At 32.4% G+C, this 115,343-nt stretch carries 118 protein-coding genes, 1 other RNA gene and 1 riboswitch (2 of these 120 running past the window's edge); of the genes, 53 read left to right on the top strand and 66 right to left on the bottom strand.

The annotated features are described in order from the left end of the window. From DFQ07_RS01460 to DFQ07_RS01470, 3 genes are all read left to right on the top strand, one after another. Positions 1-1,300, top strand: partial view of an ATP-dependent Clp protease ATP-binding subunit gene (locus DFQ07_RS01460; protein WP_133534506.1) — the 3' portion only. Its footprint begins 1,262 nt before the window's first position; the window shows 1,300 of its 2,562 coding nt (coding positions 1,263-2,562); its start codon lies off the left edge, out of view; it ends in the stop codon at positions 1,298-1,300. 140 nt (positions 1,301-1,440) lie between these two features. Next, positions 1,441-2,478 (top strand): methyltransferase, encoded by a 1,038-nt coding sequence (locus DFQ07_RS01465; protein WP_133534507.1) that lies wholly within the window; start codon positions 1,441-1,443, stop codon positions 2,476-2,478. Positions 2,479-2,704: 226 nt separating this feature from the next. Further along, positions 2,705-3,232 (top strand): DMP19 family protein, encoded by a 528-nt coding sequence (locus DFQ07_RS01470; RefSeq protein WP_133534508.1) that lies wholly within the window; start codon positions 2,705-2,707, stop codon positions 3,230-3,232. A 207-nt stretch (positions 3,233-3,439) separates the two neighbouring features. Here DFQ07_RS01470 and hutH read toward each other — a convergent pair whose 3' ends face one another. Next, positions 3,440-4,945 carry a histidine ammonia-lyase gene (gene hutH / locus DFQ07_RS01475; RefSeq protein ID WP_133534509.1) on the bottom strand — a complete coding sequence of 502 codons (1,506 nt, stop codon included), beginning with the start codon at positions 4,943-4,945 and terminating at the stop codon, positions 3,440-3,442. Positions 4,946-5,112: 167 nt separating this feature from the next. On the opposite strand from hutH, the gene DFQ07_RS01480 reads away from it, so the two are divergent. Beyond that, positions 5,113-6,498, top strand: a complete 1,386-nt coding sequence (locus DFQ07_RS01480; RefSeq protein ID WP_166627699.1) for a TlpA family protein disulfide reductase — start codon at positions 5,113-5,115, stop codon at positions 6,496-6,498. A 1,384-nt stretch (positions 6,499-7,882) separates the two neighbouring features. Here DFQ07_RS01480 and DFQ07_RS01485 read toward each other — a convergent pair. The 3 genes from DFQ07_RS01485 to DFQ07_RS01495 form a co-directional block, all read right to left on the bottom strand. Further along, entirely contained in the window at positions 7,883-8,068 is a 186-nt protein-coding gene (locus DFQ07_RS01485; RefSeq protein ID WP_133534511.1) for a hypothetical protein, read from the bottom strand. 113 nt (positions 8,069-8,181) lie between these two features. Continuing rightward, positions 8,182-8,982 (bottom strand): TIGR00266 family protein, encoded by an 801-nt coding sequence (locus DFQ07_RS01490; protein WP_133534512.1) that lies wholly within the window; start codon positions 8,980-8,982, stop codon positions 8,182-8,184. 43 nt (positions 8,983-9,025) lie between these two features. Next, positions 9,026-9,481, bottom strand: a complete 456-nt coding sequence (locus DFQ07_RS01495; RefSeq protein ID WP_133534513.1) for a DUF4442 domain-containing protein — start codon at positions 9,479-9,481, stop codon at positions 9,026-9,028. Positions 9,482-9,635: 154 nt separating this feature from the next. Between DFQ07_RS01495 and DFQ07_RS01500 the strand changes: the two genes are divergently transcribed. The 18 genes from DFQ07_RS01500 (at position 9,636) to DFQ07_RS01585 (ending at position 26,588) form a co-directional block, all read left to right on the top strand. Then, positions 9,636-10,064: a DUF4870 domain-containing protein gene (locus tag DFQ07_RS01500; RefSeq protein WP_133534514.1), complete on the top strand. Its 429-nt coding sequence runs from the start codon at positions 9,636-9,638 to the stop codon at positions 10,062-10,064. Between the two features lie 16 nt (positions 10,065-10,080). Beyond that, positions 10,081-10,425, top strand: coding sequence for a PadR family transcriptional regulator (locus tag DFQ07_RS01505; RefSeq protein ID WP_133534515.1), 345 nt, complete (start codon positions 10,081-10,083; stop codon positions 10,423-10,425). After that, entirely contained in the window at positions 10,418-12,397 is a 1,980-nt protein-coding gene (locus DFQ07_RS01510; protein WP_133534516.1) for a PspC domain-containing protein, read from the top strand. The genes DFQ07_RS01505 and DFQ07_RS01510 overlap by 8 nt, the downstream gene beginning before the upstream one ends. Before the next feature lie 19 nt (positions 12,398-12,416). Next, complete coding sequence (locus DFQ07_RS01515; protein ID WP_243743910.1) at positions 12,417-12,923, top strand: nuclear transport factor 2 family protein; 507 nt, start codon at positions 12,417-12,419, stop codon at positions 12,921-12,923. A 232-nt stretch (positions 12,924-13,155) separates the two neighbouring features. Further along, positions 13,156-13,395 (top strand): hypothetical protein, encoded by a 240-nt coding sequence (locus DFQ07_RS01520; protein WP_133534517.1) that lies wholly within the window; start codon positions 13,156-13,158, stop codon positions 13,393-13,395. A gap of 11 nt (positions 13,396-13,406) precedes the next feature. Next, a complete protein-coding gene (locus DFQ07_RS01525; protein WP_133534518.1) occupies positions 13,407-13,763 on the top strand; it encodes a hypothetical protein in 357 nt (118 codons plus the stop codon). A 148-nt stretch (positions 13,764-13,911) separates the two neighbouring features. Continuing rightward, the gene (locus tag DFQ07_RS01530) at positions 13,912-14,295 is read left to right on the top strand and encodes a VOC family protein (protein WP_133534519.1); all 384 of its coding nucleotides are present in this window, start codon (positions 13,912-13,914) and stop codon (positions 14,293-14,295) included. A 521-nt stretch (positions 14,296-14,816) separates the two neighbouring features. Next, positions 14,817-15,539, top strand: a complete 723-nt coding sequence (locus tag DFQ07_RS01535; protein WP_243743911.1) for a CPBP family intramembrane glutamic endopeptidase — start codon at positions 14,817-14,819, stop codon at positions 15,537-15,539. Positions 15,540-15,671: 132 nt separating this feature from the next. After that, positions 15,672-16,247: a sigma-70 family RNA polymerase sigma factor gene (locus tag DFQ07_RS01540; RefSeq protein ID WP_133534521.1), complete on the top strand. Its 576-nt coding sequence runs from the start codon at positions 15,672-15,674 to the stop codon at positions 16,245-16,247. A 49-nt stretch (positions 16,248-16,296) separates the two neighbouring features. Further along, a complete protein-coding gene (locus DFQ07_RS01545) occupies positions 16,297-17,196 on the top strand; it encodes a sterol desaturase family protein (protein ID WP_133534522.1) in 900 nt (299 codons plus the stop codon). Positions 17,197-17,520: 324 nt separating this feature from the next. Beyond that, positions 17,521-18,753, top strand: a complete 1,233-nt coding sequence (locus DFQ07_RS01550) for a S41 family peptidase (RefSeq protein ID WP_133534523.1) — start codon at positions 17,521-17,523, stop codon at positions 18,751-18,753. A 100-nt stretch (positions 18,754-18,853) separates the two neighbouring features. Further along, positions 18,854-19,429 carry a Crp/Fnr family transcriptional regulator gene (locus tag DFQ07_RS01555; RefSeq protein WP_133534524.1) on the top strand — a complete coding sequence of 192 codons (576 nt, stop codon included), beginning with the start codon at positions 18,854-18,856 and terminating at the stop codon, positions 19,427-19,429. A 62-nt stretch (positions 19,430-19,491) separates the two neighbouring features. Beyond that, positions 19,492-20,259, top strand: coding sequence for an MBL fold metallo-hydrolase (locus DFQ07_RS01560; RefSeq protein WP_133534525.1), 768 nt, complete (start codon positions 19,492-19,494; stop codon positions 20,257-20,259). Positions 20,260-20,488: 229 nt separating this feature from the next. Beyond that, a complete protein-coding gene (hglS, locus tag DFQ07_RS01565; RefSeq protein ID WP_133534526.1) occupies positions 20,489-21,919 on the top strand; it encodes a 2-oxoadipate dioxygenase/decarboxylase HglS in 1,431 nt (476 codons plus the stop codon). Positions 21,920-22,046: 127 nt separating this feature from the next. Further along, positions 22,047-22,505, top strand: a complete 459-nt coding sequence (locus DFQ07_RS01570) for an Lrp/AsnC family transcriptional regulator (protein WP_243743912.1) — start codon at positions 22,047-22,049, stop codon at positions 22,503-22,505. A 3-nt stretch (positions 22,506-22,508) separates the two neighbouring features. Next, entirely contained in the window at positions 22,509-23,153 is a 645-nt protein-coding gene (locus tag DFQ07_RS01575) for a Dph6-related ATP pyrophosphatase (RefSeq protein WP_133534528.1), read from the top strand. 21 nt (positions 23,154-23,174) lie between these two features. Further along, positions 23,175-26,072 (top strand): FAD-binding and (Fe-S)-binding domain-containing protein, encoded by a 2,898-nt coding sequence (locus tag DFQ07_RS01580; protein ID WP_133534529.1) that lies wholly within the window; start codon positions 23,175-23,177, stop codon positions 26,070-26,072. Between the two features lie 63 nt (positions 26,073-26,135). Continuing rightward, on the top strand, positions 26,136-26,588 hold the full coding sequence (locus tag DFQ07_RS01585; protein WP_133534530.1) for a hypothetical protein: 453 nt from the start codon (positions 26,136-26,138) through the stop codon (positions 26,586-26,588). On the opposite strand, the gene ctlX is transcribed toward DFQ07_RS01585, so the two are convergent. Continuing rightward, positions 26,585-27,520, bottom strand: coding sequence for a citrulline utilization hydrolase CtlX (gene ctlX, locus DFQ07_RS01590; RefSeq protein WP_133534531.1), 936 nt, complete (start codon positions 27,518-27,520; stop codon positions 26,585-26,587). The two genes, DFQ07_RS01585 and ctlX, sit on opposite strands and share 4 nt — an antisense overlap. Before the next feature lie 182 nt (positions 27,521-27,702). Here ctlX and DFQ07_RS01595 point away from each other — a divergent pair, with 182 nt between their 5' ends. The 6 genes from DFQ07_RS01595 to DFQ07_RS01620 all read left to right on the top strand — a co-directional run bounded on the left by DFQ07_RS01595 (position 27,703) and on the right by DFQ07_RS01620 (position 30,781). After that, positions 27,703-28,038, top strand: coding sequence for an ArsR/SmtB family transcription factor (locus DFQ07_RS01595; RefSeq protein WP_133534532.1), 336 nt, complete (start codon positions 27,703-27,705; stop codon positions 28,036-28,038). Then, positions 28,028-28,486, top strand: a complete 459-nt coding sequence (locus tag DFQ07_RS01600; RefSeq protein ID WP_133534533.1) for an SRPBCC domain-containing protein — start codon at positions 28,028-28,030, stop codon at positions 28,484-28,486. Before DFQ07_RS01595 ends, DFQ07_RS01600 begins: the two co-directional genes overlap by 11 nt. Before the next feature lie 12 nt (positions 28,487-28,498). Next, the gene (locus tag DFQ07_RS01605) at positions 28,499-28,885 is read left to right on the top strand and encodes a DoxX family protein (RefSeq protein WP_133534534.1); all 387 of its coding nucleotides are present in this window, start codon (positions 28,499-28,501) and stop codon (positions 28,883-28,885) included. 1 nt (position 28,886) lies between these two features. Continuing rightward, positions 28,887-29,465 carry a YdeI/OmpD-associated family protein gene (locus tag DFQ07_RS01610; protein WP_133534535.1) on the top strand — a complete coding sequence of 193 codons (579 nt, stop codon included), beginning with the start codon at positions 28,887-28,889 and terminating at the stop codon, positions 29,463-29,465. A gap of 63 nt (positions 29,466-29,528) precedes the next feature. Beyond that, positions 29,529-30,314 carry a helix-turn-helix domain-containing protein gene (locus tag DFQ07_RS01615; protein ID WP_133534536.1) on the top strand — a complete coding sequence of 262 codons (786 nt, stop codon included), beginning with the start codon at positions 29,529-29,531 and terminating at the stop codon, positions 30,312-30,314. Between the two features lie 104 nt (positions 30,315-30,418). After that, positions 30,419-30,781, top strand: a complete 363-nt coding sequence (locus tag DFQ07_RS01620) for a cupin domain-containing protein (protein ID WP_133534537.1) — start codon at positions 30,419-30,421, stop codon at positions 30,779-30,781. Between the two features lie 46 nt (positions 30,782-30,827). Here DFQ07_RS01620 and moeB read toward each other — a convergent pair whose 3' ends face one another. The 9 genes from moeB to thiS form a co-directional block, all read right to left on the bottom strand. After that, positions 30,828-31,886 (bottom strand): molybdopterin-synthase adenylyltransferase MoeB, encoded by a 1,059-nt coding sequence (gene moeB / locus DFQ07_RS01625; RefSeq protein WP_133534538.1) that lies wholly within the window; start codon positions 31,884-31,886, stop codon positions 30,828-30,830. A gap of 71 nt (positions 31,887-31,957) precedes the next feature. After that, positions 31,958-33,070, bottom strand: coding sequence for a 2-iminoacetate synthase ThiH (gene thiH, locus DFQ07_RS01630; protein WP_133534539.1), 1,113 nt, complete (start codon positions 33,068-33,070; stop codon positions 31,958-31,960). Positions 33,071-33,265: 195 nt separating this feature from the next. Continuing rightward, positions 33,266-34,036, bottom strand: coding sequence for a thiazole synthase (locus DFQ07_RS01635; RefSeq protein WP_133534540.1), 771 nt, complete (start codon positions 34,034-34,036; stop codon positions 33,266-33,268). 10 nt (positions 34,037-34,046) lie between these two features. Beyond that, the gene (gene thiE / locus DFQ07_RS01640; RefSeq protein WP_133534541.1) at positions 34,047-34,694 is read right to left on the bottom strand and encodes a thiamine phosphate synthase; all 648 of its coding nucleotides are present in this window, start codon (positions 34,692-34,694) and stop codon (positions 34,047-34,049) included. Positions 34,695-34,739: 45 nt separating this feature from the next. Beyond that, positions 34,740-35,102, bottom strand: a complete 363-nt coding sequence (locus tag DFQ07_RS01645; RefSeq protein ID WP_133534542.1) for a four helix bundle protein — start codon at positions 35,100-35,102, stop codon at positions 34,740-34,742. Between the two features lie 45 nt (positions 35,103-35,147). Then, a complete protein-coding gene (locus tag DFQ07_RS01650) occupies positions 35,148-35,915 on the bottom strand; it encodes a hydroxymethylpyrimidine/phosphomethylpyrimidine kinase (RefSeq protein WP_133534543.1) in 768 nt (255 codons plus the stop codon). Between the two features lie 32 nt (positions 35,916-35,947). Further along, a complete protein-coding gene (locus DFQ07_RS01655) occupies positions 35,948-36,550 on the bottom strand; it encodes a thiamine phosphate synthase (RefSeq protein ID WP_133534544.1) in 603 nt (200 codons plus the stop codon). A gap of 72 nt (positions 36,551-36,622) precedes the next feature. After that, positions 36,623-38,482, bottom strand: coding sequence for a phosphomethylpyrimidine synthase ThiC (gene thiC, locus DFQ07_RS01660; protein ID WP_133534545.1), 1,860 nt, complete (start codon positions 38,480-38,482; stop codon positions 36,623-36,625). A gap of 45 nt (positions 38,483-38,527) precedes the next feature. Next, complete coding sequence (thiS, locus tag DFQ07_RS01665; RefSeq protein WP_133534546.1) at positions 38,528-38,731, bottom strand: sulfur carrier protein ThiS; 204 nt, start codon at positions 38,729-38,731, stop codon at positions 38,528-38,530. A gap of 74 nt (positions 38,732-38,805) precedes the next feature. Next, positions 38,806-38,900, bottom strand: a riboswitch (TPP riboswitch). A 254-nt stretch (positions 38,901-39,154) separates the two neighbouring features. Here thiS and DFQ07_RS01670 point away from each other — a divergent pair. Next, on the top strand, positions 39,155-40,966 hold the full coding sequence (locus DFQ07_RS01670) for a hypothetical protein (RefSeq protein WP_243743913.1): 1,812 nt from the start codon (positions 39,155-39,157) through the stop codon (positions 40,964-40,966). A 74-nt stretch (positions 40,967-41,040) separates the two neighbouring features. On the opposite strand, the gene DFQ07_RS01675 is transcribed toward DFQ07_RS01670, so the two are convergent. The 36 genes from DFQ07_RS01675 to rpsL all read right to left on the bottom strand — a co-directional run bounded on the left by DFQ07_RS01675 (position 41,041) and on the right by rpsL (position 63,759). Further along, the gene (locus DFQ07_RS01675) at positions 41,041-41,994 is read right to left on the bottom strand and encodes an arginase (RefSeq protein ID WP_243743914.1); all 954 of its coding nucleotides are present in this window, start codon (positions 41,992-41,994) and stop codon (positions 41,041-41,043) included. Positions 41,995-42,056: 62 nt separating this feature from the next. Further along, positions 42,057-43,343: a citrate synthase gene (locus tag DFQ07_RS01680; protein ID WP_133534548.1), complete on the bottom strand. Its 1,287-nt coding sequence runs from the start codon at positions 43,341-43,343 to the stop codon at positions 42,057-42,059. Positions 43,344-43,527: 184 nt separating this feature from the next. Next, positions 43,528-44,817: a phosphopyruvate hydratase gene (eno, locus tag DFQ07_RS01685; RefSeq protein ID WP_133534549.1), complete on the bottom strand. Its 1,290-nt coding sequence runs from the start codon at positions 44,815-44,817 to the stop codon at positions 43,528-43,530. Between the two features lie 115 nt (positions 44,818-44,932). Then, complete coding sequence (gene carA, locus DFQ07_RS01690; RefSeq protein WP_133534550.1) at positions 44,933-46,042, bottom strand: glutamine-hydrolyzing carbamoyl-phosphate synthase small subunit; 1,110 nt, start codon at positions 46,040-46,042, stop codon at positions 44,933-44,935. Between the two features lie 96 nt (positions 46,043-46,138). Beyond that, on the bottom strand, positions 46,139-46,612 hold the full coding sequence (gene rplQ, locus DFQ07_RS01695) for a 50S ribosomal protein L17 (RefSeq protein ID WP_133534551.1): 474 nt from the start codon (positions 46,610-46,612) through the stop codon (positions 46,139-46,141). A 62-nt stretch (positions 46,613-46,674) separates the two neighbouring features. Further along, positions 46,675-47,667: a DNA-directed RNA polymerase subunit alpha gene (locus DFQ07_RS01700; protein WP_047789816.1), complete on the bottom strand. Its 993-nt coding sequence runs from the start codon at positions 47,665-47,667 to the stop codon at positions 46,675-46,677. A 99-nt stretch (positions 47,668-47,766) separates the two neighbouring features. Continuing rightward, a complete protein-coding gene (rpsD, locus tag DFQ07_RS01705) occupies positions 47,767-48,372 on the bottom strand; it encodes a 30S ribosomal protein S4 (RefSeq protein WP_133534552.1) in 606 nt (201 codons plus the stop codon). 133 nt (positions 48,373-48,505) lie between these two features. Beyond that, a complete protein-coding gene (gene rpsK, locus DFQ07_RS01710) occupies positions 48,506-48,892 on the bottom strand; it encodes a 30S ribosomal protein S11 (protein ID WP_133534553.1) in 387 nt (128 codons plus the stop codon). Between the two features lie 33 nt (positions 48,893-48,925). Continuing rightward, positions 48,926-49,291, bottom strand: coding sequence for a 30S ribosomal protein S13 (gene rpsM, locus DFQ07_RS01715; protein WP_133534554.1), 366 nt, complete (start codon positions 49,289-49,291; stop codon positions 48,926-48,928). A 2-nt stretch (positions 49,292-49,293) separates the two neighbouring features. Further along, a complete protein-coding gene (gene ykgO, locus DFQ07_RS01720) occupies positions 49,294-49,410 on the bottom strand; it encodes a type B 50S ribosomal protein L36 (RefSeq protein ID WP_010181906.1) in 117 nt (38 codons plus the stop codon). 12 nt (positions 49,411-49,422) lie between these two features. Then, positions 49,423-49,638, bottom strand: coding sequence for a translation initiation factor IF-1 (gene infA, locus DFQ07_RS01725; RefSeq protein WP_024740627.1), 216 nt, complete (start codon positions 49,636-49,638; stop codon positions 49,423-49,425). Position 49,639: 1 nt separating this feature from the next. Continuing rightward, positions 49,640-50,962: a preprotein translocase subunit SecY gene (gene secY, locus DFQ07_RS01730; RefSeq protein WP_133534901.1), complete on the bottom strand. Its 1,323-nt coding sequence runs from the start codon at positions 50,960-50,962 to the stop codon at positions 49,640-49,642. A gap of 12 nt (positions 50,963-50,974) precedes the next feature. Beyond that, positions 50,975-51,427: a 50S ribosomal protein L15 gene (gene rplO, locus DFQ07_RS01735; protein ID WP_133534555.1), complete on the bottom strand. Its 453-nt coding sequence runs from the start codon at positions 51,425-51,427 to the stop codon at positions 50,975-50,977. Positions 51,428-51,438: 11 nt separating this feature from the next. After that, positions 51,439-51,621 (bottom strand): 50S ribosomal protein L30, encoded by a 183-nt coding sequence (gene rpmD / locus DFQ07_RS01740; RefSeq protein ID WP_133534556.1) that lies wholly within the window; start codon positions 51,619-51,621, stop codon positions 51,439-51,441. A gap of 11 nt (positions 51,622-51,632) precedes the next feature. Beyond that, positions 51,633-52,154: a 30S ribosomal protein S5 gene (gene rpsE / locus DFQ07_RS01745; RefSeq protein ID WP_394346847.1), complete on the bottom strand. Its 522-nt coding sequence runs from the start codon at positions 52,152-52,154 to the stop codon at positions 51,633-51,635. 11 nt (positions 52,155-52,165) lie between these two features. After that, a complete protein-coding gene (gene rplR, locus DFQ07_RS01750; RefSeq protein ID WP_133534558.1) occupies positions 52,166-52,516 on the bottom strand; it encodes a 50S ribosomal protein L18 in 351 nt (116 codons plus the stop codon). A gap of 18 nt (positions 52,517-52,534) precedes the next feature. Further along, complete coding sequence (rplF, locus tag DFQ07_RS01755) at positions 52,535-53,080, bottom strand: 50S ribosomal protein L6 (RefSeq protein WP_133534559.1); 546 nt, start codon at positions 53,078-53,080, stop codon at positions 52,535-52,537. A 15-nt stretch (positions 53,081-53,095) separates the two neighbouring features. After that, the gene (rpsH, locus tag DFQ07_RS01760; protein WP_028890739.1) at positions 53,096-53,494 is read right to left on the bottom strand and encodes a 30S ribosomal protein S8; all 399 of its coding nucleotides are present in this window, start codon (positions 53,492-53,494) and stop codon (positions 53,096-53,098) included. Between the two features lie 381 nt (positions 53,495-53,875). Further along, positions 53,876-54,145 carry a 30S ribosomal protein S14 gene (gene rpsN / locus DFQ07_RS01765; protein WP_028890738.1) on the bottom strand — a complete coding sequence of 90 codons (270 nt, stop codon included), beginning with the start codon at positions 54,143-54,145 and terminating at the stop codon, positions 53,876-53,878. Positions 54,146-54,149: 4 nt separating this feature from the next. Continuing rightward, entirely contained in the window at positions 54,150-54,701 is a 552-nt protein-coding gene (gene rplE, locus DFQ07_RS01770; protein ID WP_028890737.1) for a 50S ribosomal protein L5, read from the bottom strand. Positions 54,702-54,703: 2 nt separating this feature from the next. After that, on the bottom strand, positions 54,704-55,012 hold the full coding sequence (rplX, locus tag DFQ07_RS01775; RefSeq protein ID WP_133534560.1) for a 50S ribosomal protein L24: 309 nt from the start codon (positions 55,010-55,012) through the stop codon (positions 54,704-54,706). 14 nt (positions 55,013-55,026) lie between these two features. Continuing rightward, complete coding sequence (gene rplN, locus DFQ07_RS01780; protein ID WP_028890735.1) at positions 55,027-55,395, bottom strand: 50S ribosomal protein L14; 369 nt, start codon at positions 55,393-55,395, stop codon at positions 55,027-55,029. Position 55,396: 1 nt separating this feature from the next. Continuing rightward, positions 55,397-55,654: a 30S ribosomal protein S17 gene (gene rpsQ, locus DFQ07_RS01785; protein WP_028890734.1), complete on the bottom strand. Its 258-nt coding sequence runs from the start codon at positions 55,652-55,654 to the stop codon at positions 55,397-55,399. Between the two features lie 18 nt (positions 55,655-55,672). After that, positions 55,673-55,864: a 50S ribosomal protein L29 gene (rpmC, locus tag DFQ07_RS01790; protein ID WP_028890733.1), complete on the bottom strand. Its 192-nt coding sequence runs from the start codon at positions 55,862-55,864 to the stop codon at positions 55,673-55,675. A 13-nt stretch (positions 55,865-55,877) separates the two neighbouring features. Further along, positions 55,878-56,309, bottom strand: a complete 432-nt coding sequence (rplP, locus tag DFQ07_RS01795; RefSeq protein ID WP_133534561.1) for a 50S ribosomal protein L16 — start codon at positions 56,307-56,309, stop codon at positions 55,878-55,880. 19 nt (positions 56,310-56,328) lie between these two features. Continuing rightward, entirely contained in the window at positions 56,329-57,054 is a 726-nt protein-coding gene (gene rpsC, locus DFQ07_RS01800) for a 30S ribosomal protein S3 (RefSeq protein ID WP_133534562.1), read from the bottom strand. Positions 57,055-57,065: 11 nt separating this feature from the next. Next, positions 57,066-57,470, bottom strand: a complete 405-nt coding sequence (gene rplV, locus DFQ07_RS01805) for a 50S ribosomal protein L22 (RefSeq protein ID WP_133534563.1) — start codon at positions 57,468-57,470, stop codon at positions 57,066-57,068. A gap of 9 nt (positions 57,471-57,479) precedes the next feature. Further along, entirely contained in the window at positions 57,480-57,758 is a 279-nt protein-coding gene (rpsS, locus tag DFQ07_RS01810) for a 30S ribosomal protein S19 (protein WP_028890729.1), read from the bottom strand. A gap of 6 nt (positions 57,759-57,764) precedes the next feature. Then, positions 57,765-58,589, bottom strand: coding sequence for a 50S ribosomal protein L2 (gene rplB / locus DFQ07_RS01815; RefSeq protein WP_133534564.1), 825 nt, complete (start codon positions 58,587-58,589; stop codon positions 57,765-57,767). Between the two features lie 11 nt (positions 58,590-58,600). Continuing rightward, positions 58,601-58,891 carry a 50S ribosomal protein L23 gene (rplW, locus tag DFQ07_RS01820; RefSeq protein ID WP_133534565.1) on the bottom strand — a complete coding sequence of 97 codons (291 nt, stop codon included), beginning with the start codon at positions 58,889-58,891 and terminating at the stop codon, positions 58,601-58,603. A gap of 8 nt (positions 58,892-58,899) precedes the next feature. Beyond that, positions 58,900-59,529, bottom strand: a complete 630-nt coding sequence (gene rplD, locus DFQ07_RS01825) for a 50S ribosomal protein L4 (RefSeq protein WP_133534566.1) — start codon at positions 59,527-59,529, stop codon at positions 58,900-58,902. After that, positions 59,529-60,146 carry a 50S ribosomal protein L3 gene (gene rplC, locus DFQ07_RS01830; RefSeq protein WP_133534567.1) on the bottom strand — a complete coding sequence of 206 codons (618 nt, stop codon included), beginning with the start codon at positions 60,144-60,146 and terminating at the stop codon, positions 59,529-59,531. The genes rplD and rplC overlap by 1 nt, the downstream gene beginning before the upstream one ends. Before the next feature lie 288 nt (positions 60,147-60,434). Then, the gene (gene rpsJ / locus DFQ07_RS01835; protein ID WP_024740605.1) at positions 60,435-60,740 is read right to left on the bottom strand and encodes a 30S ribosomal protein S10; all 306 of its coding nucleotides are present in this window, start codon (positions 60,738-60,740) and stop codon (positions 60,435-60,437) included. A gap of 5 nt (positions 60,741-60,745) precedes the next feature. Continuing rightward, on the bottom strand, positions 60,746-62,863 hold the full coding sequence (fusA, locus tag DFQ07_RS01840; RefSeq protein WP_133534568.1) for an elongation factor G: 2,118 nt from the start codon (positions 62,861-62,863) through the stop codon (positions 60,746-60,748). 6 nt (positions 62,864-62,869) lie between these two features. Continuing rightward, complete coding sequence (gene rpsG / locus DFQ07_RS01845; protein ID WP_028890723.1) at positions 62,870-63,346, bottom strand: 30S ribosomal protein S7; 477 nt, start codon at positions 63,344-63,346, stop codon at positions 62,870-62,872. A gap of 32 nt (positions 63,347-63,378) precedes the next feature. After that, positions 63,379-63,759, bottom strand: a complete 381-nt coding sequence (rpsL, locus tag DFQ07_RS01850) for a 30S ribosomal protein S12 (RefSeq protein WP_028890722.1) — start codon at positions 63,757-63,759, stop codon at positions 63,379-63,381. A 423-nt stretch (positions 63,760-64,182) separates the two neighbouring features. Between rpsL and DFQ07_RS01855 the strand changes: the two genes are divergently transcribed. From DFQ07_RS01855 to rlmB, 5 genes are all read left to right on the top strand, one after another. Then, positions 64,183-67,407, top strand: coding sequence for a SusC/RagA family TonB-linked outer membrane protein (locus tag DFQ07_RS01855; RefSeq protein WP_133534569.1), 3,225 nt, complete (start codon positions 64,183-64,185; stop codon positions 67,405-67,407). 11 nt (positions 67,408-67,418) lie between these two features. Continuing rightward, the gene (locus DFQ07_RS01860) at positions 67,419-68,843 is read left to right on the top strand and encodes a SusD/RagB family nutrient-binding outer membrane lipoprotein (RefSeq protein ID WP_133534570.1); all 1,425 of its coding nucleotides are present in this window, start codon (positions 67,419-67,421) and stop codon (positions 68,841-68,843) included. A 125-nt stretch (positions 68,844-68,968) separates the two neighbouring features. Continuing rightward, complete coding sequence (locus DFQ07_RS01865) at positions 68,969-72,112, top strand: SusC/RagA family TonB-linked outer membrane protein (RefSeq protein ID WP_133534571.1); 3,144 nt, start codon at positions 68,969-68,971, stop codon at positions 72,110-72,112. Between the two features lie 27 nt (positions 72,113-72,139). Then, positions 72,140-73,756 (top strand): RagB/SusD family nutrient uptake outer membrane protein, encoded by a 1,617-nt coding sequence (locus tag DFQ07_RS01870; RefSeq protein WP_133534572.1) that lies wholly within the window; start codon positions 72,140-72,142, stop codon positions 73,754-73,756. Positions 73,757-73,874: 118 nt separating this feature from the next. After that, a complete protein-coding gene (rlmB, locus tag DFQ07_RS01875; RefSeq protein WP_133534573.1) occupies positions 73,875-74,612 on the top strand; it encodes a 23S rRNA (guanosine(2251)-2'-O)-methyltransferase RlmB in 738 nt (245 codons plus the stop codon). A gap of 36 nt (positions 74,613-74,648) precedes the next feature. Here rlmB and DFQ07_RS01880 read toward each other — a convergent pair whose 3' ends face one another. After that, the gene (locus DFQ07_RS01880) at positions 74,649-75,359 is read right to left on the bottom strand and encodes a rhomboid family intramembrane serine protease (RefSeq protein WP_133534574.1); all 711 of its coding nucleotides are present in this window, start codon (positions 75,357-75,359) and stop codon (positions 74,649-74,651) included. Positions 75,360-75,435: 76 nt separating this feature from the next. Here DFQ07_RS01880 and DFQ07_RS01885 point away from each other — a divergent pair, with 76 nt between their 5' ends. Further along, entirely contained in the window at positions 75,436-76,707 is a 1,272-nt protein-coding gene (locus DFQ07_RS01885) for a replication-associated recombination protein A (protein WP_133534575.1), read from the top strand. Between the two features lie 37 nt (positions 76,708-76,744). Here the strand turns inward: DFQ07_RS01885 and DFQ07_RS01890 are convergent, their stop codons facing one another. The 4 genes from DFQ07_RS01890 to radC are packed head-to-tail and all read right to left on the bottom strand — an operon-like array spanning position 76,745 to position 80,259. Continuing rightward, positions 76,745-77,488, bottom strand: coding sequence for a hypothetical protein (locus DFQ07_RS01890; protein ID WP_133534576.1), 744 nt, complete (start codon positions 77,486-77,488; stop codon positions 76,745-76,747). Positions 77,489-77,540: 52 nt separating this feature from the next. Next, a complete protein-coding gene (locus DFQ07_RS01895) occupies positions 77,541-78,215 on the bottom strand; it encodes a YjjG family noncanonical pyrimidine nucleotidase (RefSeq protein ID WP_133534577.1) in 675 nt (224 codons plus the stop codon). Positions 78,216-78,233: 18 nt separating this feature from the next. Further along, entirely contained in the window at positions 78,234-79,538 is a 1,305-nt protein-coding gene (locus DFQ07_RS01900; protein WP_133534578.1) for a polysaccharide deacetylase family protein, read from the bottom strand. A gap of 34 nt (positions 79,539-79,572) precedes the next feature. After that, complete coding sequence (radC, locus tag DFQ07_RS01905; protein WP_133534579.1) at positions 79,573-80,259, bottom strand: RadC family protein; 687 nt, start codon at positions 80,257-80,259, stop codon at positions 79,573-79,575. A gap of 94 nt (positions 80,260-80,353) precedes the next feature. Between radC and trkA the strand changes: the two genes are divergently transcribed. From trkA to DFQ07_RS01940, 7 genes are all read left to right on the top strand, one after another. After that, positions 80,354-81,712, top strand: coding sequence for a Trk system potassium transporter TrkA (gene trkA / locus DFQ07_RS01910; RefSeq protein WP_133534580.1), 1,359 nt, complete (start codon positions 80,354-80,356; stop codon positions 81,710-81,712). After that, positions 81,699-83,198: a TrkH family potassium uptake protein gene (locus DFQ07_RS01915; RefSeq protein WP_133534581.1), complete on the top strand. Its 1,500-nt coding sequence runs from the start codon at positions 81,699-81,701 to the stop codon at positions 83,196-83,198. Before trkA ends, DFQ07_RS01915 begins: the two co-directional genes overlap by 14 nt. 282 nt (positions 83,199-83,480) lie before the next feature. Further along, positions 83,481-84,071, top strand: a complete 591-nt coding sequence (locus DFQ07_RS01920) for a phage tail protein (RefSeq protein ID WP_133534582.1) — start codon at positions 83,481-83,483, stop codon at positions 84,069-84,071. Between the two features lie 256 nt (positions 84,072-84,327). Further along, on the top strand, positions 84,328-87,363 hold the full coding sequence (locus tag DFQ07_RS01925) for a T9SS type A sorting domain-containing protein (RefSeq protein ID WP_166627700.1): 3,036 nt from the start codon (positions 84,328-84,330) through the stop codon (positions 87,361-87,363). Positions 87,364-87,388: 25 nt separating this feature from the next. Beyond that, on the top strand, positions 87,389-87,568 hold the full coding sequence (locus DFQ07_RS01930) for a hypothetical protein (protein WP_133534584.1): 180 nt from the start codon (positions 87,389-87,391) through the stop codon (positions 87,566-87,568). Between the two features lie 68 nt (positions 87,569-87,636). After that, a complete protein-coding gene (locus DFQ07_RS01935; RefSeq protein WP_133534585.1) occupies positions 87,637-88,746 on the top strand; it encodes a phosphoenolpyruvate carboxykinase (ATP) in 1,110 nt (369 codons plus the stop codon). After that, a complete protein-coding gene (locus DFQ07_RS01940) occupies positions 88,736-89,821 on the top strand; it encodes a nucleotidyltransferase domain-containing protein (protein ID WP_133534586.1) in 1,086 nt (361 codons plus the stop codon). The genes DFQ07_RS01935 and DFQ07_RS01940 overlap by 11 nt, the downstream gene beginning before the upstream one ends. On the opposite strand, the gene DFQ07_RS01945 is transcribed toward DFQ07_RS01940, so the two are convergent. Then, the gene (locus tag DFQ07_RS01945; RefSeq protein ID WP_133534587.1) at positions 89,805-91,157 is read right to left on the bottom strand and encodes a UDP-N-acetylmuramate--L-alanine ligase; all 1,353 of its coding nucleotides are present in this window, start codon (positions 91,155-91,157) and stop codon (positions 89,805-89,807) included. The genes DFQ07_RS01940 and DFQ07_RS01945 overlap by 17 nt on opposite strands. Before the next feature lie 182 nt (positions 91,158-91,339). On the opposite strand from DFQ07_RS01945, the gene DFQ07_RS01950 reads away from it, so the two are divergent. Beyond that, the gene (locus DFQ07_RS01950; RefSeq protein WP_133534588.1) at positions 91,340-97,912 is read left to right on the top strand and encodes an alpha-2-macroglobulin family protein; all 6,573 of its coding nucleotides are present in this window, start codon (positions 91,340-91,342) and stop codon (positions 97,910-97,912) included. A gap of 44 nt (positions 97,913-97,956) precedes the next feature. Then, positions 97,957-98,454 carry a hypothetical protein gene (locus DFQ07_RS01955; protein ID WP_133534589.1) on the top strand — a complete coding sequence of 166 codons (498 nt, stop codon included), beginning with the start codon at positions 97,957-97,959 and terminating at the stop codon, positions 98,452-98,454. A 57-nt stretch (positions 98,455-98,511) separates the two neighbouring features. Here the strand turns inward: DFQ07_RS01955 and DFQ07_RS01960 are convergent, their stop codons facing one another. The 3 genes from DFQ07_RS01960 to DFQ07_RS01970 form a co-directional block, all read right to left on the bottom strand. Further along, positions 98,512-99,027, bottom strand: a complete 516-nt coding sequence (locus DFQ07_RS01960) for a DUF4136 domain-containing protein (protein WP_133534590.1) — start codon at positions 99,025-99,027, stop codon at positions 98,512-98,514. 101 nt (positions 99,028-99,128) lie between these two features. Continuing rightward, a complete protein-coding gene (locus DFQ07_RS01965; RefSeq protein ID WP_133534591.1) occupies positions 99,129-100,613 on the bottom strand; it encodes a S8 family peptidase in 1,485 nt (494 codons plus the stop codon). Positions 100,614-100,771: 158 nt separating this feature from the next. Beyond that, on the bottom strand, positions 100,772-101,770 hold the full coding sequence (locus tag DFQ07_RS01970; protein WP_133534592.1) for a M28 family peptidase: 999 nt from the start codon (positions 101,768-101,770) through the stop codon (positions 100,772-100,774). Between the two features lie 67 nt (positions 101,771-101,837). Between DFQ07_RS01970 and kdsA the strand changes: the two genes are divergently transcribed. Both kdsA and DFQ07_RS01980 read left to right on the top strand, forming a co-directional pair. Continuing rightward, positions 101,838-102,656: a 3-deoxy-8-phosphooctulonate synthase gene (gene kdsA / locus DFQ07_RS01975; protein ID WP_133534593.1), complete on the top strand. Its 819-nt coding sequence runs from the start codon at positions 101,838-101,840 to the stop codon at positions 102,654-102,656. Between the two features lie 38 nt (positions 102,657-102,694). Then, positions 102,695-103,645 carry a transglutaminase domain-containing protein gene (locus DFQ07_RS01980; protein ID WP_133534594.1) on the top strand — a complete coding sequence of 317 codons (951 nt, stop codon included), beginning with the start codon at positions 102,695-102,697 and terminating at the stop codon, positions 103,643-103,645. Here the strand turns inward: DFQ07_RS01980 and DFQ07_RS01985 are convergent, their stop codons facing one another. Further along, positions 103,646-104,014, bottom strand: coding sequence for a DUF1801 domain-containing protein (locus tag DFQ07_RS01985; protein WP_133534595.1), 369 nt, complete (start codon positions 104,012-104,014; stop codon positions 103,646-103,648). Positions 104,015-104,092: 78 nt separating this feature from the next. Here DFQ07_RS01985 and DFQ07_RS01990 point away from each other — a divergent pair, with 78 nt between their 5' ends. The 4 genes from DFQ07_RS01990 to DFQ07_RS02005 are packed head-to-tail and all read left to right on the top strand — an operon-like array spanning position 104,093 to position 106,914. Then, positions 104,093-104,701, top strand: coding sequence for a hypothetical protein (locus tag DFQ07_RS01990; RefSeq protein WP_133534596.1), 609 nt, complete (start codon positions 104,093-104,095; stop codon positions 104,699-104,701). A 32-nt stretch (positions 104,702-104,733) separates the two neighbouring features. Beyond that, a complete protein-coding gene (locus DFQ07_RS01995) occupies positions 104,734-105,030 on the top strand; it encodes a winged helix-turn-helix domain-containing protein (RefSeq protein ID WP_133534597.1) in 297 nt (98 codons plus the stop codon). A 57-nt stretch (positions 105,031-105,087) separates the two neighbouring features. Then, entirely contained in the window at positions 105,088-106,473 is a 1,386-nt protein-coding gene (creD, locus tag DFQ07_RS02000; RefSeq protein WP_133534598.1) for a cell envelope integrity protein CreD, read from the top strand. A gap of 60 nt (positions 106,474-106,533) precedes the next feature. After that, positions 106,534-106,914 carry a ribosomal maturation YjgA family protein gene (locus tag DFQ07_RS02005; RefSeq protein WP_133534599.1) on the top strand — a complete coding sequence of 127 codons (381 nt, stop codon included), beginning with the start codon at positions 106,534-106,536 and terminating at the stop codon, positions 106,912-106,914. Here DFQ07_RS02005 and DFQ07_RS02010 read toward each other — a convergent pair. Together DFQ07_RS02010 and DFQ07_RS02015 are read right to left on the bottom strand one after the other, a co-directional pair. Beyond that, entirely contained in the window at positions 106,894-107,109 is a 216-nt protein-coding gene (locus DFQ07_RS02010; protein WP_133534902.1) for a DUF3820 family protein, read from the bottom strand. The genes DFQ07_RS02005 and DFQ07_RS02010 overlap by 21 nt on opposite strands. Before the next feature lie 151 nt (positions 107,110-107,260). Beyond that, positions 107,261-108,469: an NAD(P)-dependent oxidoreductase gene (locus DFQ07_RS02015; RefSeq protein WP_133534600.1), complete on the bottom strand. Its 1,209-nt coding sequence runs from the start codon at positions 108,467-108,469 to the stop codon at positions 107,261-107,263. 253 nt (positions 108,470-108,722) lie between these two features. Between DFQ07_RS02015 and ssrA the strand changes: the two genes are divergently transcribed. Both ssrA and DFQ07_RS02025 read left to right on the top strand, forming a co-directional pair. Further along, positions 108,723-109,118, top strand: a transfer-messenger RNA (tmRNA) gene (gene ssrA / locus DFQ07_RS02020). A 258-nt stretch (positions 109,119-109,376) separates the two neighbouring features. After that, a complete protein-coding gene (locus tag DFQ07_RS02025; protein ID WP_133534601.1) occupies positions 109,377-109,943 on the top strand; it encodes an RBBP9/YdeN family alpha/beta hydrolase in 567 nt (188 codons plus the stop codon). A 96-nt stretch (positions 109,944-110,039) separates the two neighbouring features. Here the strand turns inward: DFQ07_RS02025 and rpsU are convergent, their stop codons facing one another. Continuing rightward, a complete protein-coding gene (rpsU, locus tag DFQ07_RS02030) occupies positions 110,040-110,228 on the bottom strand; it encodes a 30S ribosomal protein S21 (protein WP_133534602.1) in 189 nt (62 codons plus the stop codon). Between the two features lie 311 nt (positions 110,229-110,539). Further along, positions 110,540-111,616 (bottom strand): peptide chain release factor 1, encoded by a 1,077-nt coding sequence (gene prfA / locus DFQ07_RS02035; RefSeq protein ID WP_133534603.1) that lies wholly within the window; start codon positions 111,614-111,616, stop codon positions 110,540-110,542. A gap of 79 nt (positions 111,617-111,695) precedes the next feature. Here prfA and DFQ07_RS02040 point away from each other — a divergent pair, with 79 nt between their 5' ends. Then, positions 111,696-112,127, top strand: coding sequence for a DUF6265 family protein (locus DFQ07_RS02040; RefSeq protein ID WP_133534604.1), 432 nt, complete (start codon positions 111,696-111,698; stop codon positions 112,125-112,127). 40 nt (positions 112,128-112,167) lie between these two features. Here the strand turns inward: DFQ07_RS02040 and DFQ07_RS02045 are convergent, their stop codons facing one another. Then, a complete protein-coding gene (locus DFQ07_RS02045) occupies positions 112,168-114,723 on the bottom strand; it encodes an adenosylcobalamin-dependent ribonucleoside-diphosphate reductase (RefSeq protein ID WP_133534605.1) in 2,556 nt (851 codons plus the stop codon). Positions 114,724-114,898: 175 nt separating this feature from the next. Then, positions 114,899-115,343: the 3' end of an AIR synthase related protein gene (locus tag DFQ07_RS02050; RefSeq protein ID WP_133534606.1), read on the bottom strand. 734 nt of this gene lie beyond the right edge of the window; only the last 445 of its 1,179 coding nucleotides appear in the window; its start codon lies off the right edge, out of view — the gene reads right to left on this strand; the stop codon is at positions 114,899-114,901.

Genomic DNA, 115,343 nt, shown 5'->3' on the forward strand with positions numbered 1-115,343 from the left:
CTTAGATGAAGCGGGTTCTCGTATTCATATTACAAATATTGTAGTACCTCAACAAATTTTAGAGCTTGAAGAAAAGCTTGAAGAAATTCGTGAACGCAAAACCAAAGCAGTTAGCGGACAAAAGTATGAGGAAGCTGCAAAACTTAGAGATGATGAAAAAAATATTGAAACAGCTTTAGAATCTGCTCAACATCAATGGGAAGAAGATTCTAAACTACATCGTGAAACTGTTACTCAAGATAATGTAGCTGAAGTAGTTTCAATGATGACAGGAATTCCTGTAAATCGTGTTGCCGAAGCAGAAAGCAGTCGTTTAGCAGAATTACCTCAATTAATCAAAGGTAAAGTAATCGGACAAGAAGAAGCGGTAACCAAGGTTGTTAAAGCCATTCAAAGAAACCGCGTAGGATTGAAAGATCCGAACAAACCTATTGGTTCGTTTATTTTCTTAGGTTCTACTGGAGTTGGTAAAACACAATTAGCAAAAGTATTAGCTCGCGAGTTGTTTGACTCTGACGATTCTTTAATTAGAATTGACATGAGTGAATACATGGAAAAATTTGCAATTTCACGTTTAATCGGTGCACCTCCAGGATATGTTGGCTACGAAGAAGGTGGTCAATTAACCGAAAAAGTACGCCGCAAACCTTACTCTGTAATTTTACTAGATGAAATTGAAAAAGCGCACCCAGATGTATTTAACATGCTATTACAAGTATTAGATGACGGACACATAACTGACAGTTTAGGTCGTAAAATTGACTTCAGAAATACCGTTATTATTATGACATCCAATATTGGAGCTCGTAAATTAAAAGATTTTGGTAGCGGTGTTGGTTTTGGTACCTCTTCAAAAAAAGAACAGGAAGATGCCAATGCAAAAAGTATTATTGAAAATGCTTTGAAAAAATCATTTGCTCCTGAGTTCTTAAACCGTATCGATGATGTTGTTGTTTTCAACTCATTAGAACGTGAAGATATTCACAAAATCATTGATATTGAATTAGACAAACTCTTAAAACGTATTGAAGACATAGGCTACAACTTAACTTTGAGCGAAAAAGCCAAAGACTATATTGCAGACAAAGGTTTTGATAAACAATACGGAGCAAGACCTTTAAAAAGAGCGATTCAAAAATATATTGAAGATGCTTTAGCTGAAGAAATCGTGAATTCTAAACTAAGTGAAGGTGATACTATTTTCATGGATTTAGATGAGAAAGACAAAAAACTCATTATTAGAATTGAAAAAGGCGAAAAACCCAAAGAGTCTAGAACAGAAATAGACGAAGACAAATAAATAAAAAATCCCAAGTAAATAACGCTTGGGATTTTTTTATCCCCTTCATTTTACCCAACTCATAAACTAGTTTCATTTATCCCTAATAATTGAACTTAATAAAATTAAAAAGATTAATTATTAACTATAACAACTAAACTATGAACTCAACAAATGAAAACCAAATTACCCCTTCAAGAATTATGGAAGTAGGCATGGGTTTTTGGGCTTCAAAAACCTTACTTACTGCAGTTAAAATGGGGTTATTCACACATTTAGCCAAAGGGGGACTATCAGGAAAAGAAATTCAAGATAAGCTCAAACTTCATGATAGATCTCTTTTCGACTTTCTTGACACATTAGTTGCTTTAGGCTTCTTACAGCGCTCTGGATTAAAAGAAAGTGCTATATATAGTAATTCTGAAGACTCCAACTTGTTTTTAGACAAAAACAAACCAAGTTATATGGGAGGCATATTAGAAATGTCTAACAACAGATTGTATCCTTTTTGGAACGACTTAGAAGAAGCTTTAATTACCGGAAAACCACAAAACGAGACAAAAAATGGTGGCAAGCCGCTATTTGAAGCAATTTATGCAGATGAAAATAAGCTCCGAGAATTTATACACGGAATGTCAGGTGTTCAGGCTGGAAATTTTATGAAGTTAGCTCGTGATATTGATTTTTCCAAATACGACACCCTTTGTGATGTTGGTGGCTCTGGAGCTACTCTATCCATACAAATTGCAAAAAACAACCCACATATAAAATGCATCTCTTTTGACCTTCCCGAAGTAGAACCAATAGCCAAAGAAAATGTAAACCATTTTGGTTTAAACGATAGAATAGAAATTCGCTCAGGTGATTTCTTTACTGATGAATTACCCAAAGCAGATGTTATTACCATGGGAAACATCCTACACGATTGGGGAACAAAAGATAAATTAATGCTCATAAAAAAAGCCTATAACGCCCTACCTAAAGAAGGAGCGCTAATCATTATTGAAAACATCATTGATGATGACAGAAACAAGAATGCTTTTGGTTTAATGATGTCGCTAAACATGCTTATTGAAACTGATGAAGGCTATGACTTTACGCTCTCAGACTTTAATAAATGGGCAAAAGAGGTAGGTTTTAGCGATGCTAGAATGATGCATTTAACGGGTCCTGCAAGTGCCATTATTGCTGTTAAATAATTCTAAAAATTAAAAAATATCGAACCAAAATAGACAAAGACATTTAAAAAACAATACTGAGAATGAAGAACCTAAGCTATAGCTTAGGTTTTTTTATTAGATTTGTCCCTCAAAAAATTGAAAAGAAATAAATTGCTAGAAATTCCGCATACACTTCCAAACAAGCAGTATAACAGTAATTTTATTACGTATATAAATCAACCGTAACACACTAACAAAGAACACTTTGAAAAAACTATTAATATTTATAACATCCTTATTTTCTGCAAACGTAAGTTCTCAAACGAAATTTGATTTGGATACGGTTTTGAAAATCGAAAGACGGGATATGATTGTGATGGAAATTGATTCATACCTGAACGAAAAATCAGAATATGGAGAAAAGATTGAGAAACTGAATTCATCACAACGGACTTTCTTTTTTATAGAAAATTTAGAGCGTGAAATTAACAATGGTGGATTTAATCAATTCTATTTCAATTCGAGCGGGAATTTTAGCCAAGAAACTGTTTCTGCACTTTTGGAAATCGGAGCAAATAAAACAGCGGAAATTGTAAAAAAAGCAAACTCAGAATTTAAAAATGGAACTGTACCTAAGGAGAAAGCTGAAAGACAAAATGAACTGGAACTGATTGAAGAAAAGGCAGAAGAAAACTGGAATAAATGTGATTCTGAATTTTATGAATATCATGATAATTTGACCGAATTATTAATTGTCTTTGTAATTAAAAATAAAATGGAATTTAAAAAATAACGTGTTAAAACAAAGTATATAAAAAATTGCTAGGTTTAGCTAAACCAAAGTTAGTTAGTTAGTTACTTGTTTGCTTGCTTTTGAATTTCCTTCGGAAAAATCTTCAGACACATGCACACAGCTTTTTCATATATATAACCGTTGAAAATAAAAAAACTCCAACTATAAATTACAGTTGGAGTTTTTTTTATATCACTTTATTATTTCTTAAAACAACTCTTCTACTTCAATAGTTAAGTTATTAATAAAGCTTTCTGCGTTTTTAATATCGTTATGCAATACTCTATCATCATTTACCACTGGTACATCTTGTCTAAACATTCCTACAAAAGAAGCCAAGAACTCAGAAGTGTTGTGTTTTCTAAAAGACAATCCTTGTGAAGCATTCATTAGTTCAATAGCCAATACCGAACATACATTGTCAATTACTTTTTTAGCTTTTACAGCTGCATTTGCCCCCATACTTACGTGATCTTCTTGTCCGTTACTCGACACAATAGAATCAATACTCGATGGTGTACAGAATTGCTTATTTGCACTTACAATACTTGCTGCTGTATACTGCGGAATCATGAATCCACTATTCAATCCTGGGTTAGAAACCAAAAATGCTGGTAATCCTCGTAATCCAGAAACTAACTGATACGTTCTTCTCTCTGAAATATTTCCTAACTCAGCAACAGCAATCGCTAAATAATCTAACGCTAACGCCAATGGTTGACCGTGAAAATTTCCACCAGAAACAATAATATCTTCGTTAACAAACACATTTGGGTTGTCGGTTACTGAATTGATTTCGGTCACAAATGTTTTCTTTACAAACTCTAAAGTATCTTTCGTTGCTCCGTGAACTTGCGGCATACATCTAAACGAATACGGATCTTGTACGTGTTCTTTCGGTTGTTCTATTAACTCACTGCCTTCTAATAATTCTTCAATACGTTTTGCCGTAGCTAACTGTCCGTTGTGTGGACGTACTAAATGAATCAACTCATTAAAAGGTTCTATTCTTCCATCAAAAGCCTCTAAAGAAACTGAACCAATTACATCTGCCAAGTATGATAATTTATATGCTTTTAATAAATTATGTACTCCATAAGCACTCATAAATTGAGTTCCATTTAACAATGCTAACCCCTCTTTAGATTGTAAATTGATTTTTTCCCATCCAAACTTTGTTAATAACGTTTCGCCAGAAATTTTCTCTCCTTCAAAATACACTTCTCCTAAACCAATTAATGGTAATGATAAATGCGCTAACGGAGCTAAATCTCCTGAGGCACCTAACGACCCTTGCGTATAAACAACAGGAAGAATATTATTATTGTAAAATTCAATCAAACGCTCAACTGTTGCTAATTGCACTCCTGAATGTCCATAGCTTAGTGATTGAATCTTAAGTAACAGCATTAATTTCACAATCTCTTGTGGCACTTCATCTCCCGTTCCGCAAGCGTGACTCATTACTAAGTTCTCTTGCAACTGCTGTAAGTTTTCACCACCAATCTTTACATTACACAACGAGCCAAAACCGGTATTGATTCCGTAAATAGGATCGCTATGAGTTTTCATCTTTTCATCAAGATACATACGACACTTTTGTATCTTTTCTTTTGATTCTTCTGATAATGAAAGCTTTTTATCTAGTAATAAAATACTATGAATATCTTCTAAACCTATTGGTTTTGAACTTATTATATGTGTAGTATCCATTTTAATATTTTTAAGGTGTACAAAGAACCTAAAAAAAGATAAATTTTCAAGGTCTTTTCTCTTAAAAAATAGCTTAACGCTCAAATAATATGTTAAAATCTTTGATTAAAACGTTAAAAAAAGTAACTTCGGCGCCTTAAACACCATAATACTTAAACCTTTAAATGATGAGAAAATTAGTACTTTTAGCCCTCATAGGAGTAAGCATAATTTCATGTAAGAAAGAAGAGCCGGTAAAAGATTATTTGATTTTATCTGGTAAAATTGAAAACTATAAAAAGAGAGACGTTACTTTATCTGGTTTCAGATTTGAAAAGAAAATAAAATTTGACAAGAATACTGGTTCTTTTATAGATACCTTAAAGATTGACAAAGACGGTTTTTACACTTTAATCTGCAACAAAAAACTTATTAATTTATACCTAACAAAAACAGACGATTCTGGTATTATTTTTGACTACAAAAACTCAAATATAATTAACTTTGAAGGTGTAAACGCAAACATTAATGACTACTTTCAACTAAAACAAAAAACGTGGGAAGATATATTAGTGAATGCTAATAAATTATTCTCTCTAGAAGAAGAAGACTTTTTAAATAAAATAGAAGAATACAAAGATGCTTTGACTGAACTTTCTATTTCAAAGAAATTACCAGCAGAATTCTTAAAACAAGAAGTGAAAAATATTGATTACGAATGTTTAAGAAACTTATATAACTATCAAGACTACCATGTTACTTTAACAGGAAACAAAGATTTTAAAGTTTCTGAAAGCTTCCCTAACCCTTTAGAAAACTTTAACTACAGTAATGGTAATGACTATATGAATTCTTATTCTTATAGAGCTATGTTGGAAGCAGAGTTAAAGAACATCGCCAAAGAAAAAAACAAAGAAGGAGAAGATTTACCCTTAACTTATTTAGAAACAGTTCAAACTGAAGTTACGGATACAATCGCTAAAAACGATTTATTATATAACAGTGCTCAAAATAGTATTACATATACTAGTGATTTAAAAGAGTTTTATAGAAAATTTATGGCGTATTCTACTAATGAAGCACATAAAAAAGAGATTACCGCAGACTACAATATGTTAAAAACAACAGCTAAAGGTCAGCCTGCTCCTAAATTTAAAGATTTTGTAAATTATGACGGAGGCACTACTTCAATGGATGATTTATTAGGAAAAGGTAAGTACTTATATATTGATGTTTGGGCTACTTGGTGTAGTTACTGTAAGAGAGAAATTCCTTTATTAAAAAGGATGGAACAAGAGTATCATGGTAAAAACATTGAATTTGTAAGTATAAATGTTGATGATAAAGGCAACGAAGAAAAGTGGAAAGAAACTATCCAAGATAGAGAAATGACTGGAATACAGTTAATGGCAGGTGATAGTCACTTAAAACTAGAATGGGCACAAAACTTTTTAATTAAAGGATTACCTAGATTTATCTTAATTGACCCTGATGGAAACATTGTGAGTCCAAATGCTCCATTTCCTTCTGAAGGAGAGAAATTAATCAACATGTTTGATGAATTAGGTATATAAATTAGCTGTCCTATCTTAAAAATAGCGATACAAGATTAATTAACATCAAAGGTAGTAATTTTTTAAATTGCTACCTTTTGTTTTTATACGATTCAGGCAGGGCAGAATCATACTTTGTTTAAATTTATGATTTACCGTTAATTCATATTTTCCGACTAAAATTCATCATCCTTTTTCTATAATTTCACCAAGTATTCATGATTTTTTATAAATCGATTGAATAAAGTTAAAATTATGACTCCACGCTACATTATTTAAATTCCTCATTTTTTGTAGATATCATTTGATTAGGCATTAATAAATTATTCGAACAATGAGATCTTTTGTTACTTTAAATTTCTATTGCATTTTTCACTAACTTTCTCCTTGTTTCTAAAGAGATATTACCAATAAAAAGTAAAAGAAATTACATTAGATATGGCAAACTCTATCAGGAATATTGTCCAAATATATTTCCCTAAGACCTGATTCCTAGTGTAAAAACTAATACTAGAAAGCCCTACATACAATATATTAGAATAGGAGATAACTTGCTAATCATGTTCTACTAAAAACTTGACCATGACTTCTAGTATCTGAAACCGATACCTGGGGATAAAACAAAAGACGGAATAGTGAGAAACGATCAATAATATAAATGCAAAAGACCTAGTTCTCGCTATACAGTATCTTTAAAATCTGATGTAAAACCAAAACAAGTAAGACACGTATAGATCTAGAGATAGATTTAGAAGCTTTGAGTTTTCTTTCAATAGACAAAACACTGAAAACAAAACTTGTAACTATCTATTATTGAGTAAATAAATGGAAGAGAAAATAGATTTACCAACACAGAAAACACCTTCTGAAATAGTTGAATTAGGTAAGATATAAGTTATATTGAAAATAAAAAAACTACCGTTAGATATGGACTGCTATTGATAGATTTAGTAAAAGATTTGTCAATTTTTTTATAAAGATAGGTCTACAAAAACAGGGTTAAAACTTTGGAAAAAGCTAAAGAAAAAAACAAATTAATCATTTCTGTTCATCTTATTAGAAGAGTTACTGTAAGTCTATTCCTAATCATAAACATTTACAATTCAAAACAGAATTTTTTACAGTTGAAGTATATAGTTAAGACATTATCTTTCTAGATTTAGAAGAAAAACCAAGTGTTACACTAAAAATAAAACACATGATGCAAAAATCTTTGAAACTAATAATGCTAAAGAATTAAATATACTAATAAATAAACTCTCTAAATCTATTTTATTCAAGTGTAGTTTTGAAAATTTAATAGAAAAACTTACTAATTGATATTAGTTTTGTTGTCAAATCTCTTCTAGTTAGACAAAAGTTTCAAAATCTAACGGAAGGGTATTCAACAACAAAACTAGATTAATTACTCAGTTACCACACAATATCCTCGCCCAGTATTATAATCATAGAAATGATTATGATTTTCACAATCATCCTCCCATGCCCATGGATCTAAAGGGCAGCTAGTAGGTGCCTCTTGACCTCCTGAAATTTGTTTTAATTGATCTTGATTTAAAGCTTTTCCTAGACTAAAAATTGATTTTTTCATAATTTATATTATATAATTTTACTAGCTTCAATAGTACTACTTAACATTTAAGAAAAACATTAAAAACCCGTAAAAAAAGTAAGGTAAAACCATAACGTTATTAAAACACTAAATTAAAATCGATTATCTCCATCTAATAGATCTCCCAAGCCACCTAAAACACTACCTTCACCTCTATCTCCTTTTCCTGTTTGAGGAGCCATTGCTAATACTCTACCCGCTAAACGACTAAATGGTAACGATTGAATATATACAGTTCCAGGTCCTTTAAGAGTCGCAAAGAACAACCCTTCTCCTCCAAATATGGTATTCTTAATTCCACCAACAAATTCAATATCATAATCTACACCTTGAGTAAATCCTACAATACAACCAGTATCTACTTTTAAAACCTCACCCGGTTGTAATACTTTTTTTGCCATAGTACCTCCAGCATGCACAAACCCAATTCCGTCTCCTTCCATTTTTTGCATGATAAAACCTTCTCCTCCAAACAATCCTCTACCTAAACGTTTTGAAAACTCAATTCCAATAGACACTCCTTTTGCTGCACATAAAAAAGCATCTTTCTGACAAATAAATTTCCCTCCAAACTCCGTTAGATCTATCGGAATTATTTTTCCTGGATAAGGTGAAGCAAATGAAACTTGTTTTTTACCTTGACCAGTATTTGTAAATACCGTCATAAATAGACTTTCTCCTGTTAAAATTCTTTTTCCTGCTGAAAAAATTTTTCCTAGTAATCCTGTTTCTTGATTTGATCCATCACCAAAAATGGTGTTCATAGTTACACCAGCATCCATCATCATAAAGCTACCGCTTTCTGCGACCACTCCTTCTTGCGGGTCTAATTCTACTTCAACATACTGCATTTCTTCTCCGAAAATGCGATAATCAATTTCGTGTGCGTTCATAATTTTTTAATTTTATCTATTAGACTTCAAAAAATCTAGTTTGTTACGATTTTACTTTCAAACTCCATTCGTATTCAAATTTTGACACAGAAACACCTTCTTCATTAAATCCCTCTGAGGTAACCGTTACCGTTTGTCCTTCACCCGTATTAATAGACTTTTGTATTGTTTCTCTAATCAATTTTCCATCATTACATTCAAAACGAATTTTACCAGTAGCCTTTTTAGTAAACGTTCCATTCATATTAGTAACTAACATCGATATTTTTCTGTTCGATGCATCAATTTCTTTCATTACCAAAATTCCTGTTGAAAGTTCAGATGCCATTCCTTGCACTGCCCAAAACATCGATTTAAAAGGATTTTGATTTACCCATCTATAAGTTACTTTAACCTCAGCAGAATCATCAGAAAGCGATTTAACACGTACTCCTGTAAAAAAAGCCGAAGGCAATTTAAAAAATAAAAAAGCATTAATTTTTCTTGGTGTAAACTTCATTTCATTAGTATTTACAGGCAATGTACCGCTTTTTATTCAATTATAAAATATGAATCAAATGTTAAATTTTGTTAATTTTTAGTACCATGTATTGCATAATACTATTTAAAAGACATATATTTGCATTGTAAAGTATTATATAATTCATATTATCATGCAACACAACAACCAAAATACCAATGCTTTTTTAATACATATATCTGCTTTTGCAGGCTATTTATTTCCGTTAGGAAGTATTATCACACCTTTAATATTATGGCAAACCTTAAAAGAAAGATGTACTTTTTTAGACGAACACGGTAAAGAAGCGGTAAACTTTAATATTAGTTTCGGATTATACATCTTTATATTAAGTGCCTCTTTTATCCCTTTCTTTTTCGGAAACTTATTTAACTGTTTCAATGGAATTGACTTTGATTTTGACGGACATCATGGATTTAGAAGTCTATTTGGGTTTATAGGAATTGCCTCTTTGGCAGGTATTATTTCACTCATTAAACTAGCATTGATAATTATAGCTGCCATGAAAGCAAACAAAGGAGAAATGTATCATTATCCTTTTACTATAAAATTTATAAAATAACCATAAACCGCATTACATGAAGATAGAAAACACAAAAGCACAAATGCGTAAAGGGGTTTTAGAATATTGCATCTTATCCATCTTACAAAAAGGAGATGCATACACTTCTGAAATACTCTCTAACCTTAAAAGTGCAGAAATGATTGTGGTTGAAGGAACCATTTATCCGTTACTTACCCGCTTAAAAAACGCAGGACTATTAAGTTACAGATGGGAAGAATCAACCTCTGGACCTCCAAGAAAATATTACGTACTCACCGAAAATGGTGGAATGTTTTTGAAAGAATTAGACAAAACATGGATTAATTTAGTAAACGCAGTAAACCAAGTAACAAGCACAAAATCAACTAAAGATGAATAAGACAATAAATATAAATTTAGGCGGATTTTTCTTCCATATAGATGAAACTGCTTACCAAAAATTAAAACGCTATTTAGATGCCATTGCGCGTTCTTTAAGCGATGACCCGCAAGGTAAAAACGAAATTATTGCTGACATTGAAGCTCGTATTAGTGAACTTTTATCAGAAAGAATAACTGATGCTCGTCAGGTAGTAAACGAAAGCGATATTGATGAAATCATTGCTATCATGGGGCAACCTGAAGATTATGCTGAAGCAGAAGAAGCCTATAGCGAAAGCACTTCATACAACTACAAAAGAAACACCTCTAGCAAAAAAATGTTTAGAGACGGTGATGATAAGTTTTTAGGTGGGGTTTGTTCTGGACTTGGACACTATTTCAATATTGATGTAGTTTGGATACGTTTGGCTTTCCTTATTTTAACATTAGCTGGATTTGGTTTCGGAATTATAGGATACATCATTCTATGGGTTATACTACCAGAAGCTAAAACTACCTCTGAAAAATTACAGATGGAAGGTGAAGCAGTAAATATTGATAATATTGAAAAAAAAATTCGAACTGAGTTTGAAAACCTTTCTTCAAAGGTAAAGGAAGGCGCCCATGATTTATCGGATAAAATTTCAAATGCTGATTACCAAAAACTACGCAACCAAACTAAATCTGGTTTTCAGGATTTTTTAGACACAATGGGAAAAATTTTAGTAACCCTATTTAAAGTGTTTGGTAAATTCATGGGCGTTTTACTAATCTTTATTGCTGGTATTACGATTATTACATTGTTGTTAGGTGTATTTTCAGTAGGGAGTTTAGAATTTTTAAATTTTGATGGAGATTTTATTCATTACCCTCCTTTCTTCTACGATTCGGAAATGCCAAAATGGTTACTAATGACATTTTTATTCTTCTTAATAGGAATTCCGTTCATTGTGCTATTCATTTTAGGATTACGAATATTATCACCTAACGTAAAAAGATTGAGCACTGCTGCTATCCTAACTTTATTTGGACTTTGGTTAGTATCGTTATTAGCAATTGGCTTTTCAGGAATCGAATATTTTACTACTCATGCTTATGATGGTACTCATGTAACAAAACACAGCATTACATATAATCCAGAAGAACCTTTAAAAGTACGTGTGGTAAACGATGATAACATTTATTATCTGCACAATTTACGTAGCAGAGACAATTCTTTAACTGTAACTGTTGAGGATAAAGAAATGAAATATTCAAACGATGTAAATATTGATGTTCGCAAGAGCGAAACAGGCAATGCCTATATCGAAATCAAAAAAAGCTCGGAAGGAAGAAAGCGTCATAATGCCAATAACAATGCAGAAGCTATTCAGTATAAATTTAAAAGTGACAACAATACCATAGTTTTTGATGCTTTCTTTTTAAGCGAGTACAAAAACATATGGAAAGATGAAGAAATTGATGCTGTACTATACATTCCAGAAGGAACCACTGTATATTTTGAAGGATCATCTCGTAACTTTTTAGATCGTGTAAAAAACACTCAAAACATTTACGATCGAGATATGGCAAACCATCATTTTAAAATGACTTCTAGAGGTTTTGAGTGTATGGATTGTGACGATGAAGACAACAACGATGAAGACAATGATGATAGCTGGAACTCTAATAATGATAATGATCTAAGTTTTTTATTTGACAGTACAATAAATGATGTAAAAGCTGAACTAATCATTACAAAAGAAACCACCAAAAAGCAATTAGAAAAACTAGCTGAATGGTTTAAAGACCGTAAAGATATTGACATCGATTTTTCCGATTCTGAATTTTACCCTGATGGCAGAATTAAAAGCTACTCCTTAACTGTAGATTGTAATGACGGTTTTAACGGAAAAAGCACTTTCAAAGGGATTATTGTTAATGACGGTAAACACGGATTTACAAGAAAATATAACGAAGAAGATAAAAGCTTAGCTTTTAAAATTTGGTAATCGTATAAACTGAAAAACTATGAACGATTTATTTGACTTCTTTTTTAAAGGAAACTTCTTTATGAAAATACTTACGTTGCTATATACCCTATTACTATCATGGGTAATGAACGGACAGGTACAAGAAATTCCAAATTACAAACCTGTTGACCTTGATTTGCACAATCAAATTGTGAAAATGGATAGCATTTTCTTTAATGCTTACAATACTTGTGATATACAAACACAAGCTGATATCTTAAGCAATGACATAGAGTTTTTTCACGACAAAGGAGGTGTATCGACCTCTAAAAGTGAAATCGTGGCATCTACTAAAAAGAATATTTGTGGTAAGGTTACCCGTACTTTAATAAAAGGAAGTATTGAGGTATATCCTATACACCAATACGGAGCTGTGGAGATTGGATATCATAAATTTTTCAACAATCAAGAACCCGATGCCAAATCTATTCCTAGTAAGTTTATTACTATATGGAAAAAAGAACACGACAAATGGCTTATGACAAAAATTATCAGCCTACATTAAAATATAGTTGACACTAACAACATTAGTTCATTGGTTAGCTAACTCCGATGACACTAATACTTGGTTTTATTAGTTTAAAAGCCAAAGCTGTATAGCTTTGGCTTTTTCTTTATATTTGAGTAAACAGTAAAAGAATAAAATTGCTAAAAGTTTCTTCTTATCCTGCCATAGTAAGAGTATGACGGTAATTTTATTCTACATATAAACAAGTTGTGTATAAGTTAAACTCAAAATGGACAAACAAAAGTTAAATACGAATGTAAACGAGGATAACTTAAATCATACTTTTAAGAACATCCTTCTATTAGAGAAATTATTTATTTTAGAAATAAGAAAAATATATGAAATTGAAGATGGTATTACTAAAATAAACCACTATATAATGTCAATAGCAAACAGAGCAATTTCTTTAAATAGAGGTTTTGTAACACTAGCAGAGTCTAATAATTATCAAACCGCTATTTCATTATAAGATTATATGCTATGAGCTTGTATAGTGATTCAGGTGAATTTTATGAAAAAGTAATAAATGGAGAACCTGTTAGAAATCTAAGAGACAGAGATGGTAATAAAATGACAGACAATTACCTAGTCACAAAAATTGATAGAATTTTCCCTCAATTTAAATCATTGTACAAAAAACTAAGTGGACACATTCATTTTTCATCTGAACATTTTTATTTCAATAATAATATTGAAAAAGACACCTACTCAATATCTGTGGGAAATATTGAAAATTTGAATATTGCTAAAAAAGTAGATTATACATTTAATATGTTTTTGATTGGTAAAGACCTTTTGAAAATAATATCAGATTATAGAGTAGAAACTACAAATTGAAAAACCTACGCACAACAACGTATATAATTTATTACTAGTACGATCCTACTTACGAAAATCCTCTCGGATTTTCTATTTGTTTTGTATTTGCTAAATTGGACATTTAAACAACGTAACTAACCCCTACAAGTACATTTAAAAAAATAACATGAAACTTTATAGAATAATATTACCAGTTACTGATATAGAAAAGGCTGTCAGCTTTTATTCTGATATTTTAGGAATTGAAGGAGTTCGTGTTTCACCTGGAAGACATTATTTCAACTTACAAGGAACAATATTGGCTTGTTATGACCCCGTTGCTGATGGTGATGAGATTAAAACCCAATGGGTCTTTCATGAAAATCAATATATCTATATAGCTACTCCTAACCTTGATAAAATTTTTGAAAAAATTAGAAAATCGAACTGCTTGTATGTAGACGACAAAATAAGCAGTATGCCATGGGGAGAACGGTTATTTTATGTCAATGACCCTTTTAAAAACCCAATTTGCTTTGTTGATGAAACTACCATCTTTACCGGAGATTAAAATTGAACATACAAAATAGAACTCTTTTAAGTAAAGAAAGTTTAGTTTCTCAAGCCAGTACTTCAAACCTATTACCTCTTTTAAAAAGCTAGTTAAAAAACACAGTTAACCACTATACAAGCATTTCAAATTCAACCCTCAAACCATTGGAAACAATTGAACATTTTTTTAAAAAACAGGAGATTTTCATCAAATATTCTTAGAGATAAGAATTCTAAATTATGAGAAGTATCAAAAATTGCAAAAAGAAATTGAATGAAATAAATTCTTTAAATTATTAATAGATCAACTTTTTGTAAAAAAATGCCAAAAAAACCACAGAAAAACCAAATAAAAAAGAGCTTTTTTATCAGAAATAAACTCAACCAAGTAACTGAGAAATAATCAACTCCCACAACTCTTCTATTTATAATTAGTAACATATATTTCATCACAAAACATTACCTTTAATCTCACAACTAACTATCACACAAGGTTATTGCTTTTAATTTAGATTGTGATACTACTCTTAAACTTACATGATGAATAAGATGAAAGACTTGTTGATTAATAATAAATTTGTAAAAATTGGTGAACTTGTTCTCATCTTTATTATTGCTTTTGGATTTATAAAAATATTCACACCTTTAGCAGGAGACAATATTGTTCATAAACAAATAGTAATATGGTTTGCCAATATTTTAATGTTAATCTATGTTTGGATTGGAATAAAATTACGGGATCAAAAATTGACCTATTTCGGTTTATCCTTTGGTAAAATAACTTTAAAAGAATGCTTTAAAACTATTTTGATTTCAATCGGTGTATTTATTGCTGCTGTTGCAGCCTTTATCATCGGATCAATTATAATGGCTAATATAACAGGCATACCTGAAAGTTCTGATTTAAGTAATTATGAATATTTGCAAAATAATATTAGCATGTTAATTATAACCTTGATAGGTACATACATTGTAGCATCTTTTGGTGAAGAGGTTATTTATAGAGGATTTATTATTAACAGACTAATCGAGTTAGGTTTAAATTCAAAATTAGGAAAGAACCTTGCAATTATTATTAGTGCTGTTATATTTGGTTTAGTACATTACCAGTGGGGACCAATGGGAATTGTCCAAACTGGTTTCATGGGGGCAGTACTTGGATATTTTTATTTAAAACTCAAAAAAAGAATTTGGATATTAGTTCTAGCACATGGATATATGGATACAATACTAATGATTCAAGTATATTTATCTAACAATTGAATATAAATACTGTTTAAAATAAGAATAAGTGAAATCAATTCCTAATTCAAATTATTTAAACATCATACAGATAGTTCATCAATAAGTTGCTCTTTTTTGTACTAGCTATTATTTACAAGTAAAAAACTAACAATGACATTTAACGAAATTTGGATTACACATAAAAACTATATCTTAAATTTTATCAAAACAAAAGTTAAAGATGAACATATTGCCAATGATATATTGCAAGAAGTTGGTGTAAAACTACACCAGAGTTTGGCTAAGAAAACAGCTATAAAAAATTATAAAAACTGGCTTTTTCAAGTAACAAGAAATACAATTGCAGATTACTATAGAAAACACAAAAAACATGCAGAATTAACAAACTATCAATCCAAAGCAAACTCAGATCCTAACATTTGTATTTGCGACTTGTCTGGGTTTGTCATTAAAAACTATTTACCAGAAGAATATGGTACTCCCCTTTATTTAAGTGATATTGAACAAAAACCACAAAAAGAAATTGCCAAAACATTAAATTTAAGTTTAACTGCAACAAAATCAAGAATACAAAGAGGCCGAAAAAAGTTAAAAGAAATGGTTAGCGAATGCATTGATATATCTTATAATAATAGAGGTCAGATAACTGATTTACAACTAAAAAAGAACTGCAACCTCCCAAAAGAATTAAAACACGAAATAGAAAGAATAAATTTAATTCCATAATGCTGCGTCTTTTTACTTTCTCTTAACGACTACAATAGAAAGTAAACAAATGAAATATAAAACAGCATCTTATGTAGCTGTACCAGTATTGCTAACTTTCACAGGTACATTAGGTTATTTAACCATTAAAAATGATTGGAGTTTTGAAATAGCATCTTATACTATTTTTCTATTTACATTAATTTATATACTAATTTTAGAACGGATTATTCCTCTAAAACAAAAATGGAAACCTCATAAACTGACCATCTGGACAGATATTAAACATTTCATCTTTTCAACAGCTCTCTTTGATGCTTTAGGAAAAACTTTAGCTCTTTCTTTGATTGTTTATATTCAAAAACACTTCTTTACCTCATCTAATTATTGGGATACATTACCTTTTGTAGTAACTTATATTATAGCAAATTTAATCGGTGAGTTCTTACCTTATGTTTACCATAGAGTAAGTCATAAAGGAAATTCCAATTCATATATAAGTCTTCTTTTATGGAAAATTCATTCTATTCATCATTTACCAACAAGTTTAAATTGGTTTAAAACAAATTGGATTCATCCTATAAATATGCTTCTGAATACACTATTAAAAATGACTCCCATTTTGTTTTTGGGATTTAGTGAAGAAATTATTTTTTTAGTTGGTATTACACATGTTATGATTGCTTATATCTCTCATGCTAATATTCAAACAAATAAAAGTTTTTTAGATTATTTGATTGTTACCCCACAAATTCACCACTTTCATCACAGTAAGAAAATGCAGGAAGCAAAAAATTTTGGAAATATTTTTCCTTTTTGGGATTTATTATTTGGTACATACTATAATAGAAAAGGATCTGTTGATAAAGTTGGGGTTATTATAAATCCTGGAGTAAATTATCCAAAAGACAAAGAATATCTTAAACAACTAGTATTTCCTATAACAACAACAAAAGATTGTTGTACATAAAATAGATCAAACGGTATATAACAAGATGTAAACACAATAATGACTAAAATCTCGATTAGAAACTTCACTTCATTTTACTAATTTGGCGGTATCAGATAAAATCAGAATTGATTTTATCTGATACTTACTCAAACCTCTTATCTAAAAATATCCTTCAGTAAGCCTCCGTTTACTTAAATAAGTTTAAAAATAATAGCGCCTTAACACTAAATAAAAGTCACTATTCTTTTATATTTACAATCAAGTTTAATTGAAAATAACACTTTAAATTGCTATTCTTTTTATAAGAAACATTACTCAACTTTAACAAACTAACTACTTAAAATGAACAGACTTCTTTTAACCTTACTAACCATTTTTAGTTTTTCTTATGCTCATTCACAAGAGAATAAAATCAATCAAACAAAAATCAAAGAAGATTTAAATGAAATTTTAACCGATTTATCACAAGACTATATCTATTTAGAAGATAAAAATGTGGATTTAAATTGTATTAGAGAGTATTACGAAAAACAAATTCCTAATATTAAAACCAACGAACAAACGGTTCTTTTTTTTGAATATCTATTGAATGAGTTTTATGACAGTCATCTTATTTTAAATACAAACCGAAAATCTTCCTTCAGATTATATTCTTCTTTTTATGCTACGATAAAGAATGGTAAAGCTAGCATCTCAAATATTTGGCAAACTCAAATAAAAAATAGCAATCAAAACCTTATTGGTGCAGAAATATTAAAAATAAACGGAATCGATTTAGATAAGACTATAGAAAAATTTCCTTCTCATTGTAATGATAAAAACTCTCCTAATGTACGACAATGGATTGTCAACAAAATTTTAGCAGGTCGATACAATCAGCCAAGAATATTAACCTTAAGGTTAAGTAATAAAAAAATTATTGAACTTGATTTGGATAAGCTGAAGTTAAAATCAAACGATAGTCTTTTAACATCTACAATTGAAAATGGAATTGGTATAATTCGCATTCATAATTCTTTAGGTAATAATAACTTAGTTAGTGAATTTGACAAAGCTCTTAATGAGTTTAAAAACACAAAAGGATTAATCATAGATTTAAGAAATACTGTTGATGGTGGAAATTCTTATGTCGCACGTGGTATTATGAGTAGATTTATCAATACGCCTAAAGCCTATCAAAAACACTGGACTGTAGAGGAATATAATGGAAACCCTAAAGTAGAAAGAAGTTGGTTTGAATATGTAAGTCCTAGAAAAGAACAATATAAAAAACCTGTTGTTATTTTAGTTGGTCGTTGGACAGGAAGTATGGGTGAAGGTCTTGCTGTTGGGTTTGAAGGAATGGAAAGAGCCCAAATCGTAGGTTCGGAAATGGAAAGACTTGCAGGAGAAATGAATTTATTTTCGTTCAAAAACCAAAAATTTGGTTACCGTCTTTCAACTGCTAAACTTTTCCATGTTAATGGAACACCACGAGAAAAATACATTCCTACAAATTATGTAAAACAAACAACTACAGAAAAAGATGAAACTCTTGAAAAGGGAATTGAAATAATAGAAAAGAGGGTAAAATAAAAACTTTTCTATTTTTATACTTCTATAATTAAATTAAAAGTAGTACCAATAAATAAAACAATAACCTATTCTTTTTTCTCAACTAGTTAAAACAAATTAAATGACAAAATTTGCTGAAATTTCAAAATTTTTCAAAACAGAATTTCCATTAAATCAACACGGATTAGATGAGTTGTTTTCTTTGTTTAAGACAGAAAAATATGCTAAAGGAAGTATTTTACTTAAAGCAGATACTAAAGAAAAAAAACTACGTTTTTTAAATAAAGGTATCGTACGGGAATACTATGCTAATGAAGAAAAAGAGATAAATATTAATTTTTACACAAAACCTCAATTTATTTCCGACCTACTAGTCTTCAATCAAGACGCTACAACAAAAAAAAATCAGGAGTCTCTAACTTCTGTTGAAATGTTGAGTATTGAAAGACAACCCTTTTTTGATTTATTAGAAAAATATCAGTGCGGAAAAACTTTCGTTGAATCCTCATTTCAAAAACTGCTAAAACAGAAAGAATTGTTTGAGTTTAACCGCATAACCAAATCTCCTGATGTGTTATACAACGAGCTATTCATATACAAACCTGAATGGATACAAAAGATACCTCAATATCATTTAGCATCTTATTTAAACGTTACCCCAGAAACACTAAGCAGAATAAAAAAGCGTATTTCTTGATTTGAATCAATGAAAAAAGACATGGTATAAAAGACATTTGTAAACAACTAAAATGTTACAAAATGTTACAAATACATCAAATAAGAAACGCCACCATAATTATTGAAACTGAAAAAGATGTAATCCTTGTGGATCCTATGTTGGGCAACCAAGGAATCATGCCCCCTTTTACACTTTTTAGACATAAAGCAATCAAAAACCCAACGGTTCCTCTTCCAAAAAATACTCACTCAATTCTAAATAGAGTAACCCACTGTTTAATAACCCATCAACATCCAGATCATATTGACAGTACTGCCGTCAAATTTTTAATCAAAAATAATATTCCGGTTACTTGTAGTACCAAAGATGAAGATGCTTTTAAACAACGTGGACTAAATGTTATTCAAAGTTTAAAATACTGGGAAAAACAACCATTCTTAGGAGGAGAAATCGAAGGTATCCCCGCAAAACATGGCTACGGATTTGTTGCTAAACTCATGGGAAATGTACTTGGTTTTCATATAAAATTACCCAATCAAAAATCCATTTATCTTAGCTCTGATACTATATATACTGATGCTGTACATAAAGTATTAGAAGAATACAAACCCGAAATTAGTGTATTAGCTAGCGGTGCTGCTCAATTTGATGTATTCAAAAATCTAATTATGAATGTAGATGATATCATCAAATTTGTTAGAAATTCATCTGGTTTGGTTATAGCGAATCACATGGAAGCTATAAACCACTGCCCTTTAACTCGAAAAAAACTTAAAGAAATATTGATTCAAAACAATCTAGAAAAAAAGGTTGCTATTCCTGAAGATGGAGAATCAATAATTTTATAGATTGTATAAAAATAAAAACTCTGAAATATTTTACTAAGGCTTATATATTGAAACAAAGTCAAATTGACTTTTAAAAAACACTTTTTTAGTAAAAATTGTCTTTTTGGTTTTAAAAAACACATTTGTAAAAGTAAATTAACTCAAAACAAATATTAATAAAACAAAATTTACTTTTATAAGCGCTAAAAAAAATTAAAATCATTTAATTTGCAGCAAATTTCAATAAACTATGTCATCAAAAAATAAACTAGAAAGTTTTACTAATACAGCTGAAGAATTTGTCTCTCCAGAGTACATTCGTAATCGCTTCTCTAAAATTATGTCTGAAATGTACAAGAAAGAGGTACCACTTTATGGTGAGCTTCTTGATTTGGTTCATGGCATTAATGAAAATGTTCTTTCAGAGTCTAAAGAAATTGAAGAACAGCTAGCACATACTGGAGAATTAACTCGACTAGATATGGAACGCCACGGGGCAATTCGTTTAGGTAAGCCCTACGAGCTATTTACAATGAGACGTCTGTTTAAGGTTATGGGAATGTATTCTGTTGGTTACTATGATTTAGCCCCAGCTGGTGTTCCTGTTCATTCTACGGCGTTTAGAGCTATTGAAAGCACCGCTCTTAATCAAGCTCCATTCAGAGTTTTTACCTCTTTATTACGTATAGATTTAATTGATGATGCTCAGCTTCGTAACAATGTTGAAACTATTTTAGAAAAACGTCAAATTTTTACAGAAAAAGTTTTACAACTTATTGATAAATCTGAAAAAGAAGGAGGTTTAAATAAAGAAGATGCCGAAACCTTTGTTCTAGAAGCATTAGAAACTTTTCGTTGGCACGATACTGCTACCGTAGATTATGAAATGTACGAAGCTTTACTAAATCAACACAGATTAATTGCTGATGTAGTTGCTTTCAAAGGACCTCACATCAACCACCTAACCCCTAGAACTTTAGACATAGACAAGGTGCAAGTAAGTATGGAGGCTCGTAATATTCCACCAAAAGACAATATAGAAGGACCTCCTGCAAGAAAATGTCCTATTTTACTACGTCAAACAAGTTTTAAAGCATTGACCGAAAAAGTAACTTTTAAAAACAATGTTGAAAAAGAAGAAATGGGCGAACACAAAGCTCGTTTTGGTGAGATTGAACAACGTGGTGCAGCATTAACTCAAAAAGGGCTTGACTTGTATCATGAGCTGTTAGGTAAAACACGTAAAGCTATTGGTGGATCACCAACTGCCGAAAATGCCTCAGAATACAATAAATTATTAGCAGAAAACTTTAAAGTTTTCCCTGATAACTACAAAGAATTACACTCAAAAGAGTTGGCTTATTTCCATTATTTTACCACCGATAAAGTAAAAACTTTATCTAAAGATAAAGTGTATACAAAAGTAGATGTAAACCAATTATTAGAGGATGGTTATTTAAGCATAGAGCCTATGGTCTACGAAGATTTCTTGCCTGTAAGTGCAGCAGGGATTTTTGCTTCAAACCTAGGAACAGATGATGCTAAACGTGAATATCAAGGTACTTCTAATCAATCATTATTTGAAAAAGATTTAGGTGAACCTGTTTATACGTTAACAAAATGGTATGAAGACATGCAAGATGAAAGCATACAAAACTGCTTGGCAGAAATAAATGCTTAATCATAAAATCAAATATTAAAAAAGTGTAGCCGTAAATGTAGATTTGTGGCTACGCTTTTTTTCATTAAAGAGATTCTTTATCTTGTAGCTTACATTGAGTTTATTCTAACAAAACAAAATTATTCTTTTGGAAAATCAATTTGATTATATAGACAAACAAATACTATCAAAACTTCGTTTAGATGCTCGTAAAGCCTATTCGCAAATTGCAGATGAATTGAAAGTTTCTAACTCGTTAATTCATCAACGTATCAAAAAATTGACTGCGGAAGGTGTGATTAAAAATGCAGAGTTTGTTTTAGAAGAAAAAAGTTTAGGCTACAAGACCAAATCGTACACCGGTATTCGTTTGCGTGAAGCTCGTTTTGCCAAAGATGTAATGCGCGAATTAGAAAAAATCCCTGAGATAACCGAGTGTAATTTTGTATCAGGAAACTACGCCATTTTTATCTTGATTTATGCTAAAGACAATCAGCATTTGCAAAAAATACTCTATGATAAAGTGCATTTGATAAACGGAGTGGCTGGTACCGACACTTTTATCTGTTTCGATACCTGTTTTAAACGAAACGTTCCAATTGAATAAAGTATGAATACAACAGCTGCCGTTTTGTGGACAGGAGGAAAAGATTGTGCTCTAGCTTATTTAAAAGCACAACAAGCGGGGTATAACATAACACACCTAGTAACCTTTACTCCTAAAAATCCAGATTTCAAAGCACACCCTATTCACTTAATAAAAAAACAAGTAGCTTCAATAGGTATTACTCATCAGTTTATTACAGTAGAAGCTCCCATTAAGGAAAGCTATGAAAATGCAATCCTATCTTTAAAAGATAATAATGGTATTCATACACTTGTTACTGGAGATATTGATGAAGTAGATGGACATTCAAACTGGATTGAAGAATGTAGTAAAAAATCTGGAATGCAGGTTTTTAATCCTCTGTGGAAAAAAGACAGAAAATTTCTTTTAGAAGAATTACTAAACAACCATTTTACACTTATCTTTTCTTTAGTTAAAAAAGAGTTCTTTGAGAGAAAATGGGTTGGAAAACAGTTGAATTCAACAACAATTAGTGATTTACAAAAATTAAATATTGATATTTGTGGAGAAAATGGAGAGTATCATACCATGGTATTAAACACTCCTTTTTTTCAGCATAAAGTAACAGTTGATACCTCAGAAATTGAGGAAAACGAACACTTTTACTATATAAAAAGAACACGATAACCTTTTTAGGTGATTTAGATAATGACACAAACAACACAACTACAAGCCTTAGAAAAATCGTTAACAGGAGAATTGTTTTTTGACGATTTACATAAAAACATTTACGCTACTGATGCATCAGTATATCGTAAAATACCTTTAGCGGTAGCCTATCCTAAAAACACAAAAGACATTCAGCAATTAATTGATTTTGCTACCAAAAATAATATCACCTTAATTCCACGTACAGCAGGAACATCCTTAGCTGGACAATGTGTAGGAGACGGAATTGTAGTTGACGTATCTAAACATTTTACGAAAATTTTAGCTTTTGATGAAACCAACAAAACGATTACAGTAGAGCCTGGAATTATTCGTGATGATTTAAACCGATTTTTAAAACCTTTCGGCTTGTTTTTTGGTCCGAATACCTCAACCTCTAACCGTTGTATGATTGGAGGAATGGTTGGTAATAATTCCTCTGGAAGTACCTCTATTCGTTATGGTGTCACCAGAGATAAAGTAATTGCTATTCAAGGCTTGTTAAGTGATGGTAGTGAAGTAACGTTTTCTGAAGTTACTTCGGTTGAGTTCAATCAGAAGAAAATAGAAAACACCTTAGAAGGAAATATCTATCGAGCAATTTACACTGAACTTATTTCAGAAGCGGCTCAACAAGAAATTAAAAAGGAGTTTCCAAAGGAAAGTATTCATAGAAGAAATACAGGGTATGCTGTTGATGAGTTTTTAACCTCTGATTTGTTCGGAGGAACAGAACCTACTATCAATCCTGCTAAATTCTTATCAGGTAGTGAAGGAACCTTAGTATTTTCTACTGCAATTACTATTCAATTAGACGACTTACCACCTACACAAAGTATCATGGTTTGTCCTCATTTTAATAGTATCAACGAGAGTTTAAAAGCTACGGTAACTGCCATGAATCACAAATTATATGCTTGTGAGTTGATGGATAAAGTAATTTTAGACTGTACCAAAAACAACCGTGAACAAACTAAAAATCGTTTCTTTTTACAAGGAGATCCAGAAGCGGTGTTGATGTTAGAAGTTTCTGCAGATACCATTGAAGAAGCTGAAGTATTGGCTAACAACTTAATTGAAGATTTAAAAGTAAATAACTTCGGATATCATTATCCGAAAGTATACGGAAACGATATTGCCAAAGTACATGAATTACGTAAGGCAGGTTTAGGTTTGTTAGGTAATATTGTAGGCGACATGAAAGCCGTGGCTTGTATTGAAGATACAGCAGTAGCGCTTGAAGATTTACCAGAATATATTGAGGAGTTTACGCAAATTATGGATAAATATCAGCAAGATGCGGTGTATTATGCACATGCAGGAGCTGGTGAATTGCACTTACGTCCTATTTTAAACTTAAAGAAATCTGCAGATGTTACGTTGTTTAGAAAGATAACTACTGAAACTGCTGAATTGGTTAAGAAATATCAAGGTTCATTTAGTGGTGAACATGGTGATGGAATTGTACGTGCAGAGTTTATTCCATTAATGATTGGTGATAAAAACTACCAGTTATTACGAAGAATTAAAAAAGCGTTCGACCCTAATAATGTGTTCAACAAAGGAAAAATTACCGATGCTTTTCCTATGGATCAGAGCTTACGTTATGAGATTGATAGAATTGAGCCTAACATTGAAACCATACAAGATTTTTCAGATAGTGAAGGTATTTTAAAATTAGCCGAAAAATGTAACGGTTCAGGTGATTGTCGTAAATCTCCAGAAGCAGGTGGAACCTTGTGTCCGAGTTATCGAGCAACTCGAAACGAAAAAGAAACAACTCGTGCTAGAGCTAATACACTACGTGAAGTTTTAACTAACAACACTGCTCAAAACAAATTCGATTCAAAAGAATTAAAAGAAGTTCTTGACCTATGCTTGAGCTGTAAGGCTTGCGCAAGTGAATGCCCAAGTAATGTAGATATCGCTTCTATAAAAGCGGAATTTTTATATCAATATCAAGAAACAAACGGTTATTCTTTCCGTAGTAAATTATTTGCTAACAATGCAAAATACAACAAGCTTGGAAGCAAATTTCCTGCAGTAACAAACTTCTTTACCAATACTACGTTAGCTAAAAAAGTAATGGGAGTTGCTACACAACGTTCGGTTCCTAAATTGGCTAAACAGCCTTTAAGTGTATGGTTAGACAAGTATCAACCAACAACATCTAAAAAGATAGTGTACTTATTTAACGATGAGTTTACTAACTACTATGATGCTGAAATAGGTAAAGATGCAGTAGTTGTATTAGAAAAACTAGGATACGAAATAAAAACAACCAATCACGAAGAAAGTGGACGTAGTTATATTTCTAAAGGATTTTTAAAAGAAGCGAAAGACATTGCAAACAAAAATGTAGCTACTTTTAAAAATTTAATTTCTGAAGAAACACCGCTTATTGGGATTGAGCCTTCTGCTATTTTAACCTTTAGAGATGAGTATATTCGCTTAGCAGATGACAAAACTTCCGCTGAACAAATCGCTAAAAACGTATTTACTATTGAAGAGTTTTTAGCTGCTGAACATACAAAAGGGAACATTGATATTAATGCCTTTACTAAAGAAACTAAAACATTAAAAATTCACGGACACTGTCATCAAAAAGCCTTATCAAGTACACATGCATCCTTTTCAATTCTAAACATTCCTAAAAATTATAAAGTAACCATTATGAATACTGGTTGTTGTGGAATGGCCGGTTCTTTTGGATACGAAAAAGAGCATTACAAAGTAAGCATGCAAGTAGGTGAAGACACACTGTTTCCTAAGATTAGAAACTGTTCAAACGATACCGAAATTGTAGCTGCTGGTACAAGTTGTCGTCATCAAATTTATGATGGAACCAAACGATTAGCGAAACATCCAGTAACAATTTTAAGAGAAGCTTTACTATAAATTATTGATTTTCATTTGATTATTTTGTACATTTAAGACATTGTAACTTTTAAATATAATGTTATGTCAAGCAACAAAATAATTATTACTAACGCTCTGTTAATTTATGCAGGGATTGTTGGGTTCTTTTTAATTATGAAAATTTTTGGTTTAGAAGATGTTGCTGAGTTGCGTTTTTTAAATTTCATTTTTGTGCTTTATGGCATTAATAGAGCCATAAAAACAAACATTAAAAAAAACCGTGAGTCATTATACTTTAATAATTTTTCTATTGGTATTGCTACTTCTGCAATAGGTGTAGGAATTACTATTTTGAGTTTAATTTTTTACGTAGATGTAATCGATTCTGGTTTTATAACAATACTTGAGGAATCTTCATTTTGGGGACAAAACCTTAGCCTACCACTAGTTGTGTTTGCTTTAATTATTGAAGGAATTGCCTCTTCTGTTATTTGTTCGTTTGTTTTAATGCAATACTATAAAAACTATAAACCTTCAGATACAATGGTGGTTTAATGTTTGGGTAAAAATACCTCAGCCATCATACAACGTGCACTTCCACCTCCACAGGTTTCAATAGTTTGTAATGAGCTGTGTACTATTTTTGTGTGTTTTTCTAAGGTTTTTAACTGCTGATTTGTCAACGATTCATACGCAGAAGTACTCATTACTAAATAACGTTCATCATTATTTCCGTTTACTTGTAACATATTTCCTGCAAACTGAGTTACTTGCGTTTCATTAATAGCAATCACTTCTTTACCGTCAGATTTTAAATGCTTCAATACGTTTTTCTTTTCCTTTTTATCATCAATAGCATCTAAACACACTACAGCAAAAGTTTCTGCAACACACATCATTACATTGGTGTGATAAATCGCTTCCCTTACTCCATCAACAGTTTGATTTGCTTCAAAAATTACAGGAGTAAATTCAAAATCTTCGCAAAATTCTATGAACAATTCTTCATCTGCTCTTGGAGACAAGGCACAATAGGCTTTTCTATGCTGTCTATCTAAAATCATACTTCCTGTTCCTTCTAAGAAAACAAATTCTTCTTCTGCTTCAGAATAATCAACGACATTCTCAATATGAAACCCCTTTTCCTCAAGAATTTCTAGCACATCTTCTCTACGCTCCAAACGACGATTCTCTGCAAACATCGGATAAATTCCAACATCTCCATTCTCATGGAAAGAAACCCAATTGTTAGGAAATAATGCATCAGGTGTATCAGGTTCCTTTGTATCTTCCACTACCACTACCTCTACCCCAACACCTTGTAGTTTTTGAACAAAATCATCAAACTCTTGCTGTGCTTTTGCATTGATAGATGCCGGTAGCATATCTATTAATTCTTGCTGATAGTAGTTATTTACCGCTGTTTGTTCATTCATCCTAAAACTTGCAGGACGGATCATTAATATTGTGTTCGTTGTTTGTTGCATATTGCGAAGGTAATAAGATTTTAGTTTGGTTGTTATTATAGATTTATAAACTTAACAGATAGTAAAACAGCAGTCTTTAGCATTGTAAACAATCCTTATCTTACTAATAATCAATGTTTTTTTTAATAAAAATTTGCGCAATTAAATAACTGCATATATATTTACAGTTAAATAACTGCGTAATGAAACTAAGACGAGATGTTTTTCAGGCTATAGCCGACCCAACTAGGAGGACAATAATTACATTGGTAGCATTCAATGCTATGACTCCTACTGCTATAGCAGAAAATTTTGATTACTCGAGACAAACTATCTCTAAACACATACAAATTCTTACAGAGTGTGAAATTTTAGAGCAAGAACAAAAGGGACGAGAAATTTACTATCAACTAAACCCAAAAGGCATGGAAGAAATAGCCAATTTTATTGAGCCTTTCAGAAAATTATGGGACGATCGTTTTAATAAACTAGAATCTATAATGAAGAACTATCCTAAAAAACACCCTAATGGAATATAAAACCAACGTTATAGCCGAAGAAGGCAAGCAAGAAATTCTAATCACTAGAGAATTTGACCTACCTGTTGAATTACTTTTCAAAGCCTATAAAGAACCTGAAATAATCGAACAATGGATGGGAACAAAAGTTTTAAAGTTTCAATGGCAAAAACACGGGAGTTACCGTTTTGAGACAACAGACTCGCAAGGAAATAAACATGGATTCAATGGTGTAATACACGATTATATTTCAAATCAAAAAATTGTTCGAACTTTTGAAATGGAAGGTATGTCTTTTGGAGTTCAGCTTGAAGTATATGAGTTTGAAAAGCTAACTGAAAATACAAGTAAACTAAAACAACAAATAATTTACCAATCGGTTGAACACAGAAATCAAAACTTAAAACTGCCCTTTAAACAAGGTATAAACTGGGCGCATAATCAACTTGAAAAAATATTTACTAACTAAAAATAAAATATTATGATGAAGAGAAACAAAATAATTTATTGGACTGTTACCATATTCCTTTCAATTGGAATGTTGGCTGGTGGTGTACAGCAAATGCTACAAGTTGGTGGATATAATGAAATAATTAAACAGTTAGGCTACCCACAATACTTATTGAGTATTTTAGGAGTTTGGAAAATATTTGGTGTTATTGCCATTCTTATTCCAAAATCTCCTCTATTAAAAGAATGGGCTTATGCAGGCTTTTTCTTTGCCATGTCTGGTGCAGCTATTTCTCATTTTGTAGTAAGTAAATCACTAATAGACGCTTTACCTTCTTTAATATTATTAATTGTAATCTTTTTATCTTGGTATTTCAGACCAGTAGAAAGAAAATTAAACTTACTAATAAAACTATAAAATGGAAAAAGTTGATAACTATATAGAAAAAGAAAAAAAGTGGAAAGAAGAAACTAAATTATTAAGAGAACTCTGTTTAGAATGCGGGCTTATTGAAGATTTTAAATGGATGCATCCTTGCTATACTTTTCGAGAAAAGAATATTGTTTTAATTCACAGTTTTAAAGAATACTGTGCACTTCTTTTTCATAAAGGCGCTTTATTGAGTGACACTAGCAACATTTTAATTCAACAGACAGAGAATGTACAATCTGCACGTCAAATTCGTTTTACTGAGGCACAACAAATAATTGATTTAAAAACAACCATTAAAACTTATATTTTTGAGGCTATAGAGATTGAAAAATTAGGTTTGAAAGTAAAAATGAAAAAAACTACCGAGTTTGAAATGCCTGATGAACTTATTAAAGCATTTGAGGAAAATCTCGATTTAAAAAATGCTTTTGAAGCATTAACTCCCGGAAGACAACGAAGTTATTTACTGTATTTCTCACAAGCAAAACAATCAAAAACTCGTGAGACAAGAATAGAAAAATCAACTCCTAAAATCTTTGAAGGTAAAGGATATAATGAACGATAAAAAATTAGTAATTAAGTCCCAACTTCTCTCCTTATTTTTAATAAAATATACCAACTATCAATAATGATAAACCTTCAAAAAATTGAAGCAATTTCTGACTTTACTCCTAAAAGAATAAAAAAGTATCTTCTTATATGGTGTAATGAGGGAGAAATTTCTTTAGTAGTTGACAATAAGCGTCTAACTCTCCACAAAAATCAAATTCTTACGATAACTTCGGGACAATACCATTACTTTGAAAATGTTAGTGAAGGAAGAGGGTACGTACTTGATTTTACACTCAACTATATATGTAAAACAGAAAAAGATATTGAATTAATTTTTCAGAACAGTCTATTTTGTCATTTTGATTACAATGAAGTAATTTCAATAAATTCTCCTGAAGAAATTAAAACCGGAATCCTTAAAATAGAAAAAGAATTAAGAGAAAAACCATTTCAATACCTAGATTCAATACATGCACGTATTGAATTACTATTATTCGAAATAAATCGGTCAAAAATTGCCAATGGTGGTGAAATATGGAAACCCGAAGCCCTTTTCTTACAATTTTTAGAATTTGTTAGAAATAATTTTGAACACAACTATTCTTTAAAAACCATTGCTGAACAGCTTAAAACCTCTGAATTAAAACTAAATGAATTAGCTAAAAAACATGCAGGTAAAACAGCTCAAAATGTCATCTACGGTTTACTAATTTCTGAGGCGCAACGTATTCTTCAGTACGAAAATAAAAGTGTAAAAGAAGTAGCTTACAATCTAGGTTTTAAAGACCCATACTATTTTTCTAAATTCTTTAAAAATCATACAGCAATGTCTCCAACAGAGTTTCAAAACACACTGATTTAGTAAATTTTACATCAAAAACTTAAAATTATCCATTTTTTAGGTTTCAGTTAAGTATCAACTTTGTTTTATTAAAATTTTATACAAAACTGTAAACTTAATTAATCATGAACATTAAAGATTATATCACTAAAAGTGAACAAATTACTTGGAACCCACTTATTGAAAATGGAGTGCATTATAACGGTGTGTTTGTAAAATCCTTATACTTTGATAAAACTACACAACGCTCAAAAGCTATTTTATTAAAATTTGAAGAAGGGGCTTCTTATCCTTATCATGTACATCCTGCGGGAGAAGAAATATTGGTATTAAAAGGAAGTTGTGAAATTTTTGGTGAAGTTTTAGAGCAAGGAGATTATTTATATACTCCTCCTAAAGGAAAACATAGTGTGAAAACCAAAGATGGTTGTGTTTTATTCTTATCTGTACCAGAAGAAGTAGTTTTAATAAACACTGAAACCAATTAAAAAAAGAGTGGATCTCCACTCTTTTTTAATATGATTATCTCAAAACCTATGAACCAAGCCCACCTTTTAAATTTAAAAAAGTAATGGTATCAAACTGTTGTTCTAAAAAATCAATTGCTCGTTGGCTACGTACTCCTGATTTACAATAAACAACCACAGGCTTCTCAGTGTTTATTTCTTCATATCGTTGAGTAAGCTCTCCTAACGGAATGTGTTGTCCACCTATATGATGTTGTTCCCGTTCCCAATCCTCACGAACATCTAATAAATTATAGGATGTTAGATTATTTTGTAACTCCTCTAAAGTTATTTCATGGATAGCAGTTTTAATTCCACAAAAGAATTCATAATCGTTATCTAACTCCGTTACTTCAGCTTTATCGGTTCTTTCAAACTTCAATATCATTTGACGCATGCTTAAGGTATCATACATCAATAATCTATTGGCTAACACCTCTCCTATTCCACAAATAATCTTAATAGCTTCATTGGCTTGTAAACTTCCAATAATTCCAGGTAATACACCTATTACACCAATTTCAGAACAATTGGGTGATTCTTCTGGTTTGGGTGGAGTTGGATATAAACATCGATACGTAGCACTTCCTTGATAATTAAATACACTTACTTGTCCTTCAAACTTAAAAATAGCACCGTATACCAATGGTTTTTGAGTTAATACTGCTGCATCGTTGGTTAAATAACGAGTGGCAAAATTATCACTCCCATCTACAATTACATCATATTTCTCAAATAAAGAAACGGCATTCTGATTCGTTAGTTTTTCTTTATATACATGAAATTGAACAAAAGGGTTCAATTTTGATAAACGATTCGCTGCTGTTTCCGCTTTAGACTTTCCTATATCATCTACCGTATATAATACTTGACGCTGTAAATTACTTTGGTCTACTACATCATCATCTATAATTCCAATCGTACCTACACCTGCTGCCGTTAAATATTGCAATACAGGACACCCCAATCCACCAGCACCGATTACCAATACTTTGGCCTGTTTAAGTTTTAATTGCCCTTCTTCTCCTACTTTATCTAGAATAAGATGGCGATTATATTGTTTTTGTTCTTCTTGACTTAAGTTCATGTTTAATTGTAGAATAAATTCACCTCAATAACTCTTAAAATCTTCATTCTTGATTCTAATAGTGTAACGGTCTAACTTCTAAAATGCTCCCAATCTTTCCAAACTACTTCTAATCCCTGACCTTTTAGCATCTGTACAATTTCTTCAGTGCTTCGTTCGTCTGAAATTTCAAATTGCTCTAACGACTGTGGTTCAACACTATACCCTCCAGGATTTGTCTTAGATTCTGCACTGATTGAGGTAGCCCCTAAATTAATAATATTATTCCTAAAAACTTCACTTTCTCGGGTAGACATTGACAGTTCTACATCTTCATCCAAGAGTCTAAATGCACAGATTAATTGTACCAAATCTGCATCTGTCATTTCTACTTTGGGTTCTAATCCTCCTGAATGAGGTCTTAAACGTGGAAATGAAATAGAATACTTCGTTTTCCAGTAGGTTTTCTGTAAATATTTTAAGTGCAATGCGGTAAAAAAGCTATCCGCACGCCAATCTTCCAGTCCAAATAAAGCGCCTAATCCTATTTTATGAATTCCAGCTTTCCCCAATCTATCAGGTGTTTCCAAACGATATTCAAAATTTGATTTTTTCCCTTTTGGATGATGCTTTTTATACTCTTGTTGATGATAGGTTTCTTGATATACCAACACCGCGTATAATCCGCTTTCAATCAACAATTCATATTCATCTTGGTCTAAAGGTTGTACTTCAATCGTAATATTTGAAAACTGAGAACGTATGAGTTGAATTGCATTTTTAATATAATCAACTCCAACTGTTTTATTGGCTTCACCTGTAACTAACAAAATATGGTCGTATCCTTTCGCTTTTAAAAAAGCAACTTCTTTCAATATTTCAGCATCAGTTAAGGTTCTCCTCGGAATTTTGTTGGTAAAACTGAATCCGCAATACGTACATATATTCTGACACTCGTTACTCAAATACATCGGAGCATACATTTGAATGGTATTTCCAAATCGCTTTTTAGTGAGCATACGACTTCTTTGCGCCATTTGCTCTAAAAATGGTTTTGCTGCAGGAGATATCAACGCTTTAAAATCTTCTAAGTCGAGTTTATCCTTTGATAAAGCACTTTCAACATCAACGGATGTTTTATCGAATATGCTTTGTAAAGTTTCATCCCAATTGTATTGGTTGAATGTGTTTTTGAAACTACTCATAATATATTGTTCGTTTTATCTTTTTTCCATTGATGAAAAAAGAAACAAAAAAATCTAGTCTTATTAACCCTTAGCTGATAAAAATCACATCCTCGAAACTAAATGAAAAGAACTCGCTTCGCTCAAACAGCTTTTCATTTTTAACGTTTCTTTCGGTGGATTTTATCACTAGACTTAATTATGACACTGCTTAATCTAACTTAAAAAACTCGTTAACGGACTACTTGCCGCTGCTTGTTTTCTTACAGGAGCTAGTTTTGCTTCATATGCCATTCTTCCTGCTTCCACTGCCATCTTAAAGGCTTGCGCCATGGCTACTGGATTTTGTGATACAGCAATAGCTGTGTTTACCAAAACAGCATCGGCTCCTAATTCCATAGCATATGCTGCATGGGAAGGTGCTCCAATACCAGCATCAACCACTACTGGAACAGTAGATTGTTCAATAATGATTTCTAAAAACTCTAACGTTTTCAATCCTTTATTACTTCCAATAGGAGCTCCTAAAGGCATTACACATTGTGTTCCTACTTCTTCTAATCGTTTACATAAAACCGGATCTGCATGGATATAAGGCATTACTACAAATCCTTTTTTTACTAACGCTTCTGCCGCTTTTAAGGTTTCTATAGGATCCGGCAATAAATACCTTGGGTCTGGATGTATTTCTAATTTTACCCAATTTGTTTCTAATGCTTCTCTGGACAATTCTGCTGCAAAAACAGCTTCTTTTGCGGTACGAACTCCCGAAGTATTCGGTAATAAATTGATTCTTGTGTGATTTAAATGTGATAAAATATCATCTTCTTCGTTTTGAACATCTACTCTTTTTAAAGCTACTGTTATCAATTCACTTTCTGAAGCTAACAGAGCTTCTTTCATTAATTGTGAGGAGCTGAATTTTCCTGTTCCTGTAAATAATCGTGAGGTAAATGTTTTATCGGCTATGGTTAAGTTGGTATTCATTGTTACTGATTTATTGTGCTCCTATTTTGTACACTTGTTCGTTAGTACTTGGTGCTTTTAAAATTTTGTGGAATGCAGGAATCGAGTTAAAATTTTGAGTAATCGCTCCTGAAACAGCGATACCATATACTCCTGTGTTTATAATTTCAGATACGTCTTCTATAGTAATTCCTCCAATGGCTATTATTGGAGTGGTTGTTTTTAATTCTTCTAATAGCACTTGATAGCCAACAACTCCTAAAACTGGACTTAAATTCTTTTTAGTTTCAGTAAACTGAAAAGGGCCTAAACCGATATAATCTACTTCCTTTTCTAAGAGTTTTTTACAATCTTCCAAAGTATTGGCTGTTCCTCCTACGATATATAAATCACCTAAATACGCTTTTGCTTTTAACGGACACGTATCTGTTTTTCCTAAATGAACTCCATCTGCTTTGATTTCTTTAGCTACTTTATAATAATCGTTTATGATTAAACGGGTTTGGAAATGACTCGTAATTTCTCTTGCTTTTTGAGCTGTTTCTAAAATAGTTTTCGGATCCAGATTCTTTAATCGAAGTTGTACCCATTCTGCTCCAGAAGCACAAGCTCTTTGAACATTTTCTAAATGCTCTTCTGACGTTTTTCCTTGTGTTATATAGTGTAGTTTACTTATCATTCTTTTTAGTAATTAGTGTATTAATAGAAGTTAAGGAGTTAAGTATTAAGATTTATTAAGGATACTTCTACAATACGCATTCAACATTTTGCTTACTTCCTCTATTAGTTCTTTTTCTTTAGAAATACTCTTCACATAATCTAAATCTTTAGATAGTATTAAAAAATAACGACATTCTTCTAATGATGCTTGAGCTATATTATAAAACCGTAGCTTTTCTTTATTGTTAATTCTTTTATAACCTTCTGCAATATTTGCTGTTATTGATATTGCTGCTCTTCTAAATTGTGATGTTAAACCATATGCCTCTTCCTTGGGAAATTGTTTAGATATTTTATACACTTCTAACACAAATTGATGCCCCTTTTTCCAAACCAATAAATCTTCAAATGATGTTGTATTTTTCATATACTTATTTTTTTATAGTAATTCGTCTTCTTAAATTCTTTACTTCTAAACTCCTTTATTACTATAAGAGTGCTCTCCTAAGAGCGTTTCATTAGAGTTTAAAAATTGTTCTGTATACCATTTCGCATTTATACATGCATCTTCTAAAGGAAGTTGTTTTGCTATATTTGAAACTAAAGCTGAAGACAATACACAACCGCTTCCATGCTTTTCAAAAACAGCTATAGCTTTCGGTGGAATATTCAACTGTACTATCTTACTGTGATATACTTCATCCCATCCTTTTTTAGCTTCTCTATGTCCACCTTTTAAATAGACATTGGTCTTCTCTGAAATAAATTCGATGGTTTCTTCAATCGATTTATTAGGAAACAAAGCTTTGATTTCCTCATAATTTGGAGTAATAAAATCACAGTGTTGCAATACTTCTTCAAACACTTTTATATTCTCTTCGGAATGAAAATCAAATCCAGCACTAGCTTTTAAAATAGGATCCAATACTATTTTTATGAATGGATTGCATTTTTTTAGTGTTTGAATAACCTCTAATAAGACGCTCCAAGATTGGATGATTCCTATTTTTGCTACTGATATTTCAAAGCGTTCAAATAAGGTAGTTATTTGATTTATTATTGTCTCTTTATCAATCCAAACACTGTCTTTAAAATCGATATCATTTTGAACCGTAACTGCTGTACATACAGATAATCCATACAATCCATGTGCTTCAAAAGTTTTGATATCCGAAGTTAATCCTGCTCCACTTGATGGATCAAAACCTGCAATTGTTAGTATGTAAGATTGTTGTTTCATTTTTATTGATATACTTTCTTTTGACAAAAAGATTACTTCGTCGTGCACTCCTCGTAATGACGTTTAATATTTTTAAAGCTTTCTACTGGATTTTCTGTATTCCACACTCCACCTAAAACACCTATTCCTTGAAAACCTAATTCTACCGTTTTTTGAATGGTTTCGGTATTAATTCCACCCATACCAACAATGGTTTTCTCAATATGATTTACATCAAAACCTCTTCCTTCATATCCTTTTTTTGAAATAGAAGAAAAAACAGGACTTAATAAATGATAATCAAATTCGATGTCGCAATTCGCTAGGGCTGAAGGTTCGTGAAAAGAACTACTCATTGTTTTTCCTATCATGTTTAAACCAATAAAATATTCATTTCCATTCTCTAAAGCATCAATTCTTTTTTGCTCTTGAAAATGAATTCCTTTTAAATTGAATTCGTTAATAAGCTCATGAAAATAATGTGTAACTATTCTGTTATGATACTTTTCATCTATCTGACTCAAATAAACCACATGCTCTTCATAATTCTTATCAGGTTTTCTGAAATGATAATAGTCCAATCCCTCTTTAAATAATTGTTGAAGGATTTCTATCTCATTGGGAATATCTTTTTCCGGAGCTATAAGAACAATCATATATTAGGGATTAGGTTAAAGGAGTTAGGAATTAGAAATAGTACTATTCTAATTCCTACTCATTTATTTTAATTATAGATAAACTTCTGAACCTTTGTCTTTAAATTCTTTTGATTTTTCCTCCATTCCTTTTGCGAAGACTTCATCTCCTTCTACTTTATTTTCAGCTGCAAAATCACGTACTTCTTGAGATATTTTCATAGAGCAAAATTTTGGTCCGCACATAGAGCAAAAATGTGCAATTTTAGCTCCTTCTGCAGGTAAAGTCTCGTCATGATACTCTCTTGCTAGTTCTGGATCCAATCCTAAATTGAATTGATCTTCCCAACGGAACTCAAAACGTGCTTTACTTAAAGCATCATCTCTGTGTTGCGCCCCAGGATGCCCTTTTGCTAAATCAGCTGCATGGGCTGCTAATTTATAGGTAACCACCCCTGTACGAACATCTTCTTTATTTGGTAACCCTAAATGTTCTTTTGGAGTTACATAACATAACATAGCACAACCATACCAACCAATCATCGCTGCTCCTATTCCTGAAGTTATATGATCGTATCCTGGAGCAATATCCGTAGTTAAAGGTCCTAAAGTATAAAACGGAGCTTCGTCACAAGCTTCTAATTGCTTATCCATATTCGCTTTAATCATGTGCATTGGTACATGACCAGGGCCTTCAATGAAACACTGTACTTCATGTTTACGTGCTATTTTGGTTAGTTCCCCCAAAGTTTCTAATTCAGCAAATTGAGCTTCATCATTCGCATCAGCAATACAACCTGGACGTAAACCATCTCCTAACGAAAAAGCTACATCATAAGCTTTCATGATTTCACAAATCTCTTCGAAATGAGTATATAAAAAACTCTCTTTATGATGAGCTAAACACCATTTTGCCATAATTGAACCTCCTCGGGAAACAATTCCTGTAATTCGTTTTGCTGTCATTGGTACATAACGTAAACGAACTCCTGCGTGAATTGTAAAATAGTCTACTCCTTGCTCAGCTTGTTCAATTAAAGTATCTCTAAAAATTTCCCAGGTTAAGTCTTCAGCAACTCCATTTACTTTTTCTAAAGCTTGATAAATTGGTACAGTACCTACTGGTACCGGTGAATTACGGATAATCCACTCACGAGTTTCATGAATATTTTTTCCTGTGGATAAATCCATAATATTATCAGCACCCCAACGACACGCCCAAACCGCTTTTTCTACTTCTTCTTCGATTGATGAAGTTGTAGCAGAGTTTCCAATATTCGCATTAATTTTCACCAAGAAGTTACGACCTAAAATCATAGGCTCTGCTTCTGGGTGATTGATATTTGAAGGAATTACCGCACGTCCTCTAGCAACTTCTTCTCGAACAAATTCAGGAGTAATTTTCGCAGGAATACTCGCCCCAAAATCTTGTCCTGGATGTTGCTTTGACAAACGTGTCATTTCATCAATTCGTTGATTTTCACGAATGGCAATGTATTCCATTTCTGGAGTAATAATTCCTTTTTTTGCGTAATGTAACTGTGTTACATTGTGTCCTTTTTTTGCTCGCTTAGGTTTATGTTTTAAATTAAATCGAAGATGATCTAAGCTTTTATCATTCAATCGCTCATTACAATAATCAGAAGTAAATTCATTTAACTCATCCACATCTCCTCTATCTAAAATCCATTGCTCACGAATACGTTCTAATCCGCTATGGATATTAATCTCTTTGTTTGGGTCTGTATACGGACCTGAAGTGTCATATACTGTTACAGGCTCATTAGGAGTTCTTTTTTTTGTCATCGAATCAATAGTATCGCTCAATTCGATTTCGCGCATTGCTACTTTTATCTGCGGATGAATTTTTCCTTGAACATATATTTTTTTTGAATTCGGAAATGGTTGTCTTGTTACACCCTCTTGTTTTGGAGCTGTATCTTTTTTCTTCATTTTAAGGTTGTTTGTTTATACTTTGAATTTTGTTTTCTGAAAATATTATCCTCCTTGTGTAGATTTAATGATTAAAACATCATCATTGTTTTGGAGCAATTTTGAAGACCAATCTGCTTTTTTCACCACACTGCTATTTACAGCAATAGCAATTCCATTGGTTTGAATCTGTAGTTTATCTACTAATTCTTGCAATGTTAATTCGGTTAAAAATTCTCGTTGGGTATCGTTTACTTTTATCGTTATCATACTAACACATATTTAAAGTAAACTGTAGAAGAAATTCAGAATCGTTCTTTACAAATAAAAAACGATGCTTAAATTAAGATTACATAACTTTTCCCTACGCTGGTGTTAACCATATCAGGTTCAAAGGATCTTTCTCAAACTAGCGAACTAGCTACTCCTAAAGTTTACTCGATAATCGAGATTTAAGTACTAAAACTTTCTCTCGAAATAAATTACTTTTATAAATTCTTTATTTATACACTTTAACATACAGAATCTACACTCGCAAATGTAATCGTTTATTTTCTTCTTCAAGAAAAAAGTTTACTCTTTTTTAAAATGCTTATGATATTGTATTTATGATAAATATCATGATTCGTGGTTTTTAATCAACTTAATTTAGCGCGTTAATAAAGTAACGTAACCTAAAAAAAACACTACTTCATGCACACAAAAGCACACTCATTCCACATACCTGTTATGGGTATTGGTTTTACAATAGATTCCCCCTTAAAAGTTGCCCAATACGGTATAGATTCTGTCATTTCTCTTGTTGATGATATTCTTATTGAAAAATTAAGAAAGATGTATAGTGAGAAATTTGAAATGCCCTATCAAGAAATCACAAATAAAGTGGATGATTTTAGAGCAAAACGAATTACCGCATATCTTGATTTGATGAATACTGCTGTAGATAAAAAATATGAAGAACTTAAAAAATCTGCACTAGATAAAGGAAAAGCCTTTAAAACTTACTTAGAAATGTTACCTTCTAGTTCAACACTTAAAAAAGAGTTCAAAAAGTTAACAGAAAGTAATGTAACCTTGTCTGAAATTAAATCATGGTTAGATACACATTTGGTAAAAGGTGCTATTGATGTGAATATCATGACTAAGGTTGATAAAGATAATTACATTAAAGGAGAACAATTACCTGTAGAGTATAACGATGCGCATGCTGCCTTAAGAGGTTTTGCTAAAAGTAATTTAAGTACTTCTGTAGTACTTTCAGCGGGGATGAATCCTCGTTTATATGCTTATATGAGCACATTTGATGATTTTTATCCTACAGCAAACGGAACTTTTAAAAAGAAAATTATTTTAAAAGTAAGCGATTATAGATCGGCATTAATACAAGGTAAGTTTCTAGCTAAAAAAGGATTGTGGGTTTCTGAATACCGTATTGAATCTGGTTTAAATTGTGGTGGACATGCGTTTGCAACAGATGGATATTTGCTAGGTCCTGTTTTAGCGGAATTTAAAGCACAAAGAGAAAGTTTAAAAACGACTATTGAAACTGTTTTGAAACAAGAACTCGAAAATCAAAACAGAGTTGTTCCAACACAACCATTAGATATCAAAATAACTGCACAAGGCGGTGTTGGTACTCATGAAGAACACGACTTTTTAATAAAAGAATATCAGTTAGATGCTATAGGCTGGGGTTCTCCATTTTTGTTAGTACCAGAAGCCACAACGGTAGATAATCAAACCTTAAATAAATTGGCGCAGGCCAAAGAAGATGATTTGTATTTAAGCAATATCTCACCATTAGGAGTACCCTTTCACAATTTAAAAAACAACACAAAAGACATAGAAAAAGAAACCTTAATCAACAAGGGAAGACCTGGAAGTTCTTGTCCTAAAAAATTTGTTGCATTAAACAAAGAGTTTAAGGAAACTGGTATTTGTACCGCTTCACGTGAATACCAATATTTAAAAATTAAGGAATTAGACTCACAGAATTTAGCAGAAGATGATTATAAAAATCGTTATAACAGCATTGTAGAAAAATCATGTACTTGTGTAGGTTTAGGTACCTCTGCATTGTTAGCTTATGATTTAGAAACAAAAGTAGAAGGTACAGGAGTTTCTATATGTCCAGGACCTAATATGGCGTACTATTCTAAAATATCAAGTTTAAAAACAATGGTTGATCATATTTATGGACGAGATAATGTGATTACGAGAACCAAAAGACCCCACGTTTTTGTAAAAGAACTGTTTATTTATATTGAGTATCTAAAGGAAAAAATAGAAGCTGCTAAAAAAGAAATGACTAAAAAAGAAAAAAAATACTTACTTACTTTTATAGCAAATATGCAAACTGGTATTACTTATTACAAAACTATGTTTACACAACTACAACATAGTTTTGAAGAAGCCAAAGAGGATATATTACAAACATTTTATAACGGAGAAAACTCTTTAAAAGCACTTTGGGCTGAACTTGAACTCCTAAGGGTAAAAAGCTAAATTATTTTTTATATTTAAATACAAAAGCGAGTCAAAATAGACTCGCTTTTGTATAATATACTTTAATTGACAGCTTAAAGGCTCTTTACTTTTTTAGTTACTTCTTCAAGCACCTCAAAAGCAGTTTCAGCCATCTTATTTCCTTTTAAATCTAACAAAGGGTTCACTTCTACAAATTCTACACAAGCAATTTTATTACTTGCTAACAACCCGTTTATAATATTGATAATTTCATATTGATCAAATCCTTTAGGTACTGGTGTTCCAGTTCCATAAGAAATCATATCACAATCCATTGCATCTACATCAAATGACACATAAATTACATCGCAATTAGATAGTTTTTCTAAAGCTTCATTTACACAAACTTCTAATCCGCGATAGCGAACCTCGTCAACCATATAGTTTTTGATACCATACTTCTCCATTTGCTTGTTTTCTGACTCTTCCGTATCACGAACCCCGAAGAAAACGATATCTTCTGGTAAAACTTTCTGCCCAGGAATTCCAATATTTTTCATACGTTCCCATAACTCAGAAGTTTCTCTGTCTACATCATTGATTTGACAGTCTAAATTATCATCTGAAATAGCAGCGGACAAAGGCATTCCGTGAATGTTTCCTGATGGTGAAGTATAAGGCGAATGTAAATCTCCATGTGCGTCAATCCAAACTACTCCTACTCTTTGCATTGGATAAGCGGCTTTAACTCCACTAATAGTTCCTAAAGCAGAGGAATGATCTCCTGAAAGTACAATTGGAAATTTTCCTTCTTGTAAATTAACTTTTACATGGTTGCTTAAACGTTTACATTGATTAAAAACGCTATCAATTCGCTTTGCAAATGAATTATTCTCCTTATTATAAATTGATTCGTTTTCTGTAATTACATCTTCAAATTCAAACGAGTCAAAGTAGTTACTTTTTTTGTTTATCGCTGCAATTTCAATTGCATCAATTCCCATATCTGAACCACGAGTTCCTGCTCCTATATCAGATCTATTTTTGATAATTTTAATTTCTTTCATCATCAGTTATTTTGAATAAAAAAATGTCATCTAAAATTTATTAAATGACATCTTTTTATGTATTATCTTTTGTCTAACTCTACAAATTCCCTTAAGTTTTCACCTACATAAACTTGACGTGGACGACCAATTGGTTCTTTGCGTAAACGCATTTCTCTCCATTGAGCAATCCATCCTGGTAAACGCCCTAAAGCAAACATTACAGTAAACATTTCAACTGGGATACCCATAGCACGATAAATAATTCCTGAATAGAAATCTACATTTGGATATAATTTTCTATCTACAAAGTATTTATCTTCTAACGCTTCTTTTTCTAAACCTTTCGCTACATCTAAAATTGGATCTTCAACTCCTAAATCTCCTAATACTTCATCTGCTGCTTTTTTAATAATTTTAGCTCTTGGATCGAAGTTCTTATACACACGGTGTCCGAATCCCATTAAACGGAAAGGATCATCTTTATCTTTAGCTTTTCCCATGTACTTTTTCGTATCACCTCCATCTTCTTTAATTGCTTCTAACATTTCAAGTACGGCTTGGTTTGCTCCACCATGTAAAGGTCCCCATAAAGCAGAAATTCCTGCTGATAACGATGCAAATAAACCTGCATGAGAAGATCCTACGATACGTACTGTTGAAGTTGAACAGTTTTGTTCGTGATCTGCATGTAAGATTAATAATTTATCTAAAGCATTGATCATAATCGGATTCAACTCATACTCATCGTTTGGCTTTTGAAACATCATTGTTAAGATGTTTTCTACATATCCTAATTTACGAGACCCGTAATGTAATGGTAAACCTTGTTTTTTACGTAACGTCCATGCAACTAATACTGGGAATTTCCCCATTATCTTCACAATGGCTTTATACATATCTTCTTCTGAATCAACATTTACAGAAGATGGATTAAAAGCTGTTAATGCAGATGTTAATGATGATAATACTCCCATTGGGTGTGCATTTTTAGGAAATGCATCTATAATCTTCTTAATATCATCGTCTACAATAGCTTCATCTAAGATATCTGTATAGAATTTATCTAACTGTTCTTTTGTAGGTAATTCTCCAAAAATTAATAAATAAGCTACTTCTAAAAAGTCTGCTTTTTCAGCTAACTCTTCAATAGAATATCCTCTATATCTTAATATTCCTTCTTCTCCATCTAAAAATGTAATAGCACTTTGGCATGAACCTGTATTCTTATACCCCGGATCAATAGTAATTATTCCATCCGTGGCTCCTCTTAAAGCTTTAATATCAATTGCAGTTTCATTTTCGGTTCCCTTTACTAAAGGAAATTCGTACGTATTTTCGCCAATTTGTAATTTTGCTATATCTGACATTTTTATTTCTTAAATTTTAATGATTGAAGTGAGTTGCGAAGATACCATTTTTTGGATTATTTTAAAAGACCCAACAGATAGATTTTTAATATAAAAATATAGCAGTTTTTTATTTAAATAATCTATAAAAAATAACCCTTGTTAGAATTTCTAACAAGGGTTTATATAATAGTAAAAACGCTTTTTACTTTATTTTAAACGCTTTTTCTTGCGGATAATAAGCTACATCAGCTAATTCCTCTTCTATACGCAATAACTGGTTGTATTTTGCCATACGATCTGAACGAGAAGCAGAACCTGTTTTGATTTGTCCACAGTTTAATGCTACTGCTAAATCTGCAATTGTATTATCTTCAGTTTCTCCTGAACGGTGGCTCATTACAGAAGTATATCCTGCATTGTGCGCCATATTTACAGCAGCAATCGTTTCAGTTAAAGTACCTATTTGATTTACTTTAATTAAGATTGAATTTGCAATTCCATTCTCAATTCCTTTTGATAAACGCTCAACGTTTGTTACAAATAAATCATCTCCAACTAACTGAACTCTATCTCCTACTTTTTCTGTTAACATCTTCCATCCATCCCAATCGTTCTCATCCATTCCGTCTTCAATAGAAATAATAGGGTATTTTTCGCATAGTTCAGCTAAATAAGCTGCTTGTTCTTCAGAAGTTCTTACTGCTCCTTTATCTCCTTCAAACTTAGTATAATCATATTTTCCATCTACATAAAATTCGGCAGAAGCACAATCTAACGCAATCATAACCTCTTCTCCAAATTTATATCCTGCATTTTTAGTTGCTAAAGCAATTGTTTCTATAGCATCCTCAGTTCCTTCTAAGGTTGGAGCAAATCCCCCTTCATCACCTACTGCTGTAGATAAATTACGATCGTGTAATACTTTCTTTAAATTGTGAAAAATTTCTGAACCTACCTGCATTGCCTCTGTAAAGTTTTGAGCTTTTACTGGCATAACCATAAACTCTTGGAACGCGATTGGTGCATCTGAGTGAGAACCTCCATTGATAATATTCATCATCGGAACTGGTAAAGTGTTTGCCGAAACTCCACCTACGTAACGATATAACGGTAAACCTAATTCATTTGCTGCTGCTTTTGCTACAGCTAATGAAACTCCTAAGATAGCATTCGCTCCTAATACAGACTTGTTTGGAGTTCCATCTAAATCAATCATTATTTGATCAATCATGTTTTGTTCAAAAACAGATACTCCTAATAATTCTTGGGCAATCACTGTGTTTACATTTTCAACTGCTTTTAACACGCCTTTACCCATATAATCTTTTCCTCCATCACGCAATTCAACCGCTTCGTGCTCTCCTGTAGAGGCTCCAGATGGTACTGCTGCTCTACCAACAATTCCATTTTCGGTAGTTACATCTACTTCAACTGTTGGATTTCCTCTTGAATCAAAAATTTGACGTGCGTGAATGTTGATTATCATACTCATAGTTGTTTATTTTTTTACTCTTGGACAAACCTCAGAGTGATGTGAAATTTATTTTAAATTATAGATCCCCGTGAGTTGTAACCCACGGGAATGTATTGTATACTTTTTATAAAGCCTATCCTTTTACTTTTTTGATGTTTTCTATAAACTGATCAAATAAGTACTCAGCATCGTGTGGCCCAGGACTTGCCTCAGGATGATACTGTACCGAAAATACATTTTTAGATTTCATTCTGATACCTGCCACTGTATTATCATTTAAATGTACATGTGTAATTTCTACATCAGGATGTGCTTCAGTCTCCTCTCTATTGATTGCAAATCCGTGATTTTGTGAGGTAATTTCCCCTTTTCCTGTTATTAAGTTTTTTACTGGATGATTAATACCACGGTGACCGTTGTGCATCTTATAGGTAGAAATTCCATTAGCTAATGCTATTACTTGGTGACCTAAACAAATTCCGAATAACGGTAAATCTCTTTTGATAATTTCTTTTGCTGTATTTTGAGCTTCTTCTAAAGGTTCTGGATCTCCAGGTCCATTAGAAATAAAATATCCATCAGGATTAAAATCACTCATTTCTTCAAAACTTGCATTATATGGATATACTTTAATGTACGCTCCTCTTTTTGCCAAGTTTCTTAAAATGTTTTTCTTGATACCGATATCTAATGCAGATATTTTAATCGGCGCATTTTCATTTCCAAAAAAATAAGGCTCTCTTGTAGATACTTTTGATGCTAACTCAAGACCTTCCATATTAGGAGTAGCTGCTAACTGCTTCTTTAGTTCATCTATTTTGTCTACTTCTGTTGAAATAATAGCATTCATAGCTCCATTATCTCTAATGTAAGACACTAACGCACGAGTATCAACATCTGAAATAGCAACCAAATTATGCTGTTTGAACCAATCGAATAAATTTCCGTCAGAATCTACACGAGAGTGTGTAAAACTAAAGTTACGACAGATTAATCCTGAAATTTTAATTCCGTCAGATTCTACTTCTTCATTGTTAACTCCATAATTACCAATATGAGCATTGGTCGCTACCATAAGTTGACCGAAATAAGAAGGATCGGTAAAAATTTCTTGATATCCTGTCATTCCTGTATTAAAACAAATTTCTCCTGTTGCGGTTCCTTCTATTCCAATAGATTTCCCGTAGAAAATAGTTCCGTCTGCTAATAAAACTAATGCTTTTTTACGTGTTTGATATTTCATTTAGTGTGTTGTGTAATTTGAGTGCAAAAATATATAAAAAAAGGGACAAACATTAAATGTTCGTCCCTTTGATATAATTTATAAAAATTTTCATTTTTATTCTTCTTCTTGTGAAGTTTGAGTTTCAACAGCTGCTTCAACTTTCTTCGCTCCACCACGACGGCTACGACGAGTAGTCTTTTTAGCTTTGTTTCCTTTTGGATCGTATAACTCGTTGTAATCAACTAATTCAACCATTGCCATAGGAGCATTATCTCCTTGACGGTTTCCTAATTTGATAATACGTACATATCCTCCTGGTCTCTCTGCTACTTTTACAGATATCTCTTTGAATAATTCTGTAACAGCTTCTTTGCTACGTAAGTAACTAAATACTACACGACGGTTGTGAGTTGTATCCTCTTTAGATTTTGTAATTAAAGGCTCTACAAACTTACGTAAAGCTTTCGCTTTAGCTTCAGTAGTATTGATACGCTTGTGCTCGATTAAAGAACAAGCCATGTTAGATAACATCGCTTTTCTGTGCGCTGTTTTTCTTCCTAAATGATTAAATTTCTTTCCGTGTCTCATGACATTTGGTTTTAGCTTTCATCTTGCTTCTACCCTAGTTTAGGGGAGCAAAATATGAAAGGTTAATCTTTATCTAATTTGTATTTGCTTAAATCCATTCCGAAATTTAAACCTTTGTTTGCCACTAACTCATCTAATTCAGTTAATGATTTTTTACCAAAGTTTCTAAACTTCATTAAGTCACTTTTGTTAAATGATACTAAATCTCCTAAAGTATCTACTTCTGCAGCTTTTAAACAGTTTAAAGCACGAACTGATAAATCCATATCAACTAATTTCGTCTTTAATAACTGACGCATATGTAATGATTCTTCATCATATGTTTCAGTTTGTGCAATTTCATCTGCCTCTAAAGTGATACGCTCATCTGAGAATAACATAAAGTGGTGGATTAAAATCTTAGCTGCTTCAGTTAAGGCATCTTTAGGATTGATAGAACCGTCAGTATCAATATCGAAAACTAATTTTTCGTAATCGGTCTTTTGCTCTACACGGAAATTTTCAACAGCATATTTTACATTCTTTATAGGAGTGTAAATAGAATCTGTAAAAATTGTTCCTAAAGGTGCACCAGCTCTTTTGTTTTCTTCTGCTGGTACAAAACCTCTACCTTTTTCAATGGTAATTTCAGCATTTAACGTTACTGATTTATCCATGTTACAAATTACTAAATCTGGATTTAGTACTTGGAAACCTGAGATAAATTTTTGCAAATCACCAGCTGTTAATTGCTCTTGTCCTGATATTGCGATAGAAACTGTTTCTCTGTCAGATTCTTCAATCTGCTTTTTAAAACGTACTTGTTTTAAATTTAAGATAATTTCAGTTACATCTTCTACAACACCTTGAATTGTTGAGAACTCGTGATCAACACCATCAATACGTAATGATGTGATGGCAAATCCTTCTAAAGAAGATAATAGTACTCTTCTTAAAGCATTACCAACTGTTAATCCAAAACCTGGTTCAAGAGGTCTGAATTCGAATCTTCCTGAAAAATCAGTAGATTCAATCATTATTACTTTATCAGGCTTTTGAAAATTTAAAATTGCCATATTTATTTTCTTCGTTTTAATTGTTATTCAGTTGCGCGGTTTATAAGTGTGAAGAAATACGAATAAACCCTTTGGCTGAATCCCAATATGATTAATTTATTACTTAGAATATAATTCTACGATTAACTGTTCTTTGATGTTCTCAGGAATTTGTAATCTTTCTGGTACTTTTATAAAAGTTCCTGATTTTTGATCAGCATTCCAAGTTAACCATTCGTAAACACTACTATTAGCAGCTAATGCATTTTCAATAGCTTCTAATGATTTAGACTTTTCTCTTACAGCAATAACATCTCCTTCGTTTAATCTATAAGATGGAATATTTACGATATCACCATTAACAGTAATATGGCGGTGAGAAACTAACTGACGTGCAGCTCTACGTGAAGTAGCGATACCTAAACGGTAAACAACATTATCTAAACGAGATTCACATAATTGTAATAAAACCTCACCTGTAATTCCTTTAGAAGCTGATGCTTTTTTGAATAAGTTACTGAACTGACGCTCTAAAATACCATAAGTATATTTAGCTTTTTGCTTTTCCATTAACTGGATTGCATATTCAGATTTTTTCCCTCTTCTTTTACCTACTCCGTGTTGTCCTGGAGGGTAATTTCTTTTTTCGAAGTTCTTATCGTCTCCGAAAATTGCCTCGCCAAATTTACGAGCAATCTTAGTTTTTGGTCCTGTATATCTTGCCATTTCTAATTAATTTAGTAGGGATTATGAATTAAGGCGTACTCCTTCGATAATCTTGAATCCTACTGTTGTTAAAACACTTTATTTTTTGCGCACAAAAGTACACTAAATAAAGTATAAGTTGGATTAATTCAACTTATACTCTTCTTCTTTTAGGTGGACGACATCCGTTATGTGGAATTGGAGTAACATCAATGATTTCTGTTACTTCGATACCAGCATTGTGGATAGATCTGATAGCAGATTCTCTACCGTTACCTGGTCCTTTAACATATACTTTTACTTTACGTAAACCAGCTTCTTTTGCAACTTCTGCACAATCTTCTGCTGCTAATTGAGCTGCATAAGGAGTATTCTTTTTAGAACCTCTAAAGCCCATTTTTCCGGCAGATGACCAAGAAATTACATCACCTTTTTTGTTTGTTAAAGAAATAATAATATTGTTGAATGATGCAGTAACGTGAGCTTCACCTACTGATTCTATTACAACTTTACGTTTTTTTGTTACTTTAGACTTTGCCATAATTCTTTACTATTAGTAAAAAATAATCAACGATTATTTTTTCTTGTTAGCTACAGTTTTTCTCTTACCTTTTCTTGTACGAGAGTTATTCTTCGTTCTTTGTCCTCTTAATGGTAATCCAAGTCTGTGACGAATACCTCTTTGACATCCGATGTCCATTAAACGTTTGATGCTTAATTGAACTTCAGAACGTAACTCACCTTCAATAGTGTAAGTTCCTACTTGCTCACGAATTGCTGCAATCTGATCATCAGTCCAATCTTGAACTTTGATGCTTTCATCTATATTAGCAGCCGCTAAAATCTCTTTAGCTCTACTTTTTCCTATACCAAAGATGTAAGTTAAAGCGATAACACCTCTTTTATTCTTTGGAATATCTATACCTGCGATTCTTGCCATAACTACCCTTGTCTTTGTTTAAATCTAGGATTCTTTTTGTTAATTACATATAATCTGCCTTTTCTGCGAACTATTTTGCAGTCGGCACTTCTTTTCTTTAATGATGCTCTTACTTTCATCAGTGTGTGTTTTTAATATCTGTAAGTAATTCTTGCCTTTGATAAATCATACGGACTCATTTCTAATTTCACCTTATCTCCTGGTAATAATTTGATATAATGCATACGCATTTTTCCAGAAATGTGAGCCGTAACAATATGTCCGTTTTCTAATTCTACGCGAAACATTGCATTTGATAATGCTTCTGTAATTGTTCCGTCTTGTTGAATTGCTGGTTGCTTAGCCATATTATTTTAATGATTTTCTATTACTACTGCTACCTGTTTTCATTAATCCGTCGTAACGACTGTTTAATAAATACGAGTTTATTTGCTGAATTGTGTCTATTGCAACTCCTACCATAATGATTAGAGATGTTCCTCCGTAAAACATTGCCCAATTTTGGGTAACACCAAACTTAATTATAATTGCAGGTAATACAGATAAAGCTGCTAAGAATATAGAACCTGGTAAAGTAATTTTTGACAATACCGAGTCTAAAAAGCTAGCTGTTTCTTCACCTGGTTTATACCCTGGAACAAAGCCATTACTTCTTTTTAAATCTTCTGCCATTTTATTCGTAGGAATAGTAATTGCAGTGTAAAAGTAACTGAAGACAATAATTAACAACGCAAATATAACGTTATACCATAAACCGAAATTATCAGTTAAACTGTTTAATGCTGGGTACTTTTGCCCTAATGCTATTGGTAAAAACATAATAGCTTGTGCAAAGATAATAGGCATTACTCCAGCAGCATTCAATTTTAATGGAATGTACTGTCTAGCGCCATCAACATCTTTAATGTTTGTAACTGCTGTACGACGTGCGTATTGAACTGCAACTTTACGTACTGCGGTAACTAATAAAACGGTTAACAAGATTACTACAAACCAAACTATTAATTCGATTAAAATCACCATAATTCCTCCTGCTCCAGCAGTTTGTTTAGAAACCAACTCTTGAATAAATGCAGCTGGGAAGTTTGCTATAATACCTACAGTAATTAATAATGATATACCATTACCAACTCCTTTATCAGTAATACGCTCTCCTAACCACATTGCAAAAATTGTTCCTGCACTTAAAAGAATAATAGATGATATCCAAAATGTTGCTCCAGTTACTAAAAATGCTTCAGGTCCTAATCCCATTTGATTTTGGATTACTCCAATATAGGTTGGTGCTTGAAACAAGGTAATAGCAATTGTAAGCCATCTTGTAATTTGCGTAATCTTCTTACGTCCACTTTCTCCATCCTTTTGTAATTTTTGTAAATATGGTACCGCAATACCCATTAACTGAACTACAATAGATGCAGAAATGTAAGGCATTATACCTAGTGCCATTACTGACGCTCTAGCAAATGCCCCACCTGTAAATGCGTTTAATAAACCTAAAAGCCCACTAGAAGTACTGTCTTTTAATGCTGTTAATTGTGTTGGGTCAATTCCTGGTAAAGGAACCGCTGCCATAAAACGGTAAACAGCAATTAAACCTAAAGTTAAAAGTAACTTTTCTTTTAACTCTTCAATCTTCCAAATGTCTTTTAAAGTATTTATAAAATTCATCATTTACAATTCTTATAAGGTAACTGCTTCACCACCTGCCGCTTCAATAGCTGCCTTAGCTGATGCAGTAAATTTATGTACAGTTATATTTAATTTAGCTTTTAACTCGCCACCACCTAATATCTTTATTAAGTCGTTTTTACGAGCTAATCTATTTTCTACTAAAATATCTAAATTAACTGTATCTGTTATCTTTCCGTTATCTACTAATGATTGTAATTTGTCTAAATTTATACCAACATATTCTTTACGATTAATGTTAGTGAAACCAAATTTAGGCACACGTCTTTGAAGTGGCATCTGTCCTCCTTCAAATCCTATCTTACGAGAATAACCAGAACGAGATTTAGCTCCTTTGTGTCCTCTTCCTGCAGTAGTTGCTTTACCAGAACCTTCTCCACGTCCAAGACGCTTCCCTTTGTTCTTAGTCGCTCCAACTGCTGGCTTTAAGTTGTGTAAACTCATCTTTTATTATCTTATTTAATTTCTTCTACAGAAACTAAGTGTTGAACTTTATTTACCATACCCAAAATTGTAGCCGTTGCATCATGCTCTACAGTTTGGTTCATTTTACGTAAACCTAACGCCTCTAACGTTCTTTTTTGATTTTTAAGGCGACCGATTTTACTTTTTACTTGTGTAATTCTAATTTTACTCATCGTCTTAAATTTTAACCGTTAAAAACTTTCTCTAAAGATATACCTCTTTGCTTAGCAATAGTTGCTGCGCTACGTAATTGTAACAAAGCATCAAAAGTTGCTTTTACTACGTTATGAGGATTTGATGATCCTTGAGATTTTGATAATACGTCTTTAATACCAACAGATTCTAATACTGAACGCACAGCACCTCCGGCAATAACTCCGGTACCATGTGAAGCTGGCTTGATGAATACTTTCGCTCCACCAAACTTACCTTTTTGTTCGTGTGGTAATGTTCCGTCTAAAATAGGAATACGTACTAAGTTTTTCTTTGCATCTTCAACTGCTTTTGCAATTGCTGAAGAAACATCTTTAGATTTCCCTAATCCGTGACCTACAACACCGTTACCATCTCCAACAACTACGATAGCAGAAAAACCAAATGCTCTACCTCCTTTAGTTACTTTGGTAACACGTTGTACTCCTACTAATTTATCTACAAGCTCTAATCCGCTTGGTTTTACTCTTTCTACGTTTTTATATCCTAACATAATATAATTTCTTAAAATTTTAAACCAGCTTCTCTAGCAGCGTCTGCTAATACTTTAACTCTACCGTGGTATAAATACCCATTACGATCAAAAGCAACAGTATCAACCCCAGCTTTTACAGCTTTTTCAGCGATAGCTTTTCCTACTGCTGTAGCTGCTTCTGCTTTAGAACTAGATGTAATTTCTTTATCTCTTGATGATGCAGATGCTAATGTTACACCAGCAACGTCATCAATTAACTGAGCATAGATCTCTTTGTTACTTCTAAAAACTGATAATCTTGGTTTAGCAGCTGTACCAGTAACTATTTTTCTAATTCTATGCTTAATTCGTTGTCTTCTTTCAAGCTTTGATAATGCCATAATAATTTCTCTTATTTATTATGCAGATTTACCTGCTTTTCTTCTTAATACTTCTCCTACAAACTTAATTCCTTTTCCTTTGTAAGGTTCTGGCCTACGGAAAGAACGAATTTTTGCTGCAACCTGACCTACTAATTGTTTGTCATGTGAAGTTAATTTCACGATTGGATTCTTACCTTTTTCAGATACAGTTTCAACCTTAACTTCTGGAGCTAAATCTAAAATAATGTTATGAGAGAAACCTAAGGCTAAATCTAATTTTTGTCCTTGGTTAGATGCTCTATAACCAACACCTACTAACTCTAACTCTTTAGTAAACCCTTTGCTTACACCTTCAACCATGTTATTGATTAAAGCACGGTATAAACCATGTGCAGCACGGTGATCTTTACTATCTGATGGTCTTTCTAAAGTGATTATACCATCTTCTACTTTCACAGTAATATCAGAAGCCAACTCTTGAGTTAATTCTCCTAATTTACCTTTAACTGTTACCACGTTTCCGTCTACTTTAACTTCAACACCTTGTGGCAATGCGATTGGATTTTTTCCTATTCTACTCATCTTACAAAATGTTTTTTAGTAAACGTAACACAATACTTCTCCACCAACGTTCTCTTGTCTTGCCTTTTTGTTTGTCATTACACCTTTCGATGTAGAAACAATAGCAATACCTAAACCGTTTAATACTCTTGGCATTTCTTTAGCGCCAACGTACTTACGTAAACCTGGTGTTGAAATTCTTTGAATCTTTCTGATTACTGATTCTTTCGTATCACGATCGTATTTTAAAGCTATCTTGATAGTTCCTTGCACTTTATCGTCATTGAACTGATAACTTAAAATGTAACCTTGATCGAACAAAATTTTCGTCATTTCCTTCTTCAACTTTGAAGCAGGAACTTCAACTACTCTGTGGTTAGCTGCAATAGCATTTCTCACACGAGTAAGAAAATCCGCGATTGGATCTGTATACATAGTTAATTAAATTGCGGTTTTGGTTTTTAGCAATTCTACTTTATGTGATAAATTACAATTACTAAACCTGAAACCAGTTAATATTTATTTTTTGTTTTTATGGTAAAAACTCATAAGCATTATACTCTTTACAAGTATTTACTTACAAGGCATAATTTACCCTATAAAAACAGTGTGCAAATATACATAAACTTTTTGAAAATCAAACCTTTTTGGTAATTATCATTTTGAGTATTAATTTATTGAGTACTTATACGTGTTTTATTACTTAAAACTAGAGTTCAAAAAATTAAAAAAATAAAAATTAGTATTTTGATTAAACACAAAAAGGCGCACAACTTTTTATTATTGTACACCTTTTGTTTATGTATAAAAGTACTGTTACCAGCTTGCTTTTTTCACTCCTGGAATTAATCCTTGGTTAGCCATTTCACGGAAAGTAACACGTGAAATTCCGAACTGACGCATATATCCTTTTGGACGTCCAGTTAGCTTACAACGGTTGTGCATTCTAATTGGTGATGCGTTTTTAGGTAACTTTTGTAATGCTTCGTAGTCTCCAGCTTCTTTTAAAGCTTTTCTCTTTTCAGCATACTTAGCAACCATTTTAGCTCTTTTGCGCTCACGCGCTTTCATTGATTCTTTAGCCATCTTATTAATTCTTTTTAAATGGTAATCCTAATTCTCCTAATAATGACTTAGCTTCTTTATCAGTGTTAGCAGATGTTACGAATGTAATATCCATACCACTAATTTTTTTCACTTGATCAATATTAATCTCTGGATAGATGATTTGCTCAGTAATACCTAAATTGTAATTACCTCTACCATCAAAACCGTTTGCTTTGATTCCGTTAAAGTCTCTTACACGTGGTAAAGAAGCTGTAACTAATCTATCTAAAAATTCGTACATTTTATCTCCTCTTAACGTAACTTTTGCACCAATTGGCATTCCTTTACGTAACTTGAAGTTTGCAACGTCTTTTTTAGAAATTGTTGATACTGCTTTTTGACCTGTAATTGTAGTTAACTCATCAATAGCATATTCTATTAATTTCTTATCTGCTATAGCTGCACCAACACCTTTACTTACAACGATTTTTTGTAATTTAGGTACTTGCATTACATTGCTATAACCAAATTCATCAGTAAGAGCTTTGATAACTCTGCTCTTGTACTCTTCTTTTAATCTTGGTACGTAACTCATGGTTATATTGCTTTATCTGATTTTTTTGAAACTCTTACTTTCTTATCTCCTTCTACTTTATAACCTACTCTTACTGCTTCACCGTTTTCAACTAAAGCAACGTTTGATATATGTAATGGAGCTTCCTTTTTTACAATTCCTCCTTGTGGATTTGCAGCACTTGGTTTAGTGTGTTTAGACACCATATTAACACCTTCTACTACTACTCTATCCTTATCTTTAAGAATTTGTAAAACTTTACCTTCAGATCCTTTGTGATCTCCTGCTATAACTTTAACAGTATCTCCTGATTTAATTTTAAATTTTTTCATTTTAAAATTTGATTTTATAACACCTCAGGTGCTAATGATACTATTTTCATAAATTGTTTCTCACGTAATTCACGAGCCACAGGACCGAATACACGTGTACCTCTCATTTCCTCTGAAGGATTTAAAAGTACACAAGCATTGTCATCAAATCTGATATATGATCCGTCTTTACGTCTAACTTCTTTCTTAGTACGAACAACAACTGCACGAGATACTTGACCTTTCTTTACAGTTCCGTTTGGAGTTGCAGATTTAACCGTAACAACGATTTTATCTCCAACGCTAGCGTAACGCTTTTTTGTTCCTCCTAAAACTCTAATCACTAAAACTTCTTTTGCTCCAGTGTTATCTGCGACTTTTAATCTTGATTCTGTCTGTAACATATTATTTAGCTCTTTCTAGGATTTCTACTAATCTCCAACGTTTAGATTTACTCATAGGACGTGTTTCCATGATCCTTACAGTATCACCTTCGTTGCAATCGTTATTCTCGTCATGTGCAACGTACTTCTTAGTCTTTAATACGAACTTTCCGTACATTGGGTGCTTTACTCTCTTTACCTCGCTAACTACGATAGATTTCTCCATTTTGTTGCTAGATACTACACCGATTCTCTCTTTTCTAAGATTTCTTTTTTCCATCTTTAAAACTGACTAGAATTATTGTAATTCTCTTTTAGTTAACTCTGTAGCAATTCTTGCCACAGTTTTTCTTAAGCTACGTAACTCTAATGGATTTTCCAATGGAGTTATGGCGTGAGCCATCTTAAGATCAGTATAATTTTTCTTCAACGCCCCTAGCTTTTCTTGTAAGTCAGCTGTTGATAATTCTTTAATTTCTGATTGTTTCATGATCTAAATAGAATTAAGCGTTATAATCAAAATCTCTTGCTATTACAAACTTCGTTTTTACAGGAAGTTTTTGAGCTGCTAAACGTAAAGCTTCTTTTGCTACTTCCATTGGTACTCCACCAACTTCAAACAAAATTCTACCTGGTTTTACAACAGCTACAAAATGATCAGGTGCACCTTTACCTTTACCCATACGTACCTCTAATGGTTTCTTAGTGATAGGTTTATCTGGGAAAATTTTAATCCAAAGTTGCCCCTCTCTTTTCATATAACGAGTTGCCGCAATACGAGCTGCCTCAATTTGACGAGAGGTAAGTAAATTCTGGTCTAATGATTTAATACCAAACATTCCGTTAGAAAGTTCAGTACCTCTACCAGAGTTACCTTTCATATTTCCTTTCGCCTTCTGTACCTTACGGTATTTTACTCTTTTTGGCTGTAACATTTTTAATTTCTTTTAAAAATTATTTTCTTCTGCGAGGTTGACGTTTTGTATTACCTCCTCCTTTGTTAGAAGAATTACCTTTTTGCTTAGATAATCCTACTAATGGAGATAATTCACGTTTTCCATAAACCTCACCTTTCATAATCCATACTTTCACACCGATTCTTCCGTATGTAGTATGTGACTCAACAAGTGCGTAGTCGATGTCTGCTCTGAAGGTAGAAAGAGGAATTCTTCCTTCTTTGTAATGCTCAGAACGCGCCATTTCAGCTCCGTTTAAACGACCTGATAATTGCACTTTAATTCCTTCTGCATTCATTCTCATTGCAGCAGCAATCGCCATTTTAGTAGCTCGCTTGTAAGAAATTCTGTTTTCGATTTGACGTGCGATACTAGCAGCAACTAATTTTGCATCTAATTCTGGACGCTTAATTTCGAAAATGTTAATTTGAACTTCTTTTCCTGTAATTTTCTTAAGCTCTTCTTTTAACTTGTCTACCTCTTGACCTCCTTTACCAATAATGATACCTGGACGTGCAGTAGTGATAGTAACGGTTACAAGTTTTAAAGTACGCTCAATGATAATACGAGAAACACTTGCTTTTGATAAACGAGCGTTGATATACTTTCTGATTTTATCATCTTCAGCAATCTTATCTCCGTAGTCATTTCCACCATACCAGTTAGATTCCCATCCTCTGATAATTCCTAAACGATTTCCTATTGGATTTGTCTTTTGTCCCATTTCTACTTTGATTAATTACTGTTATTTTTAGCCCCTAACTCTAAAGTTACGTGATTAGAACGCTTACGAATTCTATGTGCACGCCCTTGTGGAGCTGGTCTTAACCTTTTTAACATACCTGCGCTATCAACACAAATTGATTTTACATATAATCCAGCATCTTCGATGCTTGCATCTTCATTTTTAGCTTGCCAGTTAGCAATTGCTGATAATAATAACTTTTCTAAGTTACGTGATGCTTCTTTTGGACTAAATTTTAAGATTTGTAAAGCTCTTTCAACTTCAACTCCTCTTACTAAATCTGCTACCAAGCGCATTTTTCTTGGTGATGTAGGACAATTAGTTAATTTAGCGAAAGCTCTAGACTTTTTAGCTTCTTTTAACTGTGTTGCCATGTTATGTTTACGACTTCCCATAATTTCCTACTATTTTTTACCTTTATTTTTTGCACCAGCGTGCCCTCTAAAAGAACGTGTTGGTGAAAATTCGCCTAATTTATGACCTACCATGTTTTCAGTAACGTAAACTGGTACAAACTGACGTCCGTTGTGAACTGCAATTGTTTGCCCTACGAAATCTGGAGTAATCATACTTGCTCTAGACCAAGTTTTGATAACTGATTTGCTTCCTGCTTCTACGTTAGCTAACACTTTTTTCTCTAACTTATAGTGAACGTAAGGTCCTTTTTTTAATGATCTTGCCATGGTTTATTATTTCTTTCTACGTTCTATAATATACTTGTTACTAGCTTTGGTCTTAGATCTTGTCTTGAATCCTTTAGCTGGGATACCGTTTCTAGATCTTGGATGTCCTCCAGAAGAACGACCTTCACCACCACCCATTGGGTGATCAACTGGGTTCATACGAACAGCATTCGTTCTTGGTCTTCTACCTAACCATCTACTTCTACCTGCTTTACCAGATACTAATAATTGGTGGTCTGAGTTAGACACAACTCCGATAGTTGCCATACAAGTTAATAAGATTAATCTTGTTTCACCTGAAGGTAACTTTACTGTTGCATACTTACCATCTCTTGCCATTAATTGAGCAAATGAACCAGCTGAACGAGCCATAACAGCTCCTTGTCCTGGGTGTAACTCAATACAAGAAATTGTAGTTCCTAATGGAATATCGCTTAAGTACATAGCATTACCAACTTCTGGTGCAGCTTCTTTACCTGAAACGATAGTTTGACCTACTTTTAAACCGTTTTGTGCAATTACATAACGTTTTTCACCATCAGCATAACTAACTAATGCAATAAATGCTGTACGGTTTGGATCGTACTCGATAGTTTTTACTGTTGCAGGAATACCTTGCTTATCTCTTTTAAAATCGATAATACGATATTTTTGCTTGTGACCTCCACCGATATTACGTGTAGTCATTCTACCCTGACTGTTTCGACCTCCAGATCGTTTTTTCGGAGCTAATAAAGATTTCTCCGGCTTATCAGTAGTAATGGTGTCGAACCCATTTACAACTCTAAAACGCTGACCTGGTGTTATTGGTTTTAATTTTCTAACTGACATTCTGTCTTTTCTTAAAGATTGTTATAAAAATCAATAGTTTCTCCTTCAGCTAACTGAACGATTGCCTTCTTGTATCCACTTGTTAATCCAGATACTAAACCTTTTTTAGTGTATTTAGTTTTTCTTAATGCTGGATAATTCATTGTTTTTACAGACTCAATCGCTACACCATAAGTAGCTTCAACAGCTCCTTTGATTTCTAATTTGTTAGCTTTTTTGTTTACAACAAATGTATAACGGTTGTTTAACTCGCTATCATTTGTAGCTTTCTCTGTAATAATAGGTTTAATTAAAATACTCATTTTCTTCCCTATTTACTTAAATTAGACTCAATTCCTTCTAGAGAGCTTTCTGCGATTACAACTTTATTAGCATTTAAAACGCTATAAGTGTTAATTCCTGAAGCATCTACTACTTTAGAACCTTTTAAGTTACGAGATGATAAGTAAACATTTTTACTTTCTTCACCTAATACAAATAAAGACTTTTTAGCGTCTAATTCTAAAGCTTTTAATACATTGATAAACTCTTTAGTTCTTGGAGCTTCAAAATTGAAGTCTTCAATTACAACTAAATTGTTTTCTTTTGCTTGAATACTTAAAGCTGACTTACGTGCTAAACGCTTTAAGTTTTTATTCAATTTAAAAGAATAATTTCTTGGTCTTGGACCGAAAATACGTCCACCACCTCTAAAAACTGGAGATTTGATACTACCCGCACGAGCTGTACCAGTTCCCTTTTGTTTTTTAATCTTTCTTGTACTACCAGCAATCTCAGCTCTTTCTTTCGATTTATGAGTACCTTGTCTTTGATTTGCCAAATACTGCTTTACATCTAAATAAATTGCATGATCATTTGGCTCAATTCCGAATACCTCGTTAGAAAGTTCAACTTTTCTACCAGTATCTTTTCCTGTAATATCTAATACTGCTACTTTCATTATTTCTCGATAGTTACATAAGAGTTTTTGTGACCAGGAACAGCTCCTTTTACTACGATAAGATTCTTATCTGCAACCACTTTTAAAACTCTTAAATTTTGAACTTTTACTTTGTCTCCACCCATACGTCCTGCCATACGCATTCCTTTGAATACTCTTGCAGGGTATGATGCTGCACCAATTGAACCAGGAGCTCTTAAACGGTTATGTTGACCGTGAGTTGCTTGTCCAACTCCGGCAAAACCATGACGTTTAACAACACCTTGAAATCCTTTACCTTTAGAAATTCCTGATACATCAACGAATTCTCCTTCAGTAAATAATTCAACAGTAATTGAGTCACCTAATTTGTACTCACCATCAAACTCTTGGAATTCAACAACTTTTTTCTTAGCAGATGTACCAGCTTTTTTAAAGTGACCATCTAAAGCTTTATTAGAGCTTTTTGCTTTTTTGTCATCGAAACCAAGTTGTAAAGCGTTATAGCCGTCAACCTCTTCGGTTCTGACTTGGGTAACAACGCAAGGACCTGCTTCGATTACAGTACAAGGAATATTCTTCCCGTTCTCATCGAATAAGCTGGTCATTCCAATTTTTCTTCCTATTAACCCAGACATATTTGTTAATTTTCAGACGAATAGATATCTTTTATCCAGCGCGTCTATTAATAAATGATTATTTGAAACGAATGTTTCTATTTTTTCCTTTTGGATTTTTCAAAAAAAAAGAGCGAAAAACATCTTCACTCTGAATTTGTTTTTACCATTTTTCCTTCGCGAAACCCTCAGGACATGTCATTTCTGTATATTTTACAGAAATTTTGCACACCAAAACCTAAATTTCGGTGTGCAAAAGTATAAAAAACTTTCGGCTTAACAAAATTAAACCGAAAGTTATTAATTTACTTATACTTTGATCTCAACTTCAACTCCACTTGGTAACTCAAGTTTCATTAAAGCATCAATAGTTTTTGATGATGAACTATAGATGTCTAATAATCTTTTGTAAGCAGATAATTGAAATTGCTCTCTAGATTTTTTGTTTACGTGTGGTGAACGTAATACTGTAAAAATCTTTTTATTTGTTGGTAAAGGAATTGGCCCGTTTACTACAGCTCCAGTACTCTTTACTGTCTTTACGATTTTTTCAGCAGACTTGTCTACTAAATTATAGTCGTAAGATTTTAACTTTATTCTAATTTTTTGACTCATCTTAATTAACCTTTAGCGTTAGCGATTACTTCTTCAGCAATGTTACTTGGAGTCTCTGCATAGTGAGAGAATTCCATAGTAGAAGTTGCTCTACCTGAAGATAATGTTCTTAATGAAGTAACATATCCAAACATTTCTGATAATGGAACGATAGCTTTTACTACTTTAGATCCAGCACGATCGCTCATATCATTTACTTGTCCACGTCTTCTATTTAAATCTCCAACGATGTCTCCCATGTTTTCTTCTGGAGTTAACACCTCTAATTTCATCATTGGCTCCATGATTACAGCTCTTGCAGCTTTTGCAGCAGCTTTATAACCCATTTTAGCAGCCAATTCGAATGATAACTGATCAGAATCTACAGGGTGGAAAGATCCATCCTTTAAAGTAATCTTCATCGCATCCATTTCGTATCCTGCTAACGGACCATTTTTCATTGCTTCTTTGAATCCTTTTTCTACAGAAGGAACAAATTCCTTAGGAACGTTACCACCTTTAATAATAGACTCAAATTGTAATCCTGTTACACCTTCATCAGCTGGCTCCATAGTAAATACAATGTCAGCAAACTTACCACGTCCACCAGATTGTTTCTTATAAACCTCTCTGTGATCTGCAGTAGCTGTAATAGCTTCTTTGTACTCTACTTGTGGTTGTCCTTGATTTACTTCAACCTTAAACTCACGCTTTAAACGGTCTACAATAATATCTAAATGTAACTCACCCATTCCTGAAATTACAGTTTGCCCTGAAGCTTCATCTGTTTTTACAGTAAATGTTGGATCTTCTTCAGCTAATTTAGCTAAAGCCATACCTAATTTATCTACGTCAGCCTTAGTTTTAGGCTCAACAGCGATACCGATTACAGGATCTGGGAAATCCATAGATTCTAAAACGATTGGGTGTTTCTCATCAGATAACGTATCCCCTGTTTTAATATCTTTAAATCCTACTGCAGCTCCAATATCTCCTGCTTCGATATAATCGATTGCATTTTGCTTGTTAGAGTGCATTTGGTAAATACGAGAAATACGCTCTTTTTTACCTGAACGGTTGTTTAACACATAAGAACCTGCATCTAAACGACCTGAGTAAGCACGGAAGAATGCTAAACGACCTACGAAAGGATCGGTAGCGATTTTAAATGCTAAAGCTGAAAATGGTGCTTTTGCATCTGGCTTACGAGTTTCTTCTTCTCCTGTATCAGGGTTAGTACCGATGATATTTTCTCTATCTACTGGAGAAGGTAAATAACGACATACAGCGTCTAATAAGAACTGAACACCTTTATTTTTGAATGAAGAACCACATACCATAGGAATGATAGACATATCCATTACAGCAGCTCTAAGTGCAGCGTGCACCTCTTCTTCTGTAATTGAATCTTCGTCTTCCATATATTTCTCTAATAAGTTTTCGTCATAAGCAGCAACCTCTTCGATTAACTTACCACGTAACTCACGAGCTTCTTCTTTTAATTCTTCTGGAATATCTACAATATCGAAAGTTGATCCATAGTTATCATCATGCCAAATAATAGCACGGTTTTTAACTAAATCAACAATTCCTTTAAAGTCTGCTTCATCACCAATATTTAAAACGATTGGCACTGCGTTTGACTTTAACATATCTTTTACTTGCTGACATACTGCTAAAAAGTTAGCTCCTTGACGGTCCATTTTGTTAACGAAACCAATACGAGGTACTTTATAGTTATCAGCTAAACGCCAGTTAGTTTCTGATTGTGGCTCAACTCCATCTACTGCAGAGAATAAGAACACTAATCCGTCTAATACACGTAATGAACGGTTTACCTCTACGGTAAAATCAACGTGACCTGGAGTATCAATAATATTAAAATGATATCCTTTAGCATCAGCGGTAGGCTTTCCATTTTCTGTTGGGAATTGCCATGTACAAGTAGTTGCTGCAGAAGTAATAGTAATACCTCTCTCAGCTTCTTGTTCCATCCAGTCCATTGTAGAAGCCCCATCGTGAACCTCTCCAATTTTATGAGACACTCCTGTATAGAAAAGAACACGCTCAGTTGTTGTTGTTTTACCAGCATCAATATGAGCAGCAATACCTATATTTCTTGTATATTTTAAATCTCTTGCCATTTCTTATTAAAATCTAAAGTGTGAGAACGCTTTGTTTGCTTCTGCCATCTTATGAGTATCCACTCTTTTCTTAACAGCAGCACCTTCTTCTTTTGCAGCAGCTAAAATCTCAGCAGCTAAACGTTGTGCCATTGTTTTTTCATTACGCTTACGCGCATAAGAAATCATCCATTTAATCGCCATAGAAACCTTACGGTCTGGACGAATTTGCATTGGAATTTGGAATGTTGCTCCACCTACACGACGAGAACGAACTTCTACGTGAGGCATCACGTTAGATAAACCATCTTTCCACACTTCTAAAGCCGACTTTTCTTCGTCAGTTTTCTTTTCATTTACGATATCCATTGCATCGTAAAACACTTTGAACGCTACAGATTTCTTACCGTCCCACATTAAGTTATTCACAAAACGTGTAACTAATTGATCGTTGAATCTAGGATCCGGTAACAAAACTCTTTTTTTAGCTCTTCTTTTCCTCATGTCTTTACATTAAAAAAGTTACTAATTAATTTTTACTTTTTGTCTTTTGGGCGTTTTGCACCGTACTTAGATCTACGCTGAGTTCTTCCCTCAACTCCTGCAGTATCTAATGCTCCACGTACCACGTGATATTTAACACCTGGTAAATCTTTTACCCTTCCACCTCTAACTAATACTATCGAGTGCTCTTGCAAGTTATGTCCTTCTCCTGGAATATACGCGTTAATCTCGTTACCGTTTGTTAATCTCACCCTTGCTACCTTACGCATTGCTGAGTTAGGTTTCTTAGGTGTAGTGGTATACACACGCGTACAAACTCCACGTCTTTGTGGACATGCTTGTAAAGCAGCCGATTTACTCTTCTTAGTTATTTTGGCTCTTCCTTTACGAACTAATTGTTGAATAGTTGGCATACTAAATTATTACTTGTTTTTAATTTGTACTTAAATTACTCTAATTTTAAGAGTGTGCAAATGTACGACTATTTTCTAATTATTCAAATATCAAGAAGTTATTTTTACTTCTCATCTAAAAAAACTACAACTATTTTTAATTAACAAGTGAGCACCTTTACACATATCAACAACCCATTACTATCTAAATTTAGTTTTCCTTCTAAAATCACATACAATTTAGACACAAACACACAAGACCAAACAAAATTTTACTATTAAACCAACAACTTCATCGAAATACAAAAAACATAACAAAAACAACCTTTAAACACACTTAAAACAACAACACGTCTACAGTATTTTCAGAATTATTTAACAAATACCTTGTTTTTTTAAGTTTTATTTATGATTTTTGGCTCAATTAATTCAAATAATTACATAATGAAAACAAAGTTTAATGGAATTTTAACGCTGTTTCTAGCGTTGATTGTGCAAATATCCTTTGCTCAAGAAAAAACAATTTCAGGTACAGTTTCTGACGAAACAGGACCATTACCTGGAGTTAATGTATTAAAAAAAGGAACTACTATAGGTGTGGAAACTGATTTTGATGGAAAATTCTCTATCAAAGCAGCAACTGGTGATGTTCTTGTTTTTAGTTTTGTTGGAATGAAAACTATTGAAAGAACAGTTGGAGCCTCAAACACTATAAACATATCTATGGTAAGCGACAATGTTCTTGACGAGGTTGTTGTTACCGCATTAGGTATAAAGAGAGAGAAAAAATCTTTAGGTTATGCTGTTCAAGAAGTAAAAGGTGATGATATTAATAAAGCAAAAGAACAAAGTTTTATTAGTTCACTTTCTGGTAGAGTAGCTGGTTTAGATGTTAAGAAGAGTAACAGTATTGGTGGGTCTGTAAATGTAGTTTTAAGAGGTTCTAGTTCACTTACAGGAAGTAATCAGGCTCTTTTCGTTGTAGATGGTATCCCTATTAGTAATGGTAACTTCAACACTTCTGCTCAAACTGCTGGTAGTGGTGGATACGATTTTGGTAACGCTGCTTCTGACATCAACCCTGATGATATAGAAAGTGTTTCTGTTTTAAAAGGTGCTACTGCATCTGCTTTATACGGATCCCAAGCTGCTAACGGAGTTATCTTAATTACAACTAAAAAAGGTAGCAAGAAGAAAGGACTAGGTGTAACTATTAATAATAGCACTTCTTTTAGCGAAATTGACGAATCAACTTTCCCTACATACCAAAACAAATATGGTGCAGGTTATGGAAAGTACTATGGTTCTACTGGTGATTTCTTTGATTATGATGTTAACGGTGATGGTACAGATGATTTATTAGTACCTGTAGGAGAAGATGCAAGTTTTGGTGGTGCTTTCGATCCTAATACAATGGTTTACCAATGGAACTCATTATATCCTTCTTTAGACACATACTTACAACCTACTCCTTGGGTTGCTGCTAAAAATGGTCCTTCAAGTATTTTCCAAACAGGAATTGCTAATGTATTAAATGTCTCGTTAGAAGGCGGTAATGAAAATGGAGTTTTTAGATTTGGTTATACTAATGATGATAGAAGTGGTATTTTACCAAACAGTAAAATTAAAAAGGATGTTGTTACACTAGGAGGTTCTACTAACTTAAGTGATAAACTAAGAATTTCTGCAAAAGGAACATACACAAGAATTTCTGGTAAAGGTAGATATGGTACTGGTTATGACAGTGGAAACGTTACACAAATGTTACGTCAATGGTTTCAGACAAATGTTGATTTAGAAGATCAAAAAAATGCATATTTTTCAACTCGTCAAAACATTACTTGGAACCCTAATTCTCCGACAAATTTAACTCCTCATTACTTTGATAATCCATACTGGACTTTATATGAGAATTACGAAACAGATCTTAGAAACAGATTTTTAGGTAATGCTAATTTAGTTTACGACTTAACCGACTGGGTATCTGTAACTGGTAGGATTGGAGTAGATTCATACAATGATCTTGTTGAAGAGAGAAAAAATGTAGGAAGTTTAGATCAATCATACTACATTAAAAGAAATCGTCAATACGAACAATACAACTACGATTTATTACTTAATTTTAACAAACAGTTAAGTGATGATATTTCTTTCACAGGTTTATTAGGTGCTAGTTTACAAACTAGACACTACAACAGCACTAGTGCTTCTACAAATGGTGGATTGGTAGTAGCTGGTTTATACGCTTTAAGCAACTCAGTAAGTGCTTTAAGTCCTCCTGTTGAATCTGATTGGACACAAAGAAAAGTAGGTTACTACGCTCAAGCTTCTTTTGGTTTTAGAGATATGCTATTCTTAGAGGGTACTTTTAGACGAGATGTTTCTTCAACTTTACCTGCTGACAACAATGCCTACAACTACCCTTCTGGGTCTGCTAGTTTCTTATTTAGTAAAGTTCTTAATGCTGACTGGTTAAACTTTGGTAAAGTACGTGCTAGTTATGCAGAAGTTACAAATGATGCTGGATCTTACCAAGTAGTTAATACTTCTACGGCTAACGACCCTTTCGGATCTACACCTGTGTACTCTGTTGATGACACATCTAACAACCCAGAATTAGCTCCAGAAACTACAAAAGAATTCGAAGTAGGTTTAGAGACTAAACTATTTAAAAACAGATTAGGTTTTGAAGCTTCTTGGTATAAGAAGAATACTGTTGACCAAATTTTACCAGTTCAAGTTTCACCTGCAACAGGTTACAATTTTAAGTTTGTAAATGCAGGAGAAATGGAAAACAAGGGTATTGAATTAGCTTTGAATGGTACACCTGTTAAAAGTGAAGATTTTGAATGGAACATTAACGTAAACTGGGCTAAAAATGAAAATACTGTTGTGTCTTTATTTGAGGACGGTGAAAACATGTTAATCTATTCAGCTTGGTCTACTGCAATTAATGCAAGAAAAGGTTTACCTTATGGTACTATTACTGGTACAGACTATGTTTACACAAACGGACAAAGAACTGTAGGAGCTGACGGTAAATATTTAAGAACAAGTTCTACTACAGAAATTCTTGGTAACATTCAACCAGATTGGATTGGTGGTGTTTATAACGGATTTAAGTACAAAAACTTTAATTTCGGATTCTTAATTGATGTTCAACAAGGAGGTGATATCGTTAACTATGATGCTGCTTTTGGTAACGCAACTGGTTTATACGCTGAAACTGCTGCTTTAAACGAATTAGGAAACCCTGTGAGAGATAGAGTTGCTGATGGTGGTGGTGTATTATTAGATGGTGTTAAAGCTGACGGTACTCCTAACGATATTAGAGCCGAAGCTCATAATTATTTAACTCCTTTTGGTTACTACGGAGGTTCATCTGAAACTGGTACTTATGCTCCTGATGCACAATTTGTTTATGATGCATCTTATGTTAAATTAAGAGAAGTTTCTATAGGATACGAATTCCCTAAATCTTTAACAGATAAACTATCTATTAACTCATTATCTCTAGGACTTTCTGCTAGAAACCTTTGGATTATCCACAAAAACTTACCTTATGGAGACCCTGAATACAGTGCAAGTTCTGGAAACAGAAGAGGTATTCAAAACGGTACTTTACCATCAACTAAAGATGTTAGTTTAAACATTTCTGTTAAATTTTAAATTAAAGAATAATGAAAAAAATAATTTTAGCAATAACAACTCTCTTATTTATTACTTCGTGTAGTGATAATTTAGAGAGATATAATGTAGACCCGAAAAATCCTATAGATGTGGATCCTGCTTTTATGCTTTCTTATGCTCAGTATAATTTAGCTAAGCAAATGGGTGACGTAGATTATAACGCCAATGTAAGTCGCCTTTGGGCAAATTACGCTACTCAAACAACTTACATACAAGAGTCTAGTTATGATGCTGCCAACAGAGATATAGGTGGAACTATTTGGGATAATATATATACTGAAAATTTATTAGAATTAAGTAAAGCAAAGGCAACTATAGCTACTCAAGAAGTTACTGCCGCTGAATTACCTGCAAAGAACAATAAGTTAGCTGTAATCACCATTTTAGAAACTTATGCTTACCAGTATTTAGTTGATAATTTTGGAGATGTTCCTTTTACTGAAGCATTAGACATTAATAATGTTACTCCAAAGTATGATGATGATCAGTTTATCTATACTGCTATAACTGCAAATTTAGAAGATGCTATTAGTAAGATTACCACTGGTGCTGATTCTTTTGGTTCAGCAGATTTAATATACGGTGGAGACATGACTAAATGGTCTAAGTTCGCTAATACATTGCTTTTAAAAATAGGAACAAGATTATCTGATGTAAACCCTTCAGAAGCTTCTCGCCTAATTAATGCTGCCGTATCAGGAGGTGTTTTCACTAGTAATGCTGATAACCCTAAATTTATTTACACAGGTGTACAACCATATATCAATCCTGTATACGATTATTTTGTAGTAGATTCTAGAAATTCAGATTTTGTAGCTACTGAGAATTTCATCGCTTTGTTAGATGGAATGTCAGATCCTAGAATTGATGTATATTACGACGATAATATTGCCGGAGGTATGGTTGGTGGAGTTTATGGTGCTGCTGGTAATGCTTATGATTTATTAACACACTTCAATCCTGCTTGGACTGACAACAATGTTGAGCCTACTACGTTATTAGAATATTCTACAGTATGTTTTGAATTAGCAGAAGCTGTTGAAAGAGGATTTATCTCAGGTATAGCAGCTAATTATTATAATGCTGGAGTAACAGCTTCTTTTAACGAACTAGGTATTGGTGGTGATGCTGCTGCATATTTAATTCTTAATCCTTACAATGCTGCTAACTGGGAACAATCTATTGGAATCCAAAAGTATATTTCATTGTTCCACAATGCTCATGAAGCATGGACAGAAGCTAGAAGAACTGGTATTCCTCAATTAGCAACTGCTGCTTCTAACGGAGTAGCTAACCCTAAAAGAATGATTTATCCAGTAGAGGAAGTGTTAATAAACACGACAAACTATAATGCTGCTTCAACTAATATAGGAGGAGATGCAACTACTTCAGCAATTTTTTGGGATGTAGACTAAACCCTTATCATTGTTATATATAAAACGCTTTAGAAAATTTTCTAAAGCGTTTTTTTTGTTAAAAAATTGTTTCTTTAAGATATATTTATGATTTTAGCGCTTAATTAATTCAAATAATTACAATAATGAGAACAAAGTTCAATGGGGTTTTAACGCTATTATTGGCGTTGTTTGTGCAAATATCCTTTGCACAAGACAGAACAATTTCAGGTAATGTTTCAGACGATACTGGTCCTTTACCTGGGGTTACGATACTAAAAAAAGGTACTACACAAGGTACAGAAACTGATTTTGATGGAAACTACACTATCCAAGCTAAAACTGGTGATATTTTAGTTTTTAGTTTTGTTGGAATGAAAACAGCAGAAAGAGCTGTAGCTGGTTCAAATCAAATCAATGTCATTTTAGAAAATGATAATTTGCTAGAAGAAGTAATTGTTGTTGCTTATGGTACTACAACTAAGGAAGCCTTTACTGGATCAGCACAAGTTATTTCAGTTGATGATATAGCATCTAGACCTGCTACATCTCCTGTTGCAGCAATTGAAGGTAAAGTTACTGGGGTACAATTCACATCTGCAAATGGAGCACCTGGTTCATCACCTGGTATACTTATTAGAGGTGCTGGTACTCTTAATGGTTCTACATCTCCTTTATATATTGTTGATGGTGTGCAATTTGACGGTGCATTATCACTTATAAACCAAGATGATATAGAATCTATGACTATTCTTAAAGATGCTGCTTCTGCAGCTTTATATGGTCCTAGAGCTGCTAATGGTGTTGTAATTATTACTACTAAATCAGGTAAGCAAGGAAAGCTTAAAGTAGGTATAAACTCACAATTAGGGGTTATCTCTAATGCTATCCCTAACTATAATACAGTTAACCCTGGTCAATATTATGAGTTAATGTGGGAGTCTTATAAGAATACACTTAGTGGACCTGATGTAGAAGGACAAGCTTCTGCTGGTATTTATAGTCAATTAGGATATAACCCTTTTAATGTACCTAATGATCAAATTGTTGGTACTGATGGTAAGTTAAATCCTAATGCTCAATTTGTTTATCAAAGTGCAGATTGGAGAGATGCTATGGAGAAAACTGGAATTAGAACAAATCACTCTATCAATGTTTCTGGTGGGGGTGAAAAACATCATCTTTTCTTTTCATCTTCTTATTTAGATGAAGAAGGGTATGTAATAAATACTAACTTTAATCGTGTTACTACTAGACTTAATGCTGATTTTCAATTAGCTGACTGGGTTAAAATAGGTTCTAATATTAACTTAGCTACTACAAAGACTAACGGAGACTTAAGTGGTGGTACTTCAAGTATTGTTAACCCTTTTAACTGGGCTATAGACTTAGCTCCTATATATCCTGTATATATGGAAGATCAAAATGGTAACTTTGTACTTGATTCAAATGGTAATAAACAGTTTGATCGTGGTGTTGGTAATCCTGCCTACAATCAATTAGCTAGACCATATAACCCAGATCGTCATGGTATTCAAGAGTTGGTACTAAATAAAGATATTGCTAAACAAAATAACTATGGCTTTAAAAACTTTGTAGATTTTAAATTATTAGATGGTTTAAACTTTAAAGTTGACTACTCTTTACAATTTCAAGATTATATATCTAAAAACTATGAAAACCATATAATTGGTGATGGAGCACCAGGTGGTCGTTTTCAAGAAACTAGATACCGTAGAACAATTGAGAATATAAATCAAATTTTGTCTTACAATAAAACTTTGGATGACGTTCATAATTTAGAACTAACTCTTGGTCACGAAAGTATGCAACGTAATTACTCTCAGTTATACGGTATTGCCAATACTCAAACTGCTACAGGTATTTATGAATTTGCTAATTTTTCTGCAGGTGATAATGTAGATGGTTATAGTTCTGATTATAGATTAGAAGGTTATTTCTCTAGATTGAACTACAACTTTGATAATAAATACTTTTTAAGTGGTTCATTTAGACGTGATGCAACTTCTGTATTTAGTAAGCAAGCTCGTACAGGTTATTTCTATTCTGTAGGTGCTGGATGGATTATTAGTAAAGAAAACTTTATGAAAGATGTATCTTTTGTTAACAACTTAAAGTTAAGAGGGTCTTATGGTGAAGTTGGTAACGATAATTTATTAAATAGTGATGGATCAAGAGATTATTATATCTACCAAGCATTATATACAATCCACCCTAACGCAGGTACACCGGGTATTGTTTGGACAAGTACTGGTAATGAGCTCTTAGAATGGGAAAACCAAGCATCTTGGGATGTCGCTTTAGATTTTACTTTATTCAATTACACAATTGATGGTGCTATTGAATATTTTAATAAAGAAACTAAGGGACTTTTATTTAACTTACCTATTCCTTTATCTGAAGGATTAAATCAAGCTCCTCAAAATATTGGAGATATGGTTAACAAGGGTTGGGAAGTTTCGTTAAATGCTCATTTATTTAAAAACAACAATTTTAAATGGGATTTAGGCTTACAAGGTACACACCTTGAAAATGAAATCACATCTATACCAAGTCCATCTATACAAGGTACAAAACGTTGGGCTGAAGGTCATTCTAGATACGATTATTTCTTATACCATTATGCTGGTGTAGATCCAAATAATGGAGATGCTCTTTACTATATGTACGAACCAGATGCTACAACTGGTGAACAAGTACCTGTATTAAATGCAGACGGTACTCATGCTACAACTAACGATTTTCAAGATGCTCAAAGAGCTTACACTGGTGATAGCAGTATACCAGATCTTATCGGATCAGTATCTAACTCATTTAGCTACAAAGGATTAAGCTTAGATTTCTTATTTACATTTGGTATTGGTGGAAAAGTTTTAGATAGAGGTTATGCACAATTAATGCACGAAGGTACTTATGGTCAAAATTTACACGTAGATGCATTAAATGCATGGAGAAACCCAGGAGATGTTACTAACGTACCTAGATTAGAAAATGGTAACAATGACTTATCTGTACAAAACTCTACAAGATTTTTAACAGATGCTTCTTATTTAGCTTTAAAGAATATTAATTTATCATATTCATTAAAAAGCCACCTTTCTGATAAATTAGGAGTAAACGACTTGCGTTTCTTTATGTCTGCTGAAAACTTATTCTTACTAACAAAGAGAGAAGGTCTTAACCCTCAATACTCTTTATCTGGTGTACAAGACGGTAATGATTATTCTCCTGCTAGAGTATTATCTTTTGGAGTTAATCTTACTTTCTAATAATTATTAAAAATTAAAAAACTTATCATGTTCAGAAAAATAAACATAATAATGGCAGCTGTTACTTTGTTAACAATAACTAGTTGCTCTGAAGATTTTCTTGAAACAAAGCCTACCGATGCAATTTCAGCATCTGACGCTTATGCTAGTGCAGAAAATATGAACTTAGTATTAAATGGCTTACACAGAAACATGTATGGTCATGGTGATATATTACCTGGTGGTAGTTTTCAAAGAACAGGAGAAAGTCATTTTATTCCTTCTTTTGATGCTGTTGGTGGTAACATTATTCATTCTTCACCAGGAAATGGATGGATGAGAGGCGATTTACAATGGTTAATGCATACTAATGCTAACTCTACAACTCTTACTCAGCAATGGTACCAACGCTATAATTTTATTGCTGTTAGTAATAACCTTATAAACGCTGTTGATAAAAACTTTAATTCTTCTGACCCTAAAATTGCTAAAATACTTGGTCAAGCATATGCTTATAGAGCTTGGGCATATTGGAGATTAGTTACTACATATGCGAAAGGTTACTTAGTAGGAAATCCTAGTACAGATTTGGGTGTACCAATAATTTTGCAAACTGGTGCTCCTTATACTAGTGCTCCTAGATCTACAGTAAGTGAAGTATATGCACAAATTGAAAGCGATATAAACAATGCTATTCTTTATTTAGACAAAGGAGACACTAGCAATGATAAATCTAATATATCAGTTAATGCTGCTCAAGGTATCAAAGCAAAAGTAGCATTAAGTAGAGGAGACTGGAGTACTGCTGCTACTGCTGCTGCTGCTGCTAGACAAGGTTATCCTTTACTTGACGAATCAGGCTGGTTATCAGGATTTAACAGTGTTGGTTTAAGTGAAGTTATTTGGGGAGGAGCCATGATTGATGCAGAAACTAACTTTTTTGCTTCTTATTTCTATTATATTTCTCCTACTTTTAATGGAAGTCAAAATAGAACTAACCCTAAAATAATAAGCAAAGAATTATACGATGCTATTCCTACAACAGATTATCGTAATAAAGCTTGGTTACCTACTGCTCCTAATACATATTCTTCTGCCTCTAATGGTTTAGGTGGTGATTGGGAAGCTGATCCTAACTATGCAACTCAAGAAGAGTGGCAAGCTGCTAAAGATGCTATTATTCAAAAATACGGTATGACAAGTGGTCACAACACACATCCATACATGAATGTTAAGTTTTTACAAAAAAACCCAGGAACTATTGATGTAGATGATGTAATCTATATGCGTTCAGCTGAAATGTATTTAATCGAAGCTGAAGCAAAAGCAATGATGAATGATATAGCTGGAGCTCAAAGCGTTTTACAGGAGTTTGGTAGTGCTAGAGACACAGCCTATGATTCAAGTATTTTCAATACTCAAACAGCTTTAATGGATCATATTAAGTGGCAAAGAAGAGTAGAGTTATGGGGTGAAGGTTTTTCTTATCATGATCAAATTAGATGGGATGAAGGACTTGACCAAACTAATTCTGGAGCTTCTCAAGTTTTATACAGAGATGGATTTACACAAGCAAAACCATCTTTAAACGATGCATGGATTTGGAAAATTCCACAGGCTGAAATTGATGCTAACCCAAATATTTCAGAAGCAGATCAAAATTAAATTATATAAAATTTAATTGATAAAAAACAAACTAATTCAAAAATTAGATTGTATAAATATTAAAACCATCTCTAACGAGGTGGTTTTTTTATACCATAAAATGAACTACATTTGCAGCATGGAACAAAACACAAACATTTTTGGTATTAGAGCCATTATAGAAGCTATAGAAAGTGGAGCTTCAATTAATAAAGTATATCTTCAAAAAGGCTTACGGGGTGACTTATTTTTTCAATTAGACAAGCTGTTGAAAAAAAACAAAATATCAACAAGTGTAGTTCCTACTGAGAAACTAGATCGTTTGTCAAAACACAACAATCATCAGGGAGCTGTTGCAAAAATTTCCCCTATAGAATTCCACGATTTAGAAACTCTTTTAGAATCCACTTTAGAGTCTGATAAAACTCCCCTATTCTTATTGCTTGATCAAGTTTCTGATGTGAGAAATTTCGGAGCAATTATCAGAACAGCTGAGTGTACTGGTGTAAACGGAATTATCATTCAGAAAAGTGGTAGTGCTCCTGTAAATGCTGAAACTATTAAAACTTCTGCGGGAGCTGCATTTAAAGTTCCAATTTGTAAAGTAGATCACATTAAAGATGCAATCTTTCAACTAAAAGCTGCCGATATTAAATTAGTAGCTGCTACTGAAAAAACTGAAGATTCAGTTTTTAATGTTAATTTTAATCAGCCTATAGCTATTGTTATGGGGTCTGAACATAAAGGTGTTAGTACTTCCGTTTTAAAGCTGGTTGATTACAAAGCAAAACTACCTTTATTGGGTGAAATTGAATCATTAAATGTATCTGTTGCTTGTGGTGCTTTTTTATATGAATCTGTAAGACAACGTTTATAAAAAATAAAATCCTGCTTATTGCAGGATTTTTTACTTTTACTCTTGTTCTTTTTCTTTATAAATATACCTATAACTAATTTCTTTTAGTTCAATTTCTTCATCAACTACTGGTGGAATATAGTTTCCATCTTCATCAAACATCGAGTCAAATTCTGTTTGAGAAAACTTGAACTTTTCTTTCACGATTCCTCTTTTTCTATATAACAAAGCAAAAACAACACCAGTTATTAATCCTGATAAGTGTCCTTCCCAAGACATTCCTTCTTTAATTGGCAATACATACCAAACCATACTCCCATATAAAAAAATAGTAATGAAAGAAACCGCAACTAATCGATAGTTTTTTCTTATAACACCACTAAAAAGCACAAAGCTAAAAAGTAGATACACTATTCCACTTGCCCCAATGTGATATGATTCACGAGCAATCAACCAAGTTAATAGTCCGGTTATAATTCCTCCATAAATCAAAATTTTCGCTGCTACTTCCTTATAAAAGTAAAAAAGACACGTTGAGAGCACGAATAAAGGGACAGAATTATTAAAAAGATGATTTGTATCACTATGAATGAAAGGAGAGCAAAAAACCCCTTTTAAGCCACTGATATTTCTTGGATACACTCCAAATTTATTAAAATTCCACCCAAATTTAATCTCTAACCAGTACACAAACCATATTGCAAAAACAAACAAAAGGGGAATCGTAAAAACGGTTGGAAAAAATTTTAGTTGTTGTTCTGTTTTCATAATATTGAAAATAACAAAAATAAATCCAAAATAGCATTTCTGAAGTTCTGTCATAAATCTTTGTTATTTTTACAAAATGAATCAACCTTTGGCAGAAAGAATACGCCCACAAAATTTAAGCGATTATATTAGTCAACAACATTTGGTGGGCGAAAATGGTATATTAACCAATCATATTAAACAAGGAATTATTCCTTCACTAATACTATGGGGACCTCCAGGAATTGGTAAAACGACTTTGGCAAATATTATCGCCAACGAATCTGGACGTCCTTTTTATACCTTAAGTGCTATCAGTTCTGGTGTAAAAGATGTTCGTGAAGTTATTGAAAAAGCTAAAAAAAGCGGTGGATTGTTTACTCAAAAAAATCCTATTTTATTCATAGACGAGATTCATCGTTTTAGTAAATCACAACAAGACTCTTTATTAGGTGCTGTTGAAAAAGGTTGGGTAACTTTAGTAGGAGCTACTACAGAAAATCCAAGCTTTGAAGTGATTCCTGCCCTACTCTCACGTTGCCAGGTGTATATTTTAAATTCTTTTGATAAAGATGATTTGATTGCTCTATTATATAGAGCCATGGAAAAAGATGAAATCATCTCTCAGAAAAAGATTAATTTAAAAGAAACAGATGCTTTGTTACAAGTTTCTGGTGGTGATGCTAGAAAACTCCTCAATATTTTTGAGCTGTTAGTCGCTGCTGATGATGAAATTGATATTACTAATAAACTTGTTTTAGAGAAAATTCAAAAAAACACAGTTCGCTATGACAAAACTGGAGAACAACATTATGATATTGTTTCTGCATTTATCAAATCGATTAGAGGAAGTGATCCTAATGCTGCTGTGTATTGGTTGGCTCGAATGATTGAAGGCGGAGAAGATGTAAAATTCATTGCTCGAAGAATGTTGATTGCCGCTTCTGAGGATATTGGTAATGCCAACCCTACTGCTTTAATTTTAGCTAACAACACATTCCAAGCAGTTTCTGTAATCGGATATCCCGAATCTAGAATTATTTTGAGTCAATGTGCTGTATATTTAGCTAACTCTGCTAAAAGTAACGCTTCGTATATGGCAATTGGAGAAGCACAAAACTTAGTAAAAACTACTGGAGATTTATCTGTTCCCTTACATTTAAGAAATGCTCCTACTAAATTGATGAAAGATTTAGACTACGGAAAAGAATATCAATATTCGCATAACTATGCAGGTAATTTTGTAAATCAAGAATTTTTACCTGATGAGATAAAAAATACAAAATTATATGAACCTGGTAACAATGCTAGAGAAAATCAGTTCAGGGAATTACTAAAACAACGTTGGAAAGACAAGTATAATTATTAAAAAAGAGAGCTGAATAAGCTCTCTTTAAATTTATTTGCTAAAATTTCACTTGATATTCCTTAATTACCTTTATATCATTATCATAATATTCAGCGAACCAAGAATTTTCATTTTTATATAAAATTCCGTTTTTATCTTTAATTACAAAAACATCTTTAACATTAGTTTTTAATACCTGAAAAACAACTTCTGGCTTTGTATTTACCAATTGAAATCCATTCTCTATTAGCTGTGCATATAGTACTTCTGCTATGCTTTTATCTTTTTTAACCTCTACTAACTTATCTTCAACGACTTTTACAGTAGTAACTACAGCTGGCACCTCTTTAGTTATAGTAACTTGATCTTCTTCTAACGGAACATACTTATATTTTAATGCCTCTATCGACTTAAAAGCATTGCGAATGGCTTCATGGTATGCCTTCTTATATTCTTTTTCTTTACTTCTCCCCTCTTTTGATGTAAACACAACTTTATTGTAACAATCTCTTAACTCAATAGTACTTTTTGTTGTAAACATACTTGAAGCATCTTTAACTACACCTTTCAACACTAAACACCTATTATTTGCAACTTCATTAGGCAATTGCTCATCGTCTAAAAAAGCAGTAAAACCATACTTATTAAACAAGAACTTTGTTAATGAACTTGTTTGATATTTGTCCTTTCCTTTAACAAAATCAAACTGACTTGGTACTATTATGTATTTATAATTGTTAATTGACTTTTGAGCAAAACTCCCTATGGTTATGAATAATGCTATAAAAAGTATTTTTTTCATTTTCTATAAATTATTAAACTAATATGGCACAATATCGTACTTTTTAAATAAACTATAAATAATTTTTTAGCTCTATTAGAGAAGTAATACGCTGTACACTGCTACTTTTATTTTCTTCTGAAAAATGGATTGCCATCATTCCTGAATTTATAGCTCCCATTACATCTGCTTCATAACTATCGCCAATCATAACAGATTCATATGCTTGAGCTTGAGCTTTATTTAAAGCAAATTCAAAAACTTTCGGGTTTGGTTTTTTTACTCCTATACATTCAGAAGTTATAACTTGTTTGAAGTATTTATCTATTCCTGATTTTTCTAATTTGAGGTTCTGTACTTCTTTAAAACCATTAGTAATAATATGCAAATGGTATTTACTTTCTAAGTACTCTAAAACTTCAATAGTATCAGAAAAAAGATGGTTAAAACTAGGCAAATAACGAATATAACCTTCTGATATTAAACCAATCAAATCATCTGAGGCTTTATAATTTAAATCTGTAAACGTTTCCTTTAACCTATGATATCTTAATGCGGTCTTTTCTATTTTATCTTCTCTATACAACTGCCAATATTTTAAATTTATTGGTCTGTACACTCCTAAAAAAGTATCAATAGAAATTGTAATATTTTGCTCTCTAAAAATTTGCTGAAAAGTCAATTTTGAGTTTTTATCAAAATCCCACAAGGTATGATCTAAATCAAAAAATACATGTTTAATTTTCATAGTTACTTAACTCCTTTTTTAGTTTCCTGCTATTTTAAGCATCGATCCGTATAATCTCTTCCATCCTCGCCAACGTAAATAATTACTTAAACTTTCATTATGAAATGCAGTAATAAATACTCCATTTACAGCTTTTACCTCATTTTTCAAATCTCTAATCTTTCCCAAAGACTGTTTAGGTGTCAATTTTAAATAATCGTTTAATGTTGTATCCATTAAAGCAAATGGGAATACCTTTAAAGGTGTTTGTATTTCAAAATCTAAATCGTAAAAATAAAATGGTGTACACGTACTTGCTCTAAAACCAACATGACTTGAATACCCCATAGAATAATCCTCCTCAATTTCTAAATCGATTAATTGCTGGTAGGTTTCTGGAAATGAAATTCGTAAAAAATGTTGACGAGATCTCTTAATAGGCATGTTAATTATAGCTTCTAAACGTTCTTTTTCTTTTTTTAAAAGAGAGATATTTGTCATCGTATAGTACGATGGATGCAAACCTACACGCGCATAATCAACCATATCCTTTATTAATAATTTGAACTTGGTTTTTGATGCAGAAACATTTGTATCGTAGGTTGTATAATCTCCTATTAAAAAGAAAAAAATGGTTTTAACATCATTAATTTTCTTAAAATTAATTAACTCTTTAAAAGTATCAAAAGGATCTTTTTTTAAATTCAATAAAACTGCCAACCTACCCCAGATTGTAAAAATTTTAAACTGTAAGGCATCTTTCAAAAAACCACCTATTGTGCGTATAAAACTTTTGTGTTTATATGCATAAGCATTATCTACATCAATTGTAGAAATATATTGGTAACTTCTTGTTTCATATTCAAAATCTGGAAACTTTTGTTTTAAAACTTCTAAAAATTTATATGCCCAAATATCAACCAATGGTTTTTCTAAAAATCCGTTTTGATACGCTATACTTTCGGTTGCAGAAAATCTTCCATGCACATCTTTTATATGCGGTAAATACTCTTCATATCTTGAGATTAAGAAAAAGCTAGCTGCAAAAATATCAAATGGAATTTCAGAGGTTTCCATTGAAGCAAAAAAACAAGGCATTCCTTCCCATTCTTGTATAAGTACTTCAACATCTTTTACTCCTTGTTGAAACAATAAGTCATTACTATGAACAAAAAACTCTTTTCCTAAAGGTACATTTGTGTATGAAAACTTAGGCCCATTATAAGCGACAAACTCTTCTACCTTACTAGTAAAATCTATTTTTATTTGCAAAATACGAGTAAAAATATGTTTGAAAATGTAACGTACTCTCGGAGTAACTTTATGGGTATAAATAAGTATCATAGTCATTAAATATTAGCCGTAAAAATATAAACGACTACAAAATTCCTTCATCTGCAAAGCTAAAATACGCTTTTTCAGTAATTATTAAATGGTCTAACAACTTAATATCTAATGTTTCTCCAGCTTTCTTTATTTTACTGGTAAGTTCAATATCTGATTGACTTGGTGATAATTTTCCTGAAGGATGATTATGACAAACAATAATTCCCACGGCAGAAAGTTCTAAACTCCTTTTATACAGTAAACGTACGTCAACCAGTGTAGCTGTAAATCCGCCTTTACTCAACTGATGCTTCGCCAACACTTTATTAGAATTATTAAGGTATAATATCCAAAATTCTTCATGCTGTAAATCGCCTATTAGTGGCTGTATTATATTGAATACATCTTTAGAGCTACTAATTTTAGATATGCTTGCCTTATGTTCAAATTGTCTTCTTTTACCAAACTCTAAAGCTGTTACTATCGATATTGCCTTTGCCTCTCCTATTCCTTTAAATTTCATCAACTCTTCTACCGATAGTTTTGCCAATTCATTTAAGTCGTTATTTACAGATAACAATATTCTTTTTGATAAGCCAACAGCACTTTCTTCTCTATTTCCTGAACCAATTAAAATAGCTATTAATTCAGCATCAGACAATAACGTTTTTCCTTTAAACATCAATTTTTCTCTAGGTCTATCGTCTAACGCCCATGATTTAATTGAAATTTTTTTCATTGCATTTTTTTAATGTTCTATAAATATAATTCATTTTTTGCACAACCAAAAGAAGCACAGTATCTTTGCACCCTATCTTTTTTTAATTTAAAATATGAAGATTATTATAGCCGGGGCTGGAGACGTTGGTTTTCATTTGGCTAAACTCCTTTCTTACGAAGCACAAGATACCTATGTAATAGATCTTGATGGCGAAAAACTAGATTATTTAAACAATCATTTAGATGTTATTACCAAAAAAGGGGACGCTACCTCTATAAAACTTTTAAAAGAAATAGGTATAAGTTCAGCCGATTTATTGCTAGCTGTAACAGAAAGCCCAAACACTAACTTTACTATTTCTGTAATTGGTAAAGCCTTAGGAGTAAAAAAAACAATTGCTAGAATTAGTAACCCTGAGTTTTTGAAGAATCCCTGTATTAACTTTAAGGAATACGGAGTAGATTTTATGATTTCACCAGAAGAATTAGCTGCTGAAGAAATTAAATTATTACTCAACCAATCTTCTTTTAACGATACTGTTGCTTTTGAAAATGGTGTTTTTAACATCATGGGAACAACTCTAGGTTATAAGTCACCTATTTTAGATCTTACTGTAAAAGAGGCAAAAGACAAATATAGTTTGGTAGACTTTATTACTATTGCTATCAAACGAGAAGGTACATCACAAACAATTATTCCGCGTGGTGATACTGAATATAAAATTAATGACCAAGTATATTTTTCTGTTCCTAAATACAGTATTGATAAGTTATATCCTATTATTGGAAAAGAACATATAGATATTAAAAATGTGATGATTTTAGGAGGTAGTCGGGTTGGACGAAAAACTGCCAGAAAACTTTGTAAAGATAACTTTAAAGTCAAATTAATCGAAAAGGATAAAGACAAAGCTATGCAACTTGCCGAGGATCTTCGTAATACCTTGGTTATTTACGGTGATGGTAGAGACTTAGAATTGTTAGAAGAAGAAAGCATTAGAGAAATGGATGCCTTTGTTGCTGTTACTGGAGATTCTGAAACCAACATTATGTCTTGTTTGGTTGCCAAATCAAAAGGAGTCAAAAAAACAGTTGCCTTAGTTGAAAACATGGATTACATCAACATTTCTCAAACTATAGGAATAGATACCTTAATTAATAAAAAATTAATTGCTGCGAGTAATATTTTCCGTCACATTCGTAAAGGAGAAATTGTAGCTTTAGCTAATTTACATAATGTTGACGCAGAAGTTTTTGAATTTGAAGTACAACCTAATGCAAAAGTTACCAAAAAAATAATCAAAGAATTACGTTTTCCTAGAGAGGCTATTATTGGTGGAGTTATTAGAAATGGAGAAGCTTTAATGTCTTTTGGAGATTTTCAATTACAAAGTGGTGACAAAGCCATTGTATTTTGTTTACCAGAAGCAATAACAACTGTAGAAGATTTATTCAATAATGGAAAATCTTAATCTTAAACTAGTTTATCGTTTTTTAGGAATAACCGCCATCTTAAATGGATTGTTCATGCTATTCGCTTTACCTATAAGCATATATCATGATGAAGTGGCTAAGTTTGGTATTGTAAATGCTGGAATCATTACCGTTACTATTGGAGCTTTACTTTACTTCTTTAACACCCCTGATAATAACAATATTCACAAAAAAGAAGGATATCTTATTGTTACCTTAGGATGGCTAACCCTGTCATTTACAGGAATGTTACCCTACCTTCTTTCAGGAAGTATTCCTAATGTTACCAATGCCTTTTTTGAAACTATTTCCGGGTATTCTACTACTGGTTCTTCTATTTTAACAGATATCGAATCTATGCCTAAAGGAATTTTGTTTTGGCGTAGTTGTACCCACTGGATTGGTGGTATGGGAATTATTGTACTCACCATTGCTATCTTACCTCTATTAGGTATTGGAGGAATGCAGCTATTCATGGCAGAGGCTCCAGGACCTTCAGCAGATAAACTACATCCAAGAATTACAGACACTGCGAAACGTTTATGGTTAATTTATGTTTTATTAACCGCTGTTGAATTCCTCTTATTAAAAGTAGCAGGAATGACTTGGTTTGATGCCATTAATCATGCTATGGCAACAGTAAGTACTGGTGGCTTTTCTACTAAAAATGCAAGTATAGCTCACTGGAATGGAACCCCACTTGTTCAGTATATAATTATAATTTTTATGTTTATTGCGGGTACTAATTTTGTACTCACCTACTTCGCCTTAAAAGGAAAAGTAAGAAAAGTAGTACAGAGTGAGGAGTTTAAATATTATTTCATTGGTATAATTGGTATTTCAGCCATTGTTGCGCTAATGATTATCTTCTTTAAAGATCCAGCTTTACAAACGTCAATACAACACCCAAAAGTATGGGGTGAAGTAGAAAGTGCTATACGACATTCTTTATTTTCAGTAATCTCAGTAGTTACTACTACAGGTTTTGTTAGTGCAGATTTTACCATGTGGAGCTTTTTTGTGACTGCTATATTTTTCTCTTTATTTTTCTTAGGTGGTTCAGCAGGTTCTACTTCTGGAGGTGTAAAAGTTGTTCGTCACATTATCATGCTTAAAAACAGTTTTTTAGAATTTAAAAAATCGTTACACCCAAATGCTATTATACCTGTACGCTATGATGGTAAAGCAGTAAGTCAAAATATCGTATTCAACATCCTTTCTTTCTTTGTACTATACATGTTAATCTTTATTTTGGGTACTGTAGTATTAGCTCTTTTCGGTTTAGACTTACCTTCAGCTTTAGGAGCTTGTGCTTCTTCATTAGGAAACATTGGTCCTGCAATTGGTACTGTTAGTCCTGTAAATAACTTTAATCATTTATCTGCTGGTGCAAAATGGTTTTGTTCTTTTTTAATGTTAATTGGTCGTTTAGAACTATTTACCGTTTTAATTTTATTAACTCCTTTCTTTTGGAGAAAAAATTAATTAGTACTCGTAAAGAAGTTAATTCCTTAAAAAGTATTTTTCGCTAAAAAGAACTTTATTTTTTATACCCATAATTGAGGCACTCAAGCCTCAATGAAGTACGCCTATACAATAAAAAAAACATGACGTCCCCCCTGTTTGTACATTGGGTCTGGAAAATTTAGTATACAAAAAACACATCACAACACCATATAAAACACTATAAATAAGTATTTTATATTAGAGTGTTTTGTTTTTTTTACTAAATTGTAGAAAAATATTAACTACTAAACTTTATTATTTATGGATCCATTTATAGGAGAGATCGTCATGTTCGGAGGAAACTTCGCCCCAAGAGGTTGGGCATTTTGTGATGGTCAATTATTATCAATTGCACAAAACACAGCTTTATTTTCAATTTTAGGAACCACTTATGGTGGAGACGGAAGAACTACTTTCGCTTTACCCGATTTAAGAGGTAGAGCACCTATTGGTCCAAGACAAGGACCAGGTTTATCTGATTATAGATTAGGTCAAAGAGGAGGAGCAGAAACAGTTACCTTAAACGTAACTCAAATACCAAGTCATAATCATGCAACTCAAAACAATTCTGCTGCAGATCAACACATTCAATTAAGTACAGACGCTGGTATTCGTAGTACACCTCAAGCTGGAGATGTTCCTTCAAGCGCGAGTTTTGGGTCTGGTATTGGTGCAACACCTGTAAATGCTTATGGACCTGCTAACAATGCTGTTAATGGGCAAGTCATTAGTGCCAACGCTGGTTTAAACATACTTAACACTGGAGGTAATCAATCACATACCAATGTACAACCGTATTTAGCAATTAATTACATTATTGCTTTAGTGGGAATTTTTCCTTCTAGAAATTAACTTAGTTACTACAATTTATTTATAAAGCAGAGATAAAACTCTGGTGAAAAATCATTAGAGTTTTATCTATAAAACAGCTTTCATTAATTGTATTTCTTTTTTATCTGAAAGTAAAATAACTAAGATTTAACATTAACTAACCAAACATATACTAAATACAATGAGACATTATTACTTCAAATTCTTATTGAATACACTTGTTTATTTTTTGATTTTTCTTACTAATAAACAATTAAATGCTCAGACTCCTAGCACTATGCAATTTGGTTCATCAACAGTAGTCTTAGCAACTGGCACAAATCCTAGCGCAGATCAATCAGCTAGTTCTTTATTAAACAACTTTGATATATCTGGCACATCAAATGGAAATATTACTCTTGCTTTTGCTACAAGTGGAAACCAAGTTGGTACTGACGCAATCGGCGGAGCTACAGATGCTGTATTAGCTTGGGCTGGAAATGGTGGTTCAGCAGTATCTTCAGCTACATTATCAACGGATAGTGGTGGGGAAATAGGTATAACATCAATGCAATTTGCTTACCAGCAATCTATAGGTGGCAGTACTCTTGATTTTACATTCACTGGTAAAAAAGATGGTGCAATAGTTGGCACACTTGTCTTAGTATTACCTGCTCATAACTCTGCAATTAATATAGATCTCTCCTCTCCAACAACTGGTTCATTTTCAGATATTGACGAAATAGTTATCACACCTGCTATTCAAATTTTTGGAGGCTTTTCTATAGATGACATGGTAGTTACATCTGCTTTTTCTAATACTGCTCCAGTAATAGGAGGAACATCGGCTGGTCAAAATGTAAATGACAACAGTACAATTTCTCCTTTTTCTAGCATTACAACTACTGATGCTGATGGAGATAACTTATCAGCAACTATTACTTTAGATAATAATGCAAAAGGTGTGTTAACAGGTACAGGGCTTTCCGGTTCTGGTCCTTACACCATAGCAAGCACTACTCCTGCTGACTTACAAGCAAAGCTAAGAGCTTTATCCTTTAACCCAACAGACAACAGAACAGCCACTACAGAAACTACTACTTTTACAGTAGTTGTAGATGACGGTACGACTAATGATACAGATAATACAACCACTGTTATATCAAGTGCGGTTGCTCCTACTGTTTCTAGCGTTAGTGTACCCGCCAATGCTACTTATATTACTGGGCAAAATTTAGATTTTACCGTAAACTTTGATGAAAATGTAACTGTAAATACTACAGGAGGAATACCTCAAATAGCTATTACTATTGGTGCTATCACACGTCAAGCAACCTATATTAGCGGTAGTGGAACAAGTGCTTTAGTTTTTAGACATACGGTTCTTTCAGGTGACCTAGATACTGACGGTATTGCTGTTGGTGCTTTAGCTGCAAATGGTAGTACTTTAAAAGATTCAGGAGGAAAAGATGCAACCTTAACTTTAAACAGTGTGGGATCTACAACAGCGGTTTTAGTAGATGCTGCTGCTCCAACTGTAACAAGTGTTAGTGTTCCAACAAACGGTAACTACCTTACAAGCCAAAACTTAGATTTTACTGTAAACTTTGATGAGAATATAACTGTAAATACTACAGGTGGAACTCCTCAAATAGCTATTACTATTGGAGCTACTACGCGTCAAGCAGTTTACCAAAGTGGAAGTGGAACAAGTGCCTTACTTTTTAGATATACCGTACAATCTGGTGATTCAGATACTGACGGTATAGCTGTTGGTACATTAGCTGCAAATGGAGGAACGTTAAAAGATGCTGCTTCTAACGATGCCGTTTTAACATTAAACAGTATAGGTAGTACCACCAATGTTTTAGTGGGTATAGAAACCGTTACTTGGTCTGGATCTACTGATAACGATTGGAATACAGCTTCTAACTGGAGTCCTAGTGTAGTTCCTCCCACGAATTCAGATGTCATTATCCCTTCTGGATTAACAAACTATCCTACAGTCTCATCAGCGGTTACTTTTAATTCATTAACAATTAATAGTGGTGCCTCTTTTATACCACAAAGTACTGTTACAGGTACTGTTACTTACAAAAGGGACTTAGCCACCACTAACTGGTATTTGGTATCATCTCCTGTTTCAGGTGAAACTATAGAGGATATCATTGCTAACCATACACTAGCCTCTGGAACAGGTGGTAATTTAGGGTTAGCTCCTTATAGCAATATTACTGGACCAGCATGGTTGTATGCTCAAAGTGGTAGTACGGGAACTTTAACTAATGGGAAAGGATATTCTATCAAATTAGCTACTCCTGGAACAGTTTCATTCATAGGTACAGCAAATGTGGCTAATGTTAGTAGAGCAATTACTACAGGCAGTAGAACTAATTACAATCTGATAGGAAACCCGTATACATCATATATTAACTCTGCTAGTTTTACAGCCGCAAACTCAGCTTTGCTTACTGAGGAAACTATTTGGCTTTGGAGCGGTACCCAATACATAACCAAAAACGCTGCAGATCCAATTGAAATTGCTCCAGGTCAAGGTTTTTTTGTAGAAGCTGCAGCAAACAATAATGTTATTTTCGCTTTCGCTAATCAAAGTCATCAAGGTTCAGATACTTTTATGAAACAAGTACCTCATACTTCTATCGAATTATCTGTTGAAAATGATAAAAGCAAAAGAACCACAAAATTATTTTATGTTTCAGGAAAAACTACAGGTTATGACAGAGGTTATGATTCTAAAATGTTTGGAGAAGATTCTTCTAATTTAGCAGTATTTACAGAATTACTTAATGAAAATCAAGGTAAACACTTAGCTATTCAAACACTACCAAATACTGATTATGAAAACATGATTGTTCCTGTTGGTTTAAAAGCAGAAAATGGTGAAACAATAACTTTCTCTATCAATACTAAAAATCTACCATCCAACCTTAAAGTATACTTAGAAGATAAAACGAATAATACCTTTACTAATTTATCCGAAGAAAATTACACAATAACACTTAAGAGTAATACTGACGGTATAGGACAATTCTATTTACATACTAGTTCTAAAAATCCTCAAGGTAACATTATAGAACCATCATTAGAAAACATTAGTATTTATAGTTCTTCTAACAATGAAATTACCATTGAAGGACTACATGCAAAAGCTACGGTTACTATATACTCAGTTTTAGGTAAAGAAATGTTAACCCAACATATAACATCTAATGGTATTAGTAAAATAAGTTTACCTAACATCTCAAAAGGAGTATATATTGTTAAGTTAGATTCTGATTTCGGAAAGGTATCTGAAAAAATCATTTTAAAATAATTAAGGTCTCTTAAACAGAATTATTATGAAAAAACATACTAAAAACACGGATACAAATTCTAAAAATATTACCCGTAAAGAGGCTATAAAAAAAATAGGAGGTTACGGTAAATATGCAGCGTTAACTGCTTTAGGAACGTACATGATTTTAAATCCTAAAAAAGCTCAAGCACAAAGTCCAGAAGATCCTGGAGACGAATTTTAAAAGAACTACTAAATATAACTAACTTATAAAACCTCGATATAATCGAGGTTTTATTATTTTTACATCGTATGATTATAAAACAACTCGAAAATAAAAGTGTTATTTGGTTTCAAGATACTAATGAGTATATTGTTGTTGACCCGTTGGTTGCTGAAATATTATCGTTACTACACAACAAAATTGACAAACTACAAATAACCACCCAAATATTTAATCAAATTAACATTCCTTATCAACAAGCAGTAAACCTTGTTTCTGATATTGAAACCTTGCTTACCTCATCTCAGAAAGAATCACTAGAAGAACAAAAACCTGTAGATAAACCCAACACCTTTGAAGTAATTAAATACTACTTAATAAACGGTCTTATTTTCAAAGTTGATTACGCGACTAATGTAGAAGCTTCATTAGTACATCCCAAATTTGTTCATTTAGAAACTCAAAACCCTGCAACAATTCATCACCAATTTGAAGTATTTAGTAATGATACATTTATTTCTTTTACTGTGGACAACGCCTTAATTGGAACATGGAGTTTAAAAGAAGTCCATTATTTTCAAGGGAAATTTTCGATGGAGTTAGTGCAAAAAATCCATTATAAAAAAGAAGAACAATGGATGGGAGTTTTCCATGCTTCGGCAGTTAGTGATGGAAATAATGCAGCTTTATTTTTAGGTGATTCGGGCAATGGAAAAAGTACTTCTTTAGCATTATTACAAGCCAATGGTTTTACCTGTTTAGCTGATGATTTTGTTCCTATCGATGCTATCGAAAAAAATATTCATAGCTTCCCTGCTGCAATTTCAATAAAGAAAAAAAGTCTAGAAACCTTACTCCCCTTGTATCCAAGCCTAGAAACAGCTAAAGAGTATAACTTTGAAAACTTGAACAAAATAATTCGGTTTTTACCTCCAAACACCAACAATTTTACTCAAAAACTACCTTGTAAAGCTTTAGTTTTTATAAAGTATGAGCCAAATTCAGAAATACAAATTGATAAAATATCTAAGCTGTATGCTTTCGAACAACTTGTTCCCGACTCTTGGCTATCACCAATTCCTAAAAATGCTGACATATTTTTAAACTGGTTTGAAAAACTCCCTTGCTATCAACTTACGTATTCTAATAATCAGGAAATGGTTTCAACTGTGAAAAAAATCTTTACTGATGAATTATAAAGAAACGTTGTTATTTGTTGCAAAGTGTTTGACTATTACTCTCGAAAAAACGAATCGAAATTTAGTTGAAGATAAAATTAAATCGGGGTTAGTTAACTGGGATGATGTAGTAAAGATAAGTACTGCTCACTATGTTTTTCCTGCATTATACTGCAACTTAGAACGCGTAAACTTTTTACATTACCTACCTGCAGATTTAGTCGAGTATATGAAACATATTACCGACTTAAACAGAGAACGAAATCAACAAATTATAAAAGAAGCTAAAGAAATTAATGATCTTTTACTTTCGAATAATATTACTCCTATTTTTTTAAAAGGAACTGGTAATTTATTGGAAGGACTATACGAAGACATAGCTGAAAGAATGGTAGGAGATATTGATTTTTTAGTTCATAAGAATCATCTTAAAACCACTTTTAATATCCTAAAAAAACATGGATATATTAATAAAATTTCTGAGCTTTTTGATGATCATAGACATATACCAAGAATTACACACCCTGAAAAAATAGCTGCTGTTGAAATTCATAAAAATATGTTACGAAAAGAAAAGGCTAAATTTTTCGACTACAAAACCATTAAAGACTCTCTATTAATAACCAATAACATTGCTGTTTTATCAATTGAAAATCAAATCAAACTAACTGTCTTTTCTAAATTGATTAATGATAACGCATATTTTTTTAAAAGCATCAACTTAAGAGGAACTTATGATGTTTTTCTTTTAGGAAACAAACTAAAATCTGAAACTAAAATTACTGACACAAACCTATCTAAAGAATTAAGTGCTGGTTTAGATTTATACAGTTTCATTTTATCTAAACCTCTAAATCTACAATATGCTTCAAACAATAAAAGTCAGCGATACACAAAAGATTGTTTACAAAACTTAACACCAAGTAGATACAACAAAGTCAAGAAAAGACTCTTAACTTTCTATTTAAAGTTTTTCTCAAGACTTCAAATTTTGGTCAAAGCCTTGTTTAACAAATCTTATTTCAAATTTGTTTTTTCGAGAGCAACAGATATTAACTGGTATAAAAGAAAACTAGGTCTTAAACCAAACCCTTAATCTCTTCAAAATCCAAACCTCCATAATTACCAGAGCTCATTAACAATAAAGCAGTATTCTCAAGGTTTTGACTAAATAGAAACTCTTTAAATTCTTGAGGATTCGTATAAATAACCAAATCATCTCGCTCAAAAGCGTTGGCAATTTGTCCTTCTGAAACTTCTTCTAATTGCTTTATCTTAACAGCATGTGGAGAATAAAACACCACTGCTTTGTCAGCTTTATCTAATGCTCCTTTATACTCCGATAAAAATTCAGCATTTAAGCTAGAATAGGTATGCAATTCTAAACAAGCTAACAAAGTTCTGTTTGAATACTGGTTTTTAACCGCAGCTGTAGTGGCTGCAACTTTAGATGGTGAATGTGCAAAATCTTTAAACACAACTGTTGAAGAATTCTCTGCTATTTTTTCTAATCGTTTGCTTGCTCCTTTAAAACTTGCTATGGCCTCATAAAATTCGTCTTCATCAATTCCCATGTGTTGACAAATCCACTTCGCTCCTGCTAAATTTTGTAAATTATGATCTCCAAAAATTTCTAATGGTAAATCTCCTTCAGGAGTTTCTAAATAAGTTGTCCCATTATCAATAAAATAATCAGGAGTTGAATATGGATATTTTTTTATTGGATGGTTTGAACTTTCAACTACTTCTTTTAAAACCTCATCTTCCTCATTGTACACCATAATTCCTCCATTCGTTAAAGAGTCTGTAAAAACTGAAAACTGTTCTACATAATTCTCAAACGTTGGAAACACATTGATATGATCCCATGCTATTCCACTTAACAACGCTATGTTAGGTTTGTATAAATGAAACTTTGGGCGCATATCTATCGGTGAACTCAAATACTCATCACCCTCCAGTACAATAAATTCATTTTTCTCTGTCAAATGTACCATTGTATCAAAACCTTCCAATTGTGCTCCCACCATATAATCTACTTCTCTATCATGGTAATTTAACACATGTAAAATCATAGAAGTTATGGTTGTTTTTCCATGTGAACCTCCAATAACAACTCTAGTTTTATCTTTAGATTGCTCATATAAAAATTCTGGATACGAATAAATCTTCACTCCTAATTCTTGAGCTTTTAACAACTCAGGGTTGTCTTTCTTAGCATGCATTCCTAAAATTATAGCATCTAAATCGGTAGTGATTTTTTCAGGAAACCAACCAAACGTTTCTGGCAATAGTCCTCTATTTGCTAAACGAGTTTTAGACGGATCGTGTATTGTATCATCGCTTCCCGTTATTTGGTATCCTTTTTGTTGTAGAGCAATGGCTAAATTATGCATTGCACTACCCCCAATGGCTATAAAATGAATTCTCATATATAAGTTATGTAGTGTATAAAAACCCAAAAATACAAAACCAAGTAAGAATTTTAAGTATCTTTAAATCTAAACTCATTGAAAAGTTATATACACTCACTCAAATGCTACTATTACAAACTTTAACTTGTAATAAATTGTCTTTTTTAGGTGTTTTGTATAGATAAATGAATAATCACGTTATGAAAAAATTGACTTCTATTTTGCTAATGATTTTATTTTCAACCTTAGTAAGCGCTCAAGAAAATTATAAAAATTTATGGGATAAAGTCCATCAGTTTGAACTAGACAACTTACCTAAATCAGCTTTAAAAGTAGTAAACACTATTTATGAAAAGGCTGAAAAAAGTAACAATTCTCCTCAAATTATAAAATCATTGTTTTATAAGAGTAAATATTCTTTGACATTAGAAGAAGATGCTCAATTGAAAATTATCAATCAATTTAAGCAACACATTAATAAAAGTAGCTTCCCTACTAAAAATATGCTCGAAAATATTTTAGCCAATTTATATTGGCAATATTTTAATGAGAATAGATGGAAATTTTACAACCGCACACAAACAGAACAAAAAGTTGATGAAAACGATTTCAGAACATGGGATTTAGATACGCTGTTTACTGAAATTCATTGCCGTTATCAAAATTCTTTAGAAAGTGAAACTCTACTTCAAAAAGTAGATATCAACGAGTTTAAAGATATCATTCAAATAGTTAAAGACTCTAAAAAGTACCGTCCTACTCTATTTGATTTTTTAGCTCATAATGCTTTAGAATTTTATAAGAGCTCGGAAATTAGCATCACAAAACCAGCTTATCAGTTTAAAATTGATGAAGTAAAATATATAAGCGATGTACAGACATTTTCGAAATTAAACCTTGCTACAAAAGACGATTTATCTTTACAATTTAATGCTTTGAAAATTTATCAAAGCTTATTGTCTTTTCATTTAAAAGGTAGTAATCTAGATGCATTGGCAGATACAGATATTCAGCGATTACAATTTGTAAATCAACATGCAACTTTTAACAATAAGCAAGAATTCTTGCTACAAACCTTAACAACATCAGTCAACCATTATAAAAACAAAAATGTTGGCGGATTGTACCGTTATGAAATTGCCAGAATTTATAATCAACAGGCAGCCTCATACCAAGCTAATAAAAATGAAGAAATTCGTTTTAAAAATAAAGAAGCATTAGAAATATGCAATCAGGTAATTGAACGATTTCCTGAAAGTTTAGGCGCTAAAAAATGTGAAACTTTAAAACAACTAATCACAATAGAAGCATTGAGTCTTCTTTCAGAAAAATTCGTCCCGACAAATACGCCTTCAAGAATATTAGTTACTTATAACAACATTCATAAACTAAACTTTAATGCTTATAAAATTACTCCAAAGCAGTTAGAAGAGCTTCAAAAAATTTATAAAGACGAAGAGAAAATCAACTTTATAAAAAAACTACAAAAAACTGCTTCTTGGAATAGTGCTTTACGAAACGAAAAAGATTATTTACAACATACGACTGAAGTTGTTGTTCCAAAATTAACTCAAGGAAATTATTTAATCGTAGCTCATAAAAATACTACTTTTAATACTTCTGACCTATACGCTACCGCCAACTTACAAGTAACCAATCTAGTATTGGTTGAAAACAACAATAACGGTATCAGAACCTATCAAGTGGTAGATAGAAACACAGGAAAACCAATTAAAAACGCTGAATTATTATTACAAAACAAGCAACGTAGACACGGAAAATCAATTCATAAAAAATTAACAGCCGATAAAAATGGTTTTGCTAGTTATAAAAGTAATGACAACTTTAGCAATGTATATATTACGGTAACTACAAAAGATGATTCTGCTATTTTTGGGAATTATTACCTATACAAATACCACGAAACATCTAATATTGATGAAGAGGAGGATGATATAAATATCAAACCTTTTATTTTTACGGATAGAAGCATTTATCGTCCAGGTCAAACGGTATATTTTAAAGCTATTTTTATTCAGCAAAAAGGAGAAGCTACAAAACCATTTGCCAATGAATATGTACAAATCACATTAAACGATGTGAATGATCAAGAAGTAAAAACATTAGATCTTAAATTAAATGAATTTGGTGCTGCTTCTGGTGAATTTATATTGCCAAATAATGGATTAGCTGGTGAATATTCTTTTTCTATTGATGAAAGCGAAAAACGAGAAAGTAAATTTTACGATAATGCAGATTTTTATTTTACCCAAGAAGATTATATTACTCCTATTTCAGTTGAAGAATATAAACGTCCTAAGTTTAAAACTGAGCTTAAACCTATCACTAAAACTTATAAGGTAAACGACAGCATTACTGTTCACGGATTTGCCAAAGCCTTTTCTGGAGCAAACATTACCGATTCTAAAGTAGTATATCGAGTACACCGTAAAGTACAATATCCTATTTGGTGGTATTGGCGTAGACCTCAATTTACTTCAGAAGCACAAGAAATTACACATGGAGAGTTAACAACTGATGCAGAAGGAAATTTTTCCATCACATTCAAAGCACTTCCAGACGAAAGTGTAGACAAAGAAAATCTTCCTGTTTTTGAATATGAAATCACTGCTGATGTTACCGATATTAATGGAGAAACTCGTTCTGCTACTTCCATTGTTAAAGTTGGATATCACTCATTGCTTGCTTCAATAGTAGCTCCTTCAACAATAGATAAATCAGATAAGGAAACTACCATTGAAATCTCAAGTAAAAATTTGAATGGAGAGTTTGTTTCTGTGGAAGGGAGTCTTAAAATATATAAACTACAAGCTCCTAAAAACCCGTTACGTAGCAGACCATGGAGTACTCCTGATTATCAAGATATTTCGGAAGTTGAATTCAGAAAATTGTTTCCACACGATGCTTATACCAAAGAAGAAGAAAATCCTGAAACTTGGGAACAAGGAACATTGGTTTTTGAACAGAATTTTGATACTCAAAAATCAAAAAAAATTATTCTTACAAACTATAAGAAATGGACATCTGGAAACTATATTATTGTAGTAAACTCCAAAGATAAATTTGGGCAGGAAGTTTCAGACAAAGCTCGTTTTGTATTAACGAATAGTACTAAGAAAAGTGTAGCCGATAACCAATTATTTGTTTATAACACCAATAAAACAGCTTACAAACTAAACGATATTGTCGAATTACAAATTGGTTCTGCCTCAAAAGATGTAACTGTTATAGTTCAAATAGAAAAGAACCATGAAATTGTAAAAACGAAGCTTATTCACTTGAATAATAGTCTTAAAACAATCAAAATCCCAGTTACCAAAGAAGACATTGGCGGATTTGCTATCAAATATTACTTTGTAAACTACAATAGCTTTGTAAATGGAACTATTCCTATTTCAGTATCTGATCAACAAGAAACAATTACTATTGAAACGACTACTTTTAGAGATAAATTACAACCCGGAGCTGAGGAAACATGGAGCTTTACCATAAAAAATGATAAAAACAACAAAGTCGCTGCAGAAGTATTGGCTAGTATGTACGATGCTTCTTTAGATGAATTCAAAGCACATAATTGGCAATTCAATCCAATTACAACTTCAACCTATTATTCTTACGGCAGCAGTGCAAATGCTTACCAAAGTTTTGGCAATGAGCATTTCAGGGTTTTTAATAGAAACTACCCTAATAGTTATTATCCAACACAACAATACGATCGCTTAAATTGGTTTGGATTTAGCTTTAATAATCATCGTTGGGTTCAAAAACGTTTTGCTCAACGACTCGCAGAAACTCAAAAAAGCACAAGGAAAGATTATGATAAAATTATAACAGGAACTGTTCAAGACGAAACAGGGCCTCTTCCTGGTGTTAATGTACAAGTTAAAGGAACATCCTTTGGAACTGAAACCGATTTTGACGGAAAATATTCTATTAAAGTTAAAAATGGTGATGTTCTCGTTTTCAGTTTTGTTGGAATGAAAACAGAAGAGCGACAGTTAAATGAATCTTCAATAGTAATTCTTACTTCAGACAACTTATTAGAAGAAGTGGTTACTATGGCTTACGGAACAACAAATGATCAGCCTTATGCTGCTCTAAAAGGTAAAGTAGCAGGTGTTGAAATAGTAGAAAGTCAAGAAGAAGCTGATGGCATCGTCAGAATTAGAGGAAACGCTTCTTCAAATGGAAAAAACACTCCTATCTACATCGTAGACGGAAAAGTTGTTGATTCCTTCAATATCTCTAGTAACGATATTGTATCTTCTACTGTTTTAAAGGCTAATGAAGCCATTGCTTTATATGGTGAAAAAGCAAAATTTGGTGCTATTGTTATTATTACAAAAGATGGCCAATCAAAAACAGATAACGAATTGGCTAATGTAAAAGCTAGAAAGAATCTTCAAGAAACAGCTTTTTTCTATCCACACTTAATGACAGATAAGAATGGAGATGTAACGTTTAGCTTTACCACTCCTGAATCGTTAACACGATGGAAATTACAATTGCTAGCACATACTAAAGAATTACAATCCGCTACTAAAACATTGACTTCTGTTACCCAAAAAGAGTTAATGGTGATACCGAATGCACCAAGATTTTTAAGAGAAGGCGATCAAATTACTTTCAGTACTAAAATTGCTAACATCTCTGATAAAAACTTAGAAGGTATGGCTCAACTCGTACTAACCAATGCGATTACTGGAAAGGATATTGATTTGCTAGATAATTCATCAAAAAATCAACCTTTTAATGTTGATGCAAATGGAAACACTCAAGTTTCTTGGAACTTAGCTATTCCTGACACCTATCAGGCAATTCAATATAAAGTAATTGCAAAAGCAGGGGATTTTTCTGATGGGGAACAAAACGTGTTGCCAGTGCTATCTAACCGAATGTTGATTACCGAAACGCTGCCTATGTGGATTCGTTCTAATGAAACTAAAACATTCACGTTAGATAAATTAAAAAATAATACTTCTAATTCTTTAAAGAATCACAAACTTACTTTAGAAGTAACTTCAAATCCTGCTTGGTATGCTGTACAAGCTTTACCCTATTTAATGGAATATCCATACGAATGTAGTGAACAAACTTTTGCGCGTTATTATGCAAATACCTTGGCTAATCATATCGCGAATTCAAACCCTAGAATTCAAGAGGTATTCAACGCATGGAAATCTTCTGATGCTTTGTTGAGTAACTTAGAAAAAAATCAAGAATTAAAATCATTGATTATCCAAGAAACTCCTTGGTTACGAGATGCACAATCTGAAACAGAACAAAAGAAACGTATCGCTTTGTTGTTTGATTTAAATAAGATGAAAAACGAACAACAAAAAGCGATCAACAAACTTGCAGAAATGCAATTAAACAATGGTGGATTTCCTTGGTTTAAAGGAAGTGATTATCCAAATGCTTTTATTACGAATCATATTGCTACAGGTTTTGGGCATTTACAAAAACTAGGAGTAACCAATTTTGATAATGCAACTATAGCAATTGTTCAAAAATCAGTTCGTTTTTTAGATCAAGAAATTGAAGAAGTTTACAAAAAGCTTTTAGAAAACGCTGAACGCATTAAGGTTAAAAAAGGACAAAAGAAGTACGAAGAATTCTTACAAGAGAATCATTTAAACTATTTCGTTATTCAGTATTTGTATATGCGTTCTTTTTATAAAAATATTGATATCAACAGTACTACTAAAACTGCTATTGCATATTACAAAACACAAACAGCTAAGTACTGGAAAGATTATAACTTATATGGAAAAGGACAAATAGCCTTGATACAATTTAGAAATAACAACACTGCTATAGCTAATAAAATCATAGCCTCTTTAAAAGAAAACAGTATAACCTCTGAAGAGCTAGGAATGTACTGGAAAGAAAATCAACCTAGCTGGTATTGGTATCAAGCCCCTATTGAAACACAAGCTTTATTAATTGAGGCTTTTTCAGAAATTAAAAACAACACAGAAACGATTGACAACTTAAAAATTTGGTTATTAAAAAATAAACAAACTAATCGTTGGAAAACTACCAAAGCAACTACCGAAGCTGTATATGCTTTATTATTACAAGGAAGCGATTGGATTTCGGTAACCGAAATGGTTGATATAGCAATTGGAGACCAAACTATCAATCCTTCAAAATTAGAAAATACCAAAGTTGAAGCTGGTACAGGCTATTTTAAAACCTCATGGAATGGTTCTGAAATTACTCCTGAAATGAGTAAAGTTAGTATTACTAAAAAAGGAAAAAGTATTGCATGGGGTGGATTGTATTGGCTATATTTTGAAGATTTAGATAAAATTACCTCAGCTAAAACTCCGTTACAGCTTAAGAAAAAACTATTCAAAAAAATAAATACGGATACTGGTAAAGAGTTACAAGAAATTACTAAAGATTCTCATTTAAAAGTAGGTGATTTAATTACTGTTAGAATAGAGCTTCGTTCTGATAGAGATATGGAATTTGTGCATATGAAAGACATGCGAGCAAGTGGTGTTGAACCTACTAACGTGTTATCACAATACAAATGGCAAGATGGTTTAGGTTATTACGAAAGCACTAAAGACGCTGCAACCAACTTCTTTTTTGAACGCTTACCTAAAGGAGTATATATTTTTGAATACGATGTTAGAGTAAATAACTCAGGGAATTTCAGCAACGGAATTACAACTATTCAAAGCATGTATGCTCCAGAATTTAGTAGTCATTCTAAGGGAAAAAGGTTACTAATTAAATAAAATACATATATTAGCACCAGCTTAATATAATTAATTTAGAAATTATGAAAAAAATCTTTTTATTCATTGGTTTTTTAACCCTTTCGTTTTTTACAACAAATGCACAAGAAATTTCTGACAATGCTATTGGTCTTCGTTTAGGAGATAATGATGGTTTTGGTGCCGAAATATCTTACCAACGTAGACTAAGTGATGCTAACCGTTTAGAAATTGACTTGGGTATCAGAAACGGTAACAATTATGATGGATTTAAGGCTACAGGTTTATACCAATGGGTATGGCAATTAGAAAACCGCTTTAACTGGTTCGCTGGTGTTGGAGGTGGTTTAGGTGTTTGGAGTATTGATGATTATACTGTAGGAGGTGTAACTTACAAAGGAGGATCTGAAACATTTGTATTTGCTTCTGGTACAATCGGAATCGAATACAATTTTGATATTCCTTTAATGATTTCATTAGATTTTAGACCTGAAATTGGTTTTAACGATGCTTATGATGGTTTTAACTCTGATTTTGGATTAGGTATCCGTTATCAATTCTAACCCCCTTTAGAATAAAAATAAACAAACCTCCAAAAATTATTTTGGAGGTTTTCTTTTTTACTTTGGTGGATAATTACTCACCATTTTTTTTATAAGCTTTTGATAATATATTCTCCTTTCTTCAGGGGATGTTTTTTCCTTAATTTCACTATTGGCAACTCCCTGCCATATTAATTGATTATTCTTACTTTCTACAAAGTCAACAGTTAACTGCTGATTAATTTTCCTGCTTTCAATAGGAATTCCTCCAGAAATACCAAACCCTACATTTCTTCCTCCGCTTCCTATTCCCAATCCGATAGTGTTCCTGTTTATTGATGGTCGTTCACTAGAAAGAATGTTTATATATATATCTGGATTTTCAGCCAATCGCATCCCCTTAGCTTCCAATGAAGTTGTCAATTCATTAGTAACCCTTTTTACATCCAATTCATTTAATCCTTTACCTGCATCTTCAAAAAAGTTAAATGTTTTATAACTACTAAAGTTCGCTTGACTATCATAGTCATATACTATTTTTGAGGAAGAACATCCTATAAAGACTAGTAAAAAAAGATATTTGTAATATTTCATGAATTAAGTTTTTAATTAATAAACATAAAGAATCATACCTTATAAAAATACAAAAAAAGCCTCGTACAAACGAGGCTTCTCTAAGGTTAGTTAATTGATTTTTATTGAACAGCTTTTAAAGCGTCAATATTTCCATATCCAAACTCAGAATGTTTATTTGGATAAAAATCAGCGGATTCTTTCATTTTTTGTAATACCTGCTCTCTAGACCATGTTGGGTGTTTCGCCCAAATTAAAGTAGCAATACCTGCGGTAGTTGCCGTTGCTACCGATGATCCTCCAACATAATTAGCTTGACCATCATAATAACTTAATACAGGAACTGTATTATCAGTTCCATTCGTTCTTTGCATTTGTACCGTAAAGTCAATTTGAGAACCTGTATGGCACACATCACATTTACTATACTGACCTTCTTTTACTCCTGTTACTGCCACTGTTTCAGACATACTAGCAGGAAAAATAACTCCATACCAAGTTGTAAATGAAGTAGAAGTACCACCAGCAGCTAAAATCATTTTTCCTCTACTATGCGCATACTTAACCGCATCCGAAACACTACCAATACTGAACGGAGACCCTAATGACATCGAAATTACTTTTACATCACTTCGATTCGCTAAGGCTGTTAACGCTTCTACAATCCCTCTCTTTTCGTGATAATCATCTATAACCACATTTTCTACAGCTCTATACGTTACCAAGTTTGCATTATATGCAACACCTACAGGTAAATTATCATTATTTCTTGGTGCAGTAGCTACAGAAGCCATACTTGTTCCATGGCCACATTTATCATTTACACCATCATAATTATCAGACCATGCCCACCATGAGTCAACAAAAGTTCCATATTTCTGTACCATTCTACCAGATGAATATCCATCATTAAAGTATTGATTCATCCATCGCTGTTCTGGAGACAATCCTGAATCTACAATCGCTACCGTTACTCCTGCTCCGCTACTATAATTCCAAGCTTGTGGAATATTATGAGCATCAAAAGACCATGGAACTCTTGCTCCTGGTGTTACTGTACGGTAATCGTTTGTGTTTAATGTAGCTGTACTATATCCGCAACCTGATGCCCCAGAAGAGTCAGATTTAGCTTGTGCTTCTGATTCTAAAAAATTATAAGCAGCAGGTTCAATATAACGCACTCTACTATCTTGTAATAAAGCCTTTATCGTTTCCTTATTCGTTACTTTAACATCAAGGTAATTGATATTCTCATTTACATATACTTCAGAAGTTCCTTTGGCAGATACTGGTTCAAAACTTTTTACCAAAGCTATCAAATCATCCTTAATATTTTCTGCTTCAGCACTTCTTGCAAAATTATTTTTTGAAGTTCCGTAACCAATGGTTAAAATATTCTCTCCATAGTTTATTGCACTCCAAATTGTTTGTACGTCTTGCGACATCCAACTGAAATCTCCTGTTTCTTGTAAAGACTTGTTAATTTTTGCGTTAATTTCTTTTTGGGTAAGTAAATCTTGATCTTGTTTTACTTGAAGGGTTTCGTCATTGTTTGAACATGACATCATAGCTAGCACGACGGCTAGACTCAGAAAGTGTTTTTTCATTTTTGTGAGGGATTAAATTAAATTTTTTATGAATATAACAAAATTTTAACATTTCACTAAGTGTTACCAAAATAAAAACCACAAAAAATTAATTAAAACATTTAACCCCTATAAAAAAAGGAGCTTAAAGCTCCTTTTAACACTATATTTTTTATTTTTTAATTCATCTCTACTCTGCTAGGAGTATCTTTTCCATTAATAATACTTTCTGTTCCTCTTGCAACAGCTTTTACAGTTTCTGTTAACACTTCCATATCTAATGTTTCTGCTTCATCTGTCACTTTATGATAATCTGTATCTATATCAATAGGTGTAGTAGAAAAAGTATGAGATGGCACTCCTAAACGTGCTAATGAAGCATTATCCGATCTTAAAAACAATTGAAACTTCGGATAAGGATCTGGGAATAATTGATATCCAGAGCCTTCTAAATTCTTTTGAATGATTCTACCAAAATCCGATTTATCAAAACCTGTTAACCATGCTGTTTTTGGTCCTGTTTTTGGTTCTTTACCTATCAACTCTAAATTAATTCCAGCAACAAACTTGCTTGCATCGATTCCTTTCCCAAAGTATTCAGAACCTACTAAACCCATTTCTTCTGCAGTAAAACATACAAATAAAATACTACGTTCATTGGTTCCTTTCTTTGCAAAATATTCCGCCAGCGCTAACACTCCAGTTACACCAGAGGCATCATCATTTGCTCCGTTAAAAATTAAATCTCCTTCTCCTTCTTTTTTAGTTCCCAAATGATCATGATGAGCAGAAACGATAACAAATTCATCTTTTTTTGAATTCCCTTCTAGTAAACCAATAACATTACTCATTTTGATGCCCTTATACTCAAAATTTTGACGGTAAGTTGTTAATTCTTTAAATGTTTTTAAACCAATTCGTTTATACTCATTTTCTATATACTGAGTAGCTTTTTCCATGCCTTCAGTTCCAGGTTTTCTACCTTGCATTTCATCTGAAGCCAACGTATACAGGTGTTTTTTTACGGTAGGCAAGTCAATAGTTGCTTCATTTTTCTTTATCTGATTAGTTACTTTTGCTCCATCAGTACTTGCTATATTACTTACTTTTTGAGTTTCTTTACACCCTACTAAAATAGATACACTAGATAATGTTAGTGCGTATATGAGTTTTTTCATTCTTTATTTAATTTAAAGGCTAAATATAGCCAATTAAATTTCTTAATTTTGTTGAAAATTTTAAATAATGGCTTTAACTGATATCCCAAACATAAAACATATCAATTCTAATAATTTTTTCTTACTTGCAGGTCCTTGTGCTATTGAAGGAGAAGATATGGCAATGCGAATTGCTGAAAAAGTAATTGGCATTACTGATAAGTTAGAAATTCCGTATGTATTTAAAGGAAGTTTTAAAAAAGCTAACCGTAGTAGAATAGATAGTTTTACAGGAATTGGTGATGAGAAAGCCCTGAAAATTTTACGTAAGGTTTCTGAAACTTTCAACGTACCTACTGTAACAGACATTCATGAAGTTTCAGATGCTGAAAAAGCAGCTCAATATGTAGATGTGTTACAAATCCCAGCATTTTTAGTACGTCAGACCGATTTAGTAGTTGCTGCAGCAGAAACTGGTAAAGTTGTAAATTTGAAAAAAGGACAATTTATGAGTCCTGAAGCCATGCAACATGCAGTAAAAAAAGTACACGATGCTGGCAATCAAAAAGCGTGGATAACTGATAGAGGAACAATGTTTGGATACCAAGATATGATTGTTGATTTCCGTGGTATTCCTACTATGCGCCAATATGCTCCTACGGTATTAGATGTTACGCATTCACTACAACAACCCAACCAATCAAGTGGAGTTACTGGTGGACGACCAGATATGATTGAAACCATTGCACGCGCTGGTGTCGTTAATAATGTTGATGGTTTATTTATCGAAACACATTTTGATCCTGCTAATGCAAAAAGTGATGGAGCTAATATGTTACACCTTGACTATTTAGAAAGTTTGTTAACTAATTTAGTAGCTATTAGAAAAACCATCAATAATTTATAGGCACAATTTTTGTTTGATTAAGTTGTTTTTACTAATATATGAAACAACTTTTTTTCTTTTTATTTTTATGGAACTGGGCTATATATGCACAAGATTTTTCTTTGGTTAAAGAAAAGACAGCGAACTACCCCAAATTAATCACTGTTGAAAATTTAGCTAAAAGAATAGCTACAGATTTTGACAGCAAAGACCAACAAGTAAAGGCTGCTTTTTATTGGCTAACGCACAATATAAGGTACGACTTAAACGGATATTACAACCCTAAACAAAAAAGAATTTCTTTCAGATACAGAAACGAACAAGAAAGACAAGAAAAACTTCAAGCCATAAAAGATGAAATTGTAAATGAAACCCTATTAACTCGAAAAGCACTTTGTGAAGGATATGCACAAACTTTAGCTAAAGTTTTCTCCATACTGCAAATTGAAAATGAAGTAATTAAAGGGTACGTAAGAAACTCATCTAACGACATTAGCAACCCTAGAAAGAATTCAAATCATGCTTGGAATGCCGTAAAGCTAAATAATAAATGGATCTATATTGATGCTACCTGGGCTGCAGGTATTGTTAATAATGGCAGATGGCAACCTTTGTTTAATAAATATTATTATAACTTTTCAAAGGCTAACAATTTTAAAACTCATTACCCTGAAAGTACTCTTTGGCAACTTAAAATTGGACGAATGAATAAGGACGATTTTTACAATCAACCTATTTATAAGTCCAACTTTTTACAATCGAATTTACAATTAATTTCTCCTAAGAAAGGAGTTCTAGATGGTAACACCCCTATAAAAATTCGTATTAAAAATTTACAACCAAATCAAACCGTTTTTTTAGGATATAGCGGATATCGTTATGCAGTAAAACCTGATAGTGTATCTACAGAAAATAATATAACGACTATCGTAACTACTCCTCCAGAAAATAGTAAACAAGCATTTTTGATTATTGACAAAGAAGTAATGATAGAGTTATTAATTCAGTAGTTATTTCTTCCAAAAACCGTTATGATTGTGTTTTGCTACTTCTTCTATCACTTGTATTAGTATTTTTTCATTAATCTCTTCTAAAGAAGTATAACGAAGTGATTTTACAACGGTTCTTCCTTCTGAAACTAAAAAAGCATCAAAACCTTGTAGAATACCTTTTGCCCAGAAGCCAACATCTACAAATCCTTTTTTATGGGATGCATTAATGTAGCACAATTGCTTCCCATTGATATAATATACCGGTATTTTCCATTTGCATTTTAATTCTAAATTCTGAAAATTACTTTCTATCAATACTTGTAAATGCAGTAAAATAGACTTGAATGGTTCTGGCTGTTTAAGTATATATTCTTCGGCTGGTTTCATTCTTTCAAAAGTACGTTAAAATTTTATTTGTTTGTTTCACAAAATTAAATTTACTTTGCTTTTCAAAGTTCTTTAAAAATGAGTTCAGAAGATTATTTAAAAGACATATCAGAAATTAAAAACCTAATGAATAAATCATCAAGATTTATATCATTAAGCGGTTTGTCTGGTATTTTAGCAGGAATATATGCCCTAATTGGAGCTGCTTACGCATATTGGTTAGTCAACAACAATTCAAACGGTTATTTGATACTTAATGGAAAAATTTTCCAAATGGTCATTTTTGATTTATTATTAGTTGGTTTTTTTAGTATTGCTACCGCTATCTTTTTAACCACAAGAAAAGCTAAAAAAAATGAAGAAAAAATTTGGGATGCCACCACAAGAAGATTGTTATTAAACTTTCTTATCCCTTTAGTTTCTGGGGCTATTTATATCATTATTATTTTAGGACATCAAAAATATGGACAAACTGGTGCTTTAATGTTACTTTTTTACGGGTTGGCGTTAATCAACGCTTCAAAATATACTGTAGGTGATATAAAGTATTTAGGATATACTGAAGTTGTTTTAGGGCTTATTGCCGCTATGCTTCCCGGTTATGTTTTTTGGTTTTGGGTTATAGGATTTGGAGTTATGCATATTGTTTACGGTACAGTCATGTATTTTAAACACGATAGAAAATAAGAATTATTTTCGCACTTTAAAATTTATCTTTTTTGAAAAACATTATTCTAAATATAAATAAAGCTTTTGATCATAGAATTAGACTAGGTATTATGTCTGTTCTTATGGTTAATGAATATGCTGAATTTACTACCCTAAAAGAATTATTAGGTGCTACAGATGGTAATTTGGCAAGCCATACTAAAGCTTTAGAAAAAGTTGAATTTATTAGGATCGAAAAACAATTTATTGGTAGAAAACCCAACACTAGATATTATGCTACTGAGCATGGTAAACAGGAGTTTAAAAAACATATTGACGCTTTAGAAAAACTGATTAAAAATAAATAACAATAATTTTTTTACTATTAAACTTTGAATTTCAAAGTTCTTTTAAAACAACAAACTATGGAAATATCAAACAAACAAAACGGAAGATTCGGAAAGTGGGTAAAAACATCAATCACAGCCAGAATGTTAATGATTGGTTTTTTAATTCTCATCCTTTTAATTCCTTTATCTTTTATTAAAAGCTTAATTGTTGAGCGAATGAATCGACAGCAAGAAGTTGTACAAGAAATCAATCAAAAATGGGGTAAAGAGGTTTTATTATATGGTCCTATTTTAAAAGTTCCTTACAAAACCTATAAAGAGAAGTTTGTTAGAAATCAAAAAACAAAAGAAACTCAAACTGAAATCGAAGAAAAAATCAAGTATGCTTACTTTTTTCCGAAGAAACTAAATATCAAATCATCCATTAATCCTGAAGAAAAAAAGCGTGGTATTTATAAAACTGCTGTGTACAATAGTAAAATAGACATTGATGGAAGTTTTACAACACCTGATTTTAGTGAAAAAGATATTGATGAAAAAGATATTATTTGGAACAAAGCTCGTTTAATTATAAAAACCTCTAACTTAAAGGGAGTAAACAATTTAGTTGAAATAAAACTGAATAAAAACACCTACGCTTTTACTTCTAAATATGAAGATAATGATAGTAATGAAAAAGCCTATTACAACTATTTAAACCTTCATAAATTAGAAAGTAAATTTTTAAATGAAGAAGACCTTCCTAAAAAATCGGATGCAAATTTTAACTTGTCGTTAAGCATCAATGGTAGTAAACAAATCCGTTTTATCCCTATTGGAAAAGAAACATCTGTTCATATAAATTCTGACTGGAAAACAGCTAATTTTATTGGAGAATACCTTCCTTTTAATTCTGATAAAATCTCTGAAAATGGTTTTGATGCAAAATGGAAAATATTAGATATTAACAGACCCTTTTCTCAGCAATCTTTTAACGGGATTCCAGATTTAAAAGAATATGCTTTTGGAGTAAACTTTATGATTCCTGTAGATGAGTATCAAAAAAGTGAACGATCTGCCAAATATGGCTTTTTGGTTATTGGACTTACCTTCTTAATTTTCTTTCTAATTCAAACAATGAGTAAAATATCCATTCATCCCTTTCAATATTTAATGATTGGTGTTGCCTTAACCATGTTTTATACTTTACTCATTTCTATTTCTGAACATAGTAGCTTTTTAAAAGCCTATTTAATTGCTTCGATAGCTGTAGTATTGCTAATTTCTTTGTATTCGAAATCAATTTTAAAAGGGGTCAAATTTCCATTGTTTATTGGAGCTTCACTTACCACATTATATACTTTTATTTTTGTAATTATTCAGCTTGAAAATTATGCACTATTAGTAGGCAGTGTTGGACTATTTATTATTCTTGCTTCAGTGATGTATGCTTCTAGAAAAATAGATTGGCAAAACGGTTAATTAACTATAATAAATAAGCAAACTACCATATTATATGGTAGTTTGCTTAAAAATATAAGTATGAAATTCAATCGAAAACACTTCCTTACCTTTATCTTTTTTCTTTTGCTAGAAATTGTAATAGCTCAAACTTCAGGATTTATAAGACATACTTTTGGTGACTTTTTAGTAGTTATCTTACTTTTTTATTTGGTAAAAGCGTTCTTCAACTTCTCTAACAAAACTATTGGGATTATAGTACTTATTTTTGCTTATGTAGTAGAATTTTTACAGTTAACTTCTCTTTTAGAATTTCTTGGTTTAGAAAACAACCGATTGGCAGTAATCATATTTGGTGCTACTTTTAGTTTTGTTGATTTAGTAGCTTATACCTTAGGAATTGTCACCGTTTTACTTTTAGAAAAATTTTTAACTCGTAAATTATCTTCTAATCTTTCGTAAAATATCTTCTAACCCGTTTAACTTCAATTCGTACACCAGCTCTAACATTGTGCCTAGTTTGCCTTGTGGAAATCCCTTGTTTTTATACCAAACGATATAGTATTCTGGAATTTCAATTAAATAAGTCCCTTTGTATTTACCAAAGGGCATCCTCATATTGGCGGTATCAATTAAAAATTGTTTGTCAGGTATCATTTGAAATAAAAAAAACTGTTTCAAAAATGGTAATTGTCATTTTGAACGAATGTGAAAAATCTATTTTATTTTATTCTTGGATTTAAAAATATAAGATTTCTCCTTTACACTCGAAATGACACTCTTGAAACAGTTTTTATAAAATTATTTGTTATTCTTTTCCGTCTACGTAATCCTGCAAATATGCATAACGTTCGGTTAATGTACCAGTATTTGTTGTCATTTTTGCACGCGCTAAAATTCCGTCTTTATCCTCATTGTAAAATGCTGGAATTACATGCTCTAAAAACATATCTCCAAAGCCTTCACTTGCATCCTTTGGCAACTCACAAGGTAAGTTATCAACCGCCATTACCGTGATAGCCTTATCATCTTTAAAATCAACTTCAGATTCTGTTTCTGGGTTATAACCATAAATAGGGTCTGCGATTGTTGAAGAACGAATAGTTGTGGCTACAGGTCCGTCAATATCACAAGAAATATCCGCTACATATTTTATTCTAAAATCTGGATGTTTTGCATCTTCACGTGTAAATAAATATGGTGCTCCATCACCATAAAAATGTCCTGCCATAAGGAAATCTGTCTCTTTGGCATATGGCATAAAATTACTTTCGTAACCTGTTGGATCTTTATAAAACTCGTACTTATTCCCTACTTTACCATCTTTTCGTTTTGCATATTCCATTACATCAGCCATACAATATACTGGCTCAGTAAATTCAGATGTTAAATACAAGGCGTCACTAACTTCTTTAATCTGTAAATGATCTAAAATTTCTTTCGCTCCTTTAGCTACTTTTCCTGTACCTGTAAGCAAAATTTTAATATTTGGTAATTTAATTTTATCTAACTCAGCTTTTACAGCATCTAAATCTGGTAAAGTTTCAACCTTTGGTAAATTAAACAATCCTTCACGTAAGCCTAAAGCTCTAAAGCCATTGTAAGCCCCTACCAAACCAGCATAACGACCAAAACCAATTAAACGTGCACCATTTTCTTTAACAATAGTTTCATGATCGAACATCTCGATATTCTTCGCTAGCATCGCTTTTAACAGCTTACGGTTGTACGGTTGCTTTTTTATGGTATGACTAAAGAAAAAATATTTCTTATTTGGAATTAAGTTATCTACAGGAACTTCTTTTACTCCTAATAACACATCACAATCAGAAATATCGTTGGTCACTTCAAATCCTGCATTTTTATATGCTTCGTCTGAAAAAACTCGGATATCAGAACTTTCTACCACTATTTCTGCTTGCGGAAATTGCTTTTTAAATTCTTGCAACTTTTCAGGTGAAAACACAACTCTTCTGTCTGGTGGATTTTTACGTTCTTTAATGATTCCGAATTTCATTCTTTATTTGTATTAAAATTAAACAATTTTACATATAATGTTATATCTTATAACAATCATGGCGAAAATACTCGTTTTAAAATGATTGTACAAATAGTATTTTTTTATATTTGCATTCTCTTATTTTGCGTTAGGGATTGAACGATTTGTTTGAGCTCTCCCGATACTTCGGGAAGCGAGTAGTGAAAGCCCGCCCGAACGCCCTAAAAATTGGTATATTTTTTGTAATAAATAAGTAATTCTTTGACATACTGGGGACGACTGGTTTTGACAGCAAGACGAGTGAAAATGTAAGCATACCGAGGAGTGAAATGATAACTCGTTAAACTTATTTCAACTTTATAAACGGCGAAGATAACTACGCTTTAGCTGCTTAATCTGAATTAATAGTAAGATAGAGCCTTGGCGCACTAGGTGCGCAAGCTGAATGTCCACGAAAAGCCTTGGTTTACGGCGTTTCTTTTATGGGCATCGTAAAAGTAAACATAGAAAACTTAGCACTTCGATAAGTTTTCGAAACTAAAGAAGATAAGTTAAAATTGGGCTGTTTTTGGTCAGGTTTTAATCGAAAATTAAACAAAAACTAAGTATGTAGAAAGCCTTTGAGCTGCTTGTTTGGACCCGAGTTCGATTCTCGGCGTCTCCACTATTAAAAATCCCAATCAAATATCTCTATATTTGGTTGGGATTTTTTATTTAATCTACAGTAGAGAACCATACATTTTTTTCTAAACCTATGATTGAATTAAAATCTATCATCGTTACTTTTGTTGCTTTTATTATAGCAACTGGTATAACTGGCTTTTTAAAAAACAAGCGAAACGATTATTAATTGTTTTTACAACATATAAAAAACACAACCAAATTGGTTCCGTTTTTTTATTTTATAACAAAACGAACAATAAAAATGAAAAAACATAATATATACTTAATTCACGGGTATACAGCTTCTCCTGATTCTAACTGGTTTCAGAATTTTAAACAGAGTTTAGAAAATGATTTTATTGAAGTTTCTATTTTAGAGATGCCTGATTCTCTAGCCCCAAAGCTTAATGATTGGGTTAGCTATATGGAAAATCATATAAAAGAAATCGATGAGAACACTATTTTTATTGGTCACAGTTTAGGATGTATAAGCATTTTAAACTTTTTAAATAAGTTTAAAACAACTAAAATTAAAGGATTGTTTCTTATTTCTGGGTTTGTTGAATCTTCACCAATACCCGAGCTTATTGAATTTCTAAAACCAAAATTAAACTATAATCACTTAAAAGAAATAACAAAAACTAGAGTTGCAATATCTGCTATTGATGACGACATTATTCCTTATCAATATTCTAAAACTATGGCAGAAAAATTAGATGCTAAGTTTACTCTTCTCAAAAAAGGAAAACACTTTATAGACAGAGATGGTTTTACTAAGTTTCCTTTCCTTGTAAAAGAAATAAGCACGTTAGTGAATCTTAATAAATAGTATTGAAAATAATTCAATCATTTCAACCTACATTAACCTTTATAACAAAAAAAACGCAACCAAATTGGTTGCGTTTTTTTTTATATTATAGTAATCCTATTCTTCTTTAAATAGTTGTTCTTTATAAGCTGCCTTTTGTATTTGCGCTCGCCTAGTAACAGATGGCTTTACATATTGTTTTCTTTCTCTAAGTTCTTGTAAAACTTTTACATTTCTAAACTTACGCTTGTAACGTTTTAAGGCTCTATCTATATTTTCACCTTCTTTTACAACTATTCTTAACATACTATAAGATTTAAATTATTAGACATTCTAAATCATATAAACTAATCCACAGCACCATACACAATACCGCTATGATTTACATGATATTTATTTTAGATTAAAAATTCTATTGAAAACGCTTTATAAAGCAACTGAAGACTAAAGAACTGAAGTATGTCAGAAAAATAGTATAAAGACTCGTAGATTTTCTCCTGAAAAGGATAGAACATTAATATGTTGCAAAGGTAGCTTTTATTTATCGGCTCTACAAGAATTGTGGATAGTAATTATTTTTCATAAAAAAGGCGTTACCTGTTGGTAACGCCTTTTCGTTAAATTGTTTCTCCTAATTCTTTTAACTTAGAAGTATTTTCTGCGAGCATTAACTCGTCTATAATTTTTTGAATGTCTCCATTTACAATATTTGATAAATCGTATAAGGTTAATCCAATTCTGTGATCTGTTACACGTCCTTGCGGATAATTATACGTTCTAATTTTTGCAGAACGGTCACCTGAAGTTACCATCGAACCACGTTTAGCAGCATCAGCTTCCTGCTTCTTCGCCAACTCCATATCGTATAAACGAGAACGTAATACCTTAAACGCTTTCTCTTTGTTTTTATGCTGCGATTTTTGATCTTGACATTGCGCCACTAATCCTGTAGGAATGTGCGTTAAACGTACTGCTGAATAGGTAGTGTTTACCGACTGTCCTCCTGGTCCTGATGAACAGAAGAAATCGATACGTACATCTTTCGGGTTGATTTCTACATCAAACTCTTCTGCTTCTGGAAACACCATACAAGTTGCTGCCGATGTATGCACACGTCCTTGAGTTTCAGTTTGTGGTACACGTTGTACACGATGTACTCCTGCTTCAAACTTTAAGGTTCCATACACATCTTCTCCAGTAACCTCAAACTGAATTTCTTTAAATCCACCATTGGTACCTTCAGAAAAATCTACTGTAGAAACTTTCCACCCTTTACTTTCACAGTACTTGGTGTACATTCTAAACAAATCACCCGCAAAAATACTCGCTTCATCTCCACCAGTACCCGCACGTAATTCTACTACTGCATTTTTTGAATCTTCTGGATCTTTCGGAATTAGTAAAAACTTAATCTCTTCTTCCAATTGTGGAATTCGAGTTTTCGCCTCGTCCATTTCCATCTTAGCCATTTCAACCATTTCTGCATCCGATCCGTCTGCAATAATTTCTTTAGCTTCTTCTATATTGTTTAATAAAGTTTCGTACTCGTTTGCCTTTTTAACAACCTTTCCTAAATCTTTATATTCCTTATTTAATTGCACATAACGCTTTTGATCAGAGATAACATCTGGCTGGATGATTAAGTCTGACACCTCATCATAACGTTGTTTAACTATCTGTAATTTATCTAGCATAGTATCTTTTCTTGGGGTGCGAATTTACGATTTTTTATCGAATTTAATTCATTATCTTTAATCCTTTAAGAGTTTTATGATGCGATTTTTATTACTATTTATTACTGGATTCCTGCTTTTTTCTTGTCAAAATACTACAGAATTCAAAAAACCTACATGGTTGTTCGGAAAATGGAAACGTATAAACAATCAACCTGACAAGTTTACGTATGAGTTTTGGAATGACGATTTTTCTGGCATTGGATTTACCTTAAAAGAAAAAGACACCGTATTTAAAGAGGTATTACATATCATTACCAAAAACGATTCGTTGTTTTTACAAGTGACTGGTGTAAATGAAAATCCTACACTATTTGCTTTCATACAACAAACCGATACTTCTTTTACTGCAGAAAACAAGCAAAACGAGTTTCCTAAAACCATACACTACTGGAAAGAAAACAATCAACTAAAGGCTAAAGTTGCCAACGATGAATTTTCGATTGATTTTGTGTTTGAAAAAACAAAATAATCCTCAGAAAAATCTAAGAATTTATAAGTAATACTGCTTTTTATCCGCATTTGGATGTTCCGCAATCATTACACGTTAAGCAGCCTTCTTGATAAATTAAATTATCTGATTTGCAATTTTCGCATGTTTGCCCTATAACTTTTGTGCCATCTTCCACATAATGTTTTAACGCTCTTACTACTCCATTCTTCCATGTGTTTATAGACTCACTATCTAACTGCAAGCTCTGAATTAGTTTTACAATTTTATCAATAGGCATTCCATGACGTAAAGTTCCTGAAAACAGTTTTGCATAATTCCAAAATTCTGGATTAAACTTATGTGATAATCCTTCTATTGTAGTTTTATAACCACGTTTATTTTTATACTGAAAATCATAACGCGAACTTCCATCTTCATTTCTGTTTTTTATAATAAAACCTTTTTCTACCCAACGTGGTAATAAAATTCCGTCTTCATCGTCAGCTAAACCCGTAAAAATTTCATACGGTTTGTCATCCACTAATCCAATAAAAGCAATCCATTTCTCTTTTTTATTTTGAAAACGAACGACATCTGCTTCTAAAATTTGCGGACGCTTCGTAGGGAATGGAGTTAGTGTATCACTTTGGTTATTCTCTTTCTTTTCGTCATTTGCTATCAATACCCCCGACCTAGAGCCATCTCTATACACCGTAACTCCTTTACAACCTACCTCCCAAGCTTTTAAATACAACTCTCCTACCAACTCTTCGCTAACATCGTTCGGTAAATTAATAGTTACACTAATAGAGTGATCTACCCATTTTTGTACCGCTCCCTGCATCGTTACTTTACTTAACCAATCTACATCGTTAGAAGTTGCTTTGTAATACGGTGATTTTTTAACCAACACATCCAATTCTTGCTGTGAAAAGTTTTTAGTAACATCTATTCCGTTTACTTCCATCCATTGTTTAAATCGGTGATGAAAAACCACGTATTCTTCCCAAGAATCTCCTACTTCATCTACAAAATCTACACGTACTCCTTTATCATTTGGATTCACCTTTTTTCTACGCTTGTACACAGGCATAAACACTGGTTCAATTCCAGAAGATGTTTGCGTCATTAAACTGGTAGTACCTGTAGGCGCAATCGTAAGTAATGCTATATTTCTGCGTCCATGCTCTAACATTTCATAATACAACTTACTATCAGCTTCTTTTAAACGTAAAATAAACGGATTGTTTTTTTCTCTTTCTGCATCAAATATTGAAAACGCCCCTCTTTCTTTAGCTAAATTTACTGATGCTCTGTATGTTTCTATTCCTAATGTTTTATGAACTTTTACCGAAAACTCATTTCCTTCTTTGCTTCCATATCGAATTCCTAAAGCAGCCAACATATCTCCTTCTGCAGTGATTCCTATTCCTGTTCTTCTTCCTTCATAAGCTTTTTTCCTAATATTTAACCAAAGCGTTTTCTCAGTAGCTTTTACCTCATCTAACTCTGGATCAGCATCAATTTTCTCTAAAATTTTATCTATTTTTTCTAATTCCAAATCAATAATATCATCCATCATTCGCTGAGCAATGACAATATGCTTTTTAAACAGTTTAAAATTAAAAGCAGCCTTTTTAGTAAACGGGTTTTCTACATACGAAAACAAGTTAATTGCCAGTAAGCGACACGAATCATACGGACATAACGGAATTTCTCCACAAGGATTAGTTGATACCGTTTTATAACCTAAATCAGCATAAGAGTCTGGTACCGATTCATTAATTATTGTATCCCAAAACAAGATTCCTGGTTCGGCAGATTGCCACGCATTATGTACTATTTTTTTCCATAATTTTTGTGCTTCTATCGTTTTTGAATACTTCGGATTTTTACTAAAAACGGGATATTTTTGCGTATACATATCTCCTTTTTTCACTGCTTTCATAAAAGCATCGTCTATTCTTACTGAAACATTTGCCCCAGTTACTTTTCCTTGCTCTAATTTAGCATCAATAAAGTCTTCTGAATCTGGATGATTGATAGACACCGACAACATCAATGCTCCTCTACGACCATCTTGTGCAACCTCTCGCGTTGAGTTCGAATAACGTTCCATAAACGGAACAATTCCTGTGGATGTTAATGCTGAATTTTTTACTGGAGAACCTTTGGGTCTTATATGTGACAAATCATGACCTACTCCTCCTCTCCTTTTCATGAGTTGTACTTGCTCTTGATCTATTTTCATAATCCCACCATACGAATCTGAATCTCCTTCATTTCCTATTACAAAACAATTAGAAAGTGATGCTATTTGAAACGGATTCCCTATTCCTGCCATTGGGCTTCCTTGTGGCACTATATATTTGAAGTTTTTTATCACTTCATATATTTCTGATTCTGTTAGCGGGTTTGCATATTTTTTTTCAATTCGTGCAATTTCTTTGGCAATTCTACGATGCATATCATCTGGAGTGCTTTCGTAAATATTTCCTTCAGAATCTTTTAAGGCATATTTGTTTAACCAAACGCTTGCCGCTAAATCATCATTTTTAAAATAGTGTAATGCTGCTTGTAACGCTTCTGCTCTCGTTACTTTTTTTTGAGGTAGATTTTGTATGACTGATTTCATAGTTTTTATTGAATTAATTATAGCTTGTTCGATTATAAAGTAATTCAAAAAAAACAACTTAAAACATGATTTAAATCATAAAGTTGACCAAAAAAAAATGTAAAAAACTAAAAACTAGTTTTTTACATTTTTACCAACATAAAAATGTTGACATTTTATTTCTTTTTAAAAAAGTTTAATACTCAAAAGTTCCGTATTCACTATTGATTGTTAATCGCTTCTTTTCAGAAGTTTCAACTCTACCAATTACCTGTGCATTTACATTGAACGATTTTGAAATTGCAATGATATCTTCTGCTACATCAGGAGACACGTATAACTCCATTCGGTGCCCACAGTTAAATACCTGATACATTTCTTTCCAATCTGTTTTTGATTGTTCTTGTATCAATTTGAACAATGGTGGAATTGGAAACATATTATCTTTTACAATATGTAAATCATCAACAAAATGTAAAATCTTAGTTTGTGCTCCACCAGAACAGTGAATCATTCCATGTATCTCTTTCGAAGAGAATTTTGATAAAATTTCTTTGATAATTGGCGCATAGGTTCTTGTTGGTGACAACACTAACTTACCAGCATCAATTGGTGAATCTGCTACGTTATCTGTTAATTTT

The sequence above is a fragment of the Tenacibaculum caenipelagi genome, assembly GCF_004363005.1.
Classification (GTDB): domain Bacteria; phylum Bacteroidota; class Bacteroidia; order Flavobacteriales; family Flavobacteriaceae; genus Polaribacter; species Polaribacter caenipelagi.

Bases quoted from the DNA above. Each gene is read 5' to 3' on its own strand.
- DFQ07_RS01465 (WP_133534507.1), top strand. From the start codon at position 1,441: ATGAACTCAACAAATGAAAACCAAATTACCCCTTCAAGAATTATGGAA.
- hutH (WP_133534509.1), bottom strand. From the start codon at position 4,945: ATGGATACTACACATATAATAAGTTCAAAACCAATAGGTTTAGAAGAT.
- DFQ07_RS01480 (WP_166627699.1), top strand. From the start codon at position 5,113: ATGAGAAAATTAGTACTTTTAGCCCTCATAGGAGTAAGCATAATTTCA.
- DFQ07_RS01485 (WP_133534511.1), bottom strand. From the start codon at position 8,068: ATGAAAAAATCAATTTTTAGTCTAGGAAAAGCTTTAAATCAAGATCAA.
- DFQ07_RS01490 (WP_133534512.1), bottom strand. From the start codon at position 8,982: ATGAACGCACACGAAATTGATTATCGCATTTTCGGAGAAGAAATGCAG.
- DFQ07_RS01495 (WP_133534513.1), bottom strand. From the start codon at position 9,481: ATGAAGTTTACACCAAGAAAAATTAATGCTTTTTTATTTTTTAAATTG.
- DFQ07_RS01500 (WP_133534514.1), top strand. From the start codon at position 9,636: ATGCAACACAACAACCAAAATACCAATGCTTTTTTAATACATATATCT.
- DFQ07_RS01505 (WP_133534515.1), top strand. From the start codon at position 10,081: ATGAAGATAGAAAACACAAAAGCACAAATGCGTAAAGGGGTTTTAGAA.
- DFQ07_RS01510 (WP_133534516.1), top strand. From the start codon at position 10,418: ATGAATAAGACAATAAATATAAATTTAGGCGGATTTTTCTTCCATATA.
- DFQ07_RS01515 (WP_243743910.1), top strand. From the start codon at position 12,417: ATGAACGATTTATTTGACTTCTTTTTTAAAGGAAACTTCTTTATGAAA.
- DFQ07_RS01520 (WP_133534517.1), top strand. From the start codon at position 13,156: ATGGACAAACAAAAGTTAAATACGAATGTAAACGAGGATAACTTAAAT.
- DFQ07_RS01525 (WP_133534518.1), top strand. From the start codon at position 13,407: ATGAGCTTGTATAGTGATTCAGGTGAATTTTATGAAAAAGTAATAAAT.
- DFQ07_RS01530 (WP_133534519.1), top strand. From the start codon at position 13,912: ATGAAACTTTATAGAATAATATTACCAGTTACTGATATAGAAAAGGCT.
- DFQ07_RS01535 (WP_243743911.1), top strand. From the start codon at position 14,817: ATGAATAAGATGAAAGACTTGTTGATTAATAATAAATTTGTAAAAATT.
- DFQ07_RS01540 (WP_133534521.1), top strand. From the start codon at position 15,672: ATGACATTTAACGAAATTTGGATTACACATAAAAACTATATCTTAAAT.
- DFQ07_RS01545 (WP_133534522.1), top strand. From the start codon at position 16,297: ATGAAATATAAAACAGCATCTTATGTAGCTGTACCAGTATTGCTAACT.
- DFQ07_RS01550 (WP_133534523.1), top strand. From the start codon at position 17,521: ATGAACAGACTTCTTTTAACCTTACTAACCATTTTTAGTTTTTCTTAT.
- DFQ07_RS01555 (WP_133534524.1), top strand. From the start codon at position 18,854: ATGACAAAATTTGCTGAAATTTCAAAATTTTTCAAAACAGAATTTCCA.
- DFQ07_RS01560 (WP_133534525.1), top strand. From the start codon at position 19,492: ATGTTACAAATACATCAAATAAGAAACGCCACCATAATTATTGAAACT.
- hglS (WP_133534526.1), top strand. From the start codon at position 20,489: ATGTCATCAAAAAATAAACTAGAAAGTTTTACTAATACAGCTGAAGAA.
- DFQ07_RS01575 (WP_133534528.1), top strand. From the start codon at position 22,509: ATGAATACAACAGCTGCCGTTTTGTGGACAGGAGGAAAAGATTGTGCT.
- DFQ07_RS01580 (WP_133534529.1), top strand. From the start codon at position 23,175: ATGACACAAACAACACAACTACAAGCCTTAGAAAAATCGTTAACAGGA.
- DFQ07_RS01585 (WP_133534530.1), top strand. From the start codon at position 26,136: ATGTCAAGCAACAAAATAATTATTACTAACGCTCTGTTAATTTATGCA.
- ctlX (WP_133534531.1), bottom strand. From the start codon at position 27,520: ATGCAACAAACAACGAACACAATATTAATGATCCGTCCTGCAAGTTTT.
- DFQ07_RS01595 (WP_133534532.1), top strand. From the start codon at position 27,703: ATGAAACTAAGACGAGATGTTTTTCAGGCTATAGCCGACCCAACTAGG.
- DFQ07_RS01600 (WP_133534533.1), top strand. From the start codon at position 28,028: ATGGAATATAAAACCAACGTTATAGCCGAAGAAGGCAAGCAAGAAATT.
- DFQ07_RS01605 (WP_133534534.1), top strand. From the start codon at position 28,499: ATGATGAAGAGAAACAAAATAATTTATTGGACTGTTACCATATTCCTT.
- DFQ07_RS01610 (WP_133534535.1), top strand. From the start codon at position 28,887: ATGGAAAAAGTTGATAACTATATAGAAAAAGAAAAAAAGTGGAAAGAA.
- DFQ07_RS01615 (WP_133534536.1), top strand. From the start codon at position 29,529: ATGATAAACCTTCAAAAAATTGAAGCAATTTCTGACTTTACTCCTAAA.
- DFQ07_RS01620 (WP_133534537.1), top strand. From the start codon at position 30,419: ATGAACATTAAAGATTATATCACTAAAAGTGAACAAATTACTTGGAAC.
- moeB (WP_133534538.1), bottom strand. From the start codon at position 31,886: ATGAACTTAAGTCAAGAAGAACAAAAACAATATAATCGCCATCTTATT.
- thiH (WP_133534539.1), bottom strand. From the start codon at position 33,070: ATGAGTAGTTTCAAAAACACATTCAACCAATACAATTGGGATGAAACT.
- DFQ07_RS01635 (WP_133534540.1), bottom strand. From the start codon at position 34,036: ATGAATACCAACTTAACCATAGCCGATAAAACATTTACCTCACGATTA.
- thiE (WP_133534541.1), bottom strand. From the start codon at position 34,694: ATGATAAGTAAACTACACTATATAACACAAGGAAAAACGTCAGAAGAG.
- DFQ07_RS01645 (WP_133534542.1), bottom strand. From the start codon at position 35,102: ATGAAAAATACAACATCATTTGAAGATTTATTGGTTTGGAAAAAGGGG.
- DFQ07_RS01650 (WP_133534543.1), bottom strand. From the start codon at position 35,915: ATGAAACAACAATCTTACATACTAACAATTGCAGGTTTTGATCCATCA.
- DFQ07_RS01655 (WP_133534544.1), bottom strand. From the start codon at position 36,550: ATGATTGTTCTTATAGCTCCGGAAAAAGATATTCCCAATGAGATAGAA.
- thiC (WP_133534545.1), bottom strand. From the start codon at position 38,482: ATGAAGAAAAAAGATACAGCTCCAAAACAAGAGGGTGTAACAAGACAA.
- thiS (WP_133534546.1), bottom strand. From the start codon at position 38,731: ATGATAACGATAAAAGTAAACGATACCCAACGAGAATTTTTAACCGAA.
- DFQ07_RS01670 (WP_243743913.1), top strand. From the start codon at position 39,155: ATGCACACAAAAGCACACTCATTCCACATACCTGTTATGGGTATTGGT.
- DFQ07_RS01675 (WP_243743914.1), bottom strand. From the start codon at position 41,994: ATGAAAGAAATTAAAATTATCAAAAATAGATCTGATATAGGAGCAGGA.
- DFQ07_RS01680 (WP_133534548.1), bottom strand. From the start codon at position 43,343: ATGTCAGATATAGCAAAATTACAAATTGGCGAAAATACGTACGAATTT.
- eno (WP_133534549.1), bottom strand. From the start codon at position 44,817: ATGAGTATGATAATCAACATTCACGCACGTCAAATTTTTGATTCAAGA.
- carA (WP_133534550.1), bottom strand. From the start codon at position 46,042: ATGAAATATCAAACACGTAAAAAAGCATTAGTTTTATTAGCAGACGGA.
- rplQ (WP_133534551.1), bottom strand. From the start codon at position 46,612: ATGAGACACGGAAAGAAATTTAATCATTTAGGAAGAAAAACAGCGCAC.
- DFQ07_RS01700 (WP_047789816.1), bottom strand. From the start codon at position 47,667: ATGGCAATTTTAAATTTTCAAAAGCCTGATAAAGTAATAATGATTGAA.
- rpsD (WP_133534552.1), bottom strand. From the start codon at position 48,372: ATGGCAAGATATACAGGACCAAAAACTAAGATTGCTCGTAAATTTGGC.
- rpsK (WP_133534553.1), bottom strand. From the start codon at position 48,892: ATGGCAAAGTCTAAAGTAACAAAAAAACGTAAAGTTGTAATAGAATCA.
- rpsM (WP_133534554.1), bottom strand. From the start codon at position 49,291: ATGGCAAGAATCGCAGGTATAGATATTCCAAAGAATAAAAGAGGTGTT.
- ykgO (WP_010181906.1), bottom strand. From the start codon at position 49,410: ATGAAAGTAAGAGCATCATTAAAGAAAAGAAGTGCCGACTGCAAAATA.
- infA (WP_024740627.1), bottom strand. From the start codon at position 49,638: ATGGCTAAGCAACCAGCAATTCAACAAGACGGAACAATTACAGAAGCA.
- secY (WP_133534901.1), bottom strand. From the start codon at position 50,962: ATGAATTTTATAAATACTTTAAAAGACATTTGGAAGATTGAAGAGTTA.
- rplO (WP_133534555.1), bottom strand. From the start codon at position 51,427: ATGAGTTTACACAACTTAAAGCCAGCAGTTGGAGCGACTAAGAACAAA.
- rpmD (WP_133534556.1), bottom strand. From the start codon at position 51,621: ATGAGTAAAATTAGAATTACACAAGTAAAAAGTAAAATCGGTCGCCTT.
- rpsE (WP_394346847.1), bottom strand. From the start codon at position 52,154: ATGTTAGGATATAAAAACGTAGAAAGAGTAAAACCAAGCGGATTAGAG.
- rplR (WP_133534558.1), bottom strand. From the start codon at position 52,516: ATGGCATTATCAAAGCTTGAAAGAAGACAACGAATTAAGCATAGAATT.
- rplF (WP_133534559.1), bottom strand. From the start codon at position 53,080: ATGAGTAGAATAGGAAAAAATCCAATCGCATTGCCACAAGGTGTTGAA.
- rpsH (WP_028890739.1), bottom strand. From the start codon at position 53,494: ATGTATACAGATCCAATCGCGGATTTTCTTACTCGTGTGAGAAATGCT.
- rpsN (WP_028890738.1), bottom strand. From the start codon at position 54,145: ATGGCTAAAGAATCAATGAAAGCGCGTGAGCGCAAAAGAGCTAAAATG.
- rplE (WP_028890737.1), bottom strand. From the start codon at position 54,701: ATGAGTTACGTACCAAGATTAAAAGAAGAGTACAAGAGCAGAGTTATC.
- rplX (WP_133534560.1), bottom strand. From the start codon at position 55,012: ATGAAAAAATTTAAAATTAAATCAGGAGATACTGTTAAAGTTATAGCA.
- rplN (WP_028890735.1), bottom strand. From the start codon at position 55,395: ATGTTACAGACAGAATCAAGATTAAAAGTCGCAGATAACACTGGAGCA.
- rpsQ (WP_028890734.1), bottom strand. From the start codon at position 55,654: ATGGAAAAAAGAAATCTTAGAAAAGAGAGAATCGGTGTAGTATCTAGC.
- rpmC (WP_028890733.1), bottom strand. From the start codon at position 55,864: ATGAAACAATCAGAAATTAAAGAATTATCAACAGCTGACTTACAAGAA.
- rplP (WP_133534561.1), bottom strand. From the start codon at position 56,309: ATGTTACAGCCAAAAAGAGTAAAATACCGTAAGGTACAGAAGGCGAAA.
- rpsC (WP_133534562.1), bottom strand. From the start codon at position 57,054: ATGGGACAAAAGACAAATCCAATAGGAAATCGTTTAGGAATTATCAGA.
- rplV (WP_133534563.1), bottom strand. From the start codon at position 57,470: ATGGGAAGTCGTAAACATAACATGGCAACACAGTTAAAAGAAGCTAAA.
- rpsS (WP_028890729.1), bottom strand. From the start codon at position 57,758: ATGGCAAGATCATTAAAAAAAGGACCTTACGTTCACTATAAGTTAGAG.
- rplB (WP_133534564.1), bottom strand. From the start codon at position 58,589: ATGTCAGTTAGAAAATTAAAACCAATAACACCAGGTCAGCGTTTTAGA.
- rplW (WP_133534565.1), bottom strand. From the start codon at position 58,891: ATGAGTATTTTAATTAAACCTATTATTACAGAGAAAGCTACAAATGAT.
- rplD (WP_133534566.1), bottom strand. From the start codon at position 59,529: ATGAAAGTAGCAGTATTAGATATTACAGGAAAAGATACTGGTAGAAAA.
- rplC (WP_133534567.1), bottom strand. From the start codon at position 60,146: ATGTCTGGGTTAATAGGAAGAAAAATTGGAATGACCAGCTTATTCGAT.
- rpsJ (WP_024740605.1), bottom strand. From the start codon at position 60,740: ATGAGTCAAAAAATTAGAATAAAGTTAAAATCTTACGACTATAATTTA.
- fusA (WP_133534568.1), bottom strand. From the start codon at position 62,863: ATGGCAAGAGATTTAAAATATACAAGAAATATAGGTATTGCTGCTCAT.
- rpsG (WP_028890723.1), bottom strand. From the start codon at position 63,346: ATGAGGAAAAGAAGAGCTAAAAAAAGAGTTTTGTTACCGGATCCTAGA.
- rpsL (WP_028890722.1), bottom strand. From the start codon at position 63,759: ATGCCAACTATTCAACAATTAGTTCGTAAAGGAAGAGCCAAAATAACT.
- DFQ07_RS01855 (WP_133534569.1), top strand. From the start codon at position 64,183: ATGAAAACAAAGTTTAATGGAATTTTAACGCTGTTTCTAGCGTTGATT.
- DFQ07_RS01860 (WP_133534570.1), top strand. From the start codon at position 67,419: ATGAAAAAAATAATTTTAGCAATAACAACTCTCTTATTTATTACTTCG.
- DFQ07_RS01865 (WP_133534571.1), top strand. From the start codon at position 68,969: ATGAGAACAAAGTTCAATGGGGTTTTAACGCTATTATTGGCGTTGTTT.
- DFQ07_RS01870 (WP_133534572.1), top strand. From the start codon at position 72,140: ATGTTCAGAAAAATAAACATAATAATGGCAGCTGTTACTTTGTTAACA.
- rlmB (WP_133534573.1), top strand. From the start codon at position 73,875: ATGGAACAAAACACAAACATTTTTGGTATTAGAGCCATTATAGAAGCT.
- DFQ07_RS01880 (WP_133534574.1), bottom strand. From the start codon at position 75,359: ATGAAAACAGAACAACAACTAAAATTTTTTCCAACCGTTTTTACGATT.
- DFQ07_RS01885 (WP_133534575.1), top strand. From the start codon at position 75,436: ATGAATCAACCTTTGGCAGAAAGAATACGCCCACAAAATTTAAGCGAT.
- DFQ07_RS01890 (WP_133534576.1), bottom strand. From the start codon at position 77,488: ATGAAAAAAATACTTTTTATAGCATTATTCATAACCATAGGGAGTTTT.
- DFQ07_RS01895 (WP_133534577.1), bottom strand. From the start codon at position 78,215: ATGAAAATTAAACATGTATTTTTTGATTTAGATCATACCTTGTGGGAT.
- DFQ07_RS01900 (WP_133534578.1), bottom strand. From the start codon at position 79,538: ATGATACTTATTTATACCCATAAAGTTACTCCGAGAGTACGTTACATT.
- radC (WP_133534579.1), bottom strand. From the start codon at position 80,259: ATGAAAAAAATTTCAATTAAATCATGGGCGTTAGACGATAGACCTAGA.
- trkA (WP_133534580.1), top strand. From the start codon at position 80,354: ATGAAGATTATTATAGCCGGGGCTGGAGACGTTGGTTTTCATTTGGCT.
- DFQ07_RS01915 (WP_133534581.1), top strand. From the start codon at position 81,699: ATGGAAAATCTTAATCTTAAACTAGTTTATCGTTTTTTAGGAATAACC.
- DFQ07_RS01920 (WP_133534582.1), top strand. From the start codon at position 83,481: ATGGATCCATTTATAGGAGAGATCGTCATGTTCGGAGGAAACTTCGCC.
- DFQ07_RS01925 (WP_166627700.1), top strand. From the start codon at position 84,328: ATGCAATTTGGTTCATCAACAGTAGTCTTAGCAACTGGCACAAATCCT.
- DFQ07_RS01930 (WP_133534584.1), top strand. From the start codon at position 87,389: ATGAAAAAACATACTAAAAACACGGATACAAATTCTAAAAATATTACC.
- DFQ07_RS01935 (WP_133534585.1), top strand. From the start codon at position 87,637: ATGATTATAAAACAACTCGAAAATAAAAGTGTTATTTGGTTTCAAGAT.
- DFQ07_RS01940 (WP_133534586.1), top strand. From the start codon at position 88,736: ATGAATTATAAAGAAACGTTGTTATTTGTTGCAAAGTGTTTGACTATT.
- DFQ07_RS01945 (WP_133534587.1), bottom strand. From the start codon at position 91,157: ATGAGAATTCATTTTATAGCCATTGGGGGTAGTGCAATGCATAATTTA.
- DFQ07_RS01950 (WP_133534588.1), top strand. From the start codon at position 91,340: ATGAAAAAATTGACTTCTATTTTGCTAATGATTTTATTTTCAACCTTA.
- DFQ07_RS01955 (WP_133534589.1), top strand. From the start codon at position 97,957: ATGAAAAAAATCTTTTTATTCATTGGTTTTTTAACCCTTTCGTTTTTT.
- DFQ07_RS01960 (WP_133534590.1), bottom strand. From the start codon at position 99,027: ATGAAATATTACAAATATCTTTTTTTACTAGTCTTTATAGGATGTTCT.
- DFQ07_RS01965 (WP_133534591.1), bottom strand. From the start codon at position 100,613: ATGAAAAAACACTTTCTGAGTCTAGCCGTCGTGCTAGCTATGATGTCA.
- DFQ07_RS01970 (WP_133534592.1), bottom strand. From the start codon at position 101,770: ATGAAAAAACTCATATACGCACTAACATTATCTAGTGTATCTATTTTA.
- kdsA (WP_133534593.1), top strand. From the start codon at position 101,838: ATGGCTTTAACTGATATCCCAAACATAAAACATATCAATTCTAATAAT.
- DFQ07_RS01980 (WP_133534594.1), top strand. From the start codon at position 102,695: ATGAAACAACTTTTTTTCTTTTTATTTTTATGGAACTGGGCTATATAT.
- DFQ07_RS01985 (WP_133534595.1), bottom strand. From the start codon at position 104,014: ATGAAACCAGCCGAAGAATATATACTTAAACAGCCAGAACCATTCAAG.
- DFQ07_RS01990 (WP_133534596.1), top strand. From the start codon at position 104,093: ATGAGTTCAGAAGATTATTTAAAAGACATATCAGAAATTAAAAACCTA.
- creD (WP_133534598.1), top strand. From the start codon at position 105,088: ATGGAAATATCAAACAAACAAAACGGAAGATTCGGAAAGTGGGTAAAA.
- DFQ07_RS02005 (WP_133534599.1), top strand. From the start codon at position 106,534: ATGAAATTCAATCGAAAACACTTCCTTACCTTTATCTTTTTTCTTTTG.
- DFQ07_RS02010 (WP_133534902.1), bottom strand. From the start codon at position 107,109: ATGATACCTGACAAACAATTTTTAATTGATACCGCCAATATGAGGATG.
- DFQ07_RS02015 (WP_133534600.1), bottom strand. From the start codon at position 108,469: ATGAAATTCGGAATCATTAAAGAACGTAAAAATCCACCAGACAGAAGA.
- DFQ07_RS02025 (WP_133534601.1), top strand. From the start codon at position 109,377: ATGAAAAAACATAATATATACTTAATTCACGGGTATACAGCTTCTCCT.
- rpsU (WP_133534602.1), bottom strand. From the start codon at position 110,228: ATGTTAAGAATAGTTGTAAAAGAAGGTGAAAATATAGATAGAGCCTTA.
- prfA (WP_133534603.1), bottom strand. From the start codon at position 111,616: ATGCTAGATAAATTACAGATAGTTAAACAACGTTATGATGAGGTGTCA.
- DFQ07_RS02040 (WP_133534604.1), top strand. From the start codon at position 111,696: ATGCGATTTTTATTACTATTTATTACTGGATTCCTGCTTTTTTCTTGT.
- DFQ07_RS02045 (WP_133534605.1), bottom strand. From the start codon at position 114,723: ATGAAATCAGTCATACAAAATCTACCTCAAAAAAAAGTAACGAGAGCA.